Source organism: Mangrovicoccus sp. HB161399 (genome assembly GCF_013184745.1).
In the GTDB taxonomy this organism is placed as follows: Bacteria; Pseudomonadota; Alphaproteobacteria; order Rhodobacterales; family Rhodobacteraceae; genus Mangrovicoccus.
The window spans coordinates 1-98,666 of the sequence record NZ_JAATVU010000021.1; the positions used below are offsets into that span (position 1 = coordinate 1).

General features: G+C 69.3%; 85 protein-coding genes, 4 tRNA genes and 4 pseudogenes. 55 read left to right on the forward strand and 38 right to left on the reverse strand.

The window, feature by feature from the left end; genetic code table 11:
• Window positions 1-922: 922 nt before the first annotated feature.
• The 5 genes from HCC78_RS13515 to HCC78_RS13535 all read right to left on the reverse strand — a co-directional run bounded on the left by HCC78_RS13515 (window position 923) and on the right by HCC78_RS13535 (window position 3,554).
• A complete protein-coding gene (locus tag HCC78_RS13515; RefSeq protein ID WP_172329320.1) occupies window positions 923-1,096 on the reverse strand; it encodes a hypothetical protein in 174 nt (57 codons plus the stop codon).
• 81 nt (window positions 1,097-1,177) lie between these two features.
• The gene (locus tag HCC78_RS13520) at window positions 1,178-1,624 is read right to left on the reverse strand and encodes a DUF6538 domain-containing protein (protein ID WP_172329321.1); all 447 of its coding nucleotides are present in this window, start codon (window positions 1,622-1,624) and stop codon (window positions 1,178-1,180) included.
• 163 nt (window positions 1,625-1,787) lie between these two features.
• Window positions 1,788-1,861 (reverse strand) — tRNA-Gly (locus HCC78_RS13525).
• A gap of 80 nt (window positions 1,862-1,941) precedes the next feature.
• Window positions 1,942-2,859: a tyrosine recombinase XerC gene (locus tag HCC78_RS13530; protein ID WP_371743834.1), complete on the reverse strand. Its 918-nt coding sequence runs from the start codon at window positions 2,857-2,859 to the stop codon at window positions 1,942-1,944.
• Window positions 2,859-3,554 carry a DUF484 family protein gene (locus tag HCC78_RS13535; protein WP_172329323.1) on the reverse strand — a complete coding sequence of 232 codons (696 nt, stop codon included), beginning with the start codon at window positions 3,552-3,554 and terminating at the stop codon, window positions 2,859-2,861. Before HCC78_RS13535 ends, HCC78_RS13530 begins: the two co-directional genes overlap by 1 nt.
• A 136-nt stretch (window positions 3,555-3,690) precedes the next feature.
• Here HCC78_RS13535 and HCC78_RS13540 point away from each other — a divergent pair, with 136 nt between their 5' ends.
• Window positions 3,691-4,497: a S9 family peptidase gene (locus tag HCC78_RS13540; protein ID WP_172329324.1), complete on the forward strand. Its 807-nt coding sequence runs from the start codon at window positions 3,691-3,693 to the stop codon at window positions 4,495-4,497.
• Here HCC78_RS13540 and HCC78_RS13545 read toward each other — a convergent pair.
• Entirely contained in the window at window positions 4,494-5,255 is a 762-nt protein-coding gene (locus tag HCC78_RS13545) for a CBS domain-containing protein (RefSeq protein ID WP_172329325.1), read from the reverse strand. The genes HCC78_RS13540 and HCC78_RS13545 overlap by 4 nt on opposite strands.
• A gap of 212 nt (window positions 5,256-5,467) precedes the next feature.
• Here HCC78_RS13545 and fsa point away from each other — a divergent pair, with 212 nt between their 5' ends.
• From fsa to HCC78_RS13560, 3 genes are all read left to right on the forward strand, one after another.
• The gene (gene fsa, locus HCC78_RS13550) at window positions 5,468-6,121 is read left to right on the forward strand and encodes a fructose-6-phosphate aldolase (protein ID WP_172329326.1); all 654 of its coding nucleotides are present in this window, start codon (window positions 5,468-5,470) and stop codon (window positions 6,119-6,121) included.
• 139 nt (window positions 6,122-6,260) lie between these two features.
• Window positions 6,261-6,509 (forward strand): hypothetical protein, encoded by a 249-nt coding sequence (locus HCC78_RS13555; RefSeq protein ID WP_172329327.1) that lies wholly within the window; start codon window positions 6,261-6,263, stop codon window positions 6,507-6,509.
• A 9-nt stretch (window positions 6,510-6,518) separates the two neighbouring features.
• On the forward strand, window positions 6,519-6,749 hold the full coding sequence (locus HCC78_RS13560) for a hypothetical protein (protein WP_172329328.1): 231 nt from the start codon (window positions 6,519-6,521) through the stop codon (window positions 6,747-6,749).
• Between the two features lie 343 nt (window positions 6,750-7,092).
• Here the strand turns inward: HCC78_RS13560 and HCC78_RS13565 are convergent, their stop codons facing one another.
• The 5 genes from HCC78_RS13565 to HCC78_RS13585 form a co-directional block, all read right to left on the reverse strand.
• Window positions 7,093-7,608, reverse strand: a complete 516-nt coding sequence (locus tag HCC78_RS13565; RefSeq protein ID WP_172329329.1) for a polymer-forming cytoskeletal protein — start codon at window positions 7,606-7,608, stop codon at window positions 7,093-7,095.
• The gene (locus HCC78_RS13570) at window positions 7,592-8,902 is read right to left on the reverse strand and encodes a DUF5930 domain-containing protein (protein WP_172329330.1); all 1,311 of its coding nucleotides are present in this window, start codon (window positions 8,900-8,902) and stop codon (window positions 7,592-7,594) included. The genes HCC78_RS13565 and HCC78_RS13570 overlap by 17 nt, the downstream gene beginning before the upstream one ends.
• Window positions 8,903-9,415: 513 nt before the next feature.
• Window positions 9,416-9,490, reverse strand: a tRNA-Asn gene (locus HCC78_RS13575).
• A gap of 97 nt (window positions 9,491-9,587) precedes the next feature.
• Window positions 9,588-9,662: transfer RNA gene (locus tag HCC78_RS13580), tRNA-Asn, on the reverse strand.
• Window positions 9,663-9,675: 13 nt separating this feature from the next.
• Entirely contained in the window at window positions 9,676-10,647 is a 972-nt protein-coding gene (locus tag HCC78_RS13585; RefSeq protein ID WP_172329331.1) for an MBL fold metallo-hydrolase, read from the reverse strand.
• 62 nt (window positions 10,648-10,709) lie between these two features.
• Between HCC78_RS13585 and HCC78_RS13590 the strand changes: the two genes are divergently transcribed.
• Window positions 10,710-12,026 carry an ATP-binding protein gene (locus HCC78_RS13590; RefSeq protein WP_172329332.1) on the forward strand — a complete coding sequence of 439 codons (1,317 nt, stop codon included), beginning with the start codon at window positions 10,710-10,712 and terminating at the stop codon, window positions 12,024-12,026.
• A 258-nt stretch (window positions 12,027-12,284) separates the two neighbouring features.
• Here the strand turns inward: HCC78_RS13590 and HCC78_RS13595 are convergent, their stop codons facing one another.
• Entirely contained in the window at window positions 12,285-12,494 is a 210-nt protein-coding gene (locus HCC78_RS13595) for a hypothetical protein (RefSeq protein WP_172329333.1), read from the reverse strand.
• 308 nt (window positions 12,495-12,802) lie between these two features.
• On the opposite strand from HCC78_RS13595, the gene HCC78_RS13600 reads away from it, so the two are divergent.
• Window positions 12,803-13,624: a universal stress protein gene (locus HCC78_RS13600; RefSeq protein ID WP_172329334.1), complete on the forward strand. Its 822-nt coding sequence runs from the start codon at window positions 12,803-12,805 to the stop codon at window positions 13,622-13,624.
• Window positions 13,625-13,643: 19 nt separating this feature from the next.
• Here the strand turns inward: HCC78_RS13600 and HCC78_RS13605 are convergent.
• Window positions 13,644-13,719: transfer RNA gene (locus tag HCC78_RS13605), tRNA-Ile, on the reverse strand.
• Between the two features lie 115 nt (window positions 13,720-13,834).
• Between HCC78_RS13605 and purM the strand changes: the two genes are divergently transcribed.
• The 3 genes from purM to rnd all read left to right on the forward strand — a co-directional run bounded on the left by purM (window position 13,835) and on the right by rnd (window position 16,698).
• Window positions 13,835-14,881 (forward strand): phosphoribosylformylglycinamidine cyclo-ligase, encoded by a 1,047-nt coding sequence (gene purM / locus HCC78_RS13610; protein WP_172329335.1) that lies wholly within the window; start codon window positions 13,835-13,837, stop codon window positions 14,879-14,881.
• Window positions 14,878-15,471, forward strand: a complete 594-nt coding sequence (gene purN / locus HCC78_RS13615) for a phosphoribosylglycinamide formyltransferase (protein ID WP_172329336.1) — start codon at window positions 14,878-14,880, stop codon at window positions 15,469-15,471. The genes purM and purN overlap by 4 nt, the downstream gene beginning before the upstream one ends.
• Window positions 15,472-15,543: 72 nt before the next feature.
• Complete coding sequence (rnd, locus tag HCC78_RS13620) at window positions 15,544-16,698, forward strand: ribonuclease D (RefSeq protein ID WP_172329337.1); 1,155 nt, start codon at window positions 15,544-15,546, stop codon at window positions 16,696-16,698.
• A gap of 65 nt (window positions 16,699-16,763) precedes the next feature.
• Here rnd and HCC78_RS13625 read toward each other — a convergent pair whose 3' ends face one another.
• Window positions 16,764-17,207 (reverse strand): hypothetical protein, encoded by a 444-nt coding sequence (locus HCC78_RS13625; RefSeq protein ID WP_172329338.1) that lies wholly within the window; start codon window positions 17,205-17,207, stop codon window positions 16,764-16,766.
• A 114-nt stretch (window positions 17,208-17,321) separates the two neighbouring features.
• On the opposite strand from HCC78_RS13625, the gene HCC78_RS13630 reads away from it, so the two are divergent.
• A complete protein-coding gene (locus tag HCC78_RS13630; protein WP_172329339.1) occupies window positions 17,322-17,750 on the forward strand; it encodes a SufE family protein in 429 nt (142 codons plus the stop codon).
• Window positions 17,751-17,753: 3 nt separating this feature from the next.
• Here HCC78_RS13630 and HCC78_RS13635 read toward each other — a convergent pair whose 3' ends face one another.
• A complete protein-coding gene (locus HCC78_RS13635) occupies window positions 17,754-17,915 on the reverse strand; it encodes a hypothetical protein (RefSeq protein WP_172329340.1) in 162 nt (53 codons plus the stop codon).
• 110 nt (window positions 17,916-18,025) lie between these two features.
• On the opposite strand from HCC78_RS13635, the gene HCC78_RS13640 reads away from it, so the two are divergent.
• Window positions 18,026-19,105 carry a PA0069 family radical SAM protein gene (locus HCC78_RS13640; RefSeq protein ID WP_172329341.1) on the forward strand — a complete coding sequence of 360 codons (1,080 nt, stop codon included), beginning with the start codon at window positions 18,026-18,028 and terminating at the stop codon, window positions 19,103-19,105.
• Window positions 19,106-19,126: 21 nt separating this feature from the next.
• On the opposite strand, the gene HCC78_RS13645 is transcribed toward HCC78_RS13640, so the two are convergent.
• Together HCC78_RS13645 and HCC78_RS13650 are read right to left on the reverse strand one after the other, a co-directional pair.
• Window positions 19,127-21,094 (reverse strand): phosphatidylglycerol lysyltransferase domain-containing protein, encoded by a 1,968-nt coding sequence (locus HCC78_RS13645; RefSeq protein WP_172329342.1) that lies wholly within the window; start codon window positions 21,092-21,094, stop codon window positions 19,127-19,129.
• 117 nt (window positions 21,095-21,211) lie between these two features.
• Window positions 21,212-21,526 (reverse strand): DUF1476 domain-containing protein, encoded by a 315-nt coding sequence (locus tag HCC78_RS13650; protein WP_172329343.1) that lies wholly within the window; start codon window positions 21,524-21,526, stop codon window positions 21,212-21,214.
• 158 nt (window positions 21,527-21,684) lie between these two features.
• Here HCC78_RS13650 and purC point away from each other — a divergent pair, with 158 nt between their 5' ends.
• From purC to HCC78_RS13680, 6 genes are all read left to right on the forward strand, one after another.
• On the forward strand, window positions 21,685-22,443 hold the full coding sequence (purC, locus tag HCC78_RS13655) for a phosphoribosylaminoimidazolesuccinocarboxamide synthase (RefSeq protein WP_172329344.1): 759 nt from the start codon (window positions 21,685-21,687) through the stop codon (window positions 22,441-22,443).
• A 134-nt stretch (window positions 22,444-22,577) separates the two neighbouring features.
• A complete protein-coding gene (gene purS, locus HCC78_RS13660) occupies window positions 22,578-22,817 on the forward strand; it encodes a phosphoribosylformylglycinamidine synthase subunit PurS (RefSeq protein ID WP_172329345.1) in 240 nt (79 codons plus the stop codon).
• Window positions 22,817-23,488 carry a phosphoribosylformylglycinamidine synthase subunit PurQ gene (purQ, locus tag HCC78_RS13665; RefSeq protein WP_172329346.1) on the forward strand — a complete coding sequence of 224 codons (672 nt, stop codon included), beginning with the start codon at window positions 22,817-22,819 and terminating at the stop codon, window positions 23,486-23,488. The genes purS and purQ overlap by 1 nt, the downstream gene beginning before the upstream one ends.
• A gap of 70 nt (window positions 23,489-23,558) precedes the next feature.
• Window positions 23,559-25,361: an ATP-binding protein gene (locus HCC78_RS13670; protein WP_172329347.1), complete on the forward strand. Its 1,803-nt coding sequence runs from the start codon at window positions 23,559-23,561 to the stop codon at window positions 25,359-25,361.
• Window positions 25,362-25,364: 3 nt separating this feature from the next.
• Entirely contained in the window at window positions 25,365-26,699 is a 1,335-nt protein-coding gene (locus HCC78_RS13675) for a sigma-54 dependent transcriptional regulator (RefSeq protein ID WP_172329348.1), read from the forward strand.
• A gap of 418 nt (window positions 26,700-27,117) precedes the next feature.
• Complete coding sequence (locus tag HCC78_RS13680) at window positions 27,118-30,339, forward strand: ribonuclease E/G (RefSeq protein ID WP_172329349.1); 3,222 nt, start codon at window positions 27,118-27,120, stop codon at window positions 30,337-30,339.
• Between the two features lie 1,016 nt (window positions 30,340-31,355).
• Here the strand turns inward: HCC78_RS13680 and HCC78_RS13685 are convergent.
• Window positions 31,356-31,610, reverse strand: a complete 255-nt coding sequence (locus HCC78_RS13685) for a sulfurtransferase TusA family protein (RefSeq protein WP_172329350.1) — start codon at window positions 31,608-31,610, stop codon at window positions 31,356-31,358.
• Between the two features lie 93 nt (window positions 31,611-31,703).
• Here HCC78_RS13685 and HCC78_RS13690 point away from each other — a divergent pair, with 93 nt between their 5' ends.
• The 3 genes from HCC78_RS13690 to HCC78_RS13700 are packed head-to-tail and all read left to right on the forward strand — an operon-like array spanning window position 31,704 to window position 34,957.
• Window positions 31,704-32,447 (forward strand): cytochrome c biogenesis CcdA family protein, encoded by a 744-nt coding sequence (locus tag HCC78_RS13690; RefSeq protein WP_172329351.1) that lies wholly within the window; start codon window positions 31,704-31,706, stop codon window positions 32,445-32,447.
• A 3-nt stretch (window positions 32,448-32,450) separates the two neighbouring features.
• Window positions 32,451-33,578: a hypothetical protein gene (locus HCC78_RS13695; protein WP_172329352.1), complete on the forward strand. Its 1,128-nt coding sequence runs from the start codon at window positions 32,451-32,453 to the stop codon at window positions 33,576-33,578.
• A complete protein-coding gene (locus HCC78_RS13700; RefSeq protein WP_371743831.1) occupies window positions 33,575-34,957 on the forward strand; it encodes a cytochrome P450 in 1,383 nt (460 codons plus the stop codon). Before HCC78_RS13695 ends, HCC78_RS13700 begins: the two co-directional genes overlap by 4 nt.
• Here the strand turns inward: HCC78_RS13700 and HCC78_RS13705 are convergent.
• The 8 genes from HCC78_RS13705 to chrA form a co-directional block, all read right to left on the reverse strand.
• Complete coding sequence (locus HCC78_RS13705; RefSeq protein ID WP_172329353.1) at window positions 34,926-36,044, reverse strand: hypothetical protein; 1,119 nt, start codon at window positions 36,042-36,044, stop codon at window positions 34,926-34,928. The two genes, HCC78_RS13700 and HCC78_RS13705, sit on opposite strands and share 32 nt — an antisense overlap.
• A 1-nt stretch (window position 36,045) precedes the next feature.
• Window positions 36,046-37,140: a hypothetical protein gene (locus HCC78_RS13710; protein ID WP_172329354.1), complete on the reverse strand. Its 1,095-nt coding sequence runs from the start codon at window positions 37,138-37,140 to the stop codon at window positions 36,046-36,048.
• Window positions 37,137-38,255, reverse strand: coding sequence for a hypothetical protein (locus HCC78_RS13715; RefSeq protein ID WP_172329355.1), 1,119 nt, complete (start codon window positions 38,253-38,255; stop codon window positions 37,137-37,139). Before HCC78_RS13715 ends, HCC78_RS13710 begins: the two co-directional genes overlap by 4 nt.
• Before the next feature lie 63 nt (window positions 38,256-38,318).
• Window positions 38,319-38,546, reverse strand: coding sequence for a ribbon-helix-helix domain-containing protein (locus HCC78_RS13720; RefSeq protein WP_172329356.1), 228 nt, complete (start codon window positions 38,544-38,546; stop codon window positions 38,319-38,321).
• A gap of 378 nt (window positions 38,547-38,924) precedes the next feature.
• Entirely contained in the window at window positions 38,925-39,119 is a 195-nt protein-coding gene (locus HCC78_RS13725) for a DUF4169 family protein (RefSeq protein ID WP_172329357.1), read from the reverse strand.
• A gap of 95 nt (window positions 39,120-39,214) precedes the next feature.
• On the reverse strand, window positions 39,215-40,609 hold the full coding sequence (gene fumC, locus HCC78_RS13730) for a class II fumarate hydratase (RefSeq protein WP_172329358.1): 1,395 nt from the start codon (window positions 40,607-40,609) through the stop codon (window positions 39,215-39,217).
• A 139-nt stretch (window positions 40,610-40,748) separates the two neighbouring features.
• Entirely contained in the window at window positions 40,749-41,225 is a 477-nt protein-coding gene (locus HCC78_RS13735; RefSeq protein ID WP_172329359.1) for an SspB family protein, read from the reverse strand.
• Window positions 41,226-41,304: 79 nt separating this feature from the next.
• Complete coding sequence (gene chrA / locus HCC78_RS13740) at window positions 41,305-42,549, reverse strand: chromate efflux transporter (protein WP_172329360.1); 1,245 nt, start codon at window positions 42,547-42,549, stop codon at window positions 41,305-41,307.
• 413 nt (window positions 42,550-42,962) lie between these two features.
• Between chrA and HCC78_RS34800 the strand changes: the two are divergent.
• Window positions 42,963-43,640: pseudogene (locus HCC78_RS34800) on the forward strand (transposase); the annotation flags it as partial.
• Window positions 43,641-44,800: 1,160 nt separating this feature from the next.
• Here the strand turns inward: HCC78_RS34800 and HCC78_RS13745 are convergent.
• Window positions 44,801-45,640, reverse strand: a complete 840-nt coding sequence (locus HCC78_RS13745) for a ferritin-like domain-containing protein (protein WP_172329361.1) — start codon at window positions 45,638-45,640, stop codon at window positions 44,801-44,803.
• 389 nt (window positions 45,641-46,029) lie between these two features.
• On the opposite strand from HCC78_RS13745, the gene HCC78_RS13750 reads away from it, so the two are divergent.
• The gene (locus tag HCC78_RS13750) at window positions 46,030-46,458 is read left to right on the forward strand and encodes a peptidylprolyl isomerase (protein ID WP_172329362.1); all 429 of its coding nucleotides are present in this window, start codon (window positions 46,030-46,032) and stop codon (window positions 46,456-46,458) included.
• 49 nt (window positions 46,459-46,507) lie between these two features.
• On the opposite strand, the gene bcp is transcribed toward HCC78_RS13750, so the two are convergent.
• Entirely contained in the window at window positions 46,508-46,969 is a 462-nt protein-coding gene (gene bcp / locus HCC78_RS13755; RefSeq protein WP_172329363.1) for a thioredoxin-dependent thiol peroxidase, read from the reverse strand.
• 63 nt (window positions 46,970-47,032) lie between these two features.
• Between bcp and HCC78_RS13760 the strand changes: the two genes are divergently transcribed.
• The 7 genes from HCC78_RS13760 (at window position 47,033) to HCC78_RS13790 (ending at window position 57,481) form a co-directional block, all read left to right on the forward strand.
• Entirely contained in the window at window positions 47,033-50,410 is a 3,378-nt protein-coding gene (locus HCC78_RS13760) for an AsmA-like C-terminal region-containing protein (protein WP_172329364.1), read from the forward strand.
• Entirely contained in the window at window positions 50,407-51,480 is a 1,074-nt protein-coding gene (gene queA, locus HCC78_RS13765; RefSeq protein ID WP_172329365.1) for a tRNA preQ1(34) S-adenosylmethionine ribosyltransferase-isomerase QueA, read from the forward strand. The genes HCC78_RS13760 and queA overlap by 4 nt, the downstream gene beginning before the upstream one ends.
• Before the next feature lie 74 nt (window positions 51,481-51,554).
• Window positions 51,555-52,886 carry an MFS transporter gene (locus tag HCC78_RS13770; RefSeq protein ID WP_371743833.1) on the forward strand — a complete coding sequence of 444 codons (1,332 nt, stop codon included), beginning with the start codon at window positions 51,555-51,557 and terminating at the stop codon, window positions 52,884-52,886.
• 109 nt (window positions 52,887-52,995) lie between these two features.
• The gene (locus HCC78_RS13775; RefSeq protein ID WP_172329367.1) at window positions 52,996-53,574 is read left to right on the forward strand and encodes a DUF924 family protein; all 579 of its coding nucleotides are present in this window, start codon (window positions 52,996-52,998) and stop codon (window positions 53,572-53,574) included.
• Between the two features lie 111 nt (window positions 53,575-53,685).
• The gene (gene cysS, locus HCC78_RS13780) at window positions 53,686-55,080 is read left to right on the forward strand and encodes a cysteine--tRNA ligase (RefSeq protein WP_172329368.1); all 1,395 of its coding nucleotides are present in this window, start codon (window positions 53,686-53,688) and stop codon (window positions 55,078-55,080) included.
• Window positions 55,077-56,732 carry a citramalate synthase gene (gene cimA / locus HCC78_RS13785; RefSeq protein ID WP_172329369.1) on the forward strand — a complete coding sequence of 552 codons (1,656 nt, stop codon included), beginning with the start codon at window positions 55,077-55,079 and terminating at the stop codon, window positions 56,730-56,732. Before cysS ends, cimA begins: the two co-directional genes overlap by 4 nt.
• Window positions 56,729-57,481: a squalene/phytoene synthase family protein gene (locus HCC78_RS13790; protein ID WP_172329370.1), complete on the forward strand. Its 753-nt coding sequence runs from the start codon at window positions 56,729-56,731 to the stop codon at window positions 57,479-57,481. Before cimA ends, HCC78_RS13790 begins: the two co-directional genes overlap by 4 nt.
• A gap of 43 nt (window positions 57,482-57,524) precedes the next feature.
• Here the strand turns inward: HCC78_RS13790 and HCC78_RS13795 are convergent, their stop codons facing one another.
• The 5 genes from HCC78_RS13795 to HCC78_RS13815 are packed head-to-tail and all read right to left on the reverse strand — an operon-like array spanning window position 57,525 to window position 64,210.
• Window positions 57,525-58,742, reverse strand: coding sequence for an MFS transporter (locus HCC78_RS13795; RefSeq protein WP_172329371.1), 1,218 nt, complete (start codon window positions 58,740-58,742; stop codon window positions 57,525-57,527).
• 30 nt (window positions 58,743-58,772) lie between these two features.
• Window positions 58,773-60,083: a cobyrinate a,c-diamide synthase gene (locus HCC78_RS13800; protein ID WP_172329372.1), complete on the reverse strand. Its 1,311-nt coding sequence runs from the start codon at window positions 60,081-60,083 to the stop codon at window positions 58,773-58,775.
• Entirely contained in the window at window positions 60,080-60,934 is an 855-nt protein-coding gene (gene cobA, locus HCC78_RS13805) for a uroporphyrinogen-III C-methyltransferase (protein WP_172329373.1), read from the reverse strand. The genes HCC78_RS13800 and cobA overlap by 4 nt, the downstream gene beginning before the upstream one ends.
• Window positions 60,935-60,989: 55 nt before the next feature.
• Window positions 60,990-63,515 carry an ABC transporter permease gene (locus HCC78_RS13810; RefSeq protein ID WP_172329374.1) on the reverse strand — a complete coding sequence of 842 codons (2,526 nt, stop codon included), beginning with the start codon at window positions 63,513-63,515 and terminating at the stop codon, window positions 60,990-60,992.
• Window positions 63,512-64,210: an ABC transporter ATP-binding protein gene (locus HCC78_RS13815; RefSeq protein ID WP_172329375.1), complete on the reverse strand. Its 699-nt coding sequence runs from the start codon at window positions 64,208-64,210 to the stop codon at window positions 63,512-63,514. The genes HCC78_RS13810 and HCC78_RS13815 overlap by 4 nt, the downstream gene beginning before the upstream one ends.
• On the opposite strand from HCC78_RS13815, the gene HCC78_RS13820 reads away from it, so the two are divergent.
• The 11 genes and pseudogenes from HCC78_RS13820 (at window position 64,209) to HCC78_RS33170 (ending at window position 77,714) form a co-directional block, all read left to right on the forward strand.
• Window positions 64,209-64,907 (forward strand): arylesterase, encoded by a 699-nt coding sequence (locus tag HCC78_RS13820; protein ID WP_172329376.1) that lies wholly within the window; start codon window positions 64,209-64,211, stop codon window positions 64,905-64,907. The two genes, HCC78_RS13815 and HCC78_RS13820, sit on opposite strands and share 2 nt — an antisense overlap.
• 48 nt (window positions 64,908-64,955) lie before the next feature.
• A complete protein-coding gene (locus HCC78_RS13825; protein WP_172329377.1) occupies window positions 64,956-65,612 on the forward strand; it encodes an ABC transporter ATP-binding protein in 657 nt (218 codons plus the stop codon).
• Complete coding sequence (locus HCC78_RS13830; RefSeq protein WP_172329403.1) at window positions 65,612-68,008, forward strand: FtsX-like permease family protein; 2,397 nt, start codon at window positions 65,612-65,614, stop codon at window positions 68,006-68,008. Before HCC78_RS13825 ends, HCC78_RS13830 begins: the two co-directional genes overlap by 1 nt.
• The gene (locus HCC78_RS13835; protein ID WP_172329378.1) at window positions 67,998-69,062 is read left to right on the forward strand and encodes a lipocalin-like domain-containing protein; all 1,065 of its coding nucleotides are present in this window, start codon (window positions 67,998-68,000) and stop codon (window positions 69,060-69,062) included. The genes HCC78_RS13830 and HCC78_RS13835 overlap by 11 nt, the downstream gene beginning before the upstream one ends.
• Entirely contained in the window at window positions 69,055-69,597 is a 543-nt protein-coding gene (locus HCC78_RS13840) for a pyridoxamine 5'-phosphate oxidase family protein (RefSeq protein WP_172329379.1), read from the forward strand. The genes HCC78_RS13835 and HCC78_RS13840 overlap by 8 nt, the downstream gene beginning before the upstream one ends.
• Window positions 69,598-69,708: 111 nt before the next feature.
• Window positions 69,709-70,725: an ester cyclase gene (locus tag HCC78_RS13845; RefSeq protein ID WP_172329380.1), complete on the forward strand. Its 1,017-nt coding sequence runs from the start codon at window positions 69,709-69,711 to the stop codon at window positions 70,723-70,725.
• Window positions 70,726-71,355: 630 nt separating this feature from the next.
• A pseudogene (locus tag HCC78_RS13850) lies at window positions 71,356-72,156 on the forward strand (IS5 family transposase).
• A gap of 332 nt (window positions 72,157-72,488) precedes the next feature.
• Window positions 72,489-73,658 carry an FtsW/RodA/SpoVE family cell cycle protein gene (locus tag HCC78_RS13855; protein WP_172329381.1) on the forward strand — a complete coding sequence of 390 codons (1,170 nt, stop codon included), beginning with the start codon at window positions 72,489-72,491 and terminating at the stop codon, window positions 73,656-73,658.
• Window positions 73,655-74,746, forward strand: a complete 1,092-nt coding sequence (locus tag HCC78_RS13860; RefSeq protein ID WP_172329382.1) for a glycosyltransferase — start codon at window positions 73,655-73,657, stop codon at window positions 74,744-74,746. Before HCC78_RS13855 ends, HCC78_RS13860 begins: the two co-directional genes overlap by 4 nt.
• A 40-nt stretch (window positions 74,747-74,786) precedes the next feature.
• Window positions 74,787-76,187, forward strand: a complete 1,401-nt coding sequence (gene murC, locus HCC78_RS13865) for a UDP-N-acetylmuramate--L-alanine ligase (protein ID WP_172329404.1) — start codon at window positions 74,787-74,789, stop codon at window positions 76,185-76,187.
• Between the two features lie 72 nt (window positions 76,188-76,259).
• Entirely contained in the window at window positions 76,260-77,714 is a 1,455-nt protein-coding gene (locus tag HCC78_RS33170) for a hypothetical protein (protein WP_216671147.1), read from the forward strand.
• Between the two features lie 433 nt (window positions 77,715-78,147).
• On the opposite strand, the gene HCC78_RS13875 is transcribed toward HCC78_RS33170, so the two are convergent.
• Complete coding sequence (locus HCC78_RS13875) at window positions 78,148-78,327, reverse strand: hypothetical protein (protein WP_172329383.1); 180 nt, start codon at window positions 78,325-78,327, stop codon at window positions 78,148-78,150.
• Window positions 78,328-78,422: 95 nt separating this feature from the next.
• On the opposite strand from HCC78_RS13875, the gene murB reads away from it, so the two are divergent.
• From murB to HCC78_RS33725, 8 genes and pseudogenes are all read left to right on the forward strand, one after another.
• On the forward strand, window positions 78,423-79,340 hold the full coding sequence (murB, locus tag HCC78_RS13880; RefSeq protein WP_253949167.1) for a UDP-N-acetylmuramate dehydrogenase: 918 nt from the start codon (window positions 78,423-78,425) through the stop codon (window positions 79,338-79,340).
• Window positions 79,341-79,409: 69 nt separating this feature from the next.
• Window positions 79,410-80,318 (forward strand): D-alanine--D-alanine ligase, encoded by a 909-nt coding sequence (locus HCC78_RS13885; protein WP_172329385.1) that lies wholly within the window; start codon window positions 79,410-79,412, stop codon window positions 80,316-80,318.
• Complete coding sequence (locus HCC78_RS13890; RefSeq protein ID WP_172329386.1) at window positions 80,306-81,181, forward strand: cell division protein FtsQ/DivIB; 876 nt, start codon at window positions 80,306-80,308, stop codon at window positions 81,179-81,181. Before HCC78_RS13885 ends, HCC78_RS13890 begins: the two co-directional genes overlap by 13 nt.
• The gene (gene ftsA / locus HCC78_RS13895) at window positions 81,181-82,512 is read left to right on the forward strand and encodes a cell division protein FtsA (protein ID WP_172329387.1); all 1,332 of its coding nucleotides are present in this window, start codon (window positions 81,181-81,183) and stop codon (window positions 82,510-82,512) included. The genes HCC78_RS13890 and ftsA overlap by 1 nt, the downstream gene beginning before the upstream one ends.
• An 82-nt stretch (window positions 82,513-82,594) precedes the next feature.
• Window positions 82,595-83,863: a hypothetical protein gene (locus HCC78_RS13900; RefSeq protein WP_172329388.1), complete on the forward strand. Its 1,269-nt coding sequence runs from the start codon at window positions 82,595-82,597 to the stop codon at window positions 83,861-83,863.
• Window positions 83,864-84,353: 490 nt separating this feature from the next.
• Window positions 84,354-84,572, forward strand: coding sequence for a hypothetical protein (locus HCC78_RS13905; RefSeq protein ID WP_172329389.1), 219 nt, complete (start codon window positions 84,354-84,356; stop codon window positions 84,570-84,572).
• An 82-nt stretch (window positions 84,573-84,654) separates the two neighbouring features.
• A pseudogene (locus tag HCC78_RS33720) lies at window positions 84,655-85,092 on the forward strand (hypothetical protein); the annotation flags it as partial.
• Window positions 85,093-85,148: 56 nt separating this feature from the next.
• Window positions 85,149-86,319: pseudogene (locus HCC78_RS33725) on the forward strand (transposase); the annotation flags it as partial.
• A 260-nt stretch (window positions 86,320-86,579) separates the two neighbouring features.
• Here HCC78_RS33725 and HCC78_RS13930 read toward each other — a convergent pair.
• Entirely contained in the window at window positions 86,580-88,043 is a 1,464-nt protein-coding gene (locus tag HCC78_RS13930) for a DUF2125 domain-containing protein (protein ID WP_172329392.1), read from the reverse strand.
• Between the two features lie 91 nt (window positions 88,044-88,134).
• Between HCC78_RS13930 and HCC78_RS13935 the strand changes: the two genes are divergently transcribed.
• Both HCC78_RS13935 and HCC78_RS13940 read left to right on the forward strand, forming a co-directional pair.
• Window positions 88,135-88,893 carry an SDR family oxidoreductase gene (locus HCC78_RS13935; protein ID WP_172329393.1) on the forward strand — a complete coding sequence of 253 codons (759 nt, stop codon included), beginning with the start codon at window positions 88,135-88,137 and terminating at the stop codon, window positions 88,891-88,893.
• A complete protein-coding gene (locus HCC78_RS13940) occupies window positions 88,890-89,501 on the forward strand; it encodes an enoyl-CoA hydratase/isomerase family protein (RefSeq protein WP_172329394.1) in 612 nt (203 codons plus the stop codon). Before HCC78_RS13935 ends, HCC78_RS13940 begins: the two co-directional genes overlap by 4 nt.
• Before the next feature lie 42 nt (window positions 89,502-89,543).
• On the opposite strand, the gene HCC78_RS13945 is transcribed toward HCC78_RS13940, so the two are convergent.
• A complete protein-coding gene (locus HCC78_RS13945) occupies window positions 89,544-90,110 on the reverse strand; it encodes a DUF882 domain-containing protein (protein ID WP_172329395.1) in 567 nt (188 codons plus the stop codon).
• Window positions 90,111-90,406: 296 nt separating this feature from the next.
• Here HCC78_RS13945 and HCC78_RS13950 point away from each other — a divergent pair, with 296 nt between their 5' ends.
• The 4 genes from HCC78_RS13950 to HCC78_RS13965 are packed head-to-tail and all read left to right on the forward strand — an operon-like array spanning window position 90,407 to window position 94,674.
• Window positions 90,407-92,047 (forward strand): murein L,D-transpeptidase, encoded by a 1,641-nt coding sequence (locus HCC78_RS13950; RefSeq protein WP_253949168.1) that lies wholly within the window; start codon window positions 90,407-90,409, stop codon window positions 92,045-92,047.
• Window positions 92,048-92,080: 33 nt separating this feature from the next.
• Window positions 92,081-93,172 (forward strand): UDP-3-O-(3-hydroxymyristoyl)glucosamine N-acyltransferase, encoded by a 1,092-nt coding sequence (lpxD, locus tag HCC78_RS13955; RefSeq protein ID WP_172329396.1) that lies wholly within the window; start codon window positions 92,081-92,083, stop codon window positions 93,170-93,172.
• A gap of 33 nt (window positions 93,173-93,205) precedes the next feature.
• On the forward strand, window positions 93,206-93,469 hold the full coding sequence (locus tag HCC78_RS13960; protein ID WP_172329397.1) for an acyl carrier protein: 264 nt from the start codon (window positions 93,206-93,208) through the stop codon (window positions 93,467-93,469).
• Window positions 93,466-94,674, forward strand: coding sequence for a beta-ketoacyl synthase (locus HCC78_RS13965; protein WP_172329398.1), 1,209 nt, complete (start codon window positions 93,466-93,468; stop codon window positions 94,672-94,674). The genes HCC78_RS13960 and HCC78_RS13965 overlap by 4 nt, the downstream gene beginning before the upstream one ends.
• A 34-nt stretch (window positions 94,675-94,708) precedes the next feature.
• Here the strand turns inward: HCC78_RS13965 and HCC78_RS13970 are convergent, their stop codons facing one another.
• Together HCC78_RS13970 and HCC78_RS13975 are read right to left on the reverse strand one after the other, a co-directional pair.
• Window positions 94,709-95,374 (reverse strand): invasion associated locus B family protein, encoded by a 666-nt coding sequence (locus HCC78_RS13970; protein ID WP_172329399.1) that lies wholly within the window; start codon window positions 95,372-95,374, stop codon window positions 94,709-94,711.
• Between the two features lie 427 nt (window positions 95,375-95,801).
• The gene (locus HCC78_RS13975; RefSeq protein WP_172329400.1) at window positions 95,802-97,142 is read right to left on the reverse strand and encodes an HlyC/CorC family transporter; all 1,341 of its coding nucleotides are present in this window, start codon (window positions 97,140-97,142) and stop codon (window positions 95,802-95,804) included.
• Between the two features lie 71 nt (window positions 97,143-97,213).
• Between HCC78_RS13975 and HCC78_RS13980 the strand changes: the two genes are divergently transcribed.
• Window positions 97,214-97,987: a hypothetical protein gene (locus HCC78_RS13980; RefSeq protein WP_172329401.1), complete on the forward strand. Its 774-nt coding sequence runs from the start codon at window positions 97,214-97,216 to the stop codon at window positions 97,985-97,987.
• Window positions 97,988-98,666: the final 679 nt, after the last annotated feature.

Consider the following 98,666-nt stretch of genomic DNA (forward strand, 5'->3'; position numbering starts at 1 on the left):
CCGGATCGGCCGCCCGGGGGCGATCGAGGGGCGCCCGAAATCGGCATGGAGCACCTCGAACCCGGCATCGAGGCTGGCGGGTGCGTTCGCCATCGGCCTCGGACCGGTGGCGGCGCCATGGCTCGCTTGGCGACCTGCCGGATCTTCCGCAGCGGATGCTGCGCCCGGATGCGCGCCTCCGGATCGGCATGGCTGGACAGCGATCCGCCCGTCCCGTCTGCACCGCGCATGCCTGTCTCCGCCGTTGATCCGCAGCGGGTGAATCATGTTCTGGAACCGGCGTCGAGATACGACTATTTCAGCAGCCTGGTAGAGGGCAATTCGCTCAAATGCGTTCCGGCGTCCCTCAAGGGTCCCGCCTTCGCCATAGCGGGGGCGCTTGTAGCCATGGCCCATGATGTCAGCTCGCACACGGTCATCCGCACCGGTCTTCAAGAGCCGGTCTTGGACATAGTGGCGCAGGCAATAGGCAGATTGCTGCGGTGTCTCCACTAGGCTATTGTTGCGTAGATATTTTTTACCAGCGCGGACCAGCCAGACGCCTTGTGATGATACCGGGTGCAGCCCCAGCGCTTGCCAGGCGTTTCGCGGCTTCCAGGGAAACGCCGAGAAGCGGGATCTCCCGGGCGGTGTGGCCGACCTTCAATGCGCGGCCATTCGCTGCAATCACAAGATGGGGGATTTTGGCTTCGACACGCCAGTCCGCGGCAGGGGCGTCGGTTACCTCGGAAGGGCGCGCGCCAGTATTGACCATCGCCAAGAGGACATCACGGGCTTCCTGGTTCAGGCTCCCCAAAGCACCAGGCGGCAGAAGCTTGTCGCGTACCCAAGGCAGTGAGAAGGGCGGGCGCCGGTTTTCGGGGGCTTCCTTGAGGTTCAGCCCCCGGAAGGGGGTGGCGATGTCCAGGTCATGGGCGCGGGCCTAGGTCGAGAAGATGGTGGACAGATGGCCGAACATCTTGTTCGCGTATTGCGGCGTCAATCCGCCCGCGGTGATCCGCTCCGCCCACCATTTCCGAAAGGCCAGGGCCTGCGCCCTGGTGATCTGGTCGATTGGCGGGTCGCCGGTAATCTCTTCCCATTCGTCCAGGGCCATGATCCTGGGATTGCGCCATTTTTCAAGCTGCGCTGCGCTCTTGTGACGGTGGTCTGCCTTGGACAGCTCCTGAACCTCGGCCTATAGCCCTTTCATGTTCGGAAGGGCGGCCGGGAAGGTGCCAAGGATTGCACTAGCGACAGCGGGGCTGCCGATCCTCGCAGCGGCGGCCATGGTCCTTCGGATGACCTCTTTCGGATCGGCGCCCGGTGCCACCATCTCGCCGAGCGGTACGTAGGCAAAGCCCCTTGCTTCCGCCAGGCGGTGCGCGGCCATGTAGTGCTCGCGCGCGTTGCCGGTCTTGCCAGCTGCCAGGGCTTCCCACTCGGCGGCAATATGTTTCGCCACGTCCCCGGCCTTTACGTTCGCCTCGGCGAGGCTGTCGGTGTGCAGGGCAATCCTCACGAAATTGACCGGCAGGCCATCCGCCCCGAGCACAAGTCCGGCCATTGCCTTGGGGACCCGCTTGACCCAGTAATACCGTCCCCGGTCGAAGGTGACGCCGGGGGCCTTGCGTGATTTCGGCATCGCGACGCCTTTGCATTCAGACATCGGAATAGTCGCTGCGCAGAGCGCGCGGTCAAGTCGAATGTTGCGGGATTTGGAACTCCGGGAAGGTCAAATTTCGCGGATTTCTTAGGTCAAGCTGCTGTTTTTATTGGATATTATTGTTCACAGCGCATCAATGCGATGGAGCGGGTGAAGGGAATCGAACCCTCGTCGTCAGCTTGGGAAGCTGCTGCTCTACCATTGAGCTACACCCGCCTTGGAATGACCGGATATCCGGCCCCGGAAGGGGCGTCAAGCCGGTTTTCGCAGGGCATCGCAATGCCCTGCGGCAGGTCTCAGCCGCGCGGATGGGCGCCGTGATAGACATCCATCAGACGCGCAGCGTCCAGCGAGGTATAGGCCTCGGTAGTCGACAGGTTGGCATGGCCCAGGAGCTCCTGGATGGTCCTGAGGTCCCCGCCGCGGTTCAGCAGGTGGCTGGCGAAGCTGTGGCGCAGCGCATGCGGCGTCGCCGTGGCGGGCAGGCCGAGCTGCAGCCGCGTCGCGCGGATCACCTTCTGGATGGCGCTCTGGCTCAGCGTGCCGCCCTTGGCGCCGCGGAACAGCGGCCCGCCCGGCGACAGCTCCCACGGGCAGAGGCGGCGGTAGCGCTCGACCGCCTCGCGGGCGACCGGCAGGACCGGCACGACGCGTTCCTTGCCGCCCTTGCCGACGATGCGCAGGCTCTCGCGCAGCGGCGCCTGGCCTGCATCGAGTCCCAGCGCTTCGGAAATGCGCAGTCCGCAGCCGTAGAGCAGCGTCACCACAGCCACGTCGCGGGCGGCAACCCAGGGATCGCGGGCCTGCAGCTCGACGGTTTCCAGCACCGCCTTCGCCGCGTCCTCGGTCAGCGGGCGGGGGAGCTTGCGGGTGTAGCGCGGCGAACGGGTGGAGAGCACCGCGGTGGCGTCGAAGGCCTCGCGCTCGGACCACCAGTTGTAGAAGCTCTTCACCGCCGACAGCGCCCGCGCCCGCGAGCGTGCCGCCAGGCCCTTGCCGGTCTCGTGGGCCAGCCAGGCGCGCATCGCCGTCAGGTCGACGGCGCGCAGGCTCGCAGGCGCGGCGCCGCCCTCCAGATAGCCGGCCATGAAGCCCAGATAGTCGCGCAGGTCGCCGCCATAGGCCAGGATCGTCGCGTCCGAGGCGTCGTCGAGCGCCTTCAGCGAGGTCAGCCAGCGTTCCAGCAGGTCGCGGGTGGCCGGGGGCAGGTCGATCACGCGAGCAGCCCGCGCAGCGTGCGTTCGCAGACCCGGCCGAACAGCTCCAGCAGGTCGGTCGCGTGGCTGGGCAGGTACTGGTCGGGATCGGAGGCCCCGATGGCCAGCAGTGCTGCCGGGGCGGTGTCGCCGAGCTCCAGCCGGTAGAGCGCCTCGCTGCGGATCGGGCCGCGGCTCTCGTCATGCAGCCGCGGCATCTTCTCGGGGACGCGGCGCAGCGCGATCGGCACCGGGCGGCCGGAGCGCCAGCTGTCGATGTAGCGGGTGATGTCGCCCATTCCCACCGGCACCAGAACGGAATGCTCGATCGGCATGCGGCCCTCGACCAGGATGCGGATCGAAGCGGCGCGCAGGATGTCGGCGACGTCGCTGCCGAGGCAGTCGAGGAAGGCCTCCAGCTGCAGCGGGCCGATCATCGCCAGGATGGCGCGGTGCACCTGGGTGGTGGTGGAGACGTTCTCGTAGGCCGCCGACAGCACGTTCTGGTGCGTGTTCTCCAGACGGGACAGCCGGTCTTCCAGCCGCGCGATGGCCAGGCCCCGCAGGTCGATCACGTTCTTGCCGCGCATGCCGTCATCGGCGGCGATCAGCGCCGCCATCAGCTCGGGGTCCTCCAGCACGGCCCCCGCATTCCTGAGGATCTGGTCGCGCACGTCGGGCTTCACGGCGGTGGCCGTTTCGATATGGGTCATCTGCTCTGCTGCCTCGGGCTTGTTCTTTTCCCGGAGGCTACCGCATTTTCCGCCGCATGGGAATCTCCGAACCCTTAACGCGGGCGCGCAGGGCGGATAGGCTCGGCACCGTGTCCTGCCGATAGCGAGTGATCCCATGTCCGACCTGCCGCCCCGTCCCGACGTCGTCCCGCTGGGCGACGGTCCCGCAGCGATTGCCGGGGGCGCATGGCCCGACCGCCAGATCGCGCATGTGCTGCGCCCCGAATTGCAGTCCTTCGCCGCGGAGGCGCCGCGGGCGCGCGCGCTCGTGCTTGCGGGCGGCGGCTATACGAAGCTGATGCTGGACAAGGAGGGTACCGAGGTGGCGCTCTGGCTCGCGGCGCAGGGGATCGAGGCGCATGTGCTGGTCCACCGCCTGCCGGGCCAGGCGGACGGGGCCGGCGGCGTCTGGCCCGCCGATGCGGCGCTGCAGGACGGGCTGGCGGCGCTGGCCCATCTGGACGCGCTGGAACCCTTGCCGCTCTTCCTCTTCGGGCTGTCTTCGGGCGGGCATCTGGCGGGCGTGCTGGCCTGCCATGCGCCGGGCGCGGCGGGGGCGGTGATCACCTACGCGCCGATCAATGCCAATCACCGCCACCACAAGTACCCGCCGGGCAAGCCGGACTATCCGCCCGCCGAAAAGCAGGCCTTCTACGATGCCTGGCCAGTCGGGCTGGCGGAGCATCCCCACGGCGTGCCGCAGGTGCCGCTGTTCCTGGCCTATGCGCTCGGCGACCGCTCGGTGCCGGTGCAGCACCTGACGCGGCTACTGGAGACGGCGGCGGAGGCCGGGCTCGATGTCGATGCCCATGTCTTCGGCCGCGCGCCGCACGGCTTCGCGCTGCGCGACCGCGCGGGAAGCCATGCCGACTGGTCCGGCATGGCGCTGCGGTGGATGGAGCGGAGGATGGGAGTGGGTTAGGCGTCCGCCAGCCGTAGCAGGAGCCGACCGGTAATGTCGCTGCGGCGGACGATTCCAATCGGCTCGCCATTTGCATCAAGCTTCGGCAGAGACTCAAGGCCCGTATCCATCATCAATCTGAGCGCTTCTGCGTTGGTCGTCGAGTGCTCTGCAAATTCGCGGGTGACTTGAAGGAGTTCGGAAAGACCGGCACCATCGCCTTGGCTTCCCAGCATGTCCATGAAAGGTTGCCGCAGTTCATCGACCGAAAGAAGCGCCAGCAGGCGCGTGCCGTCTGCTGCCGCGACTACCTTTCCGGAGTCCTTTTCGCGGAACAGCACGGTGAGGGCCGGATCGAAGGCTATGAATGTCCGCAGATAAGTTTCGATGGCGTCGGCGAGATATCCGCCGCGGCCAAGCATGAGAGACAGTCCTACCGGCTTGCCTGGCTGGAGGCGCTCGCGGAACCGTGCAAGCTGAGCAAGAGAGCCTTTCCCATAGAGAAAGATTTTCTCATCCTCAGTTGGTTCCTGAAGGCTACGCGCAATGGCGGGCGACTTCGCTTCCAGCCGGAACACGGCGCCCCAGCCGCCGGGACCCGAGATCTCGGCGATCCTTCCGGTGGCGATGCCATAGATCGCCAGAGGAAGGAGAATGGCGCTGAGTAGGCCGAGCGTGTCGGTCACCTTGTAGTGCTGATTGGCAGCAGCAAGTGCAAGGAGCGCGGCTAGGGCCAGACCCGCCAGCATGGCCGCATGGAGCGGACGTGCATGTGTCATGGGAAATCCTTCCTATAATGAATTCGAACAATGGTCGCATGCTTGGCCAAAACAGCGCCCGTGTCGAGTCCCGAGGTCCGCGGCATCCGACGAAACCGAGTTCCCGCTTCCCCTCGGCGCACGGGCGTCCTATCAGCGCAGGGACTCCCCCCGGCGGCCTGTTTGCGTTAACAGGTCCGTGACCCGCGAGGGGAGGCCAAAGGAGAGAGCGCATGAAATTCTTTGTCGATTCCGCCGATATCGACGCGATCGCCGAGCTGAACGATCTGGGCATGGTCGACGGCGTGACCACCAACCCGTCGCTGATCATGAAGTCGGGCCGCGACATCCTCGAAGTGACGAAAGAGATCTGCGCCCTTGTCGAGGGCCCGGTGTCTGCCGAGGTGGTCTCCACCGAAGCCGGCAAGATGATCGCAGAGGGCCGCAAGCTGGCCGAGATCGCGCCGAACATCACCGTCAAGGTGCCGCTGACCTGGGACGGGCTGAAGGCCTGCAAGGTGCTCTCGGGCGAGGGCAAGATGGTCAACGTCACGCTCTGCTTCTCGGTCAACCAGGCGCTGCTGGCCGCGAAGGCCGGGGCGACCTTCATCTCCCCGTTCATCGGACGCCTCGACGACATCAACCTCGACGGCATGGAGCTGATCGCGGATATCCGCGAGGTCTACGACAATTACGGCTTCGAGACCCAGATCCTCGCCGCCTCGATCCGCTCGGCCAACCATGTCGCCGAAAGCGCGCGCATCGGTGCCGACGTGATCACCGCGCCGCCCTCGGTGATCAAGGGGCTTGTCAGCCACCCGCTGACCGACAAGGGCCTGGCGGCCTTCCTCGCCGATATCGAGAAGACCGGGCAGAAGATCCTCTGATCTTCCTGCCTTCGGGACCGATGCAGGGGCCGGGCCGCAAGGTCCGGCCCCTGCCGTGTCTGCGGCGGCGCCCTGGGCCACGGCTGGCGCGCCCGGCCCGGCGGCGAGGCCTGCCGCGCGCCCGACGCAAGGAGGCCCCATGGCTGGCGGCACTGCAGAGCAGCGCGCTGCGCCGGAATGGATCCTCCGCAAGCTGGCGGAGCACGGGCTGCCCTACCAGATCGCCGGAGGGCTGGCCGCCGTCGCGCATGACGCCACGCGCCCGCTGAACGACATCGACCTCTATGCGCCGCTCGGCACGGGCGCCGAAGGCTTCCTGGCGGATATCGCGGACCATGTCGTCTGGGGACCGGAGGCGGTCGCGGACGGCCCCTGGGACATCACCTAGCTGAAGGCGGTGCATGGCGGCCGGAAGATCGAGATCGGGGACTCGCGCGGGCGGGGGATCCTCTGTGCCGCGACCGGGGAATGGGTGGAGCAGCGCATCGGTTTCCGCCGCTGGGCGACACGCGAGGTGTTCGGCTGCAAGGTGCAGGTGATGTCCGCCGCGGATCTGGTGGCCTACAAGGCGGTGCTCGGCAGCGAGGTCGACCGGCAGGACATCCGGGAGCTTGGCGGCCTGCGCTGATCCTGCGGCTGATCCTGCATGGCGGCAACGGAGCGGCAGGCCGGCGCCCAAGGGCCGACCTGCCTGTCCATGCGCGGATGGCGGCTGCGGAAATGCGCCGCGCTGTCCGGCGGACCGGATGCCGTTCCGGCCACGTCAGCTGGTTGCCCGCTGGCCGTGTCCTCCCCCGGAACCCCTCCGATTTCTCCAGATAGCCCGCGGAACGTTGCGTCCTCCTTGATCCAGATCAATTCCATGCAATTTTTGCGGGTTTCGAATCGAAGAGGTTCCCGCATTGCGGGTGATCGCAAACGCAAAGGGCGCGCGGAAACCGCGCGCCCAGGTCAGGCGGCATGGATCGGGATCAGCCCTGGTCGGAGGGCGCTGCGGGCGGCGGTGCCTTCGGCGCGGGCGGCGGCAGCGCTTCCTTGGCATCGGCCAGCGGGTTCTCGTGGCGCTGGACCGAGCCCTCGAAATGGGCGCCGGCCTCGATCGCGATGGTCTTGTGGATGATGTCGCCCTCGACCTTCGCGGTGGAGGTCAGGCGGACCTTCAGGCCGCGGACGCGGCCGATCACCCGGCCATTGACCACGACGTCATCGGCAACGATCTCGCCGGAGACCACGGCGCCCTCGCCGACGGTCAGGAGCTGGGCGCGGATATCGCCCTCCACCTTGCCCTGGACAGTGATGTCGCCCGCGGTGCGGACATTGCCGACGACGGTGAGATCGGAGGACAGGACGGACACCGGTGCTTTCGGGGCGGGAGCGGAGGGAACCGGGCTGGACATCGCGGGCGCGCCCTTCGGTTCCGCCTGGGCCTTGTCTGGTTCCCCCGCCGGCTTCGGCGCCGGATCGGTCAGTTTATTTTTGGAAAACATCGCGTGCTGCCGTGATATAGGTCATTGGGTTGGTCGGCTTGCCGCCGACACGGACCTCGTAGTGCAGGTGCGTGCCGGTGGAGCGGCCCGAATTACCCATAGCACCGACAACCTCGCCTTTCGAGACTTTCTGTCCGACCTTGACCTTGATCTTCGACATGTGGCCGTAGCGCGTCTCGATTCCGAATTCGTGACGGACCGTCACCAGCCGGCCGTAGCCGCTCATCCAGCCCGCATAGGTCACCACGCCGTCCGCGGTGGAGCGGACCGGCGTGCCGTAGGCGGCCGCGAAATCGACGCCCTCATGCATCCGCGACGATCCCCGGATCGGATCGCGCCGGTAGCCGAAGGGCGAGGTCTCGCGGTACTTTCCCTCGATCGGCATCGCCATCGGCAGCGCGTCGATCGCCATGTTGTAGAGGTTCAGCGTCTGCATGTGCGTCAGGATGTTGTTGGCCCGCGCCGTTTCCGGCCCGGCCTCGCCGCTGGTCGAGTAGGAGATCGGCTCCAGCGGGCCGCCCTTGCCGTCATAGCGGTTGCGCATCGTGTCGATCAGCTGGTCGGGGTTCAGCCCGACCTTCGCGAAGAGCTTGTCGAGCGGGTCCATCGACACCGTCACGGCATCCTCGAGCTTGGAGAAGATGCGGTCGTTCTTCTCGCCTTCCAGACGCAGGGTCAGGTTCAGGTCGGCCAGCTCGGCTTCGCTTTGAGCCAGTTGGTCGGCCAGAGCCTGGCGCTCTTCGGCCATGTCGCCCAGGGCGCCGGTCATCAGCGCGAGGGCGGCATCGTCTGCCGCGTCGGCGGCTTCGCCCTTTTCCAGGGCGGCGAGGCGGTCGGTGGCATTGTCCAGCCCGGCCTGCGCGGTGCGCAGCTGCTGGCGGAGCATCTCGGTCTCGTCGGATTTCTCCTTGGCGGAGAGCTCGGCGTCGAAGATGCGGGTCTGGAGGGTGGAAAGCTGGCCGAGGAGCGTGGCGAACTGGTCCTGCGCGGCGAGGGCTTCCATGTGGCGGCGGTCGCGTTCGGCGGCCAGCGCGTTGATCCGGGTTTCGTACACCTGCCGGTCGGCGGCGGCCTGTTCGCGGCTGGCGGTGCCCTGGGCGAACTGGACGGTGACCAGCGCGGTGGCGGTGACGGTCCATCCGACAAGCATTATGCCGCCTGCCCAGGCAAGGATCTGGTCCCGGCTTCGCAATCGTACGAAGCGGGTGCCGTCATCGGATTTCAGGAAAATCCGCTTCTCTGAAAACAGTCCCGACCGCTTCCCGGGGGCATTCTCGAATCCAAGCGTCTTCATCAACACACTCCCTGGCTGGTCGGACTTTCGCGACTTGACATGCTCGTGACCTTCGAGGGGCACGCTTAGCTGCTGGGGCGCCTTGCAGCAATATCTAGATGCGTCGCATGCCGGGGGGCTGATATGTTGGGGCCAAAATCGGCGAATTCTCGCCGATAAAGCCGACTCGGAAGATTGCGGGGAACCCTGCGGCAGGGATGCAACATTGCCGGAACGGCAGGCCGGAACGCGCCGCGGCGAAGGGCGGAAATTCAAATGGTTAACCTGCGTGTCGGAGCCGAAGGCATGCTGCAGCGCAGAAAAAACCGGCGCCGGAGGGGCCCTGGCGGATGCCCAACCGCCGTGCGCCGCTTTCCGCAGCGGCATGGGGATAACTCTTGCCGGATGCGCCTCCAAAGGCGGCGGAAAGCTGTCGGAGCGGGAATCGCGGGCCCGGATTCGAGGGCAGGACAGTGCCGCGCGTCGCCTGCGCGCGCCCTTCTGGGCGGTGCGGATCGGATCAGGTGGGGAAGATGGCTCCGGCGGTAGGGATCGAACCTACGACCAATTGATTAACAGTCAACTGCTCTACCGCTGAGCTACGCCGGAACATGTTTCGGACCTGTGGTCCCGGATCACGGTCAGGCAGCCAGCCTGCGGACCCGTTTCGGTGCCTGTGGCACACAGCTTCCAGATCGGGGTGATCTGGCTCCGGCGGTAGGGATCGAACCTACGACCAATTGATTAACAGTCAACTGCTCTACCGCTGAGCTACGCCGGAACGCTGTGGAGGGCTATCTATCCAAGGCCCCCGGGGGGTGCAAGAGGGTTTTGCCGCCGGATTTGCTTTTTTGTTCCTGACCTTCGGAAAACACCGCCGCGGGCGAAAGCGCGGGCTCGGCCGAGACCAGACCGCGCCCCGACATCTCCACCAGATGCGCCAGCAGGTTGCGCGACGCGGCAGGCCAGAGCGCCCGGCCGACATCATGGTAGATCCGTTCGGTCAGCGCGGGCAGGGTGCCGGGTCCCTCGGCAAGGGCGGCGAGGATCTGCGCCTCCCGGCCGCGGCGATGGGCGACCAGCGCGTCGATCCGGGCCGCCGGATCGGCGACGGGGGCGCCATGGGCGGGGTAGAGCACGGTCTCCGGCCGTGCCCGCAGCCGCGCGCAGGAGCGGTAGAAATCCGCGAGGTCGCCGTCGGGCGGCGAGACGAGCGAGCTCGACCATCCCATGACGATGTCGCCCGAGAAGATTGCGCCGTTCCAGGCGAAGCACAGGTGGTTGCCCATGTGCCCCGGCGTGTGCAGCGCCTCCATCGTTCCGTCTTCCAGCTCCAGGCTTTCTCCGTCGGCGAGGCAGCGGTCGGGGGCGAAGGACGTATCGGTGCCTTCGCCGCCGCCGATCAGGCCCTCCGCCGCCAGTTCGGCCATGGCGGCGCTGCGTCCCGCCTCCGGGCCGCCGAAGGCTAGCACCGGCGCGCCGGTCGCGCGGGCGAGGGCGGAAACCAGCCCGCTATGGTCGCGGTGGCTGTGGGTCACGAGGATATGGCGCAGCCGCGCCCCTCCGATCGCTGCCAGCAGCGCCGAAAGATGCGCGGGGTCGTCCGGACCCGGATCGACCAGCGCCAGTTCGCGGCGGCCGATCAGGTAGGTGTTTGTGCCGCGGAAGGTCATCGGCGAGGGGTTCGGCGCTAGGATGCGCCTGAGCCCGGGAGCGATCTCCTCCGCCTTGCCGGGGTCCGGGTCGAATTCCGCCTGTGCCGCCATGCCGTGCCGTGCCTCCGCGTTTTGCGGCTTTGCGCCGCCGGTGCTTCTGCTAGAGCTAGGCCATGGCAGGCCTAAGTCTCAAACCCTATATGCCGCAGAGCCTCACCTGGCGCGCGACTCTCATCCTTCTCCTGCCGGTGGTGATCCTGCAGCTGGTGGTGTCCATCGTCTTCATCCAGCGCCATGTCGACGACGTGACCGCGCAGATGACCGACAGCGTGCTGGTGGAGCTGAACTACCTGCTGGGCGAGATCGACTCTGCACGCACGCTGGAAGCCGCCCGTCTGGTGGCGCGCGATCTGGGGCCGAAGCTGGGCATCCGGGTGACGATCCCCTCGCAGGACGACATGGAAGAGGGCTACCGCTGGTACGATCTCTCGGGCGGGCCGGTGATCGAGGCGCTGCGGGCCGGGCTGCCGCGGACGATCGCCATCGATCTGGTGCGCTCGAAAAGCAGCGTCCACATGCGGGTGCCGACCCGCTACGGCAATGTCGACCTGCGCTTCGACCGCGAGCGGGTCTCGGCCTCGAATCCCCACCAGCTGCTGGTGCTGATGCTGTTCACCGGGCTGCTGATGACGCTGATCGCCTATCTCTTCCTGCGCAACCAGTTGAAGCCGATCACCCGGCTGGCGGCGGCGGCGCAGGATTTCGGCAAGGGACGCCATGTCGCCTACAAGCCCTCCGGCGCGCGGGAAGTGCGGCTGGCGGGGCTTGCCTTCCTCGACATGCGCGACCGGATCGAGCGCCAGATCGAAAGCCGCACGCTGATGCTCTCGGGGATCAGCCACGACCTGCGCACGCCGCTGACCAGGATGCGGCTGGAACTGTCGCTGATGGACGAGAGCGAGGAGACCGAGGCGCTGACCCGCGACGTGGCCGACATGGAGCGGCTGGTGAACGAGTTCCTGTCCTTCGCCCGCGGCGATGCGCTGGAAGCGGCCGAGCCCGTCGATGCGGCGGAGCTGCTGCGGGATTTCGTGGCGCGCAGCGAGCGCGGAGGTTTGCCGGTGTCGCTGGCGCGCTGCGACGAGACCGGGACGGTGCAGATGCGGCCGATGGCGGTGCAGCGCGCGCTCGACAATCTGGTGGGCAACGCCGTGCGCTACGGCAGCCATGCCTGGATCAGCCTGGAGGCGGGCAAGCGGTCGCTGACGATCCGGGTCGAGGATGACGGGCCGGGCATCCCCGAGGTGCAGCGCGACCAGGCAGTGAAGGCCTTCGCGCGGCTCGATCCGGCGCGCAACCAGAACCTGCCGGGAGTCGGGCTCGGCCTGTCGATCGCGGCGGACATCGCGCGCAGCCATGGCGGCCAGCTGCGGCTGGGAAGCAGCAGCGCCCATGGCGGTCTGCGCGCCGACTTGCTGCTGGCCCGCTAGGGGCGGTGCAGGGCACCGTCTGCGCGGGCCGGGGCGGGGGCTGCCGGTGCCGCAGCATGCGGTCTGGCCCGATGGGCTGAACGGGTCGCCGCGAGCGGCGCGGCGCTGTCTCGCTGGCGGGCGTGTCCGGCTTTGCAGCAGGGCGTGCCCGCAAGCCCGGTCCGTGGGCGGCTTCAAGTCGGGAAACTGACATGGCCTCCGCACTTGCGGCGGCCGGACCGCCCTTGCGGGCGGCGATGCTTGCGCGGGCCCCGGCGCTCAGCGCTGCAGAAGGGCGCTGACCGGCAGCCGGGCCAGATCGCGCCGGATCTGCTGGCGCAGGGCTTCGGCGGCTGCAACCTGCAGGCGGCGGTGGCGGTCGGTGCGGCGGCGGAGTTCCTCGCTGCCGCCGAGTTCGGCGCCGGCCTGCCACAGGCCGAGTGCGCTCAGCTGGCGCAGCGAGAATATCATGAGGCGAAGGTAGACCATGGGCGTCTCCGTAAGAAACTGGACTCTCCCCCAACCCGGTCTCGGCCCAAAAGTTACGCCGCGCAAAAAGCCAGATGGTTAACGGGCCGCGCGGAACCGCTCCGGACATGCCGATGCCGAATCTTCGGGCGGGAATGCGCGTCAAAGTTGCAAACTGCGTACGCGCGTGCCGCCGGTCTGCCCGCGGCACGCGCGGTCCGGAGACTCGGCCGGACAGGCGTTCGCGGGCCTGTGCCGGTCATCTCCGTTGGAGATGCGCGGTTTTGGAATATGATCGCGCATGGGGCATTGCGGGAGGACAGGGCATCATGAAGACGATTCTCGCTGGTTCGGACCTGTCGCCCCGCTCCGCCCGGGCGCGGCAGCGGGCACAGGCCCTGGCCGCCGCGCATGGCGCGACGCTGGTTCTCTGCTGCGTGATCGATGCCGACCTGCCGCCGGCGCTGTCGGCCCGTCTGCTCGAAGACGCCCGGCGCGAGCTTGAAAGGCAGGGCCGGGATCTGCCGCCCTGCAGGACCGAGCTGCGGGTGGAGCGCGGCGCGCCGGCCGGGACGCTGCTCGCGGCGATTGCGGAAACCGGGCCGGATCTGGTGGTGCTCGGGACGCACCGGCCGCGCCCGGTCTGGGACATGGTCTCCGGGACAACCGCCGAACGGATCGTGCGGGCGACCGGCCGTCCGGTCCTGCTGGTCTCGCGTCCGGCCGGGGCGCCGTACCGCAGCGTGCTCTGCGGCATCGACCTTTCGAAAGCCTGCGCCGCCGCGGCCCGCTGGGCGGCAGAGCTGGCACCGGAGGCCCGGTTCTCCAGCTTCCACGCGCTGCAGCTTCCGCTCCGCGGCCGGCCTGCGCCGGACCGGGACGCGGCGGAGCTTGCGCCGTTTCTGGAAGATGCCAGGGCACGGATCGACCATTGGTGGCTGGAGGAAGCGCTGCCGCGGCAGCTGCCCAGGCCGGAGCCCCGCGCCCTGCCGGTCGAAGATGCCCTTGCCGAGGCGATGGACGCTGCGGCGCCCGATCTGGTGGCGGTGGGGGCGCATGCCCGGACAGCCGCCGTGCCGGGGCTGCTCGGCAGCTTCGCCCGGGCGCTGGTCAGGTCGCCTCCGGCCGATCTGCTGATCCTGCGGGGCTGAGGTGCGCGGCATGGCGGATTGGTAGGCCCGGAGGGACTTGAACCCCCAACCAAAGTGTTATGAGCACTCTGCTCTAACCATTGAGCTACAGGCCCGCCGCCGAAAGGGCTATCAGACGGGCAGGCGGCGTCAAGGGGCCGCGGGACGCGAGACGATTGCACTGATCCCGGGACTGCTATAGGCGGAGCCCGCGCAGCGAAGGATCGAGACATGAGCGACGGAAAGAACGGCCTGACCTATGCCGAGGCAGGGGTGGATATCGCGGCAGGCAATGCGCTGGTGGAGCGGATCAAGCCCGCGGCCGCGGCGACCTCTCGCCCGGGGGTGATGTCGGGCCTGGGCGGCTTCGGCGCGCTCTTCGACCTCAAGGGCGCAGGCTACCAGGATCCGATCCTCGTGGCGGCGACCGACGGCGTCGGCACCAAGCTGCGGCTGGCCATCGATACCGGCCATGTCTCCACCGTCGGCATCGACCTCGTGGCCATGTGCGTCAACGACCTGATCTGCCAGGGCGCCGAACCGCTGTTCTTCCTCGACTATTTCGCCACCGGCAAGCTCGAGCTGGAGGCTGCGACCCAGGTGATCGAAGGCATCGCCAAGGGCTGCGAACTGTCTGGCTGCGCGCTGATCGGCGGCGAGACCGCCGAGATGCCCGGCATGTATCCGGCGGGCGATTTCGACCTGGCGGGCTTTGCCGTCGGCGCGATGGAGCGCGGCGCGCACCTGCCCGCGGACGTGGCCGAGGGCGACGTGCTGCTGGGCCTCGCCTCGGACGGCGTGCATTCCAACGGCTATTCTCTTGTGCGCAAGATCGTCGAGTCGGCCGGGCTAACCTGGGACGACCAGGCGCCCTTCATCGGCGAGACCCTGGGCAAGGCGCTGCTGGTGCCGACCCGGCTCTACGTAAAGCCGCTGAAGGCCGCGATCGCCGCGGGCGGCGTGCATGCGCTGGCGCATATCACCGGCGGCGGGCTGACCGAGAACGTGCCGCGCGTGCTGCCCGAAGGGCTGGGCGTCACCATCGACCTGTCGAGCTGGACGCTGCCGCCGGTCTTTGCCTGGCTCGCGAAGGCGGGCGGGCTGACGCAGGCGGAGATGCTCAAGACCTTCAACAGCGGCATCGGCATGGTCGTCGCGGTCGCGGCCGACCGCGCGGACGCGATCGAGGCGCTGCTGAAGGCCGAGGGCGAGACCGTCTCCCGCATCGGCACCGTGACCGCGGGCGAGGGCGTGACCTACGAGGGGTCGCTCGCTTGACGAAACGCGTCGCGATCCTGATTTCCGGCGGGGGCTCCAACATGGTGGCCCTTGCCGACTCGATGACCGGCGGACATCCCGCGCGGCCGTGCCTGGTGCTGTCGAACAATGCCGGTGCGGGCGGGCTGGAAAAGGCCGCCGCGCGCGGCATCCCGACGGCTGTCGTCGACCACCGGCCCTTCGGCAAGGATCGCCCGGCCTTCGAGGCCGAACTGACCCGCGTCCTGGACGCGGCACAGCCCGACATCATCTGCTTCGCCGGCTTCATGCGCGTGCTGACCGAGGGCTTCGTCGCCCGCTGGCACGGCAAAATGCTGAACATCCACCCGTCGCTGCTGCCGAAATACCGCGGGCTGCACACCCATGCCCGCGCGATCGAGGCGGGCGACGCGCAGCATGGCTGCACCGTGCACGAGGTCACGCCGGAACTCGACGGCGGCCCGATCCTCGGACAGGCCGAGCTGCAGATCCTGCCCGACGACACCCCCGAAAGCCTCGCCGCCCGCGTGCTGCCGCTGGAGCACCGCCTCTACCCGGAGGCGCTGCGCCGCTTCGCGACGGGCGACCGGAGCCGATTCACCCTCACTTGACATTGCGCCGCCGCGGGCCGCATCGTTGGCCATCGCGCCAAGGCCACGGAACGCAAAGAAGAAAAAGATCAGATGAAGACCCTGACCACGACGGAAGAGCTGCGCGATTTCTGCAACCGTGCCGCCCAGCACCCCTACGTTACGGTGGATACGGAATTCCTCCGCGAGCGGACCTACTATTCCAAGCTCTGCCTCCTGCAGATCGCCTATCCCGGCGAGGGCGAGGAGACGGCGGTGCTGATCGACCCGCTTGCCGATGGGATCGACCTGGAGCCCGTCTACGAGCTCTGCCGGAACACCGATGTCGTCAAGGTGTTCCACGCCGCGCGGCAGGACGTGGAAATCTTCTTCCACGACGGCAACGTCATCCCCGAACCGCTGTTCGATACCCAGGTCGCGGCCATGGTCTGCGGCTTCGGCGAGCAGGTCGGCTACGAGACGCTGGTCAAGCGCATCGCCAAGGCGAGCCTCGACAAGTCCTCGCGCTTCACCGACTGGAGCCGCCGCCCGCTGACCGACGCCCAGCTGACCTATGCGCTGGCCGACGTCACCCATCTGCGGGTGATCTACGAGTATCTCTCGGCCCAGCTGGAGAAGGCGGGCCGCAAGGGCTGGGTCGAGGAGGAGATCAAGGTCCTCACCGATCCCGAGACCTACATCTCGCGCCCCGAAGAGGCCTGGCAGCGGGTGAAGACCCGCACCCAGAGCGGCAAGTTCATGGGCGTCGTGGCGGCGCTGGCCGAATTCCGCGAGCGCTTCGCGCAGGAACGCAACATCCCGCGCAGCCGCGTCTTCAAGGACGATGCGCTGCTGGAGCTGGCTTCGACCAAGCCGAAGAATGCCGGCGACCTGTCGCGGTCGCGCCTGCTGCTGCGCGAGGCGCGCAAGGGCGAGATCGCCGACGGCATCCTCGCGGCGGTCGAGAAGGGCCTGGCCACGCCGCCCGAGTCGGTGCCGCGCAAGGAAGAGATCGACAAGTCGAATGTCAGCCAGGCGCTGGCCGAGCTTCTGCGGGTGCTGCTGAAGGCCAAGGCCGAGCAGTCCGGCGTCGCGCAGAAGCTGATCGCCACGACGGCGGAACTCGATGCCATCGCCGCGGGCGAACGCGACCTGATGGCTCTGAAGGGCTGGCGCCGGTCGGTCTTCGGCGAGGATGCGCTGCGGCTCTGCGAGGGCGGCATCGCCCTGTCTGCCCAGGGCGACACGATCCGGATCGTCGAACTCTGAGGCGGCGCCCGCTTTCGGGTCCGGCTGGAACAGGGGCGCCCAGGGGCGCCCTTTTCCGTTTTGGCTCAGCGGCGGCTGGTGCGGCTGTTGGTGGCGCCCGATACGGTGATGCTGCGCACCCCGGCAAGCTCGGCATCGGTGATGTAGCGCGCGGCACTCACCTGCTGGGTCGGGGCGCTGCCGGCATCTTCCGGAACGACCGGCGGGCGGACGCGGAATTCCAGCTGGATCTCGCTGGCGACGGCGCGCGGTCCGGGCGGCGAGACCAGGCCGATGTCCCAATAGCCCGGCACCATGTGCCCGGTGGCGGTGACGATCACGCCGCCCGGGGTCGGCTCCACGGTCATCGCGTCGACCGCCGGGATCAGCTCCCGGTCTTCCAGCACCAGCGGGGGATAGCCGCCTTCCGGTTCCAGCGTCTTGGGCGGCTCGCGCCCGCAGGCCCCGGCCAGGCCGAGGGCGGCAAGCGACAGGATGGCGGCGCGGCGGGTCGTGAGGAAGCGTGTCATGACCGATCCGATAGCCCAAAACCGGAGGCGGGGGAAGCGGCTTCGGACCCTGCGCCGCACTGGACGCTGCGACGGAAAACCCCTACCTGTCAGGCGATTGAGATGGAGGCCGGGATGGCAAGCGAAGCGTTCGAAGAGATAGCGGAGACCTTCGAGTTCCTAGATGACTGGGAAGACCGCTACCGCCACGTGATCGAGCTGGGCAAGGCGATGGACGGGCTCGACCCGGCGCTGCAGGTGCCCGCGACCAAGGTGGATGGCTGCGCCAGCCAGGTCTGGCTGCATCCCGAGATCGACGGCACCGGCACGGGCGCGGTCTACAGCTTCAAGGGCGAAAGCGACGCGATGATCGTGCGCGGGCTGATCGCGGTGCTGCATGCGCTCTATTCCGGCCTGCCGGTGGGCGAGGTGCTGAAGGTGGACGCCCATGCCGAACTGGCGCGGCTCGGCCTCGACGAGCATCTCTCGGCGCAGCGCTCGAACGGCGTGCGGGCGATGGTCCAGCGGATCCGCGAACAGGCGGCGGCCGCCGCGGCCGCCTGATCCTCAGCGCCGCGGCACGGCCAGCGCCAGCGCGATTGTGACCGGCAGCGCGAAGGCGAAGGCCGAGCCGGGCAGGGGGCCGAAGGCCGCCCAGACGGCGGCGATGGTGATCCCGGCCGCCGCGATGGCGAGGCCGAGGACGAACAGGAACTTTCCGAACGGCATGGCATCCTCCTGGATCCCAGATGGGGCGCCCTGCTGCGGCCTGCCAGGGCCTTGCGCCCGATCTTGCAAATGTTCTGTTAATGTTCCATGCTTCCGGCATGGAGAGCCGCATGCGCAGACACGAAATTGCAACCGACAGGCGCCGTGGCCGGGGCGCCGCGACCAATGACACGCCGCGCTTCGAGGCGCTGGCGCATGTGCCCTTCAACGACGGCTGGGACATCCCCGAGGATCTGCCCTTCCTGCGCACCCATGTGGTTCACGAGGACGCGCGCAAGATACTCACGCGCAACCAGTCGCCGGATATCGGCTTCGACCGTTCGGTGAACCCCTACCGGGGCTGCGAGCATGGCTGCATCTACTGCTATGCGCGGCCGAGCCATGCCTATCTGGGACTCTCGCCGGGGCTGGATTTCGAGACGCGGCTGACGGTGAAGCCGAACGCGCCGGAACGACTGGCAAAGGAGCTGTCGGCCCGGGGCTACGAGCCGCGCCCGGTCGCCATCGGCACCAATACCGACGCCTACCAGCCGATCGAGAAGGAGCATCAGGTCATGCGCCGGATCCTCGAGGTGCTGCTGGAGTTCCGCCATCCGGTGACGATCACCACGAAGGGCACGCTGATCGAGCGCGATCTCGACCTCGTCATCCGTCTGGCCGAGCGCAACCTGGTGCAGGTCGGCATTTCGGTGACGACGCTGGATCCGGGGGTGGCGCGGAAGATGGAGCCGCGGGTGCCCGCGCCCGCGCGCAGGCTCGGCACCATCGCGCGGCTGTCGCGGGCAGGCGTGCCGGTGCGGATCATGATGTCGCCGGTGATCCCGGCGCTGACCGATCACGAGATCGAGCGCGTGCTGGAGGCCGGCAGGGCCGCCGGGGCGAAGGCGGCGAGCTGGATCATGCTGCGCCTGCCGCTGGAGGTGTCCGGGCTGTTCCGCGACTGGCTGGAGGAGAATTTCCCGGACCGGGCCGCGCGGGTGATGGCGCGGGTGCGCGAAACCCAGGGCGGGCGCGACTACCGCCCGGACTGGGGACGGCGGATGAAGGGCGAGGGAGTGCATGCCAACCTGGTGGCCCGCCGCTTCGACATCGCCTGCCGCCGCCTCGGGCTCGACGGCCCGCTGCCGCCGCTGGATTGCGGCCAGTTCCGCGTGCCGCCGCGGCCGGGCGACCAGCTCAGCCTGTTCTGACGCCCGCCGCGCCGCGCCGGGTCAGCGGCGGAAGCGGCTCGGCTCGCGGCCCTTGCGCGGATCGGGGAACGGTTCGGGATGGGCGATGGCGCGGGCGATCTCGGCTCCCGAGCGCAGCAGCTTCCAGCGCGACGGCGCGGTGATGTAGAGCGGTTCCCAGTTCGGGTCGAACATCGCCTTGAAGCGTGCGAGGCCCAGCCCGCCTGTCCGTCCCGCCAGCCGCTTCTGCAGCCGGGCCAGCGGGCCGTCCGCCTGCTCGGGATCGGCATCGCCGCCTTCGAAGGGTGCGGCAGCCAGCGACAGGCGCGGGATGCCATGCGCCCTGGCGTCTTCCAGCGCGGCATGGATCAGCCCGTGCGCGGTGCCGTCGGTGGCGTCGCTGGCGGGCCGCATCAGGTCCAGCGTCCATTCCCCGGCCGAGGCATGGAAGGAGACGAAGCCGCGCAGCTCGGTGCCCTGCCAGGCGAGGTAGATGCGCTGATGCGCCAGGATCGAGGGGTGGAACCGGCCCATGGAGAAGCCGCGCTCGCCGCCATGTGCCTCCGCCCAGCCGGCATTGATCCGCGCCATCTGCGGCAGCGGCAGCGCCGCGGGATCGGCGGGCAGGAATTCCAGCCCCTCCTTCTCGGCATGGCGCAGCTTGCGGCGCAGCTGGCGGCGGGAGCGGGCGCCGATGTCGTATTGCGCCGGATCGAGCCAGGCCTCGCGCGCCACCTGCAGCACCTGGTGGCCGCGGCGGCGGGCGCGCACCGCCATGCGCGCGCCGCACTTGTAGTGGCAGGGGCTGAGGCCGCGGTCGCGGGCGAGGTTCAGGAACTCCTCGCCGACTTCGGCCATGGCATCGGCGGGAAAGGGATCGCGGATCATCACCAGCGAATGGCCTGCAACGCCGATGACGGCGCCCGCGCCGCGCGAGGCCGACCACAGCAGGCCCAGACCGGGCTGGCGCGCGAGATGCGCCTCGGCCAGCGCGCAATCCGCCAGGGCGCGGCCCAGCTCGGTCTCCGCGCAGCCGACCTCGGCGCCGCGGCGCCATTCCAGCTCGATCGCGCCGTGTTTCGGCCGGATCAGCCCAGGCGCGGCGAGGGCGATCGTGGCCAGCGTGGCGGGAACCGCGAAATACACCAGGCGGTAGCCGGTGATGGCGGCAACCAGCAGCGCGGGATCGGTCGAGGGCAGCAGCGACAGCATGGTCAGCTCGAAGGCGCCGAGCCCGGCGGGCGTTCCGGCCATCAGCCCCGCGCCGAGCGACAGCAGGAAGACCGGCACCATCACGTGCAGCGGCACCGCGGCGGCGCCGTCGAGCAGCACATGCATGATCCCGGCCGCTGCCAGCATGTCGAGCGCGGCATAGAAGGTGAGGGCCGCGACGCTGCGCATGCCGATGCCGCTGCTGCGCAGCCGCCGCCGCAGCCGCCGCGGAAGGCCGGCGGGCCAGAGCGCCAGCACGGCGCCGAGCACGGTGGTGATCCAGAACCCGGCATGCGCGGCCAGCGCGGTGTCGGGTTCCAGCTCGGGATGCAGCATCAGCGCCGCCATGCTGAGCCAGGCCCAGATCGCAAAGAACCCTGCCGCCATGATGGTGGAGAGCATCAGAGCGCGCGCGGGGCTGAGCCCGGGAATCATCCGCCAGCGCGCCAGCGCCCCGGTCAGGATGCCGAGGCCCAAGGTCTGCGATATCGCCATGGCGGCCATGCCGGCACGGCGGGCCAGTTTCTGGCCGACGCCGGTATGGAACATCCGGTGCGCCACCGCGTCGAAGCGTCCGAGCGCCCAGTAGCCGAGGCCGGCAAGCGCCGCCGCCTGCAGCCAGGCCGCCGGGGCGATGCGGGCGAAGGCGCCGCGCATCTCGGCGAGATCGACGGAGAGCAGCTTGTCGCGGAAGGCCAGAAGCAGCAGCAGCGTCAGGACCGGGGCGACAAGGGCCCGTCCAAGCGCGCGCGGCGAGGCAAGCCGGACCCGGCCCGCATCCGTCGTGATCGGTGGCATGTCCGTCCCCTCCGTTCCCTGAACCCGAGGGGACGATAGGGCGGCCGTCCAAAGGAATGCCTAACGCGGGCCGCCCGGGACGGCCCGTGGGAGATCAGCCCTTACAGGGAGTTAAGATCAGGTCCCCGCCGCAAGATCGGCTTTCGCGCTGGCAAAGAACTCGACCATTTTCTCCTTGATCTGCTCCTCGGTGGTCAGGTCGCCCAGATCCTCGCGGATCTTGAGCAGGACAGCCAGGTGGCGCGGATCGTCGATATCGGCCCGGACCACTTCGACGACATAGTCGGCAAGCTCCTCGTCGGACTTGCCCAGCAGCTGTCCGGCCCAGCGGGCCAGGGCGCGGTCGCGGCGGGCAATGGCCTTGAAGGTCATCTCCTCGCTGCGGACGAACATGGACTCGAAGCCCTTTTCCCTTTGGTCAAAAGTGGTCATGGCACCATCTCCCTTCTAGTGCGCGTCCACCTTCATATTTGGGAATTTTCATGTGGCGCACAAGGGATTTCCCCGCATCCTTGCGGGATGTGTGGCCTTGCCGTATATGACGGCCACCCGGCGCCAAACGCGCGCCTCTCTCCCAGGTGGATTACGCAATGGCACGTCGCAAGAAAGTCTATGAAGGAAAGGCCAAGATCCTTTACGAAGGTCCTGAGCCCGGCACGCTCGTCCAGTACTTCAAGGATGACGCCACCGCCTTCAACGCACAGAAGAAAGACGTGATCGAGGGCAAGGGCGTCCTGAACAACCGCCTCTCCGAATTCTTCATGGAAGGGCTCGCCGGGATCGGCGTGCCGACTCACTTCATCCGCCGCATCAACATGCGCGAGCAGCTGATCCGCGCCGTCGAGATCATCCCGCTGGAAGTCATCGTCCGCAACCGCGCGGCCGGCAGCCTCGCCAAGCGGCTGGGGCTCGAGGAAGGCACGGCGCTGCCGCGGCCGATCGTGGAATTCTGCTACAAGGATGACGGGCTCGGCGATCCGCTGGTCACCGAAGAGCACATCATCGCCTTCGGATGGGCCTCCCAGCAGGATCTCGACGACATGATCGCGCTGGCGCTGCGCGTCAACGACTTCCTGTCGGGCGTCATGCATGGCGTCGGCATCAAGCTGATCGACTTCAAGATCGAGATCGGCCGCGTCTGGGACGGCGACTACCAGCGCCTGATCGTCGCCGACGAGATCAGCCCCGACAGCTGCCGGCTGTGGGATGTCAAGACCGGGCAGAAGCTCGACAAGGACGTGTTCCGCCAGGATCTGGGCAGCCTCACGGACGCCTATTCCGAAGTGGCGAAGCGCCTGGGCGTCCTGCCGGTGCAGGCCACCCCGATCAAGCCGACGCTGATCAATTGAAAGCCGGGAGGCGGGACTGTGATCCAGTTCCGCCGGAAAGCCGCAGAGGGCTAGCCACGCCCTACGGGCTACTTTTGCTTTTGCGCGGACGGGCAGGGCTGTCCGTCCCGCGCTGACAACGACAAGGGACGACTATGAAAGCACGCGTCATGGTAATGCTGCGCAACGGTGTGCTCGATCCGCAGGGCGAGGCCGTGCGCACCGCGCTCGGGAATCTCGGCTTCGAGGGCGTCGGCGGCGTCCGCCAGGGCAAGGTGATCGAGCTGGACCTGTCCGAAACCGATCCGGAAGCGGCGCGCCACAGCGTGACCGCGATGTGCGAGAAGCTGCTCGCCAATACCGTGATCGAAAGCTACCAGATCGAGATCCTGTGATGCGCGCCGCTGTCATCGTCTTTCCCGGATCGAACTGCGACCGCGACATGGCGGTGGCCTTCCGCGAGGTGACCGGCGCCGAGACCACCATGGTCTGGCACGGCGAAAGCGGGCTGCCGGACAATGTCGACATCGTCGGCATTCCGGGCGGGTTCTCCTTCGGCGACTACCTGCGCTGCGGCGCGATCGCCGCGAATTCGCCGATCTGCCGCGCCGTGGTCGACTACGCGAAATCGGGCGGCGCCGTGCTGGGCGTCTGCAACGGCTTCCAGGTGCTGACCGAGACCGGGCTGCTGCCGGGCGCGCTGATGCGCAACTCGAACCTGAAATTCATCTGCAAGCCGGTGGATCTCGTGGTCGAGACGACGGACAGCATCTTCACCTCGGGTTACGGGAAGGGCCAGAAGATCGAGATTCCGGTCGCGCATCACGACGGCAATTACCGCGCCACCGGCGACCTGCTCGCGCAGCTGGAGGCAGAGGACCGCATCGCCTTCCGCTATGCCGAGGACATCAACGGCGCCGATGACCGCATCGCCGGCGTCCTGTCCTCGAACCGCCGGGTGCTGGGGCTGATGCCGCATCCCGAACGCGCGGTCGACGCGCTGCATGGCGGCACCGACGGCGTGGCCATGTTCAAGGCCCTGGCCGAGTCGCTGGTTTCGGCCTGACGCAGCCATCCGCGCGCGGCGCTCCGCCTACCGGACGGACCGCCGCGCGGGCGCGCTTGGAATTCCCGCGATGCGCGCCTACCTTCCCCGCGTGACACAGAGACTTGAAAAGCTGCGCCCGCCGCTGGGCCCGAACCGAACCTGGGCGCTGCGTGCTGCGGTGCTCGGTCTCTTCGTTGCGGCCATGGGGCTGATCTGGGTCACCAACCAGATCCTCAGCCAGCGCTTTTCCGAGTCGAGCCGCGCCCGCTCAGACGTGCGCCTCGCGCTCTATTCAGGCAACCTGATCGGCGAGCTGGAGCGCCAGGAAGTCGTGCCGCTCCTGCTGTCGCGCGATCCGCTGCTGCTGGGCGCGCTCTCCTCGCAGGATTTCGTCCAGACCTCGCAGCTGCTGATCAAGTACCGCGACGAGATCGGCGCGGCGCGGCTGATGCTGCTCGACAGCTCCGGCCGGGTGGTGGCCTCGTCAGAACGCTCCAATCTGGGCCAGAACCAGCGCTCCGCCCCGTATTTCATCGAGGCGCTGCGCTCCTCCGACACCATATACACGGCGATGCAGACCGAGGCGGGCGCCACCGCCTTCTTCTACAGCCGCCGGGTGGGCCAGTCCGGCGACACGCTGGGCGTGATCGCGGTCGAGGTCGACCTGAGGAAATTCCTGCCCCGCTGGGCCTGGCTGTCGGATGCGGTCTTCGTGCTCGATAGCACCGGGCGCGTGGTGCTGTCGACCACGCCGCGCTGGACCGGCCTGACCGAGGCGGATTTCCTCGAGACCACGGTGAGCTCCACCGAGGGCTTCCTGCGCGGCTTCGCCGGGGCGGCGGCGGACGGCTATGTCGACGGCGAGCCGATGATGCGGCAGGAAACCCGCGTGCCCTTCCAGGGCTGGCGGCTGGTCTCCTACACGTCCTTCGCCCAGGTGCGCGAACGCGTGGCGGCGGTGCTGGCGATGGAGGTCATGGGCTTCGCCATCGTGCTGGCGCTGCTCTTCTATCTGGTGTCGCAGAGCTCGAACCGCCGCTCGGCGCGGCTGGCGCGGGAATCCGACCGGCTGCGGCGGCTGAACCAGCGGCTGCAGGCCGAGATCGCCGAGCGCGAGCGGGCCGAGCGCAGCCTGCAGGTCGCCGAACAGTCTCTGGCGCAATCCTCGAAGATGGCGGCGCTCGGCGAGATGGCCGCGGCGGTGAGCCACGAGCTGAACCAGCCGCTGGCGGCGATGAAGACCTATCTTGCCGGCGCGCGGCTGCTGATGCAGCGCCAGCGCACCGAGGAGGCGCTGTCCTCCTTCCACCGGATCAACGGGCTGATCGACCGGATGGGCTCGATCACCCGCCAGCTCAAGGCCCATGCCCGCAAGGAGACCGACGAGCTGTCCGAGGTCGACCTGCGCGACTGCGTGACTTCGGTGATGGACATGATGGCGCCGCAGCTCAGCCGCAGCCCCGCCCGGATCAGCCGCACCGTGCCCGAGCATCCGGTGCTGGTCATGGCCGACCCGGTGCGGATCGAGCAGGTGCTGGTCAACCTGCTGCGCAACGCGCTCGACGCCACCGCCGGGGCGGAGGAGCCGATGGTCGACATCGTCCTCAGCCAGGGCGATGTGGCGACGCTGTCGGTGCGCGACAACGGCAGCGGCATCTCCGACCTCAAGAACCTTTTCGAGCCCTTCTACACCACCAAGCCGCCCGGAGAGGGCGTCGGGCTGGGGCTCGCGATTTCGTCGACCATCGTCAAGTCCTTCGGCGGCCGCCTGACGGCGCGGAACGGATCGGGCGGCGGGGCGATTTTCAAGATGGATCTGCCGCTGATGGGCGATCCGGACGTATCTGAACCACAAGCAAGGTCCGGCCAACCGGACGCCGCGGCGGAGTAGTGAATGAGCAAGCAGGTCATAAAGATCGCCATTGTCGATGACGAGGCGGACATGCGCCAGTCGATCAGCCAGTGGCTGAGCCTTTCGGGCTTCGAGACCGAAACCTTCCCCAGCGCGGTCGACGCGCTGGCGGTCCTGAGGAACGGCTGGCCCGGCGTGGTGGTCACCGACATCAAGATGCCCGGCATGGACGGCATGTCCTTCCTCAAGCGGCTGATGCATCTCGACAGCGGGCTGCCGGTGATCATGATCACCGGCCATGGCGACGTGCCGATGGCGGTCGAGGCCATGCGCATCGGCGCGATGGACTTCATGGAGAAGCCCTTCGATCCCGAACGCCTGACCGAGCTGGTGCGCAAGGGCGTCGAGGCGCGCCGCGCCAATCTCGACAACCGCGCGCTGCGCGAGGAACTGTCTGACGGCTCCGCGCCGGTCGGGCAGCTGGCGGGCAACTGCGCCGAGATGGTGCAGCTGCGCGAGGACATCCTCGATTTCGGCCAGTCGCCGCTGCCGGTGCTGATCGAGGGCGAGACAGGGACCGGCAAGACGCTGGTCGCCCGCGCGCTCCATGCCGTCGGCCCCCGCGCCACAAAGCCGATGCAGCGCTTCTTCTGTGCGTCGATCTCCCCCGCCCAGCAGGCGGCGGCGCTGTTCGGCGACGAGGGCAGCGCGGGCCCGGGCATCCTGGCCGAGACCCGGGGCGGAACGCTGATCCTCGAGGATGTCGAGGCGCTGGACCCGGATGCGCAGGTCAAGCTGGTCGCCTGGCTCGATGGCGAGGACGAGGCGACCGCGCCGCGGGTGATCGCGATTTCCAATCTGCAGGACCTGTCCGAACCGCTGGAGGCGCGGCTGCGTCCCGACTTGTTCCACCGGCTCAGCTGCCACCGGCTGGGCCTGCCGCCGCTGCGCGCGCGCGGCGACGACATCCTGACGCTGTTCAACCAGATGATGCGGCGCGCGGCCGAGGAGTACGGCTGCGAGGTGCCGGATCTGTCGGCGCAGGACGCGGCCCAGCTGATGCAGGCGCCCTGGCCGGGCAACCTGCGGCAGCTGTCGAACATGGCCGACCGCGCTGTCCTGCAGGCGCGCCGCGAGAAGGGCACGCTGACCTCGCTGCTGATGGCCGACAACGAGGCGCTGACCCCGGCGATGACCCAGGAGGGCAAGCCGCTCAAGGAATATGTCGAATCCTTCGAGAAGATGCTGATCGACAACACCATGCGCCGCCACAAGGGCTCCGTCGCGAAGGTGATGGAGGAACTCTGCGTTCCGCGCCGCACGCTGAACGAGAAGATGCAGAAATACGGGCTCGCCCGGTCGGACTACATGTCCTGACGTCAAATCTTGCGCGGGACATGTCCCTTGCGGCAGGTCCCGCGCAAATTGTCGTTGTCATTCGTGCAAAGTGCAGTTTAAGTGGGACACCGGGCCTGTGTCCCGAAGATAGATTTCCCTGGGACGCCCTTGGCGCCGAAACCCGGTGCGGGGCGCGGACCAGTCGAAACCCCCCATTACCGGGGACCCAAACGCCCGCATCGGCCTGGACCGGCGGGCCACGAACCGGCCCGGACCACGGGCCAAGGATGAAACGCGATGGAACCGGATCGGTTGAGGGCAGGGCAGGCGAGGGCGAGAACGCCGCTTGGCCTTGTATCCCGATCCACCGCTCCGGCCGTTGCTTCTACCCCACATAACGCCCGTGCGCCGTCCAGGCGTCAGAGCCTCCGGCATCCGGGCGGTGACAAGAGACATAATGGCAAAGAAAATGCTCATCGATGCCACGCACCCGGAAGAGACCCGGGTCGTCGTGGTCGACGGCAGCAAGGTCGAGGAATTCGACTTTGAGTCCGAGAACAAGCGCCAGCTGGCTGGCAATATCTACCTGGCAAAAGTCACGCGCGTAGAGCCGTCGCTTCAGGCCGCATTCGTCGATTACGGCGGGAATCGCCATGGATTCCTGGCGTTTTCGGAGATCCACCCGGATTACTACCAGATCCCGGTGGCCGACCGCGAAGCGCTGATGGCCGAGGAACGCGCCTATGCGGAATCGCTGAAGGACCGCGACGACGAGGACGGCGAGGCCGAGGGCCAGCGCAAGTCGCGCCGCCGCACGCGGTCCAAGTCGCGCGACAATGACGACGCGAAGCCGTCGAAGCCGCGGAAATCCTCCGGCGGCAAGCGCGAGGAGCGCGCCATTCCGGGCATGGATGTCGTGGATCTCTCCCCGGAGGAAGATCCGCTGCTTGCATCCGTGGAGTCCGATGACAGCTCCATGGCCGTTTTCGATGCGCCTGCCGCCGAAACCGAGTCCCCTGCGCCCGTCGAGGCGGCCGAGGCCGTTGCGGAGCCTGCGGAGGTTTCCGCGGAAGCCGTCGAGATCCCGATCTTGCCTGCCGCGGCTGCCGGAGAAGCGGCGGCTGCGGAGGCCGTGCCGGAAGCCGAAGCCGCACCTGAAGCCGAGCCCGCCGCGGAAGAGCCTGCGGCCGGAGCCGCAGCCGAAGAAGCCGTGGCAGAAGACGCCCCTGCGGAGGCAGAAGAGCCGCCGGCAGCGGAAGAGACCGCCGAAGCGCCCGCCGCCGGGGAAGACGCTGCGCCCGAAGAGGCTGCGGAAGAGTCCGAAGAGCCGCGCGATCCGACGCCGCCTAGCTACATGGCTGCCTCCGGTCCCGCCGATTTCGTGACCTCGCAGGAGCCCGCCGAGGCCGAGGACCAGTCCGAGGTTCCGCTCCACGAGAACGAGCCGGAAGAGGCCGAGCACGACGACACGATCGAGGAAGTCGAGACCGACGACATCGAGGAAGAGGTCGAGGAAGCGCGCCGCCCGCGCAGCCAGAAGCCGCGTCCGCGCCGCTACAAGATCCAGGAAGTCATCAAGGTCCGGCAGATCATGCTGGTCCAGGTGGTCAAGGAAGAGCGCGGCAACAAGGGCGCCGCGCTGACGACCTACCTGTCTCTGGCGGGCCGCTACTGCGTGCTGATGCCGAACACCGCGCGCGGCGGCGGGATCTCCCGCAAGATCACCCAGGCAGCCGACCGCAAGAAGCTCAAGCAGATCGCGACCGAGCTGGACGTGCCGGAAGGCGCGGGCCTGATCATCCGCACCGCGGGCGCCAAGCGCACCAAGTCGGAGATCAAGCGCGACTACGAATACCTGCAGCGGCTGTGGGAGCAGATCCGCCAGCTGGCGCTGAAATCCTTCGCGCCCGCCAAGATCTACGAAGAGGGCGACCTGATCAAGCGCTCGATCCGCGACCTCTACAACCGCGAGATCGAGGAAGTCCTGGTCGAGGGCGAGGCGGGCTACCGCAACGCCAAGGACTTCATGAAGATGATCATGCCGTCCCATGCAAAGAACGTGCAGCAGTACACCGATCCGCTGCCGCTCTTCGCGCGCCATCAGGTGGAAAGCTATCTCGACGGTATGTTCAATCCGGTCGTGCGGCTGAAATCCGGCGGCTATATCGTGATCGGCGTCACCGAGGCGCTGGTCGCCATCGACGTGAACTCCGGCAAGGCGACCAAGGAAGGCTCGATCGAGCAGACCGCGCTGAACACGAACCTGGAGGCCGCCGACGAGGTGGCGCGCCAGCTGCGCCTGCGCGACCTCGCCGGCCTGATCGTGATCGACTTCATCGACATGGAGGAGCGCAAGAACAACGCCGCCGTCGAGAAGCGCTTCAAGGACAAGCTGAAGACCGACCGCGCGCGCATCCAGGTCGGCCGCATCTCGGGCTTCGGCCTGATGGAGATGTCGCGCCAGCGCCTGCGCCCCGGCATGATCGAGGCGACGACCCAGCCCTGCCACCACTGCCACGGCACTGGCCTGATCCGCTCGGATGACAGCCTGGCGCTGTCGATCCTGCGCCAGATCGAGGAAGAGGGCGTGCGCCGCCGTTCGCGCGAGGTGCTGGTGAAATGCCCGGTGGGCATCGCCAACTACCTGATGAACAACAAGCGGGTGCATATCGCGAACATCGAGATGCGCTACGGCCTGTCGGTCCGGATCGAGGCGGACCCGTCGCTGATCAACCCCGACTTCACCGTCGAGCGGTTCAAGACGGCCTCGCGCACGGTTCCGGTGCCCTCCGCGCCGGTGATCTCGGTCGACACTTCCGATCTTCCGGAACTTGAGATCGAGGAAGAGGACGTCCAGGAACAGGAAGAAGAGCAGCAGGAAACCGGCCGCTCCGAACCTGCCGAAGACCGGGACTCCGACGGGGACGACGGCCAGCCGAAGCGCCGCCGCCGCCGCCGCCGCCGCCGCAAGGGCGGTCCGAACGGCGACGAGTCCGGGTATGACGGCGACAGCCAGTCCGACGACGGCGATGACGGTTCCGAAAGCGCCGATGACGGCGAAGACGGAGATTCCGGGTCCGACGGCGAGACAGGCGACGGCGACGACCAGCCGAAGCGCCGCCGCCGCCGCCGTGGCGGTCGGGGCCGCAAGCGCTCGGGCGACGACCAGGACCAGGACCAGGCCGGTGACGGCGAGTCCGGCGACGAGGCCGAACTGCCTGCAGCCGCGGAAGCACCTGCAGAGGCTGCTGCTGCCTCGGAGACCGTGACCGAAGAGGCCGCTCCGGCCGAGGAGGCACCTGCGGAGGCCGCCGAGGCGCCTGCCGCGGAAGAACCGGCTGCTGCAGCCGAAGGGGATGTCGCGGAAGTCCCGGCCGAACTGGAAGCTGCAGCCGAACCTGGAGCCGAACCCGCAGCGGCGGAGCCGGTGGCGGAAGCGCCTGCAGAGGAGGCTCCGGCGGAAGAACCCGCGGCAGCCGAGCCTGTTGCCGAGGCCGCTGCCGAGGTGCCGGCAGAACCGGAAGCCGAGGCGGAACCCGAAGCGGTGGCAGACACCGGCGAAGCTGTGCCGGAGGCCGAAGTTGCGCCGGAGGCCGAGGCCGTGCCCGAGCTCGAGCCGGCAGAGGCCGACAGCGATGTGTCCAAGCCGAAGCGCCGCGGCTGGTGGTCGGTCGGCTGACGGCTGGCAGAACGGAAATGGGAGGGCCGCCGCGGGAAACCGCGGCGGCCTTTCCTTTTGCTGCTCCGCCCGCCGCGGGCGCGGGGCCGGCTCCGCCGCTTGCCCGCGCTGCATGCCATCGGCGCCGCGGAACTCATCGGCGGGAATGGACCAGCCGGGGATGGGGGCTTGGCCGATGCCGTCGGCGGGACGGCGCGAAGGAAGAGCCAAGGTCGCCGTTCGGAGTGTCCCGCGTTCCGCAGCGCGATGTGCGATTGACGGGGGATCAGAGGCCAGCCGGGCGCCACGGCGTCCGCACCGCAGGCATGGACCGGTTTCCCGCCTGCGGTCTCGCGAGACAGCTCCGCAGCTCGCTAGCCAGTGGCCGACATATCGTCCGCCGACACGGCAAGTGCCTGGCTTGGCCCCTGCGGGGCTTTGCATATGCTTCGCCAGTTCTCTCGCCGCCCATGGCCGGGGCTGCAGCCGGTGCGCCCGGCAGGCGTCTCCCGGGCCATCCGGGCCGGTGTTGTGCCACTCAATGCAGCTCCGGAGGCAGGATTGCGGTCGCCATGTTGGCCGACTCCTGTCGATTGGCCGGGTTGGGGGCGCGGAGCCGCTCCCCAGACCATCGGGCTCCTGCGCTGTGCCCTCGGGTCCGGCCGATGCATCGTCGCCGCGCCTGCGGCAAGAATCCAGCGGGCCCGGCCGTGGCGTCGGCGGCCGGCAAATGGCGTTACTTTTGGAGGCCAAGTTCAATCGGTGCCCGGATGGAGCGGCCCTCGGGGCAGCATCGCGCCTGCCCCAAGGGCCGCATGCGATGGCGCTCCGATCCGTCCGATCCGTCCGGTCCGAAGTGCGGACATCCTGCAGCGAGCGGGCAAACCGGCGGCAATCCGGGTGCCGCGGGCGAGAGGCGGGATCGCGTCCCGGGGCCGGTCGATCCGCGTCCTGCCGTAGGGCGCGACGTTCCCGGTGCTCCCACTGGGCAGCCGATGCGCACCGGCCTTCGCCATGCGCGCCCTCGGGCCGTCCGGTCAGCCCGGGCCGGGCGCGCCCTTGCGCAGCAGGAGCCGCAGCCCGTCCGGGGTTTCTTCCGCCGACAGGAAGACATGTCCCGCCTCATGGCAGAAATGCGGCAGGTCGATCGCCGCCATCGGGTCGTCGGCCAGCAGGCATAGCACCTGTCCGGGAGCCAGCGCCTCCAGCCGCTTTCGCGCGCGCAGCACCGGCAGCGGGCAGCGCAGGCCGATGGCGTCGATGGTCAGGTCCGGAACGGGCAGGGCGGTCATGTCCCCGGGCTAGCGCCGCGTGTTTCGGAATTCCACATGAAAGTGACGCGGCGCGCCGTGACCTTTTCACGGTTTGCCCCTAGACCTGATGGCATGTTCGGAATCGAGATCATCGACGCGGCGCTGCTGCCCGCCATTTTCGCCTCTGCCATCGCCGGCATGGTGTCCTTCCTGTCGCCTTGCGTGCTGCCGATCGTGCCGCCCTATCTGGCCTACATGTCAGGGGTCTCGGTCGGCGAGTTCGGCCAGGCCCGCGGCAGGGTGATCCTGGCGGCGCTGTTCTTCGTGCTGGGGCTCTCGACGGTCTTCCTGTTCCTCGGCTTCACCGCCTCGGCCTTCGGCGCCTTCTTCCTGCAGAACCAGGAGATGTTCTCGGCCATCGCCGGGCTGATCGTGATGGTCTTCGGCCTGCATTTCCTCGGCATCCTGCGCATGCCCTTCCTCAACCGGGAACTGCGCGTCGAAGCGGGCGATCAGGGCGGCTCGGCGCTGGGGGCATACGTCCTCGGCCTCGCCTTCGCCTTCGGCTGGACGCCATGCATCGGCCCGCAGCTGGGTGCGATCCTGTCGCTGGCAGCCTCCGAGGCCTCGATCGCCCGGGGCACGGTCCTGCTCGGGGTCTATGCGCTCGGCCTCGGCATCCCGTTCCTTCTGGTTGCCGCTTTCCTCGGGCCGCAAAGCCGCGTGCTGGTCTGGATGAAGCGCCACATGGAGCAGATCGAGCGGATCATGGGCCTGCTCCTGTGGACCGTCGGACTGATGATGCTGACCGGGCAGTTCACGGCGTTTTCCTACTGGCTTCTGGAGAAATTCCCCGGCCTGGCGCTGCTCGGCTAGCCAATGGCGGACCGGCTGGTCTTCTTCCTGCCGGGCTTCGACCCGAACCCGGCGCGGCGCTACCGCGAGCTTTTCCGCCGCGAGGCGCCCGCCCAGGCCGCGATAGCGGGCTACCGGCTGGAGATGCTGCCCGGCGCCGGGCCTGACCGCTGGCGGGCGCGCTTCGAGGAGGACGGCCGCGTGACGGAGACCGAATTCCGCGTGCTGGGCTGGTCCGACCTGGTGCTGCCGGAGATGTCGGCCGGACCCGGCAAGATGGCGGCGCGGATCGGGACCATCCTGCGGACCTATCTGGGCAACGGCGCGGCGGCGGCGCTCTGGCGGCTGCGCAAGGGGCCGGTGCTGGCCTGCCTGTTCCCGATGGCGGTGCTGGCGCTGCGCGTCCTGCTGCTCATGGCCGCCGCGGCGATCCTCTTGCGGCTTGCCGGTCCCTGGCTGGGCACGGCCCTCGCCGCTGCTGCCATCTGGGTCGAGGCCGGGCTCTTCAAGCGGGCCGACCGCGCGCTCTACGTGTCCTATCTGATCGCCGACATCCATTTCTGGTGCCGGGATGGCGGCGCGCTCGGTCCCGCGCTGGTGGACCGGCTGGACCGCTTCGCCGATGCCATCCGCGCGGCCGGGAGCGAGGCGGAGGAGGTGCTGCTCGTCGGCCATTCCTCCGGCGCCGGGCTGGCGGTCGCGGCGGCGGCACGGCTGGCCGTTGCGGACCGGCCGCCGCTGCTGACGCTGGGCCAGTCGATCCCGATGGTCAGCCTGCTTCCCAAGGGCGGCTGGCTGAGGCGGGACCTGGCCACGGTGGCCTCTGGCGGCACGCCCTGGGTCGATGTCAGCGCGCCCGGCGATCCCTGCAGCTTCGCGCTCTGCGACCCGGCGGCGGTCTCCGGGGCGGGAGGCGGGCCGCTGGTCCTTTCGGCGGCCTTCTCGCGCAGCCTGTCCCCGGCGAGACGGAAGGCCATGAGACTCCGGTTCTTCCGCCGCCACCACCAGTATCTCTGCGCCTTCGACGATCCCTCGGGCTTCGACTGGTTCCGCACCTCCTGCGGACCGCTGCCCCTGGCCGAAGCGTTCGCCGGGCGCGCGCCGTCTCCTGGCCGGATCGCGCGGGACTTGCGGCCGGAGGCGGCGCGGTGAGCGTGCTGCCGCCGAAACCGCCGGGCCGCGGCGGGCGGATCGGCGCGCTGCGCTTCCTGGCGCTGCTGAGGAAGGACATCCTGTCGGCCCAGTCGCCGCGGCTCTACCGCGCCAAGATGGCCGAGTTCCGCACGCCGTTCTTCCGGTCCTATGTCGTCAACGATCCGGGCCTGGTCCGCACCGTGCTGCAGGACCGGCCGGACGATTTCCCGAAATCTCCGCATCTGGCCGGGGTGCTCGGGCCGCTGCTGGGCAACGGGCTGTTCCTCTCCGAGGGGGCGGACTGGGCCCGTCAGGCGCGGACCGTCGCCCCGCTGCTGGAGATCGAGCCGCGCCGCGCGCTGCCGCATGTCCACTGGGCCGGGCAGGCGGCCCTGGCACGGCTGGAGACGCTGGAGAACCGCGCCGCCCCGGTCGCGCTCGAGGCCTTCTGCCGCCGGCTGACGGCGGACGTGATGTTCCGCCTGCTGGTCTCCCGCCCGGTGGAGGAAGACGAGGCCGCGCAGCTCCTTGCCGTGTTCGATGCCTACCAGGCGAGCGCGCCCCTGGTGTCGCTGGCGGCGGTCTTTCCGCGTCTCCGTCGCCGGGCGCCCGCGCTCAAGCCGGCCACGCGCGAGGCGGCGCGGGAGCTGCGCAAGATGGTCGCCCGGCTGGTGGCGCGGCACCGCGGGGCGCGGGCCAAGGGCAAGGCGCAGGGCGATCTGGTCGGCCGCCTGCTGGAGGCGCGCGATCCGGAAACCGGGCTGCAGATGGAGAAGGTCGAGCTGGTCGACCAGGTGACCACGCTGCTCCTGGCGGGGCACGAGACCTCCGCCGCGGCGCTGGCCTGGATGCTCTACCTCCTGGCCTTGCACCCGGCGGAGCAGGCGGCGGTGGCGGAGGAGGCGGAGCGGGCGCTGTCCGGCGGGTCGGCGGATCACGCGGTGCTGTCGCAGCTGGAGCGCACGCGGGCGGTGGCGCGCGAGGCGCTCAGGCTCTATCCGCCGCTGCCGATGCTGCTGCGCGAGACGGCGAAGCCGGAGCTTTTCCGCGGCCGCGACATTCCGGCGGGGGCGCAGATCGTGATCTCGCCCTGGCATCTGCACCGGCACGAAGGCCATTGGCCGGACCCGGATGGCTTCCGCCCCGGCCGCTGGAGCGATCCGGCGCAGGCAGAGGCGCGCAAAGCGGCCTTCCTGCCGTTCTCGGCCGGACCGCGGGCCTGTCCCGGCGCAGGGCTGGCGATGGCGGAGCTGGTCCTGCTGGCCGCCATGATCTGCCGCGACTGGGCGCTGCGCCCGGCCGGACCGCGCCCGCGGCCCTTCGCGCGGCTGACGCTGCGCGCCGAGCCGCCCCTGTCGGTGACGTTCAGCCCGCGCCGCCGAAGTGACGGGTCATGAGAGCGACGAGCGCGGAGTCGCGCTCCATCTCGTCGGGGAAGCGGAAGCGGTTCTTCTTCCAGCCGGTGGAACAGGCCCGGCAATGCGCCAGGCGGAATTTCCCCTGCATGGTGAAGAGGTTCTGGGTGATCCCGCCGATCTGGTGGACGGCCCAGCCGAAGGCGCGGCTCATCGGCCCGCGGGGCGTCATGCACCATTTGCGGTTGCACTTCCTGTCGGGCACGGCGCGCCACACATGGGCCTGCTGCGGCGCGGGGCCCTCGGTGGTTTCGGCGGGGAACACCCAGGACCCCTGGATCGTCACCATGCCCAGCGGATGGCCGGCCGCCATGTCGAAGACCGACTTTCCCTCGGGCCCCAGCACAAGCTCGTCGATGTCGATCGACAGCACCGCGCGGGAGCGGTCGAGCGCATCGCGCCGCGCCAGGTTCAGCATCGCCGACTGGAAGAAGCGCGGGCTGACGTCGAAGCGGCCGGACTTGTCGGCCGGGCCGTAGGGGAAGGGCGCCGAATAGATCACCGCGCGCTTCAGCCCAGTTCCGCGCACCGCCTCCGCCAGCTCCTCCAGAGTGTAGTCGGTGGAGCCGTTGTCGAAGAGCGCCATCGCGTCCGCGCCGTGATCGGCGGCATGGAACCGCGCCCAGTTGGCAATCCAGTCGAGCCGGTTGTTCTTGGACACCGCGACCAGCGCGTTCAGCCCCGCGAAGTCTTCGGCCAGCCCCTTGCGCGGCACGATTTCCACGGTTTCGCCTGCGATATCGAGCGTCAGGCGCCCCTCGGGGGCCTTCAGGAAGGCCTGCTCGCAGCGCAGCCACTTCACCCGGCGCAGGCGTCCGGCGGGCTTGCCGCCGATCTTCAGCCCGCCGCGGAAATGGCTCCACAGGTTGAGGAAGCGCGGCGCAGTGAAGAGATAGCCGCCCTCGCGCGCGAGATGGACGCAGTCGTAGAACACCGTCCGGTCGTCATATTCGGCCAGGTAGTATTCGCTGCGCCGCTCGGGCGGTCGGGTGTAGTCGCGCCTGAGCGCGGCGGTTTCGGGCAGGCGGTAGCCCGCGAGGGGCACGATGGTGACGTCGGTCTGGGTCATGTCATGGCCAGTCGGAGAAGAAGGACTGCAGCTCCGGCGATACCACGATATCTTCCGGCAGGTCGAACCGCTTCTTCTTCCAGCCGGTCGAGGTGCCCTTGCAGTGGTACAGCCAGGCGGCCTTGCTGGCCTTTTCCAGACGGACGAAGCGCTCGCCCACCCGGTGCGGCGTCCAGCCGAGGCGGCTGAGCAGGGAGTCGGGCCGGGTGCACCATTTCTGGTTGCAGCGGTGGTCGGGCTCGCCGCGGCGGACATGCGCCTTGTGCGGGGCGGGCAGTTCGGCGCCCTCGGCCGGATAGACCCAGGAGCCGTGGATCTTGACGAACCCGAAGCGCTTTGCAGCGGCCATGTCGAAGACCGAGGCGCCGTCGCGCACATGGACGACCTCGTCGACATCCACATTCAGCACCGCGCGGGCGCGGGACAGCACGTCGCGCCGCGCGAGGTTCAGCAGGGAGGTCTGCAGCAGCCGCCCGTTCCGCCCGGCCGGCCCGTCCTTGACCGGCGGTCCGTAGGGGAAGGGGGCAGTATAGACCGCCACCGCCTCCAGCCCGGTTTCCGCGGCGGCGGCGGCCAGGTCTTCCGGCGCGTAGCGTGCGGATTCGTTGTCGTAGACCACCAGCGCCTGCAGCCCGTGGGAGCGGATGTAGTAGCCCAGCCAGCTGCGGAACCAGTCGAGGTCGTTGTCCTTGTTGACCACGACCAGCGCGTTCAGACCGGCAAAGCGGTGGGCAACGCTGGCGCGGACATGGACGGGCATGGCGGTGCCGTCGAGTTCGAAGTCCAGGCGCTCGCCCGCGCGGCGCAGCAGCAGCTGTTCGGTGCGGGCGTTCTGCCAGATGCGCGGGCGGCGCGCGGGCTTGCCGTCCCAGCGGAACCCGCCCTCCAGCAGCGGCTTCAGGTTGTAGGGCACGGGCGCGGTGACCAGCACGCGCCGCGGATCCAGCGCCACGGCATCGTAGAACAGCGTGCGGTCGTCGTAGCGCGCCAGGTAGTCGGCATTGCGCCGCTGCGGCGGCAGCACGTGCTCGCGCCGGTGCGGCGAGGCCTCGGGCAGGCGCAGGCCCCTGAGCGTCTCGACATGGATGAAGGTCATGCCCGGCCTCCCTCTGCGGAAAAGTGGCGGTCCATCAGCGCCTCCAGCTCGGGGTCGCGGACCAGCCCGGCCGGCGACTTGAAGCGCCCGCCCTTCCAGCCGGTCGAGGTGCCTCGGCAATGGATGAAGGCCAGGTCCTCGCGCGCGGGCAGCAGGCGGAAGACCTCGCCGCCGACATGGTGGACGAACCAGCCCATGCGGCTCAGCAGCCCGCTGGGCGCCGCGCACCATTTCGGGTTGGAGGGGCGCGGCTTGGCCGGGCGCCAGATGTTGTAGCGGTGCGGGCAGGGCGCGGGATCCTCGTCGCGCGGATAGGCCCAGCTGCCGGGCAGGCGGACGGCGCCGAGGCGGCTGGCCAGCGCGGCGTCGAACACGGTCTGGCTGCCGCGCTTCAGCACGATTTCGTCGATATCGGCGTTCAGCACGGCGCGCGCCTTGCGCAGCACGTCGGTGCGGGCGAGGTTCATCAGCGCCGGCTGCAGGAATTTCGGCCGCACCTCGAAGCCCTTGCCGGAATCGCGCGGCCCGTAGGGATAGTCGGCCACCAGAACGGCGGTCGCCTTCAGCCCCGGCACCGAGGCGATCGCCGCGGCCAGCTGCGCGGCCGTGTAGGCGGTCGAACCGTTGTCGTAGATCAGCGCGGCCTCCAGCCCGTGGACTTCCGCCAGATGGCCAAGCCATCTGCGGATCCAGTCCAGGTCGTTGTCGCGGTTCATTGTGACCACCGCGTTCAGCCCGGCAAAACGGTCCGAGATGTCAGGGCGCGGGGCGATCTGCCAGCCGCCGGGCCAGTCGAGCGAGACCGTGCCGCGCGGCGCCTTGATGGAGACCTGCTCGTATTTCGCCGACCAGCGGCGGCTCAGCCCCTTGACCGGCTCGCCGTCAAGCCGCAGCCGGTCGCGGAATTCCGGCCACAGGTTGAGGAAGCGCGGCGCGGTGAAGAGGTATTCGCCCTCGTCCCCGCGGTAGACGCAGTCATAGAACAGGGTGCGCCGGTCATAGCGCTCGATATAGTGCTCGCTCCGCCGCTGCGGCTTGCGCACGTGCTGGCGGCGGAATTCCGAGGCCTCGGGCAGGACCGCACCGGCGAGGACGAGGCAGAGGGGATCGGGCATTGCATGGTTCCGGACAGCTTCGCCTCCGGGGTTCAGCAAGTTTCCCGCCCTCATGCAAGGGCGTTATTTCCCGGCGCGCTCTCGATAGTGGCGCAGGATGTACAGCCGGAGCGCCGAAGCAAGCCCCATCTGGTTGCCGCGCTGCTCGTCGATTTCCGCCGCAAGGGCGTTCACCGCCTGCCGCCGCTGCGCCGCGATCTCCTGGAATGCGGACCAGAAATCGTCCTCTAGGGACACGCTGGTGCGGTGGCCCTTGAGCGTGAGGGAACGTTTCTTGGGACGGCTACTCATACTTCGAACTTCTCCTTGGGCCCAGTCCGGCCGCGGGACGAACACCCACCGCGGACGCGAATTGACCAGTTTCCTGCATGAAATCCCGCTCCATCAACCAGTTTTAGGGCGGAATTCCGGGTTGGCCAATTTTTCGGCCGCAGGCGGAAAACGAATATCTTGCCGCCAGCATCCGGAAGTTCGCCTGCCGCGCCGGACCGGCTGCTGCCAGCACGGCTGTCGCTGCGTCAACATCTTTTTCCCGACGTCAGCCATATACTGTAACTTGAAACTGAATTTTAAGCTAAAGATTACCGCTTGGTTAAGATTTTATGCATTGGTGTCAAAACGCTTTGATTGCGGGCAATTGTCCCCCGGCAAGGGCAATTGAACATGGGATCAGTCCTTGTCCGGCGCTCCGTCGCGGCGGTGGCCGTCGAGATGGCGGGTGCTGCGCTCGGAATCCTGGCGGTCGCGCGCCTTCTCGGCCTTGGTCCGCCCGAATTTGGCGGCATTGCCGTCGGCCTGCTTCCTGGCCTCCTCGCGCTGGCGGGTCTTGCGGAATTTCGAGAGGCTGATCGGCTTGTCGGCCATGGCGGTCTCCGGTCGGTTCGGCGGGCAGCATAGCATGGAATGCGAAAGGGCGCGGCATCGCGGCCGCGCCCTCCGAGAAAATTGCCGGGAAAGGATCAGTCCTTCGGGCCGATCATCTGTTCGGGACGCACGACCGCGTCGAAGGTTGCCTCGTCGACGAAGCCGAGCGCGATGGCCTCTTCCTTCAGCGTGGTGCCGTTCTTGTGCGCGGTCTTGGCGACCTTGGTGGCGTTGTCGTAGCCGATGGTCGGCGCCAGCGCGGTCACCAGCATCAGCGATTCCTTCATCAGCTTGTCGATCCGCGCGGTGTTGGCCTGGGTGCCCACAACCATGTTGTCGGTGAAGGCCGAGGCCGAGTCGCCCAGCAGCTGCATCGACTGCAGCACGTTGTAGGACATCATCGGGTTGTAGACGTTCAGCTCGAAATGGCCCTGGGAGCCTGCGAAGCCGATGGCGGCGTCGTTGCCCATGACATGCGCGCAGACCATGGTCAGCGCCTCGGCCTGGGTCGGGTTGACCTTGCCCGGCATGATCGAGGAGCCGGGCTCGTTCTCCGGCAGGATCAGCTCGCCGAGGCCCGAGCGCGGGCCCGAGCCGAGGAGGCGCATGTCGTTGGCGATCTTGAACAGCGACGCGGCGACGGTTTTCAGCGCGCCCGAGAACATCACCATCGCGTCATGCGCGGCCAGGGCCTCGAACTTGTTCGGCGCGGTGACGAAGGGCAGGCCGGTGATCGTCGCCATGTTGGCCGCGACCATCTCGGCCCAGCCCTTCTTGGTGTTCAGGCCGGTGCCGACGGCGGTGCCGCCCTGCGCCAGTTCGTAGATGTCGCCGAGGCAGGCCTCGACGCGCTCCATGCCCTTCCTGACCTGGTGGGTGTAGCCCGAGAATTCCTGGCCCAGCGTCAGCGGGGTGGCGTCCTGGGTGTGGGTCCGGCCGATCTTGATGATGTCCTTGAACTCGACGGACTTGGCTTCCAGCGCGTCATGCAGCTTCTTCAGACCCGGCAGCAGCACGTCGCGCGCCTGCATGGCGATGGCGACATGCATCGCGGTCGGGAAGGTGTCGTTCGAGGACTGGCCCATGTTGCAGTGGTCGTTCGGGTGGACCGGCGATTTCGACGCCATCTGCCCGCCGAGCATCTCGATCGCGCGGTTCGAGATCACCTCGTTGGCGTTCATGTTCGACTGGGTGCCCGAGCCGGTCTGCCAGACCACAAGCGGGAAGTTGTCGTCGAACTTGCCTTCGATGACCTCGCCCGCGGCCGCGATGATCGCGTCGGCGATTTTCGGCTCCATCGCGCCCAGCTCCTTGTTGGCCATGGCGCAGGCCTGCTTGACCACGCCGAGGGCGCGCACGATCGGGACCGGCTGCTTTTCCCAGCCGATCGGGAAGTTCATGATCGAACGCTGGGTCTGGGCACCCCAGTACTTGTCTGCGGGAACTTCGAGCGGGCCGAAGCTGTCGGTCTCGGTACGGGTCGCGGTCATGAGACATCCTCCGTTTCATGCGTTGCAAGCGGAATAGCGCTGCATGCCGACGTATGCAATCGCCCTGCAGCACCGAATTGCCGCATGAAATGCGCGCTCTAGGAGGACATCCGGATGTTAGCGCCCGAACCGGGCAGCCTCACTTGCGGAAGCTGTCCAGGCTGACGACTTCGGCATCGCCGCGGGGCTTTTCCTCGGGCTCGGGATCGACGTCCTCGGCCATCGGCGCGTCCTCGTCGTCATCCTCGTCCTCGTCGTCCATCTCGGTGGTTTCGAAGCGCAGGCCGAATTCGACCGACGGATCGACGAAGGTGCGGATCGCCGTGTAGGGAATGGCGAGTTCCTCGGGCTGGTCGCCGAAGTTCAGCGTGATGCGGAACCCGTCCTCGTCCACGACCAGATTGTCGTACCAGTGCTGGATGACGATGGTCATTTCCGAAGGGTAGAGATCGAGAAGCCAGTCCGCGACCTCGACGCCTTCGCACTTGGTGTCGAAGGTGATGAAGAAATGGTGCTCGCCCGGGAGTCCGTGATCGGCGACATCGCCGAGAACCTGCCGGATCAGTCCGCGCATCGCGCGGTGCATCATGTTTCCGTAATCGATGGTGCGGGCCATGGTTTCTCTCGCTTTCTTACCCGTCTAACCGAATGCCGCGGCGATTGAAAAGGGGAGGATCGCGCGAATTGCCGCAACATCAGGTTAACGGGCCCAGGATCGCCGCGATGGCTGCCGAGAGGGCAAGAACCGGGCCGATCGGAATCTTTGCAACCAGCATGAGCAAGCCCGCGGAAAATGCAAGCTCGACGGCAAGCGGGCGCAGCGTGCCGGGGTCGGGCAGCAGGATCTGCGCGGGGCCGGCCTGGATCGGCGCCATTCTGCCGAAGAAGACATGCAGCGCGAACCACAGCGACAAGTTCAGGATCACCCCGCAGACTGCCGCCGAGATCGCGCCGAGCGCCCCGGCCAGCCGCGGCCGCCCCGAGATCGCCTCGACATAGGGCGCCCCGGCGAAGATCCACAGGAAGCAGGGCACGAAAGTGACCCAGAGCGCCATCGCCCCCGCCGCCAGCGCCAGCCCCCAGCCCCCCGCATTTCCGCCCGCGAGCATCGCGACGAACTGCGTCACCAGGATCAGCGGCCCCGGCGTGGTCTCGGCCAGGCCCAGCCCGTCCATCATCTGCGCCGCGGTGATCCAGCCATGCTGCTGCACGACCTCCTGCGCCATGTAGGCCAGCACCGCATAGGCGCCGCCGAAAGTCACCACCGCGAGCTTGGAGAAGAACAGCGCGACCGCGGTCAGCAGCTGCCAGCCCATCGCCCAGGACAGCAGCACCGGCAGCGCCCAGAGCCCGCCCCAGACAGCGACGGTGCGCAGCGTGCGTGCGCCGGCCACCGGGGGTGCCGCGCGCGGCTCTCCCGGAGCGGCCAGCGCGCCGGCCAGTCCGGCGGCAAGCACGATCAGCGGAAAGGGCAGGGCGAAGGCGTAGATGCCGAGGAAGGACAGCGCCGCCAGCAGCCGCCGTCCCGGCGTGGTCAGCGCCTTGCGTCCCAGCCGCCAGAATGCCTGCACCACGATTGCCACCACTGCCGCCTGGATGCCCATGAACATGGCATTGACCAGCGGCAGCTGCCCCCAGGCCAGATAGGCCAGGGCCAGCGCCGCCATCACTGCCGCGCCGGGCAGCACGAAGAGGCCGCCGCCGATCAGGCCGCCCTGCCAGCCCTTCAGCCGCCAGCCCGCATAGGTCGCCAGCTGCATCGCCTCCGGTCCCGGCAGCAGCATGCAGAAGCTCAGGGAGGACAGGAACTGCGCCTCGCTCAGCCAGCCGCGCCCGTCGACCAGCTCGCGGTGCATCACGGCGATCTGCGCGGCGGGCCCTCCGAAGGAGTGCAGGCCGATCCGCCAGAAGGCCCTGAAGAGATCCCGGTACTCCGCCATGTGCCCGCCCCTCGCTTGCCGGTTCCGCCATGGCACATCCCGGCGATTCCGCCCACAGGCCGTTGCGCCGCGGTCCCGCCGGCCGGCGGGTCCGGGGCAACAGGCGGCGGGGGAGGCGCGCCATGTGCAGGAAGGGTTGCGGACGGGAGAGCCGGGACCGGCGCGGCCATGGTCGGCGCCGCCGCGCCGTCCATCCGGGATTGCTCTGCGGTTGCGCCCGGGACGGGCAGCCCGGCGGCGAAGTTGGCAGGGAAAGCCGGACTGATCAACCCGTCCAGCAAGCGCAGCTGCGCCGCCATAGCCGCAAGTTCCTGGAACTGCCCCCGATGCTACAGGAGCATTCCGCCTGGCGGGGGCGTTGCTGCGCAAGTTGCAAGGGGCAACTCGTGAATCTGGCATTTTAGCTGCTCGACATGAGAAGGTCTCCGAAGACGACATTCAGGATCTCCAACCGGCACGCATGTGGCCAGGCTCAGAGGCAGCGGGGTTCGCTGGCCTTCTGGTTGGGTGCCGACATGCAGCGGAACGCGGTGCCGTCTGGGCGTCGCGGCTGTCGGCAGGCCATGGCGACACTGCGATCCAGGCCTGCCTGACGCTCAAGGTCCTCCTCGGCCTGCCGCACCGCCAGAGCGAGCCACGGGAGCGTCACAGCTCCGAGCGAGTTGCCCATCGCGGCGCCATCGGTCCGGGGCCGATGGGCGGCGGCGAGCAGGGTTCGTGGCGCAACTGCCGGAACTGTCCGGGATCGGCCGATCCGTGCCCTTCGCCGGGCAATCCGTCCTCCAGACGGATTCTCTGTTCTCCTAAGGTCTGCAGCCTGTCATGCCTCCAGAGTTAGGCGGGACCGTCGCGCCGGTGGTGCCGCGAAAGCCCGTCGAACCTTGGGTGCCACCATCCCGAAGCGCGGCTCCGGAGGCACGCTTCGCCTGCTCGTGCATAGCACCGGGATCATGGTGAAAGGAGAAGGCGGGTGGCACAGGCGCAAGCAAGGCGGCTCCTGGCGGCCCGTGTGGCGCAATATTCACTTGGGGATCAACGAGGAAACGCTCGAGATCCGGGCGGCGGCAGCCATGTCGAGCAATGTCGGCGACGTCGAGCGGGCAAGCGCCACCGGTCCGAGCCGACCGGCGAGGGATGCTGCCCGAATTGCCCGCCCAGATCCCGACGAACTGGAAGTCGCCGCTCCCACCGCCGGGTTGCCGACGGCTGCGCCACGTATCGGGCGCAGCCGGCGGCGCCTGCAGCATGCGTGGCGGCCAGGACGCCGTCGCAGCCCGCGCTGCGGCAGCGGTCCGGGCGTGCCTTCCGACCGGTGGCAGTCATGCCCTCACTCCCTCCCCGTCGCAACGCGAAGCCGCGGAAACCGCAAGCCGCCGGGGCACGGGCGCGCAGCGGGTTCCTGGGGCGCCAAGGCATCTGGGCCGGACGTTCCGGCGGAACTGGCGCGGGTGCCAGTGACGGAGCAGGGCCGAGATATGAGCCGGATCGGGATAAGGTCCGGCGGACCTTCTACCCGGCGGTTGGATGAACTGCGCGAAGCTGCTCGGCCAGCGGCCCATGTCCGTTCGGCATCGGCTTCGGACCGATGGAAGCGCAATGCCTCACCTTCGTCCGCAAGGGGAGACGACGTCCAGATCCGTTCGGCAGTCATGAACCGCTTCACGGCCCCCGGCGTCCCGGCGTTCCGGCGACCGCGGGGCTTGGACAAGGGTGCCCTGGCAGAGGGAAACTGCGGTCGATTGCCGATTTGTCCAACAGGGCCAGTCACGATGCGGCGGGCCCCCCCGGCCGAGGCCGCGCCGCGGGGAGGTCCGGCGTCAGTTGCGTGGCAGTCGGGGCAGGCAGGCGCCGCCGCGCGCGGAGACGGCAGTTCGCGGCTGCTTGCTGCCGGGTCGCATGGCAGCGCCGGTTGCGGGTTGGTCGGGCGGGACGGGTCCGGACGGCGCTTTCCGCCATGCCGGAAGTCCCGGGCCCTGCTGCCTGCGCTGAGCGATGGTCATGGTTCTTGCGGGCGTGACGTCCGGGCCAGACAGCGGCGGGCCCGGGCAAAGAGGCTGCGCGATCCCCGCCGTCATCCGCAATGGCAGATCCCCCCTGATGCTGTTCGTCGGCAGCCTTCCATCCGGCAAGGGGGCGATGCCGTGCGAGTGCCTGCGGAATGGCCTCCATGCGCAGCCCGGCGACAGCGGAAAGTCGTCGTCTTCCTGCCGGCTGCAACCTGACAAGGCGCGCCGCGGCGCGCCCGCGCGGCTCAGCCCCCGGGGCCGCGTTTGCCTTCCGGCGTTTCCTCGGCCAGCGGCCAGTAGAAATCCGGCGGCAGGCCCGCATCGGCCCGCTTTTCCTCGTTGAAGGGCGGCTTCAGCGCGCCGTGGAAGTATTTCCGCACCAGCGCGTGGAAGGTCTCCTTGGGGTCTAGCTCGTGACGGCCGCAGAGGAAATTGAACCATTTCGAGCCATAGGCGACATGGCCGACCTCCTCCGCATAGATCGTCTCCAGCGCCTCGACCGCGCTTGCCATCTCCGCCTTCCTGAACACGCCGATCATGCCCGGCGTGACGTCGAGCCCGCGCGCCTCCAGCACCATCGGTACGACCGACAGGCGGCCGAGGAAGTCGTCCACGGTATCCTCGGCGGCGCGCCACATGCCGGCATGGGCGGGCAAGTCGCCGTAGAAGCTGCCCAGTTCCTCCAGGCAGCCGCAGACCAGCCGGAAATGCTTGGATTCCTCGTCCGCCGATTTCACCCAGTCGTCGTAGAAGCCGAGCGGCATCTTCACATCGGCAAAGCGCGGGATGATGTCCCAGTGCAGGTCGACGGCATTCAGCTCGATATGCGCGACCGCGTGCAGGAGCGCCTTGCGCCCCGCCTCGCTGCCCGGGCGCCGCCGCGGCACGTCCTTCGGCGGCAGCAGCTCAGGCCGCTCGGGACGCGAGGGCCGCAGCGGCGCCTCGGCGCGGCCGATCTCGATCGGCGTCCCGGCCGCGCGCGCGGCGAACCAGCGGGCGGCATAGTCGCGGGACTTGCCGGTCTTTTCCATCGGGTCGGCGGTGGTCAGAACGTCCACGGCCATCTGGGCAAGCGTCATGGTCATGGCTCCGCCTCTTGCCGCAAAGCCTGCACCGCGGCAAGGGCACTGCCAATCCGTGCTCGGGACGGGCGCGGGGCCGCAGGCGGATGCAGATTGCGGAAACCGCCGCGCCGCCGCAGGGCGGCATTTTCCCGGATCGGGATGCCGGAGGGCGCGGAAAACGGCGTGCCTGCAGAGCAGGCCGCGAGCGCTGTCCGCCGGAACCGGACGGGTCCAGGGCCGGGCGGATCGGTCCGGTTCCGGCAGCGCAGGCAGGGCCGCTGCTCACAAAATGGCGTCCGGCGGTTTACATTCCGGGCCGGAATTGCCAGCCTTGGGACCGAGCGAACGAGCAACCCGCCCCGATCCGCGGCCTCGGCAAATTCACAACTCCCCCGAAAAGGATGCTTCCCATGACCCAGTCAAAGCCGGGCGACACCCTGCATATTCACTACAAGGGCTCTCTGGACGACGGCACGGTCTTCGACACTTCCGAAGGCCGCGATCCGCTGTCGTTCCAGCTGGGCTCCGGCCAGATCATTCCGGGACTCGATGCCGGGCTGGCCGGCATGGAAGTCGGCGAGACCCGCACCGTGCGCGTCGAGGCGGCAGATGCCTATGGCGAACACCATCCCGACCGCATGCAGGCGGTGGACCGCGCCAATGTGCCGGATCACATCCCGACCGAGCCCGGCACGCAGCTGCAGGTGCAGACGCAGGACGGCCAGGCCCTGCAGGTCGTGATCGCAGAGGTGACCGAGGACGAGCTGATCCTCGATGCCAACCACCCGCTCGCGGGCAAGGCGCTGACCTTCGACGTCGAACTGGTCGCGATCGCCTGACCGCAGCGCGCGGGGACGGCTTTCCCTGGCCGCCCCGCGCCGCCGCGCCTCACAGCGCCTTGGCAGCCTCCAGAACCGCCTCGGCATGGCCCGGCACCTTCACCTTGCGCCAGGCCTGCGCGATCTTGCCGTCCGCATCGACGAGGAAGGTGGCGCGCTCGATCCCCATGTACTTCTTGCCGTACATAGATTTCTCCACCCAGACGCCGAAGGCCTCGCAGACCGCGCCGTCCTCGTCCGAGAGCAGCTGGACGCCCAGTTCGTGCTTGGCGCGGAACTTTGCGTGCTTGGCAACGGTGTCCTTGGAGATTCCCATCACCTTCACGCCGGCCGCCGCGAAGTCCGGCATCAGCCCGGTGAAGGCAATCGCCTCCTTGGTGCAGCCCGAGGTATCGTCCTTGGGATAGAAATAAAGCACCACCGGCGCGCCGCGTTCCGCCGAAAGCGTGACATCCGCCCCGCCATCCTGTGGCAAAGTGAAGTCCGGCGCCATGTCGCCCGTCTCTGGCATTGTCTGTCCTCGCAAATGATAATCTTCCCGAGTTCTAGGTGAATCGAGGCAGAATCCAACCCCATGCATCCCCGCCAGCACCAGCATCTGAACGGGAGGCCCCGCAAGCGGCGCCTGCACCGCAAGCTGCTGAAGACGGCGGGGCGGATCCTGCAGACCGCGGTGATCCTCGCCACCGTCGCGGTGGCCGGGACGGCGGTGCTGGCGATGGTGGCGCAGACCCGGCCGCTGCCGGTGGGATCCTGGGTCGCGCGGGTGGCCGGGGACCGGCTGCAGAACCGGCTGGCCGGGCAGGGGCTGGCGGCGGTGATCGACCAGTTCGACCTGTCGCTGCGTCCCGGGCTCGTGCCGGTGGTGGAGGCGCGGGGGCTGAGGCTCTACCGCCGCGGCGAGTCGGTGCCGCTGCTGGCGCTGGCCGAGGCCGATCTGGTGATCGACGGCAGCGCGCTGCTGCGCGGGCGGTTCCAGCCCAAGGCGCTGCGGCTTGCCGGGATGAAGGCGACGCTGGCGGCGACCGGGGGCGGGGTCAGCCTCGGCGCCGAGCGCGCCACCATCCTGCAGGCGGTGCGCCGTCCGGGCGAGGCGCTGGCGCAGCTCCGCTCGATTCTCGACCAGCCGAATTTCGCTTCGCTGCAGGAGCTCGGGATTTCCGGCATCGACCTGCGCGTCGAGGACCAGGTGAACGGCTGGGCCTGGCACAATCCCGACGGCGACCTGCGGATCGGGCGGCAGGGCGAGGCGCTGACGCTGCAGCTGCAGCTTGCCGGACCGGGCGAGGCTCCGGCGCAGGGGGCGCTGAGCCTCGGCGTCACGGCCGACATGGCCGCGGGCACCGGCCGGCTGCGCTTTGCCGCGCGCGGGGTGAACCCGGCGCAGCTGCTGCCCGGCGAGGGAAGCGGGCTTGTGCTGCCGCCCGATCCGGTGGCCGACCTGCCGCTGTCGATCCTGCTGGCAGCCGACCTGCGCGCCGACGGCACGCTGGCGCCGCTGCGCGGGCGGGTGTCCTTCGGCGACGGCCATGTCCAGCTGGGGGCGGAGCGCCGCGCGACGGTGCGCAGCGGCGGGGCGGATCTGCTCTTCGATCCGCAGCGCGACATCCTCGAGGTCGACAACCTGCGGCTCGACAGCGACCTGCTGGCCTTCTCGGGCGCGGCGCGGGTCATCCCCGGATGGACGCCCGCGGGCGCGGTGAAATCCGCGGCGCTGCAATTCTCGGCAACCGGCCTGTCGCTCGACCTGCCGGGGGTGCTGGCGAAGCCGGTGGAGGGCGCGCGGCTGGAAACCGCGCTGCGCTACGACCTGGCGCAGCGGCGGATCGAGCTGGCGCCGAGCTGGCTGGTCGCCGACGGCGCGGCGGTGCAGGTTTCGGGCGGGGCCGAGCTGCCCGACCCGCTGCGCTGCATCACCCCGGGCGCGCCCAGCCGCACGCTGCTGCCGGATTGCTGGCGGATGCAATTCGATGCCCGCGCCGGCGAGCTGGACCTCGACGCGGTGCGCGCGCTCTGGCCGCCGGCCGTGGCGCAGGCCCCGCGGAAATGGGCGCTGGAGAATGTCCATGCCGGCACCGTGCGCGACGCGCGGCTGTCGCTGCGGCTGGACCGGCGCGGCCCGCCCGAGTCGGCGCTGACCTTCCGCTTCGGCGGCGGCGAGGTGACGGCGGTGCCGGGCATTCCCGAAATCTCGGCGGCGGAGGGGTTCTTCTCGCTGCAGCAGCACCGGCTTGCGGTCGCGCTCGACCATGCCGAGATGGCGGCGCCCGAGGGCGGGACAGTGCAGATTACCGGCGGGCGGATCGCCAAGTCCGACACGACGGTGAAATCGACGCCGCTGGAGGTCTCCGGCCATGCCGAGGCGCCGGCCCCGGCCGCGCTGTCGCTGCTGGCGGTGCCCGCGCTGACGGGCGGCAAGCTGGGCGCGCTGCCGGTCGGCCCCGGCGATGTCGGCGGCGGCGTCGCGCTCGACATCGCGCTCTCGGTGCCGATGGGGCCGGACCGGGCGTCGCGCAAGCTGGACTACCGGGTGACCGGACAGATCACGGAGGCCGCCACCGCGGCGCTGCTGCCCGGGCGCCAGCTGGAGAGCCCGCGGCTCGACCTGTCGCTCGACCGCAGCAAGGTGACGGTGGCTGGGCCCGCCACGCTGGACGGCTTCCCTGCGGAGGTGACCTGGAGCCGGGCCATGGGCCCCGGCGCCGACGGCAGCGACATCGCGTTTTCGGCGCCGCTGACCCGCGGCCTGCTGGAGGAGATCGGCGTGCCGCTGTCGGGCAGCAAGGTGTCCGGCACGGGACGCGTCGAGGGAACGGTCGCGCTGCGCCAGGGGCGGCCGCCGCAGCTGGCGCTGGACGGCGACCTTGCCGGGATGGCGGTGTCGGTTCCCGCGCTCGGCTGGTCGAAGCCGGCGGGACGCGCCGGGTCGGTGGACCTCTCCGGACATCTCGGTCCTGCGCCTGCCTTCGACCGGCTGCGGCTGCGTGCGCCGGGCCTGTCGCTCGACGGGCGGCTGTCGATGCGCGCCGGGGGCGGACTGTCGGAGCTTGCCTTCTCGCGGGCGCAGCTGGGCGGCTGGTTCGATGCCGCCGTCACCCTGCGGCCCCGCCAGGGCGGGCGCCCGGCTCTGTCGCTGTCCGGCGGGACGCTGGATCTGCGCGGCCTGCCCAAGGGCGGCGGGGGCAGCGGCGGCGGCAAGGACGGCCCGGGGCCGGTCGCGCTGAGGGACATGACGGTGCGGGTCACCGACACGCTGGCGCTGGCCAATGTCGCGGGCGGGATCGATCTGGCCGCGGGCAATGCGGGCAAGCTCGAGGGCCGCGTCAATGGCGGCGCACCGGTCGACATCCGGCTCTCGGCGGCGCAGCCGGGGCCGAGCATCCGCATCCGCAGCAGCGATGCCGGTCGGGTGGCGCAGGATGCGGGACTCTTCCGGCGCGCCGGGGGCGGGGTGCTGGATCTGCGGCTCGACCCGACGGGGCAGGCGGGCAGCTACCGCGGGCGTCTGGGGATCGACGGCATCACCATCACCGAGGCGCCGGTCGCCGCGCGGGTGCTCTCGGCGATCTCGGTGGTCGGCATCGCCGAGCAGATGATCAAGGGCGGGATACATTTCGGCCGGGTCGACGCACAGTTCCTCTTGACGCCGGAGCGCATGGTTGTGAGCCAAGCGAGCGCGACCGGACCGAGTCTCGGCCTGTCGCTCGACGGAGAAGTTGATCTGAAACGGAAGGCCATGGACATTCAGGGCGTGCTCTCGCCATTTTACTTCTTGAACCGCGTCGGCGCCGGGATGACCCGCCCCGGCGAGGGGCTGCTCGGCATCACCTTCGGCGTCTCGGGCCCCTTCGCCCGGCCGCGGGTCCGGGCCAATCCGCTGTCGCTGCTGGCGCCGGGCGGGATGCGCGAGATCTTCCGCAATCCCGCGCCCGAGATCGGGGGCGAGGGATGAAACTCGCCGATTTCGATTTCGACCTGCCCGAGGACCGCATCGCCACCCGCCCGGTCCGTCCCCGCACCGCAGCCAAGCTGCTGGTCGTCGAGGGGCAGGAGGCGGCGTTCCGCGACCTGCATGTCTCCGACCTGCCGGACCTGCTGCGCGCGGGCGACCGGCTGGTGCTGAACAACACCCGCGTCCTGCCTTCGCGGCTTGCCGGCATGCGCCGCCGCGACAGCGACAGCGGCACGGGCGAGGCGAAGGTCGAGGTGACGCTGCTCGACCCGCAGCCGGAGGAAAACGTCTGGACCGCGCTGATCAAGCCGCTGCGCAAGCTGCGCGACGGCGAGACGGTGGAGTTCGGCGCGGGCGTGCGGGCGCACATGCTGTCGCGCGACGGCGCCGGGCTGGCGCGCGTCCGGCTGGAGCATGGCGAGGAGACAGTGGAGGCCGCGCTGGCCCTGGTCGGCGCGATGCCGCTGCCGCCCTACATCGCGGCCAAGCGTCCGGCGGACGAGCAGGACCGCACCGACTACCAGACGGTCTTCGCCCGCCATTCCGGCGCGGTGGCGGCGCCGACGGCGAGCCTGCATTTCGACGAGGACCTGCTGGAGGCGATCCGCGCCAGGGGCGTCGACTTCACCGAGGTCACGCTGCATGTCGGCGCGGGCACCTTCCTGCCGGTCAAGGTCGACGACCCGGCCAAGCACCGGATGCATGCCGAATGGGGCGAGGTCAGCGAAGCGGCGGCGGCGGAGATCCGCGCCACCAAGGCGGCGGGCGGGCGCGTGATCGCGGTCGGCACCACCGCGCTGCGGCTGATCGAGAGCGCCGCGCGGAAGACCGGCGAGGTCGCTCCCTTCGCCGCGAAAACCGACATCTTCATCTATCCCGGCTTCGAATTCCGCGCCGCCGACGGGCTGATGACCAATTTCCATCTTCCCAAATCGACACTGATGATGCTGGTTTCCGCATTGATGGGGCGGGAACGGATGCTGACGGCCTATGCCCATGCGGTCGGGTCCGGCTACCGTTTCTTCAGCTACGGCGACGCCTCGCTGCTGCTGCCGTCAACCGGAAAGTAACCATGGCCGGGTAGGCGGGAAACCGCCCCCGGCGCCGCCGCCGAGAAAAAAACTCCCGCGATGTCGCTTTTGGCATGGCGGACCGTTACCTTGCGCAGCTAGGGCAAGGGAAAACGCAAGTCCGAAAGAGTCGACCGATGACCCGCGCCTTCCTCATGTCCTGGCCCCTTTTCCTCGGCATCTTCCTGCTGATGGTGGGCAACGGCTCGCAGGGGACTCTGCTGGGCATCCGCGGCAACCTGGAGGGCTTCTCGACCCTGCACCTGTCGCTGGTCATGTCGGCCTATTTCGCGGGCTTCCTCGGCGGCTCGCAGCTGGCGCCCGAGCTGATCCGACGGGTCGGCCACATCCGGGTCTTCGCGGCGCTGGCCAGCTTCATCTCGGCGATCCTGATCCTGTATCCGACGATCACCGATCCCTGGGTCTGGATCGCGCTGCGCGTGGTCTTCGGCTTCTGCATGTGCGGGGTCTACGTGACCGCGGAAAGCTGGCTGAACTCCTCGACGCCGAACAACCTGCGCGGCCAGACGCTGTCGCTCTACATGATCGTGCAGACCGGCGGCGTGGTCGCGGCGCAGGCGCTGCCGATGCTGGGCGACCCGTCGCAATACGTGCTGTTCGTCGTGGTCTCGGTGCTGGTCTCGATCAGCTTCGCGCCGATCTTGCTGTCGGTCACGCCGACGCCGACCTTCTCCTCGACCAAGCGGATGGGTATCGCGCAGCTCTTCAAGGTCTCGCCGCTGGGCTGCGTCGGCATCCTGCTGATGGGCGGGGTCTATTCCTCGACCTTCGGCATGGCCTCGGTCTTCGGCACCTCCGCCGGGCTCAGCGTGTCGCAGATCTCGCTTTTCATCGCGGCGATCTATGTCGGCGGCCTGATCTGCCAGTTCCCGATCGGCTGGCTCTCGGACCGGATGGACCGCCGCCGCCTGATCCTGGCGACTGCGGCCATGGGCGCGGCCGTCGCCGTGCTGCCCTTCCTGTCGCTGAGCTTCCCGGTGCTGCTGGCCGTGGGCGCGGTGATCGGCGGTGTGTCGAACCCGCTCTACGGGCTGCTCGTGGCGCACACGGCCGACTTCCTGGAACCCGACGACATGGCCTCCGCTTCGGGACAGCTTTTGTTTCTGAACGGTTTCGCTGCCGTGATCGGTCCGGTGATCACCGGCTTTGCCATGGGCACGGTCGGTCCGAACGGATTTTTTCTTTTCCTTGCAGTGCTTTTCGCCGGCCTGACGCTCTATGCCGGCTACCGGATGACCCGCCGCCCGGCACCGGCCGTCAGCGAGACCGGCGATTTCGCGCCGGTCCTGCCGACCGCATCGGTTGTCACGATGGAGGCCGTGGCCGAGTCCTATATGGATTCGGAGGATGCGGAAGAGCACGAGGAAGAGGATCACGCGGCCTGACCCGACAGCCGGGTTAACTACGCCGCCGATCGTTCCTTCGGATTTTCCCGCAATTGATACACACTTTGTAAAGGTGTTGAGTGAACGCCGTCGAAGCGGGGAGAGAACAATGACGGGTTATGAGGACGTTCTGGATTTCTGGATCGACGAGGTCGGTCCGAAGGGCTGGTACATGGGCGGCGCGGAGCTGGACGCGACGATCCTGGCGCGCTTCGGGACCACCTGGGAGGCGGCGCAGGCCGAGGGCCATCTGGGCTGGAGCGCCACGCCGCACGGCACGCTGGCGCTGCTGATCCTGCTCGACCAGTTCCCGCGCAACATGTTCCGCGGCGACGGCCGCGCCTTTGCCACCGACACCCTGGCGCGCAGCCTCGCCAAGAAGGCGATCGAGCTCGGCTGGGACATGCGCATCCCCGAGCCGGAGCGGCAGTTCTTCTACCTGCCGCTGATGCATTCGGAATGCCTGATGGACCAGGAGCGCTGCATCCGCCTGATGATGGAGCGGATGCCGGAGAGCGGCGCCGACAACCTGCTGCATGCGCGCGCGCACCGCGAGGTGATCCGCCGCTTCGGCCGCTTCCCGTACCGCAACGACGATCTCGGCCGCCCGACCACCGGCGAGGAGGCCCGCTTCCTCGAGGAGGGCGGCTACCGCACCGTCGTGCAGGGCATGCGCGTCGCCGCCTGAGCCGCCTGCCGGCCGGCGCCCAGGGGCCGCCCCGTGCGGCCCTTTCGCTTTTCTTCGCCCGCATTTGGGTATAGGGGCAGCGGACCACGCCAGATCGCAACGGAGGCCGCGATGGCAGAGATCCGCCTGACCAACACCCGCACCCGCAAGCTCGAGATTTTCGAGCCGATCGACCCGTCGAACGTGCGCCTCTATCTCTGCGGCCCCACTGTCTATGACCGTGCCCATCTGGGCAATGCCCGCCCCGTCGTCGTCTTCGACGTGCTGGTGCGGCTGCTGCGCCACGTCTACGGGCCGGATCACGTGACCTATGTCCGCAACTTCACCGATGTGGACGACAAGATCAACGCCACCGCGCTGCAGCGCAAGGAAGCGGGCGCCCCGGGGACGCTGGAGGACCTGATCCGCGAGCGCACCGAGGAAACCATCGGCTGGTACCATGCCGACATGGACGCGCTCGGCGCCGCCCGCCCGGACCACGAGCCGCGCGCGACCGCCTATATCGGCCAGATGATCGCCATGTGCGAGGACCTGATCGCAAAGGGCCATGCCTATGCGGCCGAGGGCCATGTGCTGTTCTCGGTGGAAAGCTACGAGGATTACGGCCGCCTTTCGGGCCGCTCGGTCGAGGACATGATCGCCGGCGCCCGCGTCGAGGTCGCGCCCTACAAGCGCAACCCGATGGATTTCGTGCTGTGGAAGCCGTCGACCGACGACCTGCCCGGCTGGGACAGCCCCTGGGGCCGCGGCCGCCCGGGCTGGCATATCGAATGCTCGGCGATGAGCCATGACCTCTTGGGCCCGAGCTTCGACATCCATGGCGGGGGCAACGACCTGATGTTCCCGCACCACGAGAACGAGATCGCCCAGAGCTGCTGCGCGAATCCCGGCTCCGGCTTCGCGCGCGTCTGGCTGCACAACGAGATGCTGCAGGTCGAGGGCAAGAAGATGTCCAAGTCCCTGGGCAACTTCTTCACCGTGCGCGACCTGCTCGATCAGGGCATCCCCGGCGAGGTCATCCGCATGGTGTTCCTCGGCACGCATTACCGCAAGCCGATGGACTGGACCGAGGCCAAGCGCGAGGAGGCCGAGAAGACCCTGCGCAAGTGGCGCGCCCTGACCGATAGCGTTGCTCCGGGCGAAGCCTCGCCCGCGGTTCTGGCGGCGCTTTCGGACGACATCAACACCGCCGGCGCGATTGCGGAACTGCACAAGCTGGCCGCCGCGGGCGATGCCGCCGCGCTGAAAGGGTCCGCCGCGATGCTGGGGCTGCTGACCGACGAGCTGGGCGACTGGGCCCAATCCGCCGATATCGACCTCAGCTCCTATGCCGATGCGCTTGCCGCCGCGCGGGCGCAGGCGATGGAAACGAAGGATTTCGGCAAGGTCGATGCGATGAAATCCATGCTGCTGGCAGCGGGCGTCGAGGTCCGCATGTCCAAGGCCGGGGTCGAGCTTGCCCCGAAACCCGAATTCGACGCCGCAAAACTGGAGGCGCTCTCATGACCCGCGAACGTCTGTACCTTTTCGACACCACGCTGCGCGACGGGCAGCAGACCCATGGCGTGCAGTTCTCCACCGACGAGAAGATCCGCATCGCCGAGACGCTGGACTCGCTGGGCATCGACTATATCGAGGGCGGCTGGCCGGGCGCGAACCCGACCGACAGCGCCTTCTTCGAGGCGCGTCCCGAGACCCGCGCGACCTTCACCGCCTTCGGCATGACCAAGCGGGCGGGCCGCTCGGCGGAGAATGACGACGTGCTGGCGGGCGTGCTGAACGCGCGGACGCCTGCCGTATGCCTCGTCGGCAAGAGCCACGATTTCCACGTCACCGAAGCGCTCGGCATCACGCTGGAGGAGAACCTAGGGAACATCGCCGCCTCCTTTGCGCATGTGGTGAAGGAAGGCCGCGAAGCGCTCTACGACGCCGAGCATTTCTTCGACGGCTACAAGGCAAATCCGGGCTATGCGCTGTCCTGCCTGCGCGCCGCCTATGATGCCGGCGCGCGCTGGATCGTGCTCTGCGATACCAATGGCGGCACGCTGCCCGACGAGATCGGCCGCATCGTCCGCGAGGTGATCGCCGACGGCATCCCGGGCGACCGGCTGGGCATCCACTGCCATGACGATACCGGCAACGCCGTGGCGGGCTCGCTGGCCGCGGTCGATGCCGGCGTCCGCCAGGTGCAGGGCACGCTGAACGGGCTGGGCGAACGCTGCGGCAACGCGAACCTCACCACGCTGATCCCGACGCTGATGCTGAAGGAGCCCTATGCCGGCCGCTACGAAACCGGCGTCACCACCGAGGCGCTGGCCGGGCTGACCCGGGCCTCGCGCATGCTCGACGACATCCTCAACCGGGTGCCGCTGCGCAGCTCTCCCTATGTCGGCGCCTCGGCCTTCACCCACAAGGCCGGGCTGCATGCCAGCGCGATCCTGAAGAACCCGGCCACCTACGAACACATCCGCCCCTCGCAGGTCGGCAATTCCCGCCTGATCCCGATGTCGAACCAGGCCGGCCAGTCGAACCTGCGCCGCCGCCTGGCCGAGGCCGGGCTGGAGGTCGCCCCCGGCGATCCGGCGCTCGGCGCGATCCTGGAGCGGATCAAGGAGAACGAGGCGCAGGGCTATACCTACGACGCCGCGCAGGCGAGCTTCGAGCTGGTGGCGCGAAAGGAGCTCGGCACGCTGCCCGAGTTCTTCGAGGTCAAGCGCTACCGCGTGACCGTCGAGCGCCGCAAGAACAAGCGCGACCGCATGGTCAGCCTGTCCGAGGCCGTGGTGGTGGTGAAGATTGGCGACGAGAAGCACCTGTCGGTCTCCGAAAGCATCGACGCTCAGGGAAGCGACCGCGGCCCGGTCAACGCGCTGTCGAAGGCGCTGATGAAGGACCTCGGCGTCTACCAGCAGTATATCGAAGACATGAAGCTCGTCGATTTCAAGGTGCGCATCACCAATGGCGGCACCGAGGCGGTCACGCGGGTGATCATCGACACCGAGGACCGCGCGGGCAACCGCTGGTCGACGGTCGGCGTTTCGCCGAACATCGTCGATGCCTCCTTCGAGGCGCTGCTCGATGCCATCGCCTGGAAGCTGATCCGCGACGGGGCTCCGGCCGTGGGCGCGCTGAGCCGTCCGGTGGCCGATCTGGCATGAGCCTCGACGCCTGCGCCGATCTCGTGCGGCGGGGCGATCCGGACCGCTGGATCTCGCTCCGCGGCCAGCCGCGGGCGGTGCGGGCGCGCCTGCTGCCGGTCTATGCCGCCAATGTGGAAATCGCCCGGGCGCCCTGGGTCAGCCAGGAGCCGATGATCGGCCAGATGCGGCTGGCCTGGTGGCGCGAGGCGATGGAGGAAATCGCCTCGGGCGGCCCGGTGCGCCGCCATGAGGTGGCGACCCCGCTGTCCGAGGTGCTGACGGCGGCCGGGGCGGAGGCGCTCGATGCCGCCATCGTCGCGCGGCATGCCGATCTGGAGGCTGCACCCTTCGCCGGTTCGGTCGCGCTGATCGAATATCTCGAGGATACCGGCGGCCAGCTGATGGTCGCTGCGGGCGCGGCGCTCGGCGCCGGGACGCGCGGGCTGATGGATGCCGGATTTGCCGCCGGGCTGGCGGCCTATCTGCGGGCCGTTCCCGAGCTCAGGGCGCGAGGGCGGAGGCCGCTTCCGTCCGAAGACCCGCAGGACATTGCCGAACTGGCGCGGATCGGGCTCGACCGCCTGGGCGCGGCCCGCGGCAGCGCTCCGGAACCTGCCGCGCGCCCGGCGCTGCTGTCCGCCTGGCGGGCAGGCGGCATCCTGCGCGCCGCAAGGGCAGAGCCGGGCCGGGTGCTTGCGGGGCGGCTGGAAATCTCGCCCTTCCGCCGCGACGTTTCGCTTCTCGCGCATCGCCTGCGGGGCTGGTGAGCCTCCCTCTCCCCCGCGGGGAGAGGGCCGGGGTGAGGGGGCGTCAGGCCTCCTTCGGGCGCAGCGCCAGCCAGATCAGCGCGCCGCCGGCCAGCACCAGGAAGGGCGCCATCGCCATGTTCACCGCGCTCCAGCCCTCGACCGGCGTCCCGCCCGAGCAGTTCATCAGCCCGCCGGAGGCGAGCGAGGCAAAGGTCACGCAGCCGAACACCATCGCGTCGTTCAGCCCCTGCACCAGCCCGCGCTCTTCCCCCGTGTGCTGCTGCGCCAGCATCGCGGTCGCGCCGATGAATCCGAAATTCCAGCCGATCCCGAGCAGGATGAGCGCGCCGAAGAAATGGCCCAGCTCCACGCCGGACAGCGCCGTGAAGCCTGCCAGCGCGAGGATGGCCAGCCCGGCGGCGACGATCCTCGGGGCGCCGAAGCGGGCGATCAGGTGGCCGGTGAAGAAGGACGGCACGAACATCGCCAGCACATGCCCCGTCACGATGTCCGAGGCGCTGTCCTGGGCATAGCCGCAGCCGACCACCGCCAGGGGCGTCGAGGTCATCACCAGGTTCATCAGCCCGTAGCTGACCATGCCGCAGATGATCGCCACCAGGATCTCGGGCGTGGCGAGCAGCTCGCGCACGGTGCGGCCCGCCCGCGCTCCGGCGCGCCGCGGCGCGGGCCGGGGCAGGTCGAGCAGGAAGAACAGCCCCATGCCCAGCAGGTTCAGCGACATCGCCACCATGTAGGTGCCGAGGAACGGCACGGGGAAGAGGTCATGCGTGACCTTGACCATCTGCGGCCCGATGATGGCCGAGATAAGCCCGCCCGCCATCACGTAGGAAATCGCCTTGGGCCGGAATGCCTCCGAGGCGCTGTCGGCGGCGGCGAAGCGGTAGAAGCCCTGCGCCGACATGTACATGCCGGTGAAGTAGGAGCCGGCCAGGAAGAGCGGGAAGCTGGAATTCAGCAGCCCCGCGGCGCCGATCGCCGAGCCCGCCAGCCCGCCTGCGGCCCCGATCAGGAACCCGGTCCGACGGCCGCGGCGCTGCATCACCCGGCTGAGCCAGGGCGCGGTGGTCATCGAGCCGAAGACGATCAGCGAAATCGGCAGCGTCGCGAAGCAGGCATTCGGCGCCAGCATCTGCCCGGCCAGCCCGCCGATCACGAAGATCATGGTGATCTGGCTGCCCAGCACCGCCTGCGCCGCGACCAGCACGGCAACGTTGCGCTTCGTGCGGCGGTCATCGGGAACGTAGGTGGCATCGGTCATCGGAACATCCTCGCAGGCAGCCCGCCGGACCTAGACCGGCAGCTGCGCTTTTGGAAGCCCCTCCGGCAGGGGTGCGATGACATGCGCGAAGGAGCCGGTGACGCGTCCCTCGCGCAGCCCCATCGGCGGCAGGTCGGCGCCCTCGGCATCGCGCGCGCCGAAAAGCGGCGGTCCCTCGGCGCGCAGCGTCGTGGCATAGTGGAATTCGTGCCCGGCCCATCCGCCCGCGAAGGGCCCGGCCGCGCCCTGGAGGCTGCGGTAGCCCAGATGGAGCCGCCGCGCGGCGAAGCTGGTCTCCAGCCGCAGCAGCCCGGCCATTTCGTGGCGCCGCCCGTCCGCGTCGGTCAGCCCAGCGCCCAGCACCATGTAGCCGCCGCATTCGCCGTGAATGGCGGTGCCGCGCCCGGCGGCGGCACGCAGGCCGGGCAGGAAATTTCGGCTGGCGGCGAGGACTCCGGCATGGAGCTCGGGATATCCGCCCGGCAGGAAAACAAGGCCGGCTTCCGGCACCGGATCGTCGTCCAGCGGCGAGAACGGGCGGATCTCGGCCCCGGCTTGCCGCCATCCCTCCAGCATGTGCGGATAGGCGAAGGCGAAGGCGCGGTCCTGCGCCACTGCGATCACCTGCGCGGGGGGCGGTGCAACGGGCAGAACCGGGGCATCGGGCAGGGGGCGGGCCAGCGTCTCCAGCGCGTCCAGATCCGCATTCGCGGCGACCAGCGCGGCGGCCTGGGCCAGGAAGGCGTCCAGGTCCTCGCGTTCTCCGGCCTGGACCAGTCCCAGATGCCGGGATGGCTGTGCGATGCCTGGCTCGCGCGGCACCGCGCCCAGCACGGGCAGGCCGAGCGGCGCCAGCGCGCGCCGCAGCATGGCCTCGTGCCGTGCGCTGCCGACCCGGTTCAGGATCACGCCGGCGATCTCCACTTCGGGGTCATGCCGCGCGAAGCCCGCGACCAGCGGCGCGACCGACTGCGACATCGAGCGCGCATCGACCACCAGAACCACCTGCAGCCGCAGATGCCGCGCGAGGTCGGCACTGGCACCGCGGCCTTCCGGCGGCGCGCCGTCGAACAGCCCCATCGCGCCCTCGACAAGGAGAAGCCCCGGCCCGGCGGCCAGCGCGCGCAGCCGCGCAGGCTCCATCGCCCAGGCGTCGAGGTTGGGGCAGGGCTGCCCGCTCGCGGCCTCGTGGAAGCGCGGGTCGATGTAGTCGGGACCGGATTTCGCCCCGCGCACCGGCACGCCGCGGTCGCGCATCGCGCGCAGCAGGCCGAGCGTCACGGTGGTCTTGCCTGCCCCCGAAGACGGCGCGGCGAGGATCAGCCCGCGACCGGGAGTCATTTCTCCTCGGCGGCGCGGCCCCGGCCCAGCGGATCGACATTGCGCGGCGCGTCTCCCGCGGCGAGCCCCTGCCAGTCCAGCACCTGCCGCATCAGCACGGCCTTGCCGACGCAGATGATGGCCGGCGGCTCCAGATCGGAGGCGGCGATGTCGGCCTCGACGGCGGAAAGCGTGGTCTCCAGCACCTTCTGGCGTGGCGTCGTCGCATCCGTCACGACCGCGACAGGATCGGAGGGGTCGCGCCCTCCCGCGATCAGCTCTGCCGAGATCCGTCCGATATGCTTGACGCCCATGTAGATCACGATGACCTGCGCCGCCTTCGCCAGCGCTTGCCAGTCGACCGATTGCGGGGTCTCCCCCGACTGGTCGTGGCCGGTGACGAAGGCGACCGTCTGGTTGATGTCGCGATGCGTCACGGGGATGCCGGAATAGGCCAGCCCGCCGATCCCCGCCGAGATGCCGGGAATGATGCGGATGTTGACGCCGTGCTGCACCAGCGTCTGCGCCTCCTCGCCGCCGCGGCCGAAGACGAAGGGATCGCCGCCCTTGAGGCGGAGCACCCGCTTGCCCTCGCGCGCGAGATCGACGAGCCGCAGCGAGATGTCCTTCTGCACCGAGGAGGGCTTGCCGCCGCGCTTGCCCGCATAGATCTGCTCTGCCGCCGGGGTCGCCCAGCCGAGGATCCGTGCGTCCACGAGCGCGTCATAGACGATCACGTCGGCCTGGGAGAGCGCGTTGAGCGCGTGCAGGGTCAGGAGCCCGGGATCGCCCGGTCCGGCCCCGCAGAGCCAGACCCAGCCGGGTTCCATTTCGGGCCAGTCGCCCGGGGGCAGGGGAAAGCGGTCGGTCATCTGCGCTTTCTTGCCGGATGGCACGGAACGCGCAAGAGGCAAACGTGCCGCGCGCTCAGTCCGCCGCGCGCAGCACCCGTGCCGGACGGGCCGTCAGCGGCCGCCAGGCGAAGGCCAGCCCCGAGAGCAGCACCGCCACGATGCCGCCCGCGATGATCGCGATCCCGGACCCCCAGTTGACCGCGAAATCCGTTTCCATGACGAAGACCATCACGCCCCAGCCCGCGGCGATGCCCGCCGCCAGCGCGACGAGGCCCGCCGCCGCACCGAGTAGTGCCGAGCGCAGGGCGAAGCTCGCCAGGATGCGCGGGCGGGTGGCGCCCAGCACCTTGAGGATCGCGGCTTCCTGCACGCGCGCCCGTTCGCCGGCCGCTGCGGCGCCGATCAGCACGACGAAGCCGGTCAGCAGCGTCGCGCCCGCCGCCCAGCTGGTGGCGGCGGCGATGCCGGACAGCACGCGGGTGACGTTGTCGATCGCGTCGCGCACCCGGATCGCGGTGACGTTCGGATAGGCGTTGGCGATGTCGCGCAGGATCGCCGCCTCCGCGCTTTCGTCCGCATAGACCGTGGCGATATGGGTGTGCGGCGCGCCTGCCAGAGCCGAGGGGTTCATCGACAGCACGAAGCCGATCCCGGCATTGGAGAAATCCACCACCCTGAGCGAGCTGATCGTCGCGGTGATCTCGCGGCCCAGGATGTTCATGGTGATCGTGTCGCCGATCTTCACGCCGATCTCCTGGGCCTCCTCCTGGGCGAAGCTGACCAGCGGCGGGCCGTCATAGTCCTCGGGCCACCATTCGCCCTCGGCCATGGTGACGTTGTCGGGCTTCGTTGCCGAATAGGTCAGGCCGCGGTCGCCGCGCACCACCCAGTGGTTGCCTGCTACCTCGCGCGCCGGCCGTCCGTTGATCTTGGTGATCACGCCGCGCAGGTTCGGCGCGGTGTCGACGCGGCTGACCGCCGGGTCGTTCTCGACCCGGTCGAGGAAGCCCTGCAGCTGGCCGGGCTGGATGTCGACGAAGAAATAGGAGGGCGCCCGCTCCGGCAGGTCGTCCTGGATGGCATTGCGCAGGTTGCGGTCGATCTGGCCGACCGCGGCCAGCACGGCGAGGCCGAGCCCGAGCGACAGCACGACCGAGGTCGTCTCCTCCCGCGGGCCGCCGATGGCTGCGACCGCCCATCGCAGTGCCGGCCGGCCGCGGGCAACGCCCTTCTTCGCCGCCCAGGCGGCGAGGCGGCGCAATCCGTAGGCGGCGATCACCAGCACGGCCAGCGCGGCGGCGACCCCGGCCGCGGCCCAGAGCGCCAGATGCGGCACCCCGGAGAGCGCGGCGGCCAGCCCCACGAGCAGCGCCAGCAGCAGGCCGATGGCGATCAGGTAGCGGCCGCGCGGCAGGCGCGGCGCCAGCGAGGTCCCGTCGCGGAACAGTGCGGCGGCGCGGACTTCTTCGGTGCGCGCGAGCGGCCAGAGCGCGAAGATCAGCGCGGTTAGCAGGCCGTAGACGGCCGCCTCGGCCAGCGCGGTCCATTTGATCCCCAGCGCGATCGGCACCGGCAGTCGCGCTTCGATCACCGGGCCGAGCGCGAGCGGCAGCGCCGCTCCGAGCGCCACGCCCAGAACGACGCCGATGGCGGTCAGCACGCCGATCTGGATCAGGTAGGTCAGGAAGATCGTCGTGCGGTCGGCGCCGAGCGTCCTGAGCGTCGCGATGGTTCCGGTCTTGGCCGACAGGTAGGCGCGGACCGAGGCCGAGATGCCGACCCCGCCGACCGCCAGCCCGGCAAGGCCGACGAGCACGAGAAAGGCGCCGATCCGGTCGACGAAGCGCTGGATGCCCGGCGCGCCGTTCCGCGCGTCCCGCCAGCGCATGCCCTCGTCCTGGAAGCGCGCCTGCGCCTCGGCCTTCACCTGGTCGAGCACTGCCGTGTCCGGCAGGTCGAGCCGGTAGTCGGTGTCGAAGAGCGAACCCTCGGAGAGCAGCCCCGAGCCCTGCAGGTCGCGGGTGAAGACGATGGTCCGCGGGCCGAGGCTGAAGCCCGCCGTGCCGGCATCGGGCTCGCGCGCCAGCTCCGCCGCCAGGACGAAGTCCTTGCTGCCCAGCCGCACCGTGTCGCCGATCTTCAGCCCCAGCCGGTCGATCAGCACCTTCTGCATCACTGCGCCGGGCCGGGTCCCGTCGCCCTTCAGCGCGTCATGCAGGGACATCTCCGGTTCCAGCCCGACGCTGCCCAGCAGCGGATACATCGTGTCGACGGCCTTCACCTGCGTGAGCCCGCGCTCGCCTGCGCCGTTCACCGCCATGGAGCGGAAGTCGACGATCTCGGACATCCGGTCGGAGACCGACCGCATCCAGTCCTGCTCGGACTCCGAGGCGAAGCGGTAGGTGAATTCCATCTCGGCATCGCCGCCGAGGATCACCGCGCCTTCGCGGCCCAGCCCGTCCTCGATCGATATGCGCACCGTGCCCACGGCTGCGATGGCCATGACGCCCAGCGTCAGGCAGGTGAGGAAGATGCGGAAGGCGCCGAGGCCGCCGCGCAGTTCCCGCCGGGCGATCCGCCCCGCCTGGCGCAGCCTCATTCCGCGGCCTCGCTCAGCCTGTCCTCGCCCTCGACGGCGCCGTCGCGCAGCCGGATCACCCGGTCGCAGCGCGCCGCCAGTTCCGGCGCATGGGTCACCAGCACCAGAGTCGCGCCGTGCCGGTCGCGCAGGCCGAACAGCATGTCCATGATCGCCTGGCCGTTGGTGCCGTCGAGATTGCCGGTCGGCTCGTCCGCCAGCAGGAGCGCCGGGCGCGGCGCGGCGGCGCGGGCCAGCGCCACGCGCTGCTGCTCGCCGCCCGACATCTGCGACGGGTAATGGTCCAGCCGGTGGCCCAGCCCGACCGCCTCCAGCTCCTCGGCGGCGCGCGCGAACGCGTCCCCGCGGCCCGCCAGTTCCAGAGGAGTTGCAACGTTTTCCAGCGCGGTCATGGTCGGAATGAGGTGGAAGGACTGGAAAACCACCCCCATATTGTCCCTGCGAAACACGGCGAGCCGGTCCTCGTCCATCGCGGAAAGATCCTGCCCCATGCAGGCGATCGCTCCGCCGGTGGCGCGTTCCAGCCCGCCCATCAGCATCAGGAGCGATGACTTGCCCGATCCCGACGGCCCCGTGAGCCCCAGCGTCTCCCCGCGCGCCACGTCGAGCGTGATGCCACGGAGGATCTCCACCGGCCCGGCATTGCCGTCTAGGGTGAGGGCGGCATCCTTGAGCGAGAGGACGGGCTCGGCCATGGGGCGTCTCCTTGGTCGTGTCACATTACTGCGATATGGCTCGGGCCGAGCCTGCCGCAAGGCGGCGCTGGCAATTGCGCTGGCTTTCCCGGGTTTTGCCGCCCATGCTGACGCGGTTGTGATCGCCGCCCTGGGCGACAGCCTGACCGCGGGCTACGGGCTTGGGGAATACGAAGGGCTGGTGCCGCGGCTGCAGAACTGGCTGACCACGCGCGGGGTGGATGCGGTCGTGCTCAATGCCGGCGTCTCGGGCGACACCACCGCGGGCGGTCTCGCCCGGCTGGACTGGACGCTCTCGCCGGATGTCGGGGCGCTGATCGTCGAGCTCGGCGCCAACGACATGCTGCGCGGCGTCGACCCCGCGGAAGTGCGCAGCAACCTCGACGCCATTCTCGCCAAGGCCGGAGAGGCCGGGCTGCCGGTGCTGCTGCTGGGGTTCCGCGCGCCGGGGAATTACGGGCCGGACTACCAGGCGCAGTTCGACGCGATCTTCCCCGAGCTCGCCGAAGCGCATGGCGCCGACCTCTTCCCGTCCTTCTTCGGGCCGCTGCGCGCCAGGGATGACGGCAGCCAGAAGGTCCGCTCCAAGTATCTCCAGGAAGACGGGCTGCACCCGACGGCCATGGGCGTCGCGCTCATCGTCGACGAGCTGGGCCCGCAGGTGAAGGCACTGGCCGAAAAGGCGGCGGCCAAGTGAGGCGGCGGCAGGCTGGACCTTCCGGGCAGGGCGGCTAGCTTGCCGGGCATGCTGCTGGAGGCAACCGACATCGCGCGCCGCTTCCCCGGAGAGGCCGGACCCGTGACAGTGCTCGACGGCGTGTCGCTGTCGCTGGCGCAGGGCGAGACGCTGGCGCTGACCGGCGAGAGCGGCTCGGGCAAGAGCACGCTGCTGACGCTGCTGGCCGGGCTCGACCGGCCCGACCGCGGCGAGATCCGGCTGAAGGGCACCGCCTTCGGGCCGCTGAAGGAGCCCGAGCTGGCGGCGATCCGGCGCGGCCGCATCGGGCTGGTGTTCCAGCAGTTCAACCTCGTGCCCTCGCTGTCCGTCGCCCAGAACATCGCGCTTCAGGCGCGGCTGGCCGGGCGCCATGACCGGGATTGGTGCGCCGCGCTGGCGGAGCGGCTGGGTCTGTCGGCGCATCTGGCCAAATACCCCGAAACGCTGTCGGGCGGGCAGCAGCAGCGGGTTGCCGTCGCCCGCACGCTGGCCGCGCGGCCGGAGGTGATCCTGGCCGACGAGCCGACCGGCAATCTCGACGAGGCGACGGGCGACGCGGTGCTGGCCGAGATGCTGGCGCTGGTGGCCGAGACCGGCGCGGGGCTGGTGATGGTCACCCATTCCGGGCGCCTGGCCGGAAAGCTTTCGCGGCGGCTGCACCTGGCGCGCGGGCGGCTCGCGTGATCGGGGCGGCGGCAGCGGCGCTCCTGTCGCATTGGCGGCGGCACCCGGGGCAGCTGGCCACGCTGGTGGCGGGGCTGGCGCTGGCCACGGCGCTCTGGACCGGGGTGCAGGCGATCAATGCCGAGGCACGGGCCAGCTATGACCGCGCGGCCTCGGCGCTGGAGCAGTCCGACCTGCCGCTGCTGGTGCCGCGCGAAGGGGACAGCCTGCCGCTCTCCGATTACGTGGCGCTGCGCCGCGCTGGCTGGAAGGTGGCGCCGGTGATCGAGGGACGGTTGCGGCTCAAGGACGGTTCGGCGCGGCTGGTCGGGCTCGACCCGCTGACCGCGCCGGCCGTGCCGGGCAGCGGAACCGGCGGCGATCCGGGGCGCGCGCTTCTCGATTTCATTTCGCCGCCGGGCGAGATCCGCGGCCATCCCGACACCCTGGCCGGGCTGCCCGCGGCGGTGGAGGGGCGCCGCGTGGCGACGGAGGCGCTTTCCCCGGGGACGCTGGTCGCCGATATCGGCACGGCCGCGCGGCTGCTGGGGCTGGAGGGCCGGCTGACGCGGCTGCTGATTCTCGAAGATCCCGCCCAGGATCTGCCGCCGCTGGGCGAGGTCGCGCCGGACCTGCGCGAGGCGCCGCCGCAGCCCGAGAACGACATCCGCGGACTGACGGGCAGTTTCCACCTGAACCTGACCGCCTTCGGGATGCTGTCCTTCGCGGTCGGGCTCTTCATCGCCCATGGCGCGGTCGGCCTCGCCTTCGAGCAGCGCCGCGGCACGATCCGCACGCTGCGCGCCCTCGGCACCCCGCTTTCCGCCGTTGCCGCGCTTCTGGCTGCCGAGGCGTTGGCGCTGGCGCTGGCTGCCGGGGCGCTCGGCGTCGGGCTGGGCTACGTGCTGGCCAGCCTGCTCCTGCCCGATGTCGCCGCCACGCTGCGCGGGCTCTACGGCGCGCCGGTGCCGGGCAGCGTGGCGGTGCGGGCCGCCTGGTGGGCGGCGGGTCTCGGCATGGCGCTCCTGGGTGCGGCGCTGGCCTCGGCCCAGAGCTTCTGGCAGCTCCGCCGACTGTCGGTGCTCGCGGCGATGCAGCCCCGTGCCTGGGCGATGGCGCAGGGACGCGGCCAGCGGCTCATGGCACTCGCGGGGCTGGCCGGGCTGGCCGCGGTGCCCGCGATCCTGCTGTGGGGGCAGGGGCTGGCCGCGGGCTTCGCCGCGCTCGCGGGGCTCCTGCTGGGCGCGGCCTTCCTGCTGCCGCTGTCGCTGTCCGCCGGGCTGCGGGCGGCGGAACGGGCGGCGCGCTCCGCGCTCGGCGAATGGGTCTGGGCGGATGCGCGCCAGCAGGTGCCGGGCCTGTCACTGGCGCTGATGGCGCTGCTCCTGGCGCTTGCGGCCAATATCGGCGTTTCCACCATGGTGGCGAGCTTCCGCGCGACCTTCGAGGGCTGGCTCGACCGGCGGCTGGCGGCGGAGCTCTACCTGAGCTTCGACAGCCCGGCGCAGGCGGCGGCGGTCCTGCCGGGGATCGATGCCTCCGCCGTACTGCCGGTGACGCGGACCGAGGCCGATCTGGGCGGCGCGCCGGGGCTGGTCTATGCCATGGCGGACGATCCCACCTACCGGCGGAACTGGCCGCTGATAGAGGCGGGACCGCAGGTCTGGGACCGGCTGGCGGCAGGCGGGGGCGTGCTGGTCAACGAGCAATGGGCGATCCGCGCGGGGCTCTCGCCGGGGGACACGGTGCAGATCGACGGGGCGGCGCGCGAGGTGCTGGGGGTCTATGCCGATTACGGCAATCCGCGCGGCCAGGCGATCCTCGGGCTGGAGGCGTTCCGCGCGCTGCACCCGGAGATCGGGGAGACGCGATTTGCGCTGCGTCTTTCCGGCGATCCGGCGGCGGAGGCCGCGCGGCTGGTGGCCGAGGACGGCCTGCGCCCCGACCAGGTGACCGACCGGGCCGCGCTGAAGGCCGAGTCCCGCGCGGTGTTCGAGCGGACCTTCGCCGCGACCGACGCGCTGAACGTGCTGACCCTGGCCGTGGCCGGTTTCGCGATCTTCACCTCGCTCCTGACGCTGCAGTCGCTGCGCCTGCCGCAGGTCGCGCCGCTCTGGGCGCTGGGGCTCACCCGGCGGCGGCTCGCCTTGCTGGACCTCGCGCGGGCCGGTCTGCTGGCCGCGGGCACGGCGCTGCTGGCCTTGCCTGTCGGGCTGGCGCTGGCCTGGCTCCTGCTGGCCGTGGTCAATGTCGCGGCCTTCGGCTGGCGCCTGCCGATGCAGATTTTCCCGGCGGATTGGCTGCGGCTGGGGCTCGCCGCGCTGGTCGCCGCACTGCTGGCCGCGGCGCTCCCGGCGCTGCGGCTTGCCCGGGTCAGCCCCGCCCGGCTGCTGAGGGTCTTCGCCGATGCCCGCTAGGATCACCCGCCGCCATGCGCTGGCCCTGATGGCCGCCGCAGCCACCCCCGCCCGGGGGCAGGGTTTCGCCGGGCTCGGACAGGATGCGGACGGTTTCGCCCTGCCGCAGCCGGACCCGGTCTTCCGCTTCCCGCGCGACCATGGCCCCCATCCGCGCTTCCGCATCGAATGGTGGTACGTGACCGCGAACCTGGCGACTGCCTCCGGCGGGAACCGCGGCATCCAGTGGACGCTGTTCCGCTCCGCTCTGGCGCCGGAGGACCGTCCCGGCTGGGCCTCGCCGCAGATCTGGTTCGCCCATGCCGCCATGACCCGCCCCGATGCGCATCTGGTGGCCGAGCGGCGCGCCCGCGGCGGCATCGGCCAGGCGGGCGTCACCGCCGAGCCCTTCGATGCCTGGATCGACGGCTGGCAGATGGCCGGGCATCCCGGTGCCGATGCGCTCGGCCGGCTGTCCCTGCAGGCGCGCGGCGAAGGCTGGAGCTACGATCTGGAGCTTGCCGCGGACGGCCCGCTCGTCTTCCACGGGGACGGCGGCTATTCGGTCAAGCACGAGCGCGGGCAGGCGAGCTACTACTATTCGCAGCCGGGCTACCGCGTGACAGGCCGGCTCGTCTGGCCGGAGGGGGCAGAGGAGGTGACCGGGCAGGCCTGGCTCGACCGCGAATGGTCCTCCCAGCCGCTCGACGCCGACCAGAGCGGCTGGGACTGGTTCTCGCTGCATCTCGATGGCGGCGACAAGCTGATGGTCTACCGGCTGCGCGACTCCGGGGACGGCTTCACGCCCGGCACCTGGATCCGCGCCGATGGGCGCAGCGAGAGCATCCCCGACGGCGAGATCGCGCTGGAGCCGCTGGACTGGACCCGGATCGGCGACCGCCGCCTGCCGACCTCCTGGCGGATCCGCATCCCTTCGCGCGGGCTGGTGCTGGAGACCGGGCCGGTCAATCCGCGCGCCTGGATGGCCACCGGCATCGCCTATTGGGAAGGACCTGTGCGCGTGACTGGCAGCCGCAGCGGCATGGGATACCTGGAGATGACCGGATATGACTGAGCTTGCAGAGCTCTGGGGCCGGGCCTGGGACATGCTGGAGGCCGGGCTTTCGCAGCGCGACGCCCCGGCGCGGCTGCCGGTGCTGGCAACGGCCGGGCTCGGCGGCGGAGCGGAGGCGCGCATGGTCGTGCTGCGCGGGGCCGACCGGGCGGCGCGGCGGCTGGAGGTCCATACCGACGCGGCCAGCGGCAAGGCGGCGGAGCTGGCGCGCGATCCGGCGGCGACCCTGCTGGTCTGGGACCCGGACGCGATGCTGCAGCTGCGGCTGCGCGTGCAGGTGACGTTGCTGCCGGGCGATCCGCGCCGCTGGGAGGCCGTGCCCGAGCTCTCCCGCGCCGCCTATGGCGGCCAGCCGCCGCCCGGCGTGCCTCTGGAGCATCCCGGCGACTGGACGGCGGCGCCGGTCATCTCGCGCCACTTGGCGCTGGTCTGCGACCTGCGCGTGCTGGAGGTCCTGCATCTGGGCCGGGACCTGCACCGCCGCGCCCGCTTCTCGGCCGGGGATAGCTGGCTGGGCGGCTGGGTGGCGCCGTGACGGCAGAAGGTAGCGCGATGTTAACCATGCCGGCCTAGCAAGGATCCGTGGTCAGGGCCGACTCGGACCCCCGGGTCGGGCAGACAGTTCCGCGTATCCAGAAGGACGCCCATGGCAGAGATTTCCCATATCCCCGGCGCGATCGCGCCCGGCTTTTCGCATCATTGGGACAGCGTCCCCGAATTCGTGCTCGGCGTGTCCTGGGAGACCTGCGAAGGCCGCGGCGTCTCCTCCATTCTCGAGCATTTCGGCGAGCAGGCCATCCTCCGCAGTCCGCCGCAGGTCATGTCAGGCGCTCGGGCGATCCTGTCGGATGCGCTTTCGGGGCTGGCCGAATTTCCCGACCGGGAGCTTCTGGGCGAAGACGTGATCTGGCACGAGACCCCGGCGGGCAAGGACATCGCGGCCGGCTTCCACGCCTCGCTGCGGGCCAGTGCACGCGGCACCCATCTGGGCGAGGGCCCGCGCGGCGCGGGCAGCGGCAAGCGCACCCATGCGCGCGTGCTGACCGACATGTGGTGTTCCGAGAACCGGATCCATGACATCTGGCGGGTCGAGGACAGCGCCGCGCTGGCGCTGCAGCTGGGGCTGACGCCGCGGGCCGTGGCTGAGCGGCTGATCGTGGCCGAGGGCGGCCCCGGGCGCTGCGTCGCGCCGCTGACGCCGGACAACGATCCGGAGGGACCCTACTATGCCCGCGGCAACAAGAGCGCGCCGGGGGCCGAGCTGGAGGATCTGCTGCGCGAGCTGATGAACGGCGCCTTCTCGGTGATTCCGGACCGCTACGACCGGGCCTGCGAACTGGCCTATGCCGGCGGCGAGATCCGCCAGGGCCACGGCGCGGCCGACCGGTTCTGGCTGGGCCTGCGCTCGGCCTTCCCGTCGGCGACCTTCCGGGTGGAGCATGTCAGCGGCATGGAGGAGGACGGCCAGATGCCCCGCGCGGCGCTGCGCTGGTCGCTCTACGGCAAGCATGACGGCCCGGGCATCTTCGGCGCGCCGACCGGGTGCTTTGCCTATGTGATGGGCATCACCCATGCCGAATTCGGTCCGCGCGGGCTGCGCCGGGAATGGACGCTGATCGACGACGTGGCGATCTGGAAGCAGCTGCTGCTGGCGGCGGTCTGACGCTGCGCCGCCCGGCTGCAGCCGGGCGCTGCGCGGCCGGGACAGCCGGCAGATGGCCGGAACGCACTGTGTCGGCGCCGAAGCTGGCGATGCAGCGGCAGGTCAATCCGGACGGGCCCGGGCATTGCCCGCTCCGTCTGGCCGGGATCGGACGCCGAACGCGACGAGGCTGCGCTTTTGGGCGTTTCGGCGCAAGGGCACGGCTCTGCGGCTTTGCGGCCCTGGTGTCGCGCCACGCGTTCGCTTTCCAGCCCATGCTGCGGCAAGCCGGTCGATCCGATGGAATCTCCTCGGTCATCCTCTCCTGCCGGCGGACGCCGCGGACGCCCCCTTTGCGCCACTTGAGCGGGGCCAGGATCCCCGATGCCGGGCGTCGCAGGTGCAGGCTCATCCGGTTCCCAGCTGCAACGGCAACCTTTCCGGCAGGCAGCAGCAGCCCGGCCAATTCATGGCCGGTGCGGCCCGTCGGCCATCCGAAAGCGCCGGCATGAACCGCATCGACCGGTCGCCGCCGGTTTTGTGCCGATGCCGTACGTTCCGACGGCTCCCTATCCGCCAAGGCCCTAGGTTCAGGATTCATTTGTTTTTGCTGTTCCGCATGCTTCGCGGCTCCAGCGACGCAGCGGCGACATGAGCGGTCTCTTCCGGCTGATCGGCGCGCTGATGGCGCGTCTGAACCCGTTCTGCCCGAAGCCGCACGGAAAGCCCCGGGGCGATGGCAAGAGGGTTCCGAGCGGGATTGCATTCACCAGCCGCAATGGGTTGGGGTGGTACGATGCCCCTGACGCCCCTGACGCGCACAGGTGAAGGGAACCATGGAGCCAGCGGGGCCGCGAATGGCCCGGAAACGCCCTGCAATCGCTGGAAGCGCTGGAGCGGGAAAGCTATCTTCGCGCAGATCATGGCGGGTCCGGCCGCCGGACATGGAGAGCGGAGGATCGCGGTGATCGGCGCGACCCATCCGAAAGCGCGCCGGACTGCGGCCGGCATGGTACCGGAAAGGCGGGCGCGGCCGCCGCACCGATCGAACCGGAAGCGGCATGGACACCAAGCTTCGCGCCATCTGTGACCGCCCGGGGCGACCGGTTGACCTTTTTCGTCGCCGCCGGACATGCGAGCGGCCGTGTCGGCACAAGAGCGCTGGTCGCAGCCTGCCCGACGTCAAATGGCTGGCCGGGGATCGCGGCTAGGATGCCGATTGGTTCCGGGAAGCGCTGCAGGACAAGGGGATGTGCCCTGTGCATTCCCGGCCGAAGGCAACGCAAGGTCCCCGTCAGCCACGGCAGGCGCCGGTGCAAGCGGCGCAACCGCATCGAGATCTTGTCCGGCAGGCTCAGGGACCGGAGGCGTGCCGCAACCCGCTGCGGCAAATGTCCCGAGGTCTTCTTCCCGGCCATCGCTCTCGCGGCAATCGCCATCTTCTCGTTGTGAATCGTGACCCTGGCGCAGTCCCCGCCGGCGCCCTGTCGGGGATACGGCCGCCCGGGATGCCGATTGCCTGCCCCCGCCTGGCTGGAAGAGAGAAGGTTCGACCCCGGCGCAGGCCCCATGGGAGCTTCCGCATCGGCGGGGTGTTCCGTCCGCGTCAGGATGGCATGCCCTGCACCGCGCGCGCCGACCCGACGGGTCCGTTTGCGCGGCAGGCTCCGCTGCGCTGCCGCATTGCGGCTGCCGGGCGGTCATGGCGCTGGAAAAGCGCCGCCCCATGCGCTAGAATCGTTTCTAGACCCGGGCAAACGGGCAGGGCAGACAGGCAGGCAGCCATGACAGAGATGGTGTACGGCGCGGCTCCGGCCGTGCGCGGCGACCCGATGATTCCCCGCTGGTGGCGGACCGTGGACCGATGGTCGCTGATCAGCATCATCATCCTGATGGGCATCGGCCTGCTCCTCGGCCTCGCGGCATCGCCGCCCCTTGCCGAGCGCAACGGGCTGGAACCCTTCTGGTACGTCAAGAAGCAGCTGATGTTCGGCGCGATGGGGCTCGTCGCGATGATCGCGGCCTCGGTCATGCCGGTGATGACCATCCGGCGCTTCGGCATCATGGGCTTCGCCCTCTGCCTGGCCGCGCTGCTGCTTCTGCCGGTCTTCGGCACCAATTTCGGCAAGGGCGCGATCCGGTGGTATTCCCTGGGCTTCGGATCGGTGCAGCCCTCGGAATTCATGAAGCCGTGCTTCGTCATCCTCTCGGGCTGGCTGATGGCCGCGGCGCACCAGATCGACGGTCCGCCCGGCCGCTTCATGAGCTTCTGCGTCGCGGTCTTCATCGTCGGCACGCTCGCGCTGCAGCCGGATTTCGGCCAGGCCTCGCTGATCGTCTTCTCCTGGGGGGTGATGTATTTCGTGGCCGGCGCGCCCTGGTGGATCCTGTTCGGCGTGGCCGGGCTGGTCGTTGCCGGGGGCGTCACCGCCTACAACCTGTCGAGCCATTTCGCCGGGCGGATCGACGGCTTCCTTGCCACGACGGTCGATCCGACCAGCCAGATCGGCTATGCCTCGAACGCGATCCGCGAAGGCGGCGTCTTCGGCGTCGGGCTCGGCGGCGGCGAGGTGAAATCGACGCTGCCCGACGCGCATACCGACTTCATCATCGCTGTGGCGGCCGAGGAATACGGGCTGGTGCTGGTGCTGGTGATCCTGGCGCTCTACGCTACGGTGGTGGTGCGGTCCCTGATCCGGCTGCTGAACGAGCGCGATCCCTTCGTGCGGATCGCCGGGACCGGGCTGGCCTGCGTGCTGGGCATGCAGGCGGCGATCAACATGGGGGTCGCGGTGCGGCTGCTGCCGACCAAGGGGATGACGCTGCCCTTCGTCTCCTATGGCGGCTCCTCGGTGATCGCGGCCGGGCTGACCGTCGGTGCGCTGCTGGCGCTGACCCGCAAGCGGCCGCAGGGGCGCATGGCCGACGTGATCGCCCGGGCCGACCGGGGATGAGCGCTCCCTTGCTGGTCATCGCTGCCGGGGGAACCGGCGGCCACATGTTCCCTGCCCAGGCGCTGGCCGAGGAAATGCTTGCCCGCGGCTGGCGGGTGAAGCTGTCGACCGACGAGCGCGGGGCGCGCTATGCCGGAGGCTTCCCCGAGGCGGTGGTGCGCGAGGTGGTGGCCTCCGCCACCTTCGCGCGCGGCGGCAAGCTCGCCAAGGCCGCGGTTCCGCTGAAGATCCTCTCCGGCGTGCTGTCCGCGGCGCGCGCAATGCGCCGCGACCGGCCCGCGGCGGTGGTGGGCTTCGGCGGCTATCCGTCGATCCCGGCGATCGGCGCGGCCTGGCTCCTGAAGCTGCCGCGGCTTCTGCACGAGCAGAACGGCGTGCTGGGCAAGGTCAACGAGATCTTCGCCCGCCGCGTGCCGGTCGTGGCCTGCGGTACCTGGCCGACGGTGCTGCCTGCGGGCGCCGTGGGCAAGCCCGTCGGCAACCCGGTGCGCCAGGTGGTCCAGGACAGGGCCGGGGCGCCCTACATCCCGCCGGGCGACTACCCGATGAGCCTGACCGTGTTCGGCGGCAGCCAGGGCGCGCGCATCCTCTCGGACGTGGTGCCCGAGGCGATCTGCGGCCTGCCCGACGGGCTGCGCAGCCGCCTGCGCGTGTCGCAGCAGGCCCGTCCGGAGGATCTGGACCGGGTCCGCCACGCCTATGAAAGCGCGGGCGTCCAGGCCGACGTGCGCGACTTCTTCACCGACATTCCCGCCCGGCTGGCCGAGTGCCAGCTGGCCATCGCCCGCGCCGGGGCGTCGTCGATCGCCGACATCACCGTCATCGGGCGGCCGGCGATCCTGATCCCTTTCGCCGCCGCTGCCGCCGACCACCAGACCGCGAATGCCCGCGCCCTGGTCGAGGCGGGCGGCGCGATCATGATCCCGGAAACAAAATTCGATGCCGTGGCGTTGAGGGCCCAGGTCGTCACCATCCTGCAACAGACGGACATCGCCGTGAAGATGGCCGCTTCCGCTCTGGCCGCAGGCCGGCCAGATGCAACCACCCGCCTGGCCGCCCTGGTCGAATCCGTCGCCGAAAACAAGTAACCAAGAAGAGGAAGAGCAGATGAAACACTGGGAGGCCGCCATGCACGCCGCCACGAAACTCCCCCTCGGCCTCGGTGCCATCCATTTCGTCGGGATCGGCGGGATCGGCATGTCGGGCATCGCCGAGGTTCTGCTCAACCATGGCTACACCATCCAGGGCTCGGACGCGAAGACCTCGAAGATCACCGACCGGCTGGTGTCGCTCGGGGCGAAGGTCTTCGAAGGCCAGCGCGCCGAGAACCTCGACGGGGCGGAGGTCGTGGTGATCTCCTCGGCGATCAAATGCGGCAACCCGGAACTCGACGAGGCCCGCCGCCGCGGCCTGCCGGTCGTGCGCCGCGCCGAGATGCTGGCCGAGCTGATGCGGCTGAAATCGAACATCGCTGTCGCGGGCACCCACGGCAAGACCACCACGACGACCATGGTGGCGACGCTGCTCGATGCCGGCGGGATCGACCCTACTGTGATCAACGGCGGCATCATCCATGCCTACGGCTCGAACGCGCGGATGGGGCAGGGCGAGTGGATGGTGGTCGAGGCCGACGAGTCCGACGGCACCTTCAACCGGCTTCCCGCGACCATCGCCATCGTCACCAATATCGACCCCGAGCACATGGAGCACTGGGGCACGGTCGAGAACCTGCGCAAGGGCTTCGACGATTTCGTCCACGGCATCCCGTTCTACGGCCTCGCCGTCTGCTGCACCGACCACCCCGAGGTGCAGGCGCTGGTCGGCCGCACCACCGACCGCCGCATCATGACCTTCGGCTTCAACGCCCAGGCCGATGTCCGCGCCACCGGGCTGCGCTATGAGAAGGGCGTGGCGCATTTCGACGTCGCGCTGCCCGACGGCGAGAAGATCGAGGGCTGCACCCTGCCCATGCCCGGCGACCACAACGTGTCGAACGCGCTCTCGGCGGTGGCCGTGGCGCGCTACCTGGGCATGGAACTCGGCGCGATCCGCGAGGCGCTGGCGAATTTCGGCGGCGTCAACCGCCGCTTCACCCGCGTGGGCGAGGCGAATGGCGTGACCATCATCGACGATTACGGCCACCACCCGGTGGAGATCGCCGCGGTGCTCAAGGCCGCCCGCCAGTCGGTGGAGCCGGGCGCCCGCGTCATCGCCGTGCACCAGCCGCACCGCTATTCGCGCCTGTCGAACCTCTTCGACGATTTCTGCACCTGCTTCAACGAGGCCGATGTCGTCGGCATCGCCGAGGTCTACGGCGCGGGCGAGGCCCCGATCGAGGGCGCGACCCGCGAGGGCCTGGTCGCAGGCCTGATCCAGCACGGCCACCGCCACGCCCGCGCGGTAATGGACGAGGACGACCTGGAGCGCCTGGTCCGCGAACAGGCCCGCCCCGGCGACATGGTCGTCTGTCTCGGCGCCGGCACGATCTCTGCCTGGGCGAACCGTCTGGCGGAGCGGCTGAACGCCTGACGTTTCCGGTGCCGGTCTTGACCCGGCGCCGCCTCCGGGCTTTGCTTGCCCGGTATTGGTTCGGGCGGTTTCATGACGGCGATCGAGGATATCCGGGACGGGAAAAGCCTGCGGGCCTGGCTGGAAGAGCAGGATAGCTACGAGACCTCCGTTGCCATCGCTTCGCGGGCGGCGCTGCGGGTTCAGCCGTTCCTTTGGCGCTATCTCATGCCGGCGCGGCGCGATGCGGAATTGACCGCTCTGAAATTCGTGCGATCCTGCCTGATATCCTCGGTTGCGGCCAAATCGCCAACCGAGGATATCAAGAGGGCCGCCTTCGCCGCCGACGCCGCCGCCGCCGCCGCCAGAGCCGCCTTCGCCGCCGACGCCGCCGCCGCCGCCGCCAGAGCCGCCTTCGCCGCCGACGCCGCCGCCGCCGCCGCCAGAGCCGCCGCCGCCAGAGCCGCCTTCGCCGCCGCCGCCGCCGCCGCGCTTTGGAACGAAATAAGAACGGATGCCGGACTTCTGTCGCAGGGCGCTGATATCCTTGCATCGCCGCTTTGGACCATAGGCGCGCCCGTGTTTCTTTCATGGGAAGATATCGGCCGGTCATGGCAGGCCGCCGGAGAACCCTGGGCAACTTTCGCCGCGTGGTACGAGGACCTGCTCTCCGCCGCCCCGTCCCCCGATTGGCCGCTGCTCGAACGCATCGCCCTGATCGCGCCCGATCAGTGGGAGGACAAGGACGGGCCAGACAAGATTGCAGCCGCTATCGCCGCCATCCGTGCCGAACAGAGCGCCCTGGCGGCGACCATCGCGGCGACCCCGAATGCCGAGGAAATCGGCCTTGATCCGGAAACCTCGCAGCCGCTCAGCGTTCCGGTGCAAGATTTGGACGATGCGTTGCTTGACACCATCCTGCGGCGGCTCGACCGCGCGATGACCCGCTTTTCCCAGGCCTGCCGGGACACGCGACGCTCCAACATGGGACCGATCATCGAGGAAGCCGTCGCGACCGATCTCGCCTATCTGCGCGAGGATCTTCTGGCGGAGGCCGGATCGCCGCTTGGCCTGTTCAATGCCCTGGACGACTGCCTCGGCGCGATGCGGCGCTGCCTGGAGGAGCGCGGTTTCTCCGAGGACGCGCCCGTGCAGCGGCTGATGGGCGTCATCGAAACGTGCTCCATTGACGTGCTGCGCAACAGTCCCGCAACCGAAGAGGTGGTGTCCAAGCGCCGCGAAGAGCTGTTCCTGCGCATGGACGAGGAACGCCGCATCCAGTTCGATCAGGCGGCGCATGACATGGCGATGTCGTCGATGGATGGGCTGAAGCAGAAGCTGCTGCACGACCTGAAAGTTGCCAACGACCCTGACGCGCCGCCCGAACTGCGACGCCGCCACCGCTACAATGTGATTTCCCGCACCAGCCGCGGCGCCCGCGCCGTCCGCGAGCGCCGCTACATCGACCCCGCGACGGGGAGCCGCGTCGTGGAGGCTGCCGACTCCATCCAGAAACTGGATGCGGGCGGCAAGGCGTTGTGGGGGTGAGTTGCGCCAGTCTGCAAGTTGATCGCTGCCAGTCTCGGCGGCTCCTGATCAGGCCCGGCCGTTCCGGCACTGCGTTTCGAATGGTCCGGAGGCAAGCGACGAGGACAGCGACCGCCTGGGCGGGCGCGAATGCGCCTGCCGGGGGGCGGGCAGGTGCAGTCCGGCGGTGCCGCCGGGCGGGACGCATCTCCGGCGCAGGCGCTTAGGCGCAGTCCGGGCCCGAGGGGATCATGCTGGTCGAGACGCTGCGGTGCGCGGAGCTGCTCGATCTGACCTGCAGCAACGCCACGCCGGCCGCGCATGCGGATGCGGCAGCGACTGCCCGGGGAGGCCCAAATGCGCTGGTCGTGCCGGAAGCATGCCACTGGCGGGACGGGCAGGCAGGCGGGGACCGTCGGCGGCGCCGGACCGGCCGATTGTCCAGTGTCCGCGCTCAGGCGCAATCCGCTCCCGAGGGGATGACCGTGGCCGAGACGCTGCGGCAGTCGGACGTGCTCGAGCCGAGCGGCACGCCATCCGCGGTCGTTCGGGTCGTCGTGCTGGAGGAGGTCGAGTATTCCACGCAGCCCGGCAGGCTGGCGGCGAGGGCGAGTAGCAGGGCGGCGGGTTTCATCGTCTGGCATTCCTTCTGGCCTCGCCGCGCAGATTTCCGTCGGCGGATCTCGCGGCGGGATGACTCTTTGCCGATGTCGAGCTAGATCGCTCCGCATGGAAAGCAACCGCCCCCTTGCCCCGCTCACCTGGCTCCGCTGCGGCGGGCCGGCCGAGATGTTCTTCCAGCCGAAGGACCTCGACGATCTCTGCGCCACCTTGGCCGGGCTTGACCCGGCAACTCCCGTTTTCCCGCTCGGCCTCGGTTCCAACCTGATCGTCCGCGACGGCGGCATCCGCGGGCTGGTGATCCGGCTCGGGCGGGGGTTCGCCGGCATGGAGTTCGGCGACGGCCGCGCCGTGGTGGGCGCTGCCGTGCCGGATGCGCAGGCGGCGAAGCGTGCCGCCATGGCCGGGCTCGACCTGACCTTCCTGCGCACCATCCCCGGCAGCATCGGCGGCGCGGCGCGGATGAATGCCGGCTGCTACGGCTCCTATCTGGCCGACCATTTCCTCGAGGCGCAGGCCGTGACCCGTGCGGGCGATGTGATCACATTGACGCCCGGAGACATGGGCTTCGCCTACCGCCATACGGACCTGCCGCCCGATCTTGTGATTACAAGCGTGACGCTCGCCGCCGAACCGGGCGATCCCGACGCCCTCATGGCCAAGATGGAAGAGCAGCTTGCGAAACGCGACGCCACCCAGCCGACCAGGGACCGCACCGCGGGCAGCACCTTCCGCAACCCGGCCGGGTTCTCCTCCACCGGGCGGGCCGACGACACCCACGAGCTGAAGGCCTGGAAGCTGATCGACGAGGCCGGGATGCGCGGCGCGCGGATGGGCGCCGCCCAGATGTCGCAGATGCATTCCAATTTCCTGGTGAACACCGGAGGGGCGACTGCCGCCGATCTGGAGGGCCTGGGCGAGCTCGTGCGGAAAAAGGTTTGGGATTTCCACGGCATTGAGCTAGTCTGGGAAGTGCAGCGCGTGGGCGAACCAGCCCCCGCCACTTCCAAGTTAACCAACGATTAACCGATCCGGGGCTAACCCGGACGGCAGAGCAGTCAGAGGCCGAAAACGGCCCGAGCGAGAGGCAGGGGCATGTCACCAGACCCCTTGGTAGCGGTTCTCCTTGGAGGGCCGTCTTCGGAGCGCGAGGTATCCCTGTCCTCGGGCGCCGAATGCGTGAAGGCGCTGAAGGCCGCGGGCTTCCGCGTCACCGAAATCGATCCGGACGACCGGATCGCGGCGCAGCTGGCAGAGGCGGCGCCCGATGTCGTGTTCAACGCGCTGCATGGCCGCGGCGGCGAGGACGGCGCGGTGCAGGGGCTGCTGGAATGGATGCGGATTCCCTATACCCATTCCGGCGTGGCGGCGTCTGCTCTGGCCATGGACAAGCAGAAATCGAAGGCCGTGCTGGCCGCGGCGGGCCTGCCGGTCATGCAAAGCCGCATCGTGCCGCGCGGCGAGGCCGAGGCCGCCCATATGCTGCCGCCGCCCTATGTGGTGAAGCCCAACAACGAGGGCTCCTCGGTCGGGGTCTATCTCGTGCAGGAAGGGGCCAACGCCCCGCCGAAGCTTGCCGACACCATGCCTGCCGAGGTGATGGTGGAGACCTTCGCGCCCGGCCGCGAGCTGACCACCGCCGTCCTGGACGGCAAGGCGCTGACCGTCACCGACATCCTGACCGACGGCTGGTACGACTATGACGCGAAATACCGCCCCGGCGGGTCGCGCCATGTCATCCCCGCCGAAATCCCGCCCGAGATCTTCGCGGCCTGCCTCGACTATGCCGAGCGCGCGCATGCCGCCCTCGGCTGCCGCGGGCTCAGCCGCACCGATTTCCGCTGGGACGAGGCGCGCGGGCTCGACGGGCTGATCCTGCTTGAGGTCAATACCCAGCCGGGCCTGACGCCGACCTCCCTGGCACCCGAGCAGGCGGCGCATTGCGGCCTGTCCTTCCCCGATCTCTGCCGCTGGATGGTGGAGGACGCGTCATGTGCGCGATGAGGGCGCCCCGGGACGACTACGCGCCGTCGCGGATCGCCTACCGCGTCAACCGGCTGTGGCTGTCGCCGATCTTCCGCATCACCATGCTGTGGCTCTTGCCTATGGGCGTGATCGGCGGCGGCATCGGGCTCTGGGCCAGCCAGCCGGGCTCGCAGGAGCTGGTGCGCAGCATCCAGGTGGCCGTCATGGCGCGGATGCGCGACCAGCCGGATTTCCAGGTCAAGCAGATGGCGGTGAAGGGTGCCTCGCCGGAACTGACCCGCGAGATCCGCCGCGTGCTCGACCTGCAGTTCCCGATGAGCGTGCTCGACCTCGATCTCGACGAGATCCGCGTCAAGGTCAGTGCCTTCGACGCGGTGGCGCATGTCGATGCGCATGTCGTTCTGGGCGGCGCGCTGATGCTGGAGATCACCCAGCGCAAGCCGGTGGTGATCTGGCGAAATGCCCGCGGGCTGGCGCTGCTGGACGAGGAAGGCCACCGCGTGGCGGTGACCGAACGCCGCGACGGCGCGCCGGAGCTGCCGCTGATCGCGGCAGCGGGCGCCGAGGATGCGATCCCCGAGGCGCTGGCCATCGTTGCCGCGGCCGAGCCGCTGAAGGACCGGCTGCGCGGGCTGATCCGCCAGGGCGAGCGCCGCTGGGACGTGGCGCTGACCGGCGACCAGGTGATCCAGCTGCCCGAGACCGGCGCGGTCGCCGCGATGGAGCGGGTGCTGGCGATGGACGAGGCGGGCGACCTGCTCGGCCGCGACATCCGCGTCATCGACATGAGGAACCCCGACCGGCCGACCATCCGGCTGGGGGACGAGGCCTTTGCCTATCTGAAGACCCTGCGCGGGCTGGAAAAAGGGATGAGCAACTGATGATCGACCTCTACGAAACCCAGCGGGCCATGCGCCAGATGCGCAAGGCGGCGATGCAGCGCGGCGTGGTGGCGATCCTCGATCTGGGAACGGCGCAGACCACCTGCCTGATCCTGCGCTTCGACGGCGGCCATCTTCCCGGCAATGACGGCGTGGGGCCGCTGGCGGGGCAGTCGCGCTTCCGCGTGATCGGCGCCGCGACGACCCGCTCGCGCGGCATGCGCTTCGGCGAGATCGACGTCATGCAGGAGACCGAGCGCGCGCTGCGCACCGTCGTGCAGGCGGCCCAGAAGATGGCGCAAGTCCGCGTCGACCACGCGATCGCCTGCTTCTCCGGCGCCGGGCCGCGCAGCTACGGGCTGGCCGGGCAGATCGACCTTGCCGGGGACTCGGTGCGCGAATCCGACATCGCCGCCGTGCTGGCAAGCTGCGAAGTGCCCGATCTGGGGCCGGACCGCACGATCCTGCATGCGCAGCCGGTGAATTTCGCGCTCGACCACCGCTCGGGCCTGACCGATCCGCGCGGGCAGGTGGGCAACACGCTGGCGGCCGACCTGCACCTGCTGTCGGTCGATGCCGGGGTGGTGCGCAACCTGCTGCATTGCGTCAAGCGCTGCGACCTGGAACTGGCGGGGATCGCCTCCTCGGCCTATGCCTCGGGCATCTCGGCACTGGTCGAGGACGAGCAGTCGATCGGCGCGGCCTGCATCGACATGGGCGGCGGCACGACCGGCATCTCGATCTTCATGCGCGGCCACATGATCTATGCCGACAGCGTGCGGATCGGCGGTGCGCATGTGACTTCGGACATCTCCAAGGGCTTCGGAATATCGCTGGGCCTCGCGGAGAAGATCAAGTGCTATCACGGCGGCCTCGTGCCCACGGGCCGCGACGACCGCGACATGATCGAGCTGACCGGCGAGACCGGCGACTGGGAACATGACCGCCGCGAGATCAGCCGCTCCGAGCTGATCGGCATCATGCGTCCGCGCGTCGAGGAGACGCTGGAAGCGGTGCGCGAGCGGCTGGACGCGGCCGGGTTCGAGGCGCTGCCGAGCCAGAAGATCGTGCTCACCGGCGGCGCCAGCCAGGTGCCCGGGCTGATGGGGCTGGCCGCGCGCATGCTCGGCCACCAGGTGCGGCTGGGACGGCCGCTGCGCGTGCAGGGCCTGCCGCAGGCAGCCACCGGGCCGGGATTCTCGGCGGCGGTCGGACTGTCCATGTTCGCGGCCCATCCGCAGGACGAATGGTGGGATTTCGAGATCCCGGCGGAACGCTATCCGGGCCGCTCGCTGCGCCGCGCGGTCAAGTGGCTGAAGGAGAACTGGTGATCTCCCGGCGGGATTGACCGTTCCTTTACCATGACCCTGCACAACTCCGGCCCGGGAATGTCCTGGCCGGAGGAGACGGAAAATGGACAGCACGAAGGCGCTGGTGCGCCGCAGCACGGATCCCGGCTGGGCCGCCGCAGCCTTGGGCGAGGACCTTGCGGCGCTTCGGTCGACGGCCCTGTCCGGGCTCGAACCGGTGCCGGGCGAGGGCATCCTTGCCGGGCCCAGCCATGTGACGCGCTGGAAGCATCTGGCCGCGAACGGCGCGGTGCCGCTGCCTTTCGAGAAGACCCATTTCGCGGGCGGCGCCGGGCTTCCGGCCTGGAACCGCAGCTTGTTCGAACAGGTCGCCAACTGCTACCGGCCGGGCATGCCGGTGGTGCTGATCCTGCCCGATCCGCGCTGGGGCAACTCGGTTCTGGCGCAGCCGGAGGGCGGCGGGGACGGCTTTGCCGACGGCCATACCCATGTTTCGCGGGAGCTGATCTCCCCTGAAGGCGATGCGCTGATGATCCGCCGCCATGCCGCCGCGCTCGGCTACTGGTGGGCGGCCTTCGGAGAGGATCTGCGGCTCCTGCCCTGGACCGGGCTGTTGACCGCGCATGTCCACCTGGAGCGCGGCGATTACTGGAGCGGCGGGCGCTACAGCTATCCGGCGATGGAAAGCTGGCTTGGCGGCGACGCCGCGCGCGTCGGAGCGGAAGACCTCTCCGCCCTGCTGACGCAGGAGGCCGTCTCCGGCTATGGCGGGCTCTATTGCGACCGCTCGCTGCATCCGTCGCTGGCGGGCTATGTCCTGCTGATGCATGCCGCGGCCGGGGCACCTTTTGCCGCGGCGATGGCCGCCGGGCAGGCGGCGCGCGACCGTTGGGTCTGGCGCCTCCGGCGCCGCGCGGAGACGCTGCTGGCCAGTTCCGGACCAGTGCGGATCTCCGGCGGTCCGGCCTGGCAGAAGGCAGCGCGGCTTAGCCTCGGCGCCGCGGCGCTGGAGGTCCTCGAAAGGGCGGGCCTTCACTTCGGCGGACCGCCGCGTCCCGGCGCCACGAATGTCAGGATCTGCTCTCCGGTCGCCGCCGCTCCGGACGAGCCGCCGGGCACCGGCGCCCTGCGCAAGCCGCTGCTCCTGCCCTGGGCCGAGATTGCGGATCTCGCCCGTCGCCCCGGCGCAGCCGCAGCGGACATGCCCTATCGCGAGATCTTCCGCGGGGCGGGTTTCGGCTGGGAAGATCTGCTTGCAGAGGCCGGTCCGCCGGGCTCCTGGACGGACGAGCCGGGCGAGCACTGCCCTTCGGCGGCCGGCGTTGCGGCAGTCATTCTCGGCCTTCTCTACGGGCTGGCCATGCGCGGCTGACCCTGCCGGGCCTCGGGAGGCCGGGCATCACCTATCCGGGGCGCATCCGAACCCGGCATTCGCTCAAAGGCGATCTCCCGAAACTCGGCGAGGTTGGCCATGGCGATGACGGACAGCTTCCCGCCGGGCCAGCCAGGCGCGTTTGTCAGGGGCCTCTCAACCGTTTCGGCGGTTGCGTTGGCCTTCTGCCGTCAGGTGGTCAGGCATCGCTCTTGGTGCATGGCGGGTGACTTGCCCGCTTGGGCTTCCCCAGCTCGATGTGAAGTCTGGCCAACCGCGCGCGGCTCCCCAAGCTTGGACTGCCGGAAGCTGGAACTTTCCGGCAGTCTCACGATGACTGACTGGTCACGCCGTCAGGAGAACGCATGGCGATCGGGCCGTTGCATCCGGTCTTCGAGCAACGCTCGAAAGTTGGCGATGGCCTGAGGGGCGGCATATCGCGGCGGTGTCGAAGCGTCGGCAATTCTCTTCCGAGAAAGGGATATGCCATATGTCGGAGACTGCCATCGCCACGCTGCCCGATCCATGCAGGGGCTCGCCGGATCCGCTGACAGGCGTCATCCGGGCCGGGGTGCTGAAGCTGATCGAGCAGGCGATCGAGGCGGAACTGGCTGCGCTTGCTGGGCGCCTTCGCCGGCCATGCGCTCGGGGACGGCCGAGTGCGTTGCTGCGCAAATCCGGGGAGAGTCACTTCGTGAATCCAGCATGATAGCTGGTGGCCATGAGCAGACCTCCGAAGACGAAGTGCAAGACGACCAACTGGAAAAGCTGGCGAGCCGTTGCGCGCCACCGGTTCGAGCACCGCTGGCGACGCCTGCGACACGCGCGCCTGCCACGACGCCGTCGCCGACCACGGTGCGGCTAGCAATCATTCCGCCCCGCCGCAACGCCAGGCCCCGGAAGCCGGACAGCGCCGGAGCCCGGGCACGCAACGGGATCCAGAGGGCGTCATAGCACTTGGGCCGGACACTCTGGCGGAACTGGAGCGGATGCCACCGCCGCAGCGGGGTGGAAACGAAAATGAGCTGCGCGAAGCTGCCCGGCCAGCGGCTGATGTCCGTTCGGCATCGGCCCGGACCGATGGCGGCTCAATGCCTCGCCTTCGACCGCCAGGTGGCGGAGGTCCGGAGCCGCGCGTTCGCGGCTGCGCCCGGACCAATGGCGCTTGCCGCTCGTTCCCGAACCGCTTCACGGCCCTCGGCATCCCGGTCACCGTGACCATGGGATAAGCGTGTCCGGGGAAAGGTGAGCTCTGGCCGTTAGCTGATTTGTGCAACAGTGCCGCGGCCGGGCCAGGCTGGTGCGATACGGACATATGCCCGAGCGCGAAGTCCCGACCGGGATCGGTCCGGTCGCCGCAAATGTCCCGCGCGTCCGCGACCGCAGGCCGGGTGAGGACAGGGTCGCCTTCGCGCCCGGCATCCTGCCGCGGTATCTGCGCAAGGCGAAGTCGGTCGAGGAGCCGCTGCCGGGGCTTTGTCTGAAGGGCGTCTCCACCGGCGATTTCAGCAAGGCCCTGGCGGCCTTGCTGGGTCCGCATGCCAAGGGCCTGTCAGCCAAGGCCGTCCCACGGCTGGAGGCATCGTGGTGGGCGGACTGCGAGGCTTGGGAGAAACGCGACCTCGGCACCCGGTGCTCTCTCGTTCGCCCGTTCACTCGGACGGATCGCGTTCACGGGCTCGCTCTGGCCCGTGGCGACTACCACAAGCCGGGGATGGAAGGGGATGGAAGAGAAAAAAAGTGCGTCCTGGCCATCGTCGGCGCTGACGAATGCGGCTGCATGGATCTCCTGGCCATGACCGGCGGCTTCCGGGAAAGCACCCGGAGCTGTGCGACGTGCTCCTCGACCTCAAGCGGCGCTGCCCGAGGCAGGAACCGAAGCTGGCGATCGGCCGCTCTCGGTGGTTGCAGGCAATCGCCTGCCGGGCAACGGATGGCGCTCTGGGATTCCGGATGGCGCTGCGCGAGGCGTTTCCGGTGACGCGGGAGCAATGGTGCCGGGTCCGCAAGACCATGAACATGCTTAACGCGCTGCCCAAATCCGACCAGCGGAAGGCCAGGCGACACCTGCACGACATCTGGCAGGCCGAAACCCGGGCGGCCGCATCGGTCGCCTGCGACTTCCTTGACCGGGCCCACGGCGCGAAGTGGGACAAGGCAGCGGCAAAGCAGGGACAGGGCCGCGATGCCCTGCATGCCTCTGCGGCTTCTCGGCAGAACATTGGAAACACATCCGCACCTCGAACCCAATCGAGCGTACCTCCGCGATGGTCAGGCACCGGACGATGTGCACCAAAGGCGGCCTCAGCAGGCAGACCGACCCCGCCATGGCCTTCCGGCTGAAGATGTCCGCGCAAGAAAAATGGAGAAAACTGGACGGCCGGAACCGGTTGCCGGAAGTCATCATCGGGGTTGAGTTCCCCGATGGCGTTCGCCAACTTCAAGCTGCCGCCTGATCAAGCGTGACCGAATTGCGCGCATGTCACCCGTCTCGCCATGGGGCGGTTCTCATGGCAGTGCCCATGCCAATCATCCGGCTCGTTGCGAGTCCCGGCAGGACTCATGAACCAGCGGGTGTTCAGGCTCTCCGTCCGGAGCTTGCTGTCTGACGCCATGATGAAGCTGTTGTCCCTGGGCTTGCCCGGCTTTGAGCAGTCGGGCGTGTCGCCGTGGGCACAGGCCCATGGATGGAGGCTCCGACCCGCCGGGCAGTCCCTCAGGGCAGCGGGAGGGACATGCCGTTCAGCACGAGGTTGCGGCCGGGCTTTGCCTCGATCTCGCTTACCAGCCGGTCGCCGCTGCCGTCCTGCTTCGCCACCATGCCCAGCATCATCCGCAGCCCGAAAAGCTGCTGCTTCGGGATCGCTCCGGCGGCGATAAGGCCGTCGAGAAGCGCCATCCCGTTCTCCAGAGAGAGCGACAGCTTGCCGACCGGCTCCGGCTGGCCGTAGGGACCGGGTTCGATCCGGAAATCGCCGGAGCCCTTCAGGACCGCGCCGCCGAAGGCCAGGAGCAGGTCGCGGATCTGGACGCCGTCGACCTGGAATGGCAGGCCCGGTGCCTGCGGCATCGCGCCGGGAGCCAGCGCCGCGACCGATCCGCCGAGATCGAGCTTCAGGCGGCCTGGCATGCGGCTGACATGCCCGTCCGGATCGAACAGGTTCCAGACCTGGGTGTCCGCCGCCAGATCCTCGAGGTCGAGCGACAGTTCCGCGTCCCGGCTGCCGTCCGCGAGCTCATAGGGCAGGTGCATCTGCATGCGGCTCCTGCCGCCGGTGAAGGCCAGCGGCGCCGAACCGAAGGGCAGGCCTTCGATCGTGACGGCCGTGCCCGCGGAACTGCTGCCGATATCCGCCGCGCCCGCTCCGGCCTGCAGCGTGCCCTCCAGATCCCGCGTCTCCAGCGTCGCGGCTATGCCTGGCATGCCGGGCGTGCCGGATGTCGAGACCTGGCGTGTGGCAGCGGCGTGGCTGGCGGCGGCGAGCTCCGCGAACTTGCCGTCGGCCGCCTGCAGCGCGGCCCTGGCGGACAGGCCCTGCCATCGGGTGCTCTGCCGGCTGGCGATGCTGCCGTCGGGACCGCGGATCTCCATCTCCTGCACCGCACCGGAAGCCGTCATCTGGCCCGTGCCGCTGCCGGTGCGGGGGCCGCCCGGCGCGTTCCAGCTGCCGGAGAGGTCGCTCAGCGCGCCGGTGAGCACCCCGGTCTCGGCCGCGCCGCCGGGTCCGGTCTCGCTGCGGCCATGCCAGGTGACATTGGGATAGCCGTAGCTGTAGCGGATCTCGCCCGGATCGCCCTCGGCGCGCATGCTGCCGTCGCCGGGCACGATCTCTCCGGACAGGGCGAGTTCCGGCAATCCGCCGCCGGCCGCCGGGGCCTGGGCGAAGGCGAAGCCGAGCGGCGCGGGGAAGGCGATCTCCACGCCGCCGTCGCGCTGCTCCATCACGACTTCCGGGAGGGTGAGTTCGATCCGGCCGATCGCGCCGAGATCGAGCGCCGCGGTCACCCCGCCGAGCCGGAGCCCGCCGGAGACCGGCGTTTCCTCCCGTGCCGACAGGCCGAGACCGTAGATTGCGCCGGCATCCTGCCATTGCTGCCAGACCTGGCCGGGAGTGACATCTGCTCGGAGCGGAGCGGCGGCACAGAGCAGCAGCGCGGCGGCAGGCAGGATCTTGGTCATGACGTGGCTCTCCGGATGGGCTTGCCCTTTGTGTAAGTTCTGGCAGGGTGCGGTGAAAGTGGGAAATGACATGCCTGTCAGAGGAGTGTGCATGACGGATCTGACCGGAAAGGCCGTGCTGATCACCGGCGCGAGCCGCGGAATCGGCGCTGCGGCAGCCCGGGCCTTTGCCGCCGCGGGGGCAAAGGTCGCGCTGGCGGCGCGCAGCCGCGATGCAATCGCCGATCTCGCCGGAGAGATCGGCAGCGATGCCGTGGCGATCACCTGCGACGTCGCGCGCTTCTGGGAGGTCGAGGCCGCGGTGACGGCGGCGATCGAGAGCTTCGGCCGGCTGGACGTGCTGGTGAACAACGCGGGCGTCATCGAGCCGATCGCGCCGCTGATGTCCTCCGATCCCGAGGACTGGGGCAAGCTCGTCGACATCAACCTGAAGGGCGTCTACCACGGCATGCGTGCGGCCCTGCCCGTGATGGCCGCAGCGGGCGGGGGCACCATCCTGACCGTGTCCTCCGGAGCCGCGTCGCGGCCGCTCGAGGGCTGGAGCGCCTATTGCGCCTCCAAGGCCGGGGCAGCGATGCTGACGAGGAGCGCCGATCTGGAAGGGCGCGCCAGCGGCATCCGGGCCATCGGGCTGAGCCCTGGCACGGTCGCCACCGAGATGCAGGTGCAGATCAAGGCATCGGGGGTGAACCCGGTCAGCCAGCTCGACTGGTCGGAACACATTCCGCCCGATTGGCCGGCAAAGGCGCTGGTCTGGCTCTGCGGGGCGGAGGCGGATGACCTGGTCGGCACCGAGGTGTCGCTGCGCGATCCGGCGATCCGCGAACGGGCGGGGCTCGTGGCGGCATGATCGAGACGGAAAGGGACGGCGACCTGTGGACCGTGCGGCTGAACCGTCCGGACAAGGCGAATTCGGTCACCCGTGCGATGCTGGAAGGCGTTGCGGAATTCGCGGAGGAGGCCCAGGGCAGGGCCAAGGTGATCGTGCTGACCGGTGCGGGCAAGGTGTTCAGCGCCGGGATGGATCTGGAGGCGGCGAAGAGCGGCCTGCCGACCGACCCGGTCTGGGAGCGGGTCTCCGCCGCGATCGCGGCCTTCCAGGGGCTGTCGATCGCCGCCTTGAACGGCACCTTGGCGGGCGGATCGATGGGGATGGCGCTGGCCTGCGACCTGCGGGTCGCGGTGGAGGGCGCGAAGCTCTTCTATCCGGTGATGTCGCTCGGCTTCCTGCCGCAGCCGTCGGATCCCGGGAGGCTGGCCACGCTGGTCGGACCGTCGCGGGCCAAGATGATCCTGATGGCGGGCCAGAAGATCCCGGTGGCCGAGGCGCTGTCCTGGGGACTGGTGGACCGGGTGGTTGCGAAGGAGGATCTGGAAGGCTGCGTCCGGGACCTTGCCGCGGCCGCGCTCGGCGCCGAGCCGTCCCATATCTCGGGCATCAAGAGCCTGATCGCCTGAGAGGCGGCGGGGACGGCGTGCCGTCCCCGCGTCCCGCGTGGGTCAGCCGCGCCAGGCGCGGACCGGGCCGCAATCCATGTGCACGAAATTCGAGCCGTAGTAGCGCCCGACGCCGCCAGCCTGGAAGGAGGCCGCGGCCTGGGCCATCTGGTTGACCGAGCGCGACTTCAGCCGCAGGTCGGCCGCCTGGGCCTTCATGTGGAGGGAGTTGCGCGCGACGCCGCTGGACTGCGAGCGGAGATAGGCGTTGGTCTGCGGCGTGCGGTAGCCGGACAGCATCAGGTAGGGCTCGCCGGTTCCCATCAGGTTGTGCGCGGCCGACATGATGTCGAGCGTGCGGGTGTCCATGGCCTTGGCCTTGTTCTGCCGCCAGTCGCGCATGAAGACGTTGATTTCGCGGAGAGATTCCTTGATGTACTTGCCGTCGATCCAGTAGATGACGTCGATCCGCTCGCCGGTGCGGCCGGAATACATCCGCAACTTGCGGATGTCGCCGCCGCCCCTGAGGAAGCCCGCTGCCTTGGAATAGGTGGGTGCTGCGGCGATCGCCGTTGCAGCAAAGGCCCTGAGAAGTGCACGCCTGCTTACGCAGCTTTCGCTGTCGTTCATTGGTAGTCCCCGCTCGATCTGCCTCAATTGTTGCGACCGGCCGTTCCGGCTCAATTCGCATTCTGCCTAACAGCGAAATGCCATAAATTTGGTGAATATCCAAGAAAATAAGGCCGGGCTTCCCGAAGGGACGTTAAGCATGCGCGAAATTCCGCCTATGCTCATCGGATGTCAATTCCGGCACTTGATTCTTCCGGCGTCCGCCTGAGTGCCATTTCCGCGACACTTTGCCCGCAGTTGGCAAATTGTGATTTCGTTCGGCGCAGGGGCGGCCGATACCGTGGCGCGAGCCATGGATGACCGAATTCGCAGTGCCGGAGGACCCGATGCAGACCACCCGAACCCGACCGATCCGGAACTGGCTGGCGGCGCTGGCCTGCGGCGCGATGCTGGCCGCGGGCGCGCCGGTCCTGGCGCAGGGCGGCGGCTTTGCCCAGGCGGTGGCACAGCTCTCCGCGGGCGACCGGGCGCTGGCGGCCTATTACAAGGCGGCCGATTACGGCGCGCTCTGGACGGGCCGCGGCAACCGGGAGCGGCAGAGGGTGCGCGAGCTGATGGCCGCGCTCGATAATGCCGGGGCGCAGGGCCTGCCTGCCGGGCGCTACGATGCTGCCGGGCTGAAGGCGATGGCGGCCTCGGCGCGCAGCGAGGCGGACTTGGCGAAGCTGGAAGTCGCCTATTCCAAGGCCTTCCTGGCCTATGTGCATGATGTCCAGTCCGGCATCCTGACGCCGCGCCGCGTGGCCGCCGGGATCGAGCGGGACGCGCCGCGCCGCGATCCGGCCCGGACGCTGGCGGCCTTCGCCAGGAGCTCGCCCTCCGCCTTCATTGCGGCGCTGCCGCCGCAGACCGCGGAATATGCGGCGCTGCTGTCGGAGAAGGCCAGGCTGGAGCGGCTGGCGGGCGGCAACGGCTGGGGGCCGAAAGTCCAGGCCTCCGCGCTGCAGAAGGGACAGAGCAGCCCGGCGGTCGCGCAGATGTCCGCAAGGCTTGCCGCCATGGGCTATGGCCGCAGCGGCGGCGCCGCCTATGGCGACAGCGTGGTGCAGCAGGTCGCGGCCTTCCAGCGCGATCACGGCCTCGCGCCCGACGGCGTGGCCGGGAAGGGCACCATCGCCGAGATCAACGAGGAGCCGGAGGACCGGCTGGCCTCGGTTCTGGCCGCGATGGAGCGGGAGCGCTGGATGAACTTCCCGCTCGGCAAGCGGCACATCTGGGTGAACATCCCCGATTTCACCGCGAAGATCGTCGACAGCGGCAAGGTCACGCTCTCGACCCGGTCGGTGGTCGGTCAGAACCAGCCGAGCCACCGCTCGCCGGAATTCTCCGACGTGATGGAGTACATGGTCATCAACCCGACCTGGAACGTGCCGCGCTCGATCGTCGTCAACGAATACCTGCCGATGCTGAAATCGAACCCGAACGCGGCGGGGCAGCTTCAGCTGATCGACCAGAGCGGGCGCTCGGTGTCGCGCGGCTCGGTGAATTTCGCCTCCTACGACGCATCGAACTTCCCCTACGGCCTCAAGGAGCCGCCGAGCACCGGCAATGCGCTGGGGACCGTGAAGTTCATGTTCCCCAACCCCTACAACATCTACCTCCACGACACGCCGTCGAAATCGCTCTTCGGCCGCGAGAGCCGGGCCTACAGCCACGGCTGCATTCGGCTGGCCGATCCGCATGACTTCGCCTATGCGCTGCTGGCGCAGCAGACCCGCGATCCCAAGGGGTTCTTCCAGTCGCAGCTTGCCACGGGACGCGAGACGACGGTGCATCTGGAGCATCCGGTGCCGGTCCATATCGTCTACCGCACGGCCTTCGCGCCGGACGCGCGGGGCGGGGCGTTCCAGTACCGCCGCGACGTGTACGGGCGTGACGCAGCCGTGTATTCCGCGCTGGCCAAGGCCGGGGTATCAATCCGCGGCATTCGGGGCTAAGCACGGCCCCGTAGCAAGTTGCGGGGAGACGTCATGGAACTTCTGCTGTCCGAACTGGCCCTTGCGCTGGATGCGCGGCTGGAAGGCAAGGGGGACATCCCCATCTCCGGCGCGGCCGAGCCCGCCGCGGCGGCGTCCACCGATCTGGCCCTGGCGATGCAGCCGGCCTATGCCGAGGGGCTGAAGGCCGGCGACGCGCGGGCGGCCGTGCTCTGGGACGGGGCAGACTGGCAGAGCTACGGGCTGGAGGCCGCGATCTTCGTGCCGCGCCCGCGCTATGCCATGGCCGGGATCACCCGTACGCTCGATCCGGGGCCTGCCGTGGCGCCGGGCATCCATCCGTCGGCGGTGGTCGACCCCACGGCCGAGATCGGCGAGGGCGCCGCCATCGGCCCGCTCGCGGTGATCGGGCCGCGCGTCCGGATCGGCGCCCGCGCGGTGATCTGCCCGCATGCCTCGGTCGCCGAGGACACGGTGATCGGCGATGACGTGCTGCTGTGCGCAGGCGTCCGTGTCGGCCGCCGGGTGACGCTCGGCAACCGGGTGATCCTGCAGCCCGGCGCGGCGATCGGCGGCGACGGTTTTTCCTTCGTCACGCCCGAGAAATCTGCGGTGGAAAACGTCCGCGAGAGCCTCGGCGACCGGCAGGAAACGCGCAACACCGCCTGGACGCGCATCCACAGCCTGGGCGGCGTGGTGATCGGCGACGATGTCGAGGTCGGCGCCAACTCGACCATCGACAGCGGCACGATCCGGGCCACCAGCGTCGGCCGCGGCACCAAGATCGACAACCTCGTGCAGATCGGCCACAACGTCCAGATCGGCGAGGACTGCCTGCTTTGCGGCCTCGTCGGCGTGGCGGGCTCCACGAAGATCGGCAACCGCGTGGTGCTGGCGGGACAGGTCGGCGTCAACGACAACATCACCATCGGCGACGACGTGGTCGCGGGCGGGGCGACCAAGATCTTCACCAAGGTCCCCGCGGGCCGGGTCATCCTCGGATCGCCCGCCGTGGAAATGTCGACCCAGATGGAAATCAACAAAGGGCTGCGCCGCCTGCCGCGGCTCTACCGGGATGTCGCGGCCCTGAAAAAGGCGGTTCAAAACGACGGGGAAAGCGACTAGATCCCGCGCGTAACCGGAGAGAGGGGTCGCGACATGTCTGACGTTGCGGACAAGGTCATTGGAATCATTGCCGAGCAGGCGGTTCTCGACAAGGGCGACGTGTCGATGGACCAGACGCTGGACGATCTGGGAATCGACAGCCTCGGCCTCGTCGAAAGCATCTTCGCCATCGAGGAGGCCTTCGACATCCAGATCCCGTTCAACGCCAATGATCCGGCCGCGAGCGAGTTCGACATTTCCTCCGTCGCGGCCATCGTCAAGGCAGTCGAAGGGCTGGTGGCGGAACAGCACGCATGAAGCGCGTGGTCATTACCGGCCAGGGGACGATCAATCCCCTCGGCCGTTCCGTCGCCGAGACAGTCGAGGCGATGCGCGAGGGCCGCTGCGGCATCGGCCCTCTGGAATTCCGCGATGTCGACCGGCTGGCGATCAAGATCGGCGGGCAGGTCAAGGGCTACGATCCCGAGACCGAGTTCAACCGCCAGCAGATCGCGCTCTATGACCGCTTCACCCAGTTCACCCTGCTCGCGGCGCGCGAGGCGATAGCCCAGTCCGGCCTGAGATTCGGCGGCGAGCTGGCGGCGCGGTCGGGCGTGGTGCTGGGCACCTCGGGCGGCGGGCTGCAGACCTCGGACGAGAACTACCGCTCGGTCTACGAGGAGGGCAAGAACCGGGTCCATCCGTTCGTCGTGCCGAAGCTGATGAACAACGCCGCGGCCAGCCATGTCTCGATGGCGCACAACCTCAAGGGGCCGAGCTTCACCGTAGCGACGGCCTGCGCCTCCTCGAACCATGCGATGGGCCAGGCCTTCAACCTGATCCGCTGCGGCATGGCGACCGTGATGGTCACCGGCGGGTCGGAATCCATGCTGTGCTTCGGCGGCGTGAAGGCCTGGGAAGGCCTGCGGGTGATGTCGAAGGATGCCTGCCGCCCGTTCTCCGCCAACCGCAACGGCATGGTGCAGGGCGAGGGTGCCGGCGTCTTCGTCTTCGAGGAATACGAACATGCCCGTGCCCGCGGCGCCGAGATCCTGGCCGAGGTGATCGGCTTCGCCATGACCTCGGACGCGGCAGATATCGTGATGCCCTCCAAGCAGGGCGCGGCGCGGGCGATCCGCGGCGCGATGCAGGATGCGGGCGTGCCCTTCGAGGCGGTGGGCTACATCAACGCGCACGGCACCGGCACGGCCGCCAACGACAAGACCGAATGCGCCGCGGTTGCGGACGTGTTCGGCGCGCATGCCGACAAGCTGATGATTTCCTCGACGAAATCGATGCATGGCCATCTGATCGGCGGCACTGGCGCGGTGGAGCTTCTGGCCTGCATCATGGCCCTGCGCGACGGCGTCATCGCGCCGACGATCGGCTACGAAGAGGCTGATCCGGAATGCGCGCTGGACGTGGTGCCGAACGAGGCGCGCGACGCCAAGGTCGATGTCGTGCTGTCGAACGCCTTCGCCTTCGGCGGGCTGAACGCGGTGCTGGCGCTGCGCGCCGCCTGAAATCCGGCCGGGCGCGGAGGCCCGGCCGGCATTGTCACTGCTGCGGCGGCTGCTGCGCGGGCGCCACCTGGCGCGGCGGCAGGCCGTCATAGGATGCCGTGAAGCCCGAGAGCGACAGCGACAGGTCGACATTGGTGTTCTGCGCCACCACCGGAACGATGGTGACGGTGCCCTTGGCGCCGCGCTTCATCGCCGCGATGTCGTCCGCGCTGAACCCGACCTCGGCCACGCAGCCGGTCGGATTGCAGTACTTGAACGGATAGCGCTTGGGCGGCCCGCCATCGACGGAGAAGGCCACGCCGTGCGGCAGCAGCGTCTCCAGCGGGGTCACGATCATCGCGCCGGCGACGAAGGCCGCGCCCTCGATCCGGAACAGCGTGAATTCCGCCGTGGGCGTGCCCGACCCGTCGCGGAGCAGCTGGTACATCTGGCAGGGATCGGTCTGTCCGTCGGGCGCGCGGCCGCAGCGGATCTCCCAGTCCTGGACGGTCTTGGGCACGTAGAGCTGGCCGGGCTGGACCTGGTCGCGGCTGGTGGGGCGTTCCCGCGGCGCTGCCGGTTCGCCTGCAGAGAGCCCGGCCGTCTCGCCGCCCGCGCCATCGGCGGGGGCAGGCTGGGCCTGGTCCTGCGCGACCGCCGCCGTCGTGGCCAAGGCAAATGTCAGGGACAGGAGGAGTCCCGCGCCTAAGCGGTTGGTCATGGTTGACGTATCCTTTCGGAATTGGATCGGTGCGGCAGGCCTAGCATGGCAGCCGGGGGCTGTCAGGCCCCAACAGGGGCGCAGGAGGGCTTGCAGGGGCGGTTTGAGGGGGCGAGTCGATCAAATGAAAAAGAGGCCCATGGGGCCTCTTTCAAGTGTCTTTTTGCTCCCTGTCGGACTGGCCGACTTATCTGTGGCACGGAGGCTAGGATGACTCGCGCCGGTGGTCAACAGGAAACAAATTCCCGTTGGAGGGTTCCCTTCCGTCCGCCTGCGGAAGGCGAAAAAACGGCGAAAAAAATGGCCACGCAGGATGCGCGGCCAGTTCAACAGGGAGGAAGATTGCGGGCGGTCCGGCAGTGCCGAGCGCCCGGCTTCCCCACGCTAGGGGAAATTGGTTAATGCCAGGTGAGCGAAACTGAGCGTGTTAACTGTTTCCTGCGCCATTCTGCAGCACCGGCGCGATCCGGATCTGGCTGATGCGGTTCTTTTCCCGTCCGAGGATCTCGAAGCGGAAGTTGTGGAAGTTGAAGACCTGCCCGACGACCGGGATCATCTGCGCCTCGTGGATGACCAGACCGGCGATGGTATTGGCCTCGGTATCGGGCAGCTGCCATTCGTTGGCGCGGTTCAGGTCGCGGATCGTCACCCAGCCGTCGACGACGTACTGGCCGTCGGGCGCCTTTTCGATGCCCTGGGTCTCGCCGGTGTCGAATTCGTCGGTGATCTCGCCGACGATCTCCTCGAGGATGTCCTCCAGCGTGATCAGCCCCTGCAGCACGCCGTATTCGTCCACGACCAGCGCGAAATGCGTGTGCCGCTTGAGGAACTGGCGCATCTGGTCGTCCAGCGTCGTGGTCTCGGGCACGAAATAGGGCTTGCGCGCGACCGAGAGGAAATCGAAATCCTCCGGCGCCGCAGGGACCGTGTCCTCTTCGCCCTCGCGCGGCTTGGCCAGCCCGCGCAGCAGGTCCTTGGCATGGATCACGCCGATGATGTTCTCGTGGCTCTCGCGGAACACCGGCAGGCGGGTATGCGGCGACGCCAGGCATTGCGCCAGCACCTCGGCCGGGGGCGAGTCCGCATCGATCATCTCGATCTCGGAGCGGTGCTTCATGATCTCCTCGACGGTGCGGTCCGCGAGGTCGAGCGCGCCCAGCAGGCGGTCGCGGTCCTCCTTCTCGACCACGCCCTCGGAATGGCCGAGCGCCAGCGCGCCCGAGATTTCCTCGCGCACCGCCAGCACGTTGTTCTGCGGGTCGGTCTCGACGCCGAAGAGCTTCAGCACCGTGCGCACCAGTGCCCGCACCGCCATCACCACCGGCGAGAAGACGCGGATGATGATCGAGATCGGCCGCGCCACGGCTGCGGCGGCGACCTCGGCATTGGTGATCGCATAGGTCTTGGGCAGCACCTCGGCGAAGATCAGCACGAGGAAGGTCATGATCAGCGTCGCCAGCGCCAGCGTCGCGCCGCCGTCGCCGAAGGCGCGCGTGAAGAGCGCGGTGGTCAGCGAAGTGGCGAGGATGTTCACGAGGTTGTTGCCCAGGAGCACCGAGCCGATCAGCCGTTCGTTGTCCTCGGTGATCTTCAGCGCCTCCTCGGCGCCGCGGCTGCCGCCGTCGGCCTTGGCCTTGAGCTTGCCCCGCGATGCCGCGGTCAGCGCGGTTTCGGAGCCCGAAAAGAAGCCGGAGAGAACCAGCAGGCCCAGCACCGCCAGCGTGGTGATCCAGAAAGCTGCATCGAAAACCGTGGTGGCGGTGTCCATTCCTTAACGTCCTTATGCCTGTCTAGGGGTCTTATGATAGGGCTCAATGACGTGTTCAAGAAGGACGGCGGATGAAGGCAGTGCAGCTCGGCGAGATCGAGGGACCGGTGATGGCCTTCGGCAGTCCCGCGTCCAATCTCCAGGCGGTCATGGCGCTCCTGGGCGAAGCTGCGCGACGCGGCGTGAAGCGCGGCGCGATGATCTGCACAGGCGGGCTGATCGGCCCCTGCGGCGACCCCGGCGCGGTGGTCTCGATGCTGCGGACGCTGGGCGGTCCGGTCCTGCCGTCCGAAGCGGAGCGGCGGCTGGCTGCCGGGCCGCGCCGCGGCGGCGCGCTGGCGGAGCGCGACTGGTACCGGCTGGCCGATGACCGGATCCCGCAGGGCGACCGCGTGTGGATGGCGGGGCTGCCCGAGGCGGTGCTGTTCACGCGCAAGGGCAAGCGGTTTGCCGCGGTCGCCGACCGCGGCGGGGTGGCGGCGCCCGATGGCGGACCGGATGTCTCCGATGACGTGCTGCGAATGGCGCTGGAGCGGCTGGGCGGAGATCTCGGGCCGCTTGATGCGGTTCTGGCCGGCGGGTCGGGCCATGCCTTCCGGCGGGTCGTCGACGGCGTGGAGTGGATCGGCACCGGGTCGGCCGGGCTGCCGCCCGGCGACGGGCGGATGCAGACCCGCTTTGTCCTGGTCAACAGCGGCATCGCCCGGCTGCACCGGCTGGACTACGATGTCGCCGGGGCGCTCGCCAAGATGCAGCAGGTGGGCCTTGACCGTCGCTGGCAGGATGCACTCGCCGGCGCTCCCGCGCCCGCCCGGGAACTGCTGCCCGGCCCGCGCGCTGCCTGACCTGGGGCGGCCCGCGGCACGTCAGCGGATCGGCCCGGCCCATCCCGGCAGGCGTTCGGGTGCCTTTCCCTGGACACTCCCGAAGGCTGTCCGCAGCCTTTCGCCTGCCACGGCCAGTCCCGTTGCCGCTGATTTCGCTGTGTGCGGCGGTGCGAGGCAGACCCCTCCGCCCGAAGTTCGCAGGGGGGCATGGCGATGGCTTTCGTCCACCTGTTGTGTCCATGCCGGACTCGCGACAGTAGTGGCCTGGCAAAGTCCGGCGCAGCGGCGCGCGCGGCTCCCACGCCTTTCCATGCGCCGCGGTGACAGGACGACGTCAATCGTGTCGTGCATGGCGGTGTAGCCCGCGATGGGCCGCGCGGTGGCCGACCGGACGAGCTGGTCAGCGGCCCTCTGCTGCAGGCTGCCTGAAGGTTGAATCACCGCAGACCGGGGGAGCGTTTCCAGATGTCTGAGGTGGTCCCTATTTCCCGTACAGTTTCTCGGCGGCGCTAAGCTTGCCTGTTGATCATGCCGCCGCCTTCATGCCGGGGCCCTCGTGGGCCTCGACGGGTGTCCGTCCTCCGAGCGCCGAATGCGGACGCTGGGTGTTGCAGAGTGAGGCGTCGAACGCGATCCGTCCGAGAGAGATGCCGAACGATCCACCTGCCGATCCCCGTGCGGGCTTCGGACCCGGTCT

Bases quoted from the DNA above. Each gene is read 5' to 3' on its own strand.
- HCC78_RS13515 (WP_172329320.1), bottom strand. From the start codon at position 1,096: ATGGCCCTGGACGAATGGGAAGAGATTACCGGCGACCCGCCAATCGAC.
- HCC78_RS13520 (WP_172329321.1), bottom strand. From the start codon at position 1,624: ATGCCGAAATCACGCAAGGCCCCCGGCGTCACCTTCGACCGGGGACGG.
- HCC78_RS13535 (WP_172329323.1), bottom strand. From the start codon at position 3,554: ATGACCCATATCGAAACGGCCACCGCCGTGAAGCCCGACGTGCGCGAC.
- HCC78_RS13540 (WP_172329324.1), top strand. From the start codon at position 3,691: ATGTCCGACCTGCCGCCCCGTCCCGACGTCGTCCCGCTGGGCGACGGT.
- HCC78_RS13545 (WP_172329325.1), bottom strand. From the start codon at position 5,255: ATGACACATGCACGTCCGCTCCATGCGGCCATGCTGGCGGGTCTGGCC.
- fsa (WP_172329326.1), top strand. From the start codon at position 5,468: ATGAAATTCTTTGTCGATTCCGCCGATATCGACGCGATCGCCGAGCTG.
- HCC78_RS13555 (WP_172329327.1), top strand. From the start codon at position 6,261: ATGGCTGGCGGCACTGCAGAGCAGCGCGCTGCGCCGGAATGGATCCTC.
- HCC78_RS13565 (WP_172329329.1), bottom strand. From the start codon at position 7,608: ATGTTTTCCAAAAATAAACTGACCGATCCGGCGCCGAAGCCGGCGGGG.
- HCC78_RS13570 (WP_172329330.1), bottom strand. From the start codon at position 8,902: ATGAAGACGCTTGGATTCGAGAATGCCCCCGGGAAGCGGTCGGGACTG.
- HCC78_RS13585 (WP_172329331.1), bottom strand. From the start codon at position 10,647: ATGGCGGCACAGGCGGAATTCGACCCGGACCCCGGCAAGGCGGAGGAG.
- HCC78_RS13590 (WP_172329332.1), top strand. From the start codon at position 10,710: ATGGCAGGCCTAAGTCTCAAACCCTATATGCCGCAGAGCCTCACCTGG.
- HCC78_RS13595 (WP_172329333.1), bottom strand. From the start codon at position 12,494: ATGGTCTACCTTCGCCTCATGATATTCTCGCTGCGCCAGCTGAGCGCA.
- HCC78_RS13600 (WP_172329334.1), top strand. From the start codon at position 12,803: ATGAAGACGATTCTCGCTGGTTCGGACCTGTCGCCCCGCTCCGCCCGG.
- purM (WP_172329335.1), top strand. From the start codon at position 13,835: ATGAGCGACGGAAAGAACGGCCTGACCTATGCCGAGGCAGGGGTGGAT.
- rnd (WP_172329337.1), top strand. From the start codon at position 15,544: ATGAAGACCCTGACCACGACGGAAGAGCTGCGCGATTTCTGCAACCGT.
- HCC78_RS13625 (WP_172329338.1), bottom strand. From the start codon at position 17,207: ATGACACGCTTCCTCACGACCCGCCGCGCCGCCATCCTGTCGCTTGCC.
- HCC78_RS13630 (WP_172329339.1), top strand. From the start codon at position 17,322: ATGGCAAGCGAAGCGTTCGAAGAGATAGCGGAGACCTTCGAGTTCCTA.
- HCC78_RS13635 (WP_172329340.1), bottom strand. From the start codon at position 17,915: ATGCCGTTCGGAAAGTTCCTGTTCGTCCTCGGCCTCGCCATCGCGGCG.
- HCC78_RS13640 (WP_172329341.1), top strand. From the start codon at position 18,026: ATGCGCAGACACGAAATTGCAACCGACAGGCGCCGTGGCCGGGGCGCC.
- HCC78_RS13645 (WP_172329342.1), bottom strand. From the start codon at position 21,094: ATGCCACCGATCACGACGGATGCGGGCCGGGTCCGGCTTGCCTCGCCG.
- HCC78_RS13650 (WP_172329343.1), bottom strand. From the start codon at position 21,526: ATGACCACTTTTGACCAAAGGGAAAAGGGCTTCGAGTCCATGTTCGTC.
- purC (WP_172329344.1), top strand. From the start codon at position 21,685: ATGGCACGTCGCAAGAAAGTCTATGAAGGAAAGGCCAAGATCCTTTAC.
- purS (WP_172329345.1), top strand. From the start codon at position 22,578: ATGAAAGCACGCGTCATGGTAATGCTGCGCAACGGTGTGCTCGATCCG.
- purQ (WP_172329346.1), top strand. From the start codon at position 22,817: ATGCGCGCCGCTGTCATCGTCTTTCCCGGATCGAACTGCGACCGCGAC.
- HCC78_RS13670 (WP_172329347.1), top strand. From the start codon at position 23,559: ATGCGCGCCTACCTTCCCCGCGTGACACAGAGACTTGAAAAGCTGCGC.
- HCC78_RS13675 (WP_172329348.1), top strand. From the start codon at position 25,365: ATGAGCAAGCAGGTCATAAAGATCGCCATTGTCGATGACGAGGCGGAC.
- HCC78_RS13680 (WP_172329349.1), top strand. From the start codon at position 27,118: ATGGCAAAGAAAATGCTCATCGATGCCACGCACCCGGAAGAGACCCGG.
- HCC78_RS13685 (WP_172329350.1), bottom strand. From the start codon at position 31,610: ATGACCGCCCTGCCCGTTCCGGACCTGACCATCGACGCCATCGGCCTG.
- HCC78_RS13690 (WP_172329351.1), top strand. From the start codon at position 31,704: ATGTTCGGAATCGAGATCATCGACGCGGCGCTGCTGCCCGCCATTTTC.
- HCC78_RS13695 (WP_172329352.1), top strand. From the start codon at position 32,451: ATGGCGGACCGGCTGGTCTTCTTCCTGCCGGGCTTCGACCCGAACCCG.
- HCC78_RS13705 (WP_172329353.1), bottom strand. From the start codon at position 36,044: ATGACCCAGACCGACGTCACCATCGTGCCCCTCGCGGGCTACCGCCTG.
- HCC78_RS13710 (WP_172329354.1), bottom strand. From the start codon at position 37,140: ATGACCTTCATCCATGTCGAGACGCTCAGGGGCCTGCGCCTGCCCGAG.
- HCC78_RS13715 (WP_172329355.1), bottom strand. From the start codon at position 38,255: ATGCCCGATCCCCTCTGCCTCGTCCTCGCCGGTGCGGTCCTGCCCGAG.
- HCC78_RS13720 (WP_172329356.1), bottom strand. From the start codon at position 38,546: ATGAGTAGCCGTCCCAAGAAACGTTCCCTCACGCTCAAGGGCCACCGC.
- HCC78_RS13725 (WP_172329357.1), bottom strand. From the start codon at position 39,119: ATGGCCGACAAGCCGATCAGCCTCTCGAAATTCCGCAAGACCCGCCAG.
- fumC (WP_172329358.1), bottom strand. From the start codon at position 40,609: ATGACCGCGACCCGTACCGAGACCGACAGCTTCGGCCCGCTCGAAGTT.
- HCC78_RS13735 (WP_172329359.1), bottom strand. From the start codon at position 41,225: ATGGCCCGCACCATCGATTACGGAAACATGATGCACCGCGCGATGCGC.
- chrA (WP_172329360.1), bottom strand. From the start codon at position 42,549: ATGGCGGAGTACCGGGATCTCTTCAGGGCCTTCTGGCGGATCGGCCTG.
- HCC78_RS13745 (WP_172329361.1), bottom strand. From the start codon at position 45,640: ATGACCATGACGCTTGCCCAGATGGCCGTGGACGTTCTGACCACCGCC.
- HCC78_RS13750 (WP_172329362.1), top strand. From the start codon at position 46,030: ATGACCCAGTCAAAGCCGGGCGACACCCTGCATATTCACTACAAGGGC.
- bcp (WP_172329363.1), bottom strand. From the start codon at position 46,969: ATGCCAGAGACGGGCGACATGGCGCCGGACTTCACTTTGCCACAGGAT.
- HCC78_RS13760 (WP_172329364.1), top strand. From the start codon at position 47,033: ATGCATCCCCGCCAGCACCAGCATCTGAACGGGAGGCCCCGCAAGCGG.
- queA (WP_172329365.1), top strand. From the start codon at position 50,407: ATGAAACTCGCCGATTTCGATTTCGACCTGCCCGAGGACCGCATCGCC.
- HCC78_RS13770 (WP_371743833.1), top strand. From the start codon at position 51,555: ATGGCGGACCGTTACCTTGCGCAGCTAGGGCAAGGGAAAACGCAAGTC.
- HCC78_RS13775 (WP_172329367.1), top strand. From the start codon at position 52,996: ATGACGGGTTATGAGGACGTTCTGGATTTCTGGATCGACGAGGTCGGT.
- cysS (WP_172329368.1), top strand. From the start codon at position 53,686: ATGGCAGAGATCCGCCTGACCAACACCCGCACCCGCAAGCTCGAGATT.
- cimA (WP_172329369.1), top strand. From the start codon at position 55,077: ATGACCCGCGAACGTCTGTACCTTTTCGACACCACGCTGCGCGACGGG.
- HCC78_RS13790 (WP_172329370.1), top strand. From the start codon at position 56,729: ATGAGCCTCGACGCCTGCGCCGATCTCGTGCGGCGGGGCGATCCGGAC.
- HCC78_RS13795 (WP_172329371.1), bottom strand. From the start codon at position 58,742: ATGACCGATGCCACCTACGTTCCCGATGACCGCCGCACGAAGCGCAAC.
- HCC78_RS13800 (WP_172329372.1), bottom strand. From the start codon at position 60,083: ATGACTCCCGGTCGCGGGCTGATCCTCGCCGCGCCGTCTTCGGGGGCA.
- cobA (WP_172329373.1), bottom strand. From the start codon at position 60,934: ATGACCGACCGCTTTCCCCTGCCCCCGGGCGACTGGCCCGAAATGGAA.
- HCC78_RS13810 (WP_172329374.1), bottom strand. From the start codon at position 63,515: ATGAGGCTGCGCCAGGCGGGGCGGATCGCCCGGCGGGAACTGCGCGGC.
- HCC78_RS13820 (WP_172329376.1), top strand. From the start codon at position 64,209: ATGGGGCGTCTCCTTGGTCGTGTCACATTACTGCGATATGGCTCGGGC.
- HCC78_RS13815 (WP_172329375.1), bottom strand. From the start codon at position 64,210: ATGGCCGAGCCCGTCCTCTCGCTCAAGGATGCCGCCCTCACCCTAGAC.
- HCC78_RS13825 (WP_172329377.1), top strand. From the start codon at position 64,956: ATGCTGCTGGAGGCAACCGACATCGCGCGCCGCTTCCCCGGAGAGGCC.
- HCC78_RS13835 (WP_172329378.1), top strand. From the start codon at position 67,998: ATGCCCGCTAGGATCACCCGCCGCCATGCGCTGGCCCTGATGGCCGCC.
- HCC78_RS13840 (WP_172329379.1), top strand. From the start codon at position 69,055: ATGACTGAGCTTGCAGAGCTCTGGGGCCGGGCCTGGGACATGCTGGAG.
- HCC78_RS13845 (WP_172329380.1), top strand. From the start codon at position 69,709: ATGGCAGAGATTTCCCATATCCCCGGCGCGATCGCGCCCGGCTTTTCG.
- HCC78_RS13855 (WP_172329381.1), top strand. From the start codon at position 72,489: ATGACAGAGATGGTGTACGGCGCGGCTCCGGCCGTGCGCGGCGACCCG.
- HCC78_RS13860 (WP_172329382.1), top strand. From the start codon at position 73,655: ATGAGCGCTCCCTTGCTGGTCATCGCTGCCGGGGGAACCGGCGGCCAC.
- murC (WP_172329404.1), top strand. From the start codon at position 74,787: ATGCACGCCGCCACGAAACTCCCCCTCGGCCTCGGTGCCATCCATTTC.
- HCC78_RS33170 (WP_216671147.1), top strand. From the start codon at position 76,260: ATGACGGCGATCGAGGATATCCGGGACGGGAAAAGCCTGCGGGCCTGG.
- HCC78_RS13875 (WP_172329383.1), bottom strand. From the start codon at position 78,327: ATGAAACCCGCCGCCCTGCTACTCGCCCTCGCCGCCAGCCTGCCGGGC.
- murB (WP_253949167.1), top strand. From the start codon at position 78,423: ATGGAAAGCAACCGCCCCCTTGCCCCGCTCACCTGGCTCCGCTGCGGC.
- HCC78_RS13885 (WP_172329385.1), top strand. From the start codon at position 79,410: ATGTCACCAGACCCCTTGGTAGCGGTTCTCCTTGGAGGGCCGTCTTCG.
- HCC78_RS13890 (WP_172329386.1), top strand. From the start codon at position 80,306: ATGTGCGCGATGAGGGCGCCCCGGGACGACTACGCGCCGTCGCGGATC.
- ftsA (WP_172329387.1), top strand. From the start codon at position 81,181: ATGATCGACCTCTACGAAACCCAGCGGGCCATGCGCCAGATGCGCAAG.
- HCC78_RS13900 (WP_172329388.1), top strand. From the start codon at position 82,595: ATGGACAGCACGAAGGCGCTGGTGCGCCGCAGCACGGATCCCGGCTGG.
- HCC78_RS13905 (WP_172329389.1), top strand. From the start codon at position 84,354: ATGTCGGAGACTGCCATCGCCACGCTGCCCGATCCATGCAGGGGCTCG.
- HCC78_RS13930 (WP_172329392.1), bottom strand. From the start codon at position 88,043: ATGACCAAGATCCTGCCTGCCGCCGCGCTGCTGCTCTGTGCCGCCGCT.
- HCC78_RS13935 (WP_172329393.1), top strand. From the start codon at position 88,135: ATGACGGATCTGACCGGAAAGGCCGTGCTGATCACCGGCGCGAGCCGC.
- HCC78_RS13940 (WP_172329394.1), top strand. From the start codon at position 88,890: ATGATCGAGACGGAAAGGGACGGCGACCTGTGGACCGTGCGGCTGAAC.
- HCC78_RS13945 (WP_172329395.1), bottom strand. From the start codon at position 90,110: ATGAACGACAGCGAAAGCTGCGTAAGCAGGCGTGCACTTCTCAGGGCC.
- HCC78_RS13950 (WP_253949168.1), top strand. From the start codon at position 90,407: ATGACCGAATTCGCAGTGCCGGAGGACCCGATGCAGACCACCCGAACC.
- lpxD (WP_172329396.1), top strand. From the start codon at position 92,081: ATGGAACTTCTGCTGTCCGAACTGGCCCTTGCGCTGGATGCGCGGCTG.
- HCC78_RS13960 (WP_172329397.1), top strand. From the start codon at position 93,206: ATGTCTGACGTTGCGGACAAGGTCATTGGAATCATTGCCGAGCAGGCG.
- HCC78_RS13965 (WP_172329398.1), top strand. From the start codon at position 93,466: ATGAAGCGCGTGGTCATTACCGGCCAGGGGACGATCAATCCCCTCGGC.
- HCC78_RS13970 (WP_172329399.1), bottom strand. From the start codon at position 95,374: ATGACCAACCGCTTAGGCGCGGGACTCCTCCTGTCCCTGACATTTGCC.
- HCC78_RS13975 (WP_172329400.1), bottom strand. From the start codon at position 97,142: ATGGACACCGCCACCACGGTTTTCGATGCAGCTTTCTGGATCACCACG.
- HCC78_RS13980 (WP_172329401.1), top strand. From the start codon at position 97,214: ATGAAGGCAGTGCAGCTCGGCGAGATCGAGGGACCGGTGATGGCCTTC.